Annotated in this window: 82 protein-coding genes, 1 tRNA gene and 1 pseudogene (1 of these 84 running past the window's edge); 32 read left to right on the top strand and 52 right to left on the bottom strand. The window is 72.2% G+C overall.

Annotated elements, in window-relative coordinates:
- The 6 genes from ACGFU6_RS26915 to ACGFU6_RS26890 all read right to left on the bottom strand — a co-directional run.
- Positions 1-591, bottom strand: partial view of a tyrosine-type recombinase/integrase gene (locus tag ACGFU6_RS26915; RefSeq protein WP_393334103.1) — the beginning only. Its footprint begins 684 nt before the window's first position; the window shows 591 of its 1,275 coding nt (coding positions 1-591); the start codon lies at positions 589-591; its stop codon lies beyond the left edge, outside the window.
- Complete coding sequence (locus tag ACGFU6_RS26910; protein WP_328696265.1) at positions 591-788, bottom strand: helix-turn-helix domain-containing protein; 198 nt, start codon at positions 786-788, stop codon at positions 591-593. The genes ACGFU6_RS26915 and ACGFU6_RS26910 overlap by 1 nt, the downstream gene beginning before the upstream one ends.
- Positions 789-978: 190 nt before the next feature.
- Positions 979-2,187, bottom strand: coding sequence for a DUF3631 domain-containing protein (locus ACGFU6_RS26905; protein WP_393334100.1), 1,209 nt, complete (start codon positions 2,185-2,187; stop codon positions 979-981).
- Positions 2,184-2,528 (bottom strand): hypothetical protein, encoded by a 345-nt coding sequence (locus ACGFU6_RS26900; RefSeq protein ID WP_393334097.1) that lies wholly within the window; start codon positions 2,526-2,528, stop codon positions 2,184-2,186. The genes ACGFU6_RS26905 and ACGFU6_RS26900 overlap by 4 nt, the downstream gene beginning before the upstream one ends.
- On the bottom strand, positions 2,525-3,424 hold the full coding sequence (locus ACGFU6_RS26895) for a bifunctional DNA primase/polymerase (RefSeq protein ID WP_393334094.1): 900 nt from the start codon (positions 3,422-3,424) through the stop codon (positions 2,525-2,527). Before ACGFU6_RS26895 ends, ACGFU6_RS26900 begins: the two co-directional genes overlap by 4 nt.
- Complete coding sequence (locus ACGFU6_RS26890; RefSeq protein ID WP_393334092.1) at positions 3,421-4,272, bottom strand: hypothetical protein; 852 nt, start codon at positions 4,270-4,272, stop codon at positions 3,421-3,423. The genes ACGFU6_RS26895 and ACGFU6_RS26890 overlap by 4 nt, the downstream gene beginning before the upstream one ends.
- Positions 4,273-4,410: 138 nt before the next feature.
- On the opposite strand from ACGFU6_RS26890, the gene ACGFU6_RS26885 reads away from it, so the two are divergent.
- The gene (locus ACGFU6_RS26885) at positions 4,411-5,430 is read left to right on the top strand and encodes a hypothetical protein (protein WP_393334089.1); all 1,020 of its coding nucleotides are present in this window, start codon (positions 4,411-4,413) and stop codon (positions 5,428-5,430) included.
- Between the two features lie 70 nt (positions 5,431-5,500).
- Here ACGFU6_RS26885 and ACGFU6_RS26880 read toward each other — a convergent pair whose 3' ends face one another.
- The 9 genes from ACGFU6_RS26880 to ACGFU6_RS26840 form a co-directional block, all read right to left on the bottom strand.
- Positions 5,501-6,016: a hypothetical protein gene (locus ACGFU6_RS26880; RefSeq protein WP_393334086.1), complete on the bottom strand. Its 516-nt coding sequence runs from the start codon at positions 6,014-6,016 to the stop codon at positions 5,501-5,503.
- Between the two features lie 221 nt (positions 6,017-6,237).
- Positions 6,238-8,334: a hypothetical protein gene (locus ACGFU6_RS26875; protein WP_393334083.1), complete on the bottom strand. Its 2,097-nt coding sequence runs from the start codon at positions 8,332-8,334 to the stop codon at positions 6,238-6,240.
- A gap of 2 nt (positions 8,335-8,336) precedes the next feature.
- Entirely contained in the window at positions 8,337-9,887 is a 1,551-nt protein-coding gene (locus ACGFU6_RS26870; RefSeq protein ID WP_393334081.1) for a hypothetical protein, read from the bottom strand.
- A 105-nt stretch (positions 9,888-9,992) separates the two neighbouring features.
- Positions 9,993-10,391 (bottom strand): DUF3307 domain-containing protein, encoded by a 399-nt coding sequence (locus tag ACGFU6_RS26865; RefSeq protein ID WP_393334078.1) that lies wholly within the window; start codon positions 10,389-10,391, stop codon positions 9,993-9,995.
- 14 nt (positions 10,392-10,405) lie between these two features.
- Positions 10,406-10,855, bottom strand: a complete 450-nt coding sequence (locus ACGFU6_RS26860; RefSeq protein ID WP_393334950.1) for an NUDIX domain-containing protein — start codon at positions 10,853-10,855, stop codon at positions 10,406-10,408.
- Positions 10,856-11,019: 164 nt separating this feature from the next.
- Entirely contained in the window at positions 11,020-11,367 is a 348-nt protein-coding gene (locus tag ACGFU6_RS26855) for an RRQRL motif-containing zinc-binding protein (protein ID WP_393334075.1), read from the bottom strand.
- Entirely contained in the window at positions 11,367-12,251 is an 885-nt protein-coding gene (locus ACGFU6_RS26850) for a DUF2637 domain-containing protein (protein WP_393334072.1), read from the bottom strand. The genes ACGFU6_RS26855 and ACGFU6_RS26850 overlap by 1 nt, the downstream gene beginning before the upstream one ends.
- Complete coding sequence (locus ACGFU6_RS26845; protein WP_393334069.1) at positions 12,248-12,556, bottom strand: hypothetical protein; 309 nt, start codon at positions 12,554-12,556, stop codon at positions 12,248-12,250. Before ACGFU6_RS26845 ends, ACGFU6_RS26850 begins: the two co-directional genes overlap by 4 nt.
- Positions 12,557-12,639: 83 nt before the next feature.
- Positions 12,640-13,092, bottom strand: a complete 453-nt coding sequence (locus ACGFU6_RS26840; protein ID WP_393334067.1) for a protein kilB — start codon at positions 13,090-13,092, stop codon at positions 12,640-12,642.
- Positions 13,093-13,648: 556 nt separating this feature from the next.
- Here ACGFU6_RS26840 and ACGFU6_RS26835 point away from each other — a divergent pair.
- Both ACGFU6_RS26835 and ACGFU6_RS26830 read left to right on the top strand, forming a co-directional pair.
- Entirely contained in the window at positions 13,649-14,422 is a 774-nt protein-coding gene (locus tag ACGFU6_RS26835) for a GntR family transcriptional regulator (protein WP_393334064.1), read from the top strand.
- Entirely contained in the window at positions 14,419-14,961 is a 543-nt protein-coding gene (locus ACGFU6_RS26830; RefSeq protein ID WP_393334061.1) for a GNAT family N-acetyltransferase, read from the top strand. Before ACGFU6_RS26835 ends, ACGFU6_RS26830 begins: the two co-directional genes overlap by 4 nt.
- A gap of 792 nt (positions 14,962-15,753) precedes the next feature.
- On the opposite strand, the pseudogene ACGFU6_RS26825 reads toward ACGFU6_RS26830, so the two are convergent.
- A pseudogene (locus tag ACGFU6_RS26825) lies at positions 15,754-16,109 on the bottom strand (site-specific integrase); the annotation flags it as partial.
- A gap of 393 nt (positions 16,110-16,502) precedes the next feature.
- Positions 16,503-16,739, bottom strand: coding sequence for a hypothetical protein (locus ACGFU6_RS26820; protein WP_393614517.1), 237 nt, complete (start codon positions 16,737-16,739; stop codon positions 16,503-16,505).
- Between the two features lie 192 nt (positions 16,740-16,931).
- Here ACGFU6_RS26820 and ACGFU6_RS26815 point away from each other — a divergent pair, with 192 nt between their 5' ends.
- The 3 genes from ACGFU6_RS26815 to ACGFU6_RS26805 all read left to right on the top strand — a co-directional run bounded on the left by ACGFU6_RS26815 (position 16,932) and on the right by ACGFU6_RS26805 (position 19,111).
- The gene (locus tag ACGFU6_RS26815) at positions 16,932-17,252 is read left to right on the top strand and encodes a hypothetical protein (protein ID WP_393614516.1); all 321 of its coding nucleotides are present in this window, start codon (positions 16,932-16,934) and stop codon (positions 17,250-17,252) included.
- 313 nt (positions 17,253-17,565) lie between these two features.
- On the top strand, positions 17,566-18,735 hold the full coding sequence (locus tag ACGFU6_RS26810; protein ID WP_393614515.1) for a cell wall protein: 1,170 nt from the start codon (positions 17,566-17,568) through the stop codon (positions 18,733-18,735).
- A 100-nt stretch (positions 18,736-18,835) separates the two neighbouring features.
- On the top strand, positions 18,836-19,111 hold the full coding sequence (locus ACGFU6_RS26805) for a hypothetical protein (protein ID WP_393614514.1): 276 nt from the start codon (positions 18,836-18,838) through the stop codon (positions 19,109-19,111).
- A gap of 65 nt (positions 19,112-19,176) precedes the next feature.
- Here ACGFU6_RS26805 and ACGFU6_RS26800 read toward each other — a convergent pair whose 3' ends face one another.
- Together ACGFU6_RS26800 and ACGFU6_RS26795 are read right to left on the bottom strand one after the other, a co-directional pair.
- Positions 19,177-20,385: an NAD(P)/FAD-dependent oxidoreductase gene (locus ACGFU6_RS26800; RefSeq protein WP_393614513.1), complete on the bottom strand. Its 1,209-nt coding sequence runs from the start codon at positions 20,383-20,385 to the stop codon at positions 19,177-19,179.
- 92 nt (positions 20,386-20,477) lie between these two features.
- Positions 20,478-21,425 carry an RNA polymerase sigma-70 factor gene (locus tag ACGFU6_RS26795; RefSeq protein ID WP_393614511.1) on the bottom strand — a complete coding sequence of 316 codons (948 nt, stop codon included), beginning with the start codon at positions 21,423-21,425 and terminating at the stop codon, positions 20,478-20,480.
- Positions 21,426-21,493: 68 nt separating this feature from the next.
- On the opposite strand from ACGFU6_RS26795, the gene ACGFU6_RS26790 reads away from it, so the two are divergent.
- From ACGFU6_RS26790 to ACGFU6_RS26765, 6 genes are all read left to right on the top strand, one after another.
- Entirely contained in the window at positions 21,494-22,384 is an 891-nt protein-coding gene (locus ACGFU6_RS26790) for a DUF2797 domain-containing protein (RefSeq protein ID WP_393614510.1), read from the top strand.
- An 84-nt stretch (positions 22,385-22,468) separates the two neighbouring features.
- Positions 22,469-23,356, top strand: a complete 888-nt coding sequence (locus tag ACGFU6_RS26785) for an amidohydrolase family protein (protein WP_393614508.1) — start codon at positions 22,469-22,471, stop codon at positions 23,354-23,356.
- A 91-nt stretch (positions 23,357-23,447) separates the two neighbouring features.
- Positions 23,448-24,188: a response regulator transcription factor gene (locus tag ACGFU6_RS26780; protein WP_393614506.1), complete on the top strand. Its 741-nt coding sequence runs from the start codon at positions 23,448-23,450 to the stop codon at positions 24,186-24,188.
- A 4-nt stretch (positions 24,189-24,192) separates the two neighbouring features.
- The gene (locus ACGFU6_RS26775; protein ID WP_393614504.1) at positions 24,193-25,764 is read left to right on the top strand and encodes an ATP-binding protein; all 1,572 of its coding nucleotides are present in this window, start codon (positions 24,193-24,195) and stop codon (positions 25,762-25,764) included.
- A gap of 26 nt (positions 25,765-25,790) precedes the next feature.
- Positions 25,791-27,197, top strand: a complete 1,407-nt coding sequence (locus ACGFU6_RS26770; RefSeq protein WP_393614503.1) for a glycosyltransferase — start codon at positions 25,791-25,793, stop codon at positions 27,195-27,197.
- On the top strand, positions 27,194-29,338 hold the full coding sequence (locus ACGFU6_RS26765; protein WP_393614501.1) for a glycosyltransferase family 39 protein: 2,145 nt from the start codon (positions 27,194-27,196) through the stop codon (positions 29,336-29,338). The genes ACGFU6_RS26770 and ACGFU6_RS26765 overlap by 4 nt, the downstream gene beginning before the upstream one ends.
- 3 nt (positions 29,339-29,341) lie before the next feature.
- On the opposite strand, the gene ACGFU6_RS26760 is transcribed toward ACGFU6_RS26765, so the two are convergent.
- Positions 29,342-30,205 carry an endonuclease/exonuclease/phosphatase family protein gene (locus ACGFU6_RS26760; RefSeq protein WP_393614500.1) on the bottom strand — a complete coding sequence of 288 codons (864 nt, stop codon included), beginning with the start codon at positions 30,203-30,205 and terminating at the stop codon, positions 29,342-29,344.
- 307 nt (positions 30,206-30,512) lie between these two features.
- Here ACGFU6_RS26760 and ACGFU6_RS26755 point away from each other — a divergent pair, with 307 nt between their 5' ends.
- A complete protein-coding gene (locus tag ACGFU6_RS26755; RefSeq protein WP_393614499.1) occupies positions 30,513-31,316 on the top strand; it encodes a TetR/AcrR family transcriptional regulator in 804 nt (267 codons plus the stop codon).
- Here the strand turns inward: ACGFU6_RS26755 and ACGFU6_RS26750 are convergent.
- The 5 genes from ACGFU6_RS26750 to ACGFU6_RS26730 all read right to left on the bottom strand — a co-directional run bounded on the left by ACGFU6_RS26750 (position 31,310) and on the right by ACGFU6_RS26730 (position 36,856).
- Positions 31,310-32,242, bottom strand: a complete 933-nt coding sequence (locus ACGFU6_RS26750) for an NAD(P)-dependent oxidoreductase (protein ID WP_393614497.1) — start codon at positions 32,240-32,242, stop codon at positions 31,310-31,312. The two genes, ACGFU6_RS26755 and ACGFU6_RS26750, sit on opposite strands and share 7 nt — an antisense overlap.
- A gap of 42 nt (positions 32,243-32,284) precedes the next feature.
- The gene (locus tag ACGFU6_RS26745; protein WP_393614495.1) at positions 32,285-32,755 is read right to left on the bottom strand and encodes a PPOX class F420-dependent oxidoreductase; all 471 of its coding nucleotides are present in this window, start codon (positions 32,753-32,755) and stop codon (positions 32,285-32,287) included.
- A 25-nt stretch (positions 32,756-32,780) separates the two neighbouring features.
- Complete coding sequence (locus ACGFU6_RS26740) at positions 32,781-33,599, bottom strand: YceI family protein (RefSeq protein WP_393614492.1); 819 nt, start codon at positions 33,597-33,599, stop codon at positions 32,781-32,783.
- Between the two features lie 198 nt (positions 33,600-33,797).
- Positions 33,798-36,311, bottom strand: coding sequence for an MFS transporter (locus ACGFU6_RS26735; protein WP_393614490.1), 2,514 nt, complete (start codon positions 36,309-36,311; stop codon positions 33,798-33,800).
- A 23-nt stretch (positions 36,312-36,334) separates the two neighbouring features.
- Entirely contained in the window at positions 36,335-36,856 is a 522-nt protein-coding gene (locus tag ACGFU6_RS26730) for a MarR family winged helix-turn-helix transcriptional regulator (protein WP_393614489.1), read from the bottom strand.
- A 582-nt stretch (positions 36,857-37,438) separates the two neighbouring features.
- Between ACGFU6_RS26730 and ACGFU6_RS26725 the strand changes: the two genes are divergently transcribed.
- Positions 37,439-37,651, top strand: coding sequence for a hypothetical protein (locus ACGFU6_RS26725; protein ID WP_393614487.1), 213 nt, complete (start codon positions 37,439-37,441; stop codon positions 37,649-37,651).
- A gap of 44 nt (positions 37,652-37,695) precedes the next feature.
- On the opposite strand, the gene ACGFU6_RS26720 is transcribed toward ACGFU6_RS26725, so the two are convergent.
- From ACGFU6_RS26720 to ACGFU6_RS26695, 6 genes are all read right to left on the bottom strand, one after another.
- Positions 37,696-38,568, bottom strand: a complete 873-nt coding sequence (locus ACGFU6_RS26720; protein ID WP_393614485.1) for a hypothetical protein — start codon at positions 38,566-38,568, stop codon at positions 37,696-37,698.
- Positions 38,569-38,625: 57 nt separating this feature from the next.
- Positions 38,626-39,492 carry an RNA polymerase sigma factor SigF gene (locus tag ACGFU6_RS26715; protein WP_024489092.1) on the bottom strand — a complete coding sequence of 289 codons (867 nt, stop codon included), beginning with the start codon at positions 39,490-39,492 and terminating at the stop codon, positions 38,626-38,628.
- Between the two features lie 234 nt (positions 39,493-39,726).
- Positions 39,727-40,578, bottom strand: coding sequence for an RNA polymerase sigma factor SigF (locus tag ACGFU6_RS26710; protein ID WP_393614483.1), 852 nt, complete (start codon positions 40,576-40,578; stop codon positions 39,727-39,729).
- Between the two features lie 302 nt (positions 40,579-40,880).
- Positions 40,881-41,174, bottom strand: a complete 294-nt coding sequence (locus tag ACGFU6_RS26705; protein ID WP_393614481.1) for a Dabb family protein — start codon at positions 41,172-41,174, stop codon at positions 40,881-40,883.
- Positions 41,175-41,184: 10 nt separating this feature from the next.
- On the bottom strand, positions 41,185-41,349 hold the full coding sequence (locus ACGFU6_RS26700; RefSeq protein WP_393614480.1) for a hypothetical protein: 165 nt from the start codon (positions 41,347-41,349) through the stop codon (positions 41,185-41,187).
- A gap of 350 nt (positions 41,350-41,699) precedes the next feature.
- Positions 41,700-45,008: a right-handed parallel beta-helix repeat-containing protein gene (locus tag ACGFU6_RS26695; protein WP_393614478.1), complete on the bottom strand. Its 3,309-nt coding sequence runs from the start codon at positions 45,006-45,008 to the stop codon at positions 41,700-41,702.
- 252 nt (positions 45,009-45,260) lie between these two features.
- Between ACGFU6_RS26695 and ACGFU6_RS26690 the strand changes: the two genes are divergently transcribed.
- Entirely contained in the window at positions 45,261-46,469 is a 1,209-nt protein-coding gene (locus ACGFU6_RS26690; RefSeq protein ID WP_393614476.1) for a S8 family serine peptidase, read from the top strand.
- A 40-nt stretch (positions 46,470-46,509) separates the two neighbouring features.
- Here ACGFU6_RS26690 and eccCa read toward each other — a convergent pair whose 3' ends face one another.
- The gene (gene eccCa, locus ACGFU6_RS26685) at positions 46,510-50,484 is read right to left on the bottom strand and encodes a type VII secretion protein EccCa (protein WP_393614578.1); all 3,975 of its coding nucleotides are present in this window, start codon (positions 50,482-50,484) and stop codon (positions 46,510-46,512) included.
- A 537-nt stretch (positions 50,485-51,021) separates the two neighbouring features.
- On the opposite strand from eccCa, the gene eccD reads away from it, so the two are divergent.
- The 14 genes from eccD to ACGFU6_RS26615 all read left to right on the top strand — a co-directional run bounded on the left by eccD (position 51,022) and on the right by ACGFU6_RS26615 (position 96,499).
- Positions 51,022-52,422, top strand: a complete 1,401-nt coding sequence (eccD, locus tag ACGFU6_RS26680) for a type VII secretion integral membrane protein EccD (RefSeq protein WP_393614475.1) — start codon at positions 51,022-51,024, stop codon at positions 52,420-52,422.
- A 21-nt stretch (positions 52,423-52,443) separates the two neighbouring features.
- Positions 52,444-53,892 (top strand): type VII secretion protein EccB, encoded by a 1,449-nt coding sequence (gene eccB, locus ACGFU6_RS26675; RefSeq protein WP_393614473.1) that lies wholly within the window; start codon positions 52,444-52,446, stop codon positions 53,890-53,892.
- A gap of 395 nt (positions 53,893-54,287) precedes the next feature.
- Positions 54,288-54,644 carry a hypothetical protein gene (locus ACGFU6_RS26670; RefSeq protein WP_393614471.1) on the top strand — a complete coding sequence of 119 codons (357 nt, stop codon included), beginning with the start codon at positions 54,288-54,290 and terminating at the stop codon, positions 54,642-54,644.
- Between the two features lie 87 nt (positions 54,645-54,731).
- Positions 54,732-55,061, top strand: coding sequence for a WXG100 family type VII secretion target (locus tag ACGFU6_RS26665; RefSeq protein ID WP_393614469.1), 330 nt, complete (start codon positions 54,732-54,734; stop codon positions 55,059-55,061).
- A gap of 165 nt (positions 55,062-55,226) precedes the next feature.
- A complete protein-coding gene (locus ACGFU6_RS26660; RefSeq protein ID WP_393614467.1) occupies positions 55,227-55,739 on the top strand; it encodes a type VII secretion system-associated protein in 513 nt (170 codons plus the stop codon).
- A 159-nt stretch (positions 55,740-55,898) separates the two neighbouring features.
- Positions 55,899-59,387: an AAWKG family protein gene (locus tag ACGFU6_RS26655; protein ID WP_393614466.1), complete on the top strand. Its 3,489-nt coding sequence runs from the start codon at positions 55,899-55,901 to the stop codon at positions 59,385-59,387.
- 61 nt (positions 59,388-59,448) lie between these two features.
- Positions 59,449-59,889, top strand: a complete 441-nt coding sequence (locus ACGFU6_RS26650) for a YbaB/EbfC family nucleoid-associated protein (protein ID WP_393614464.1) — start codon at positions 59,449-59,451, stop codon at positions 59,887-59,889.
- A gap of 28 nt (positions 59,890-59,917) precedes the next feature.
- Positions 59,918-60,286 (top strand): hypothetical protein, encoded by a 369-nt coding sequence (locus ACGFU6_RS26645; protein WP_393614463.1) that lies wholly within the window; start codon positions 59,918-59,920, stop codon positions 60,284-60,286.
- Positions 60,287-89,110, top strand: coding sequence for a lonely Cys domain-containing protein (locus ACGFU6_RS26640; protein WP_393614461.1), 28,824 nt, complete (start codon positions 60,287-60,289; stop codon positions 89,108-89,110). It begins immediately after the preceding gene.
- A gap of 18 nt (positions 89,111-89,128) precedes the next feature.
- Complete coding sequence (locus ACGFU6_RS26635; protein WP_393614459.1) at positions 89,129-89,779, top strand: type VII secretion system-associated protein; 651 nt, start codon at positions 89,129-89,131, stop codon at positions 89,777-89,779.
- Positions 89,776-90,465 (top strand): type VII secretion system-associated protein, encoded by a 690-nt coding sequence (locus tag ACGFU6_RS26630; protein WP_393614458.1) that lies wholly within the window; start codon positions 89,776-89,778, stop codon positions 90,463-90,465. Before ACGFU6_RS26635 ends, ACGFU6_RS26630 begins: the two co-directional genes overlap by 4 nt.
- A 303-nt stretch (positions 90,466-90,768) precedes the next feature.
- A complete protein-coding gene (locus tag ACGFU6_RS26625; RefSeq protein WP_393614457.1) occupies positions 90,769-91,683 on the top strand; it encodes a type VII secretion system-associated protein in 915 nt (304 codons plus the stop codon).
- Positions 91,680-95,087 carry a hypothetical protein gene (locus tag ACGFU6_RS26620; protein WP_393614455.1) on the top strand — a complete coding sequence of 1,136 codons (3,408 nt, stop codon included), beginning with the start codon at positions 91,680-91,682 and terminating at the stop codon, positions 95,085-95,087. The genes ACGFU6_RS26625 and ACGFU6_RS26620 overlap by 4 nt, the downstream gene beginning before the upstream one ends.
- 35 nt (positions 95,088-95,122) lie before the next feature.
- Positions 95,123-96,499 (top strand): RICIN domain-containing protein, encoded by a 1,377-nt coding sequence (locus tag ACGFU6_RS26615; RefSeq protein ID WP_393614453.1) that lies wholly within the window; start codon positions 95,123-95,125, stop codon positions 96,497-96,499.
- A 228-nt stretch (positions 96,500-96,727) separates the two neighbouring features.
- Here the strand turns inward: ACGFU6_RS26615 and ACGFU6_RS26610 are convergent, their stop codons facing one another.
- From ACGFU6_RS26610 to ACGFU6_RS26590, 5 genes are all read right to left on the bottom strand, one after another.
- Positions 96,728-97,297: an SMI1/KNR4 family protein gene (locus ACGFU6_RS26610; protein WP_393614451.1), complete on the bottom strand. Its 570-nt coding sequence runs from the start codon at positions 97,295-97,297 to the stop codon at positions 96,728-96,730.
- A 233-nt stretch (positions 97,298-97,530) separates the two neighbouring features.
- Positions 97,531-97,615: transfer RNA gene (locus ACGFU6_RS26605), tRNA-Ser, on the bottom strand.
- A 78-nt stretch (positions 97,616-97,693) separates the two neighbouring features.
- The gene (tadA, locus tag ACGFU6_RS26600) at positions 97,694-98,206 is read right to left on the bottom strand and encodes a tRNA adenosine(34) deaminase TadA (RefSeq protein WP_393614450.1); all 513 of its coding nucleotides are present in this window, start codon (positions 98,204-98,206) and stop codon (positions 97,694-97,696) included.
- A 9-nt stretch (positions 98,207-98,215) separates the two neighbouring features.
- Positions 98,216-98,758, bottom strand: a complete 543-nt coding sequence (locus tag ACGFU6_RS26595; RefSeq protein WP_393614576.1) for a hypothetical protein — start codon at positions 98,756-98,758, stop codon at positions 98,216-98,218.
- 187 nt (positions 98,759-98,945) lie between these two features.
- Positions 98,946-99,224 carry a hypothetical protein gene (locus ACGFU6_RS26590; protein ID WP_393614449.1) on the bottom strand — a complete coding sequence of 93 codons (279 nt, stop codon included), beginning with the start codon at positions 99,222-99,224 and terminating at the stop codon, positions 98,946-98,948.
- 103 nt (positions 99,225-99,327) lie between these two features.
- On the opposite strand from ACGFU6_RS26590, the gene upp reads away from it, so the two are divergent.
- Entirely contained in the window at positions 99,328-99,963 is a 636-nt protein-coding gene (gene upp / locus ACGFU6_RS26585) for a uracil phosphoribosyltransferase (RefSeq protein WP_393614447.1), read from the top strand.
- A 34-nt stretch (positions 99,964-99,997) separates the two neighbouring features.
- Here upp and ACGFU6_RS26580 read toward each other — a convergent pair whose 3' ends face one another.
- The 10 genes from ACGFU6_RS26580 to ACGFU6_RS26535 all read right to left on the bottom strand — a co-directional run bounded on the left by ACGFU6_RS26580 (position 99,998) and on the right by ACGFU6_RS26535 (position 108,238).
- Entirely contained in the window at positions 99,998-100,594 is a 597-nt protein-coding gene (locus ACGFU6_RS26580; RefSeq protein ID WP_393614575.1) for a LytR C-terminal domain-containing protein, read from the bottom strand.
- Between the two features lie 213 nt (positions 100,595-100,807).
- Positions 100,808-101,104: a type II toxin-antitoxin system VapB family antitoxin gene (locus ACGFU6_RS26575; protein ID WP_073736427.1), complete on the bottom strand. Its 297-nt coding sequence runs from the start codon at positions 101,102-101,104 to the stop codon at positions 100,808-100,810.
- Between the two features lie 114 nt (positions 101,105-101,218).
- A complete protein-coding gene (locus tag ACGFU6_RS26570) occupies positions 101,219-101,839 on the bottom strand; it encodes an HhH-GPD-type base excision DNA repair protein (protein ID WP_393614446.1) in 621 nt (206 codons plus the stop codon).
- Between the two features lie 105 nt (positions 101,840-101,944).
- Positions 101,945-102,304: a DoxX family protein gene (locus tag ACGFU6_RS26565; protein ID WP_393614444.1), complete on the bottom strand. Its 360-nt coding sequence runs from the start codon at positions 102,302-102,304 to the stop codon at positions 101,945-101,947.
- A 32-nt stretch (positions 102,305-102,336) separates the two neighbouring features.
- The gene (sigJ, locus tag ACGFU6_RS26560) at positions 102,337-103,293 is read right to left on the bottom strand and encodes an RNA polymerase sigma factor SigJ (RefSeq protein ID WP_393614442.1); all 957 of its coding nucleotides are present in this window, start codon (positions 103,291-103,293) and stop codon (positions 102,337-102,339) included.
- 89 nt (positions 103,294-103,382) lie between these two features.
- A complete protein-coding gene (locus ACGFU6_RS26555; protein ID WP_393614441.1) occupies positions 103,383-104,630 on the bottom strand; it encodes an RNA polymerase sigma factor in 1,248 nt (415 codons plus the stop codon).
- Entirely contained in the window at positions 104,627-105,040 is a 414-nt protein-coding gene (locus tag ACGFU6_RS26550) for a YciI family protein (RefSeq protein ID WP_393614440.1), read from the bottom strand. Before ACGFU6_RS26550 ends, ACGFU6_RS26555 begins: the two co-directional genes overlap by 4 nt.
- A gap of 185 nt (positions 105,041-105,225) precedes the next feature.
- Entirely contained in the window at positions 105,226-107,373 is a 2,148-nt protein-coding gene (locus ACGFU6_RS26545) for a TerD family protein (RefSeq protein ID WP_393614439.1), read from the bottom strand.
- 197 nt (positions 107,374-107,570) lie between these two features.
- Entirely contained in the window at positions 107,571-107,699 is a 129-nt protein-coding gene (locus tag ACGFU6_RS26540; protein WP_393614437.1) for a hypothetical protein, read from the bottom strand.
- A 128-nt stretch (positions 107,700-107,827) separates the two neighbouring features.
- Positions 107,828-108,238 carry a MerR family transcriptional regulator gene (locus ACGFU6_RS26535; RefSeq protein ID WP_393614435.1) on the bottom strand — a complete coding sequence of 137 codons (411 nt, stop codon included), beginning with the start codon at positions 108,236-108,238 and terminating at the stop codon, positions 107,828-107,830.
- Positions 108,239-108,584: 346 nt separating this feature from the next.
- On the opposite strand from ACGFU6_RS26535, the gene ACGFU6_RS26530 reads away from it, so the two are divergent.
- A complete protein-coding gene (locus ACGFU6_RS26530) occupies positions 108,585-110,090 on the top strand; it encodes a SulP family inorganic anion transporter (protein WP_393614433.1) in 1,506 nt (501 codons plus the stop codon).
- Between the two features lie 28 nt (positions 110,091-110,118).
- Here the strand turns inward: ACGFU6_RS26530 and ACGFU6_RS26525 are convergent, their stop codons facing one another.
- The 4 genes from ACGFU6_RS26525 to ACGFU6_RS26510 all read right to left on the bottom strand — a co-directional run bounded on the left by ACGFU6_RS26525 (position 110,119) and on the right by ACGFU6_RS26510 (position 113,473).
- Positions 110,119-110,634, bottom strand: a complete 516-nt coding sequence (locus ACGFU6_RS26525) for a hypothetical protein (RefSeq protein ID WP_393614432.1) — start codon at positions 110,632-110,634, stop codon at positions 110,119-110,121.
- Between the two features lie 50 nt (positions 110,635-110,684).
- Positions 110,685-111,797, bottom strand: a complete 1,113-nt coding sequence (locus tag ACGFU6_RS26520; protein WP_393614431.1) for a metallophosphoesterase — start codon at positions 111,795-111,797, stop codon at positions 110,685-110,687.
- Between the two features lie 239 nt (positions 111,798-112,036).
- On the bottom strand, positions 112,037-112,693 hold the full coding sequence (locus tag ACGFU6_RS26515; protein ID WP_393614429.1) for a hypothetical protein: 657 nt from the start codon (positions 112,691-112,693) through the stop codon (positions 112,037-112,039).
- Positions 112,694-112,888: 195 nt separating this feature from the next.
- The gene (locus ACGFU6_RS26510) at positions 112,889-113,473 is read right to left on the bottom strand and encodes a TetR/AcrR family transcriptional regulator (protein ID WP_393614428.1); all 585 of its coding nucleotides are present in this window, start codon (positions 113,471-113,473) and stop codon (positions 112,889-112,891) included.
- Between the two features lie 141 nt (positions 113,474-113,614).
- Between ACGFU6_RS26510 and ACGFU6_RS26505 the strand changes: the two genes are divergently transcribed.
- A complete protein-coding gene (locus tag ACGFU6_RS26505) occupies positions 113,615-114,172 on the top strand; it encodes a hypothetical protein (protein WP_393614426.1) in 558 nt (185 codons plus the stop codon).
- Between the two features lie 145 nt (positions 114,173-114,317).
- Here ACGFU6_RS26505 and ACGFU6_RS26500 read toward each other — a convergent pair whose 3' ends face one another.
- Complete coding sequence (locus ACGFU6_RS26500; RefSeq protein WP_393614425.1) at positions 114,318-114,656, bottom strand: hypothetical protein; 339 nt, start codon at positions 114,654-114,656, stop codon at positions 114,318-114,320.
- Positions 114,657-115,343 lie beyond the last annotated feature (687 nt).

The raw sequence follows: 115,343 nt of genomic DNA, 5'->3' as shown, positions 1-115,343 counted from the left end.
GACTGTCGGTGTCTCCACGATCCGTGCGACGTTGCGGGCGATCAGTTCTTCGCGCATCGCCTGCTGTAGCGCGGACCGGAGAACTGCGTGGATGTACTGCACCGTTCGAGCTGACGGCCGGCGCTTGCAGCAGCGGCCGACCGCGCAGCAGTTGCGCTTGCCTTCCGGCCTTTCCTTGTCCGCCCCACGGAGGCAGCACAGGCAGGAGACCTTGAACTCTGTGAGGAACAGGCGCACGTCCGCCGGCGACAGCCGGTTGAGCTTCTTCTTGCCGAGTGCAGGGCGAATGTAGAGGCGTGACAGCCCCTCGTAGCTGTTCAGTGTCGCGGGCTTGAGTCGCTCAGGCGCGACAGCGGCCAGCCAGTAGGTGAGGTAGTCCCCGAACGCCATCGTGGACGACGCGGCCGGGATGCCCTGCCGCGTCTTCTCCTGCAACTCAGTGAGCTTGCCGGCCACCTCGTCTCGGGTCTTGCCGTAGACGAACTTCCGGGTCCGGGTGCCGTCCGGTCGGTAGACGTAGGCAGCTGCGTGGTAGCGACCGTCCTTCCGCTTCGTGATCGTTCCTTCGCCGTTGGCGCGACGCTTGGCCATCAGGCGGCCTCCTCGATTTGGAGCCGGATGTAGGTGTTCAGGGCATCGACGGGGACGCGGCGGGCACGGCCGGCGGTGAAGCTGTCGAGTTGCTTGGAGCGGAAGAGGTCGTAGACCTTGCTACGACTGAGCCGCAGGGCGTGCATGACCTCGGGGACCGTCAGGGTTTCGGGCGCGGTGGAGAGTGGCGTACGCATTGGGTCGCTGCCTCCTTGGCAGGGCATACGGGAGCCCGGGGGCCCCTTCCTGTCAGGTCCGCTACCTCCGCTACCTCCGCTACCGCCCTGGTCAGGGGCATGATCGTGGTAGCGGATGAGGTAGCGGTAGCGGATGGAATCCGCTACCGGCCCCGCCCCTGCTGGGGCCGGGGCCGGTAGCGGGTAGCGCTCAGGTAGCGGACGGGAAGAGCGTTGCCGCTACCTTTTCCGGGTCGCTGACCTGCGAGGTAGCGGAGGTAGCGGAGGTAGCGGCTCCTGAGGGGGGTGGGGGGCAGTACCGCTCCCATGCGTCGTGGAGATCGAGCGCGTAGTAGCCCTTGAGTACCGTCCCGGCGGTCTTGATGTTGCGAGCCTTGACCGGGATGTTGTCGAGGGTCATGTACTCCCCGAGCATCTTGGCCAGGCCCCGGGAGTCGAGCGGCCGGCCGCTCATGTCCGCCCACGGCGCTTCGTCCAGCGCGCACAGCCGGTCCAGGATGGCGACGGTCGGCATGCGGTCGATGCCCGCCATGACGTGGTCCCGGAGATCAGTCAGCAACCGGATGCCGAGACTGCCCTTGTCGTCGGCACGGGCGGCGTTGACCAGCTCCATGCACGCGGTGCGGGCGCGCTCGGGCCAGTCGCCGCCCGCCGCGTCCGCGACAGACAGCAGGGGCTCCCACACGTCGGCGGGGCGGTCGGTGACACCCTCGGGCATCTCGGGCCACCGGCCCGCGATGTCTTCGCGGACCTGCTCGGCCCACTGAGCGAGCCGGTCCCGCAACTCGTGCCCCTCGGCTTCGTGGAGCCGGGCCCGGAACGGCTCGGCCTTCTCGTTCCTGGCTCGGCGCCGCATCCGGATGATGACGGACCGGGTGGTGATGGTGTCCGGAAGGTAGCCGAGCCCGGCGACGGCAACGGCGGTGTAGGAGGGGAACTCCACCACCGTCTGGTTGCCGCCATCACCAACGCACCGGTAGGTGACCCCGGAACGGCGGTGCCCGGCGTTCAGGAAGCCGCGGAGTTCCTCGTTGTCCCCTGCCTTGGGACCGAAGACGGTATCGATCTCGTCGAAGAGGATCGTGGGCCGTCCGGCCGGGTCCGAGACGGACCGGAAGAGTGCGGCGGCCCGCGCGTTCACCGCCAGCATCGGGCGCGGCACCAGCGTCTCCACCACCTCCAGCGCCCGGGACTTTCCCGAGCCCGGCTCCGGGGAGAGGAACGCGAGACGCGGAGTGGAGTCGAACGCGTCCAGGAGGTGCGCGTGCGCGTCCCACAAGGCGACCGCCACGTAGGCGGCCTCACGGGGGAACACGTTGAACCGGCGGTGGAACCGATCGACTTCGTCGAGCAGCGCGGCGCCGTCGATGGGGGCCGTGGTCTGTGCGGTGGCGCTCATGCGGCGGTCCTCCTGTGCTCTGCGGGGGCGGTGTGGGGGCAGTGCCCGACGCGGGCGCGGGTGGTGAGTTCGGTGACGGCCCTGCGGCCCCGTGCGCGTTCGTGGTGGCCGCAGTGGCACAGCCAGTCGGCTTGCGGGCTGACCGACATGCGGATCTGGAGTCCGGGCCGGATGCCGGTCACCGTGGTGACGTGCGGGTCAGGGCGTACGGATGAAGGGACGGCCTGCCGGCCGACGACCTTCGGCGCACCACTGCCGGATGCAGCCGGGGCCGGTTCGGCGGTGCGGGGGCCGGTACGGGGTCGATGGCCTTCCAAGCGGGGGCGGGGCGGGGTGCTCATGCCGTTTCCCGGGGTCGGGCGGTGCGGATGGAGCTGTCCAGGGCGCTGCGGATCGTGGCGCGGCACTCGGCAGCGGTGAGTCCCCGGGCCTCTCCCGCCCCTTGGAAGGCTGCTTCAACCTCGTGTCGGGCCAGGTCGCCCCACGCGACGAAGCGCCCCACCTTGAACGCGCATCGGTTGAGCGTGTTGTTGCCCTGCTTCTCCGGCGCGGTGACGACGCGGTTGCACTCCCGCTCCAGTGCCACGCGGCCCGCCCGACTGCCGCTCACGACAGGGGCGACCAGCGGTCGGATCGGGGTGGGCCGGGCCGGTTGGAGCTGGCTCAGCAGCCATCCGGGAAGGGGAGCGACGGGGGCAGGGTCGGCAACCTCGTACGGGCCGGAACTGGTGGTGCTGCCGGCGGCGACGACGTAGCCGCCCCAGGCTCGCGTGTCCACCAGCGGTGCGAGCGTCCCGGCGGTGTTGCCGAGCCGTACACCGGCCGGCGCGATGAAGTAGAGGTGGTGTCCGCCGCTCGCGGTCCGCGTCCGGTATGTGGCGGGGATTGCCTGCCCGGCGCGCTCGCAGAGCGCCTTGAAGGTCGTCACGCCGGAAGGCGTGCCCGTGCTGCTGTTGGGCTTGGGCACGTCGAGGTCGACGACGACAAGCCCGGACGGACCGGTGCCGATCCCGATGTTGAACGGGCGGTCGGCCCAGGCCCGGCGGATGCGTTCGGGGTTGGTGGTGGCCCGCTGCTCCCACTTGCGGTGTCCGGTCGCGCAGTCGCCCGTTCCCGGACAGGCGGTTTCGCCGTGGAGGGCTGGGCGCTTGTCGCGGGGGCGGAGAGGGAAGACGTGCCAGCCGCGCTCAGCGGCGGCCAGGGCCGCGGTGAGTGCTGCGGTGAGGTGGGTGTTCATGCGGCTTCGCTCCCGTCGATGGTGGGCTGGTGCCAGGTGGGCAGGCCGTCCAGGACGCGGGTGCGCCAGTTCATGGCGTAGGGGAAGCAGTTCGCGCAGTTCTTGTGCGTGTGGCCGGGCATCGGGGGCCGGTGGCGTGCGTGGAGGCTCCACGCGGCGGAGTCGGCGGAGGCCAGGAGGTGGCCGACCCGGTTCAGGCCGAGGGTTTTGAAGCCGAAGCCGTGCAGGCGTAAGCCGTGGGCGGCCATGGCGGTGACGATGGCCGCGCCCTGGGTCGTGGACTGCAACCGGCACACCGACCCAAGCCCCACCGTCGGCTCCGCGGCGAGGTTGACCCCGGCGCGTTCGTAGAGCTCCCGGCACTGCTCGTACTCCGGCACCGTGCTCCCCTGAAGCGTCGGAATGATCCGCAGATCGGGCGCCAGAGAGCGCAGTTCGAGGAAGTTCTCGACCGTGCGCCGCTGGTGCTCAGCAACGCTCAGGTGGGTGCCAACGAAGTGCAGGGGTCCGGCTTGGCCACCGTGGATGATGAGGTCCTCGCACATCCAGTCCTGTCCGGCGGCCCAGTCGTAAGGGCCGACGCACTCCCAGATTCGCCGCAGGTCCTGAACGTACTGGCGAGGGGTGCGGGTCCAGGCTCCGTGGCGCTGGAGTTCCGAGAAGCCGCCGGAGTCGACCGCGTAGGGGCCGAGGGCGGGGTAGAGCTTTGCGGCGCTGGTGAAGTGCTCGGACTTCAGGAACAACGGCTTGTCCGTGAGTTTGATCCAGTGCCGTTTGTGGGTGGTGAGGTAGAACCTCATGCCACCGGTCGGCGGCGGGAGCTCCCGGATCGTGGCGGGGTGCGTCATGCTGGATGCCTCCACTGTTGAGTTGGGTGGAACGAGGGCGGCCCCGGATCATTGGCGTGAGACGGGGGCCGCCCTCGGTCGTGCGGGCGCGAGGTACGCGCAGGTGGGTTGTCAGTGGTGGGCCATAGCGTTGGGGCTATGACGAGTGTTGATCTGGAACTGAAGCCCGGACTGGTGACGACCCGCGCGGCTCTGGCCGTGGCCTTTGGCCGCCCCGACGCGGAGGAGCGGGCATCGCAGAGCGGGATCGTTCCCTGCCGGTCGGCCAAGAAGCTGCTCGTGTTCTCCGACCCGCAGAAGAGCAAGGAGCACGGCTACAACTTCGACGGTTGGACCGAAGGCGACAACCAGGGGCCCGTCTTCGACTACACGGGCACGGGACCGACCGGGCACCAGGTCCTGACGGGCCTGAATGGAACGCTGCTCAACCACGAGGTGCAGGAGTTGGACCTGCACGTGTTTATCTCTGACGGGCACGTCAAGTCCGGTGGCGCCAAGCTCCAGCGGTACGTAGGGCAGATGCGGGTGGATAGCACCGTCCCGTTCACGGAGCGCTGGGACTACGACCCGAAGGGAACTCTGCGGCGGGTCTATGTCTTCCGTCTCCGGCCGGTGGACTTGGACCAGACGGACATGCGGGAGAGCGATGCGGTCCAGATCGCAAAGCAGACCGACGTGCTCCCCGTGCCGAAGGAGTCGGTGAAGGAAGCGGCGAAGGCCGGAGCGAAGAGCAAGAAGACCGAGAAGCACACCACCGGCCAGACCACCGCCAACGTCACCGGAGGCGAGCGCACGGTCATCCGCCGCGAGGGACAGCTCGTCACAGCTTTCGAGGAGCACCTCGAAGGGGCCAGCCACACCTTTAGCACCTTCCAGATCACCGTCGAAGGCGAGCGCGGCACCCTCACCCCGGACCTTTACGACGAGACCGACCACGCCTTGTACGAGGCGAAGGGCCTGACGACGCGCGAGAACGTGCGCATGGCCATTGGGCAGTTGTTGGACTACCGGCGCCACGTTGAGAACAAGGAAACGCTGCGCCTGGCCGTACTGCTGCCCACCGCACCCACACCCGACGTGCAGGGTCTCCTTAAGGAGCAGGGGATCGGACTGGTCTATCGGACCGGCAACGGCTTCGCCGGCTGGCCTCTCGCCTGATGCGTAGGAGCGGCAGCGGATCAGGCTGTTGATGCTCGTAGTGCAGCGTCGGGTGCGTGGAGAGCCGGGCCTAGCGGTGGTTGATGGTGCCGTTGGCCTTGCCGAACATTCCGGACGCGGTGATGTTCTGCGTGATGTGCGTGCTGCCGCGGCCGTCACCGGCCGTGGTGCGGGCGAGTCGGAGCAGGACGGGGACGCCGATGGCTGCGGCGGCGATGAGGGCGACGGCGGCCCAGAGGGCTTCACTCATGGCGATCAGTCCCGGGGCTGCGTAGGAGAGTCCGATGCCGGCGGCGGCGATGCCCCCGCCGATGGTCGGTGTGAGGAGTGCGGTGGTCTTGGCCCATGCCGGGATCGGCTGCGCGACCGGAACCGCCGGCGCGGGCGGGGCCTGCTGCGGGGCGTAGGCGAGAGTTCGGATGCCGCCGGGCAGGGTGACCATCTGGACGCCGGGCGGGATCTCGGAGGGCAGCATCACCGGCCCCTCGGGCACGGAGAGGTAGGCGGGATACCCGGCTCCGGCGGGGCCCGGGTAGACGGTCGGGGCGGGGGTCTGGGTGGTGATCTCGTACGCGGTGTCATGCACGACGTGGCTCCTTCAGCAGCGCGGGCGACACCCCCGTTGGTGGAGGGCGTCGCCCGCGCCGGCTTGTCGTGTTGCTTGTCGTCTCGCTTGTCGTGCGCCTTGTCGCTTGTCTTGTCTTGTCGCTTGTCGCCTTGCAGGTCGCAAGCCGTTTTCGGCTCGCACAGGCCCGTGTGGAGGTGTTCTCGGGCAGGGCGGGCGACAGGCGACAAGCGGGGGCTGGTTCAGACGTAGCGGCGGTGGACGTAGCGGGTTTTGGTGCCTTCTCCGACGCGGACGGCTTCACCGGCCTCGGCCCATTCCTTGAGCCATCCGGCAACCGTCTGCCGAGTGGTCCCGTGCTCCTCGGCCAGGGCCCGCGAGATCGCGGAGGCACCGGTTCCCTCGGCCCCGGCGCCCATCAGAATCTGGAGCGCGGCTTGCCGGGCGGCGTTGTTCTCGGGCCGTAGCGCGGACAGGTTCAGCCCCTGTCCGGCCGGGCGCTCCGAGGTGGGCTGGGGGTCGGGGGCGGTGCCGAACTGGGCGTCGATTTGCTCCATGAACGCGCGCACCGTGGCGTCCTCGTCCGGGGCGGGTGCGGGCTGCTGGTTGCGGAGCGCGGAGAGGTTCAGCCCGCCCCCGCTGGGAGCAGCGGACTGTGAGGCCGGGCCGGCGGAACCAGTCGTGAGGGTGTGGTCGCGCATCCACTGGGTGCGGTTGGGGTCCCACCGGGTGGCGTACGGGGTGCCGGCGGCCTTGGCGGACGGGCCGTCGAGGGTGGGGTGGATGCCGGCGGTCGCGGTGACGATGTCGCGGATCTGGTCGGGGAGGATTCGCCAGGACTTGAACAGCCCAGGCTCGCTCTCGGGGGTGCCCATGAATCCGGAGCCCTTGTAGGGGGCCTGCTCGGGGCGCAGTCCGCGGGAGCCGGGGAACTGCTTGCCCAGGTCCATGCCTTCTTTCTCCCCGCCGGTCAGTGCGACACGGATCTTTGCTTCCCGTCGGAGCATGAGGTTGCCGAGCACGCTGCTGGTCGCACCGAGCGCGGTGAGGACGGTGCGGATGCCCATGGCGCGGGCGATCCGGATGACTTCCAGGATCAGGGCGGCGATCTTCTTCAGCTGCTGGTCGTTGCTGGAAAGGATCTCCGCACCCTCGTCGACCACCAGCATGATCTGCGGAATCTGCGCACTGATCGGCAGGAGGTCGGTGTTGGCCTGCGTCATCAGGTCCTGGTAGGCGGTCTTGCGGTGCTTCGCGATCCTCACCAGGGCGTTCAGCATCAGCAGCGCCTCGTCGTGCGAGGCGGCCAGCCAGTCGATGCCGGGCCGCACCACGTCCAGCGGGGCGCCGTTGGCGTCGAATGCGGGACGGACCCAGGGCAGGCCGGCGCTCCCGGCGTTGAGGTCGATGACGCAGGTCAGTACGTCCTCGGCGCGGGCGAACCCGGCCAGGATCGTGTGGACCATGTTCGTCTTGCCCGAACCGGTCGGTCCGACGACCAGGGCGCACTGCTCGCGCAGGTACGCGCGGATCTCGTCGGCGTTGGTGCGCAGGCCCCAGGGGATGCCGGTGTGGATGGACAGTCGGCTGTAGTCGCAGGGGTAGACCACTTCCTGCTCCAGCACGTTCTTGGTGGTGACGTCGATGAGGACGCGGCCTTGGTCGATGCCGGGGCCGGCGGTGGCGGTGCAGCCGTGCGGGAGCCGGGCATCTGCGCTGAGCTTGGCCGCTTCCTGTGCGATCCGCCCGTATGTCGTGCCACCGGGCGGGAGTTCGGCGTCGATGGTGTAGCCGGTTCCGGTCGGCCACATCTCGACCGCCAGGACCCGCAGCGTGATCCCGCAGACCCGTTGGATGCGGTCGACCCATTCCGCGGCGATCGTGCGGCGCTCAGCGGACAGTTCGGCGGCCACCTGCCGGTCCGCCGCTTCCAGGGCCTCCAGCTCCCGGGCTTCTTCGTGGAGGAGGGTGGTGTGGGCGGTGGTGCCGATCCCGACGCCGATCACGGCCAGCGAGCCGAGCGCGGTCCAGGTCAGGGGCCCGGTGGTCATGGCCCATGTCGTCCATCCGGCACCGACCAGCCACGTTGCGGAGCGCATCGCGATGGTGCGGGCGGACAGCCGGTCGCGCAGGGAGCGGACGGTGTGGCCGATCGCGCCGGCCGCGCCCGCGGTCAGAACCCAGCCCGGCGGCATCCCCGTGGCGGCGCCCGTGGCGGCAAGGGCGAACGCTCCGGTGGTGGCGGACAGGGCGCCGGTCACGGGTCCGTGACCAGCAGCCCAGTCCCACACCGGACCACCCGCATCCTTCTTGTTTTTGGTGGTGGTGTTGGTGGTCATGATCAGACGTTCCAGCCCTTCTCGGCCTCGGGACCGTTGCGGGGGTCCTCGTGACGGGCGATGTCCTGCGCGTGGACCTGACGGAACAGTTGCCCCAGGTCCGCGGACGTGTCGACGGCCCGCATCAGTGCCCCGTAGATCTCGTCGAAGGCGCCGGCGATGTCCTTCTCCAGCGGAAACTCGCTGTCGGAGCGCTCCGCGAGGATGCGGAAGGTGTTCGCGACCGAGGTCAGGGCGTAGGGGAGGTTCTCGACCATGGAGAGGATCTCCATGCTGCTCTCGGGCTCGTAGGTGCGGGCCGCGTTCTCCATCTCGGCCGCGGCCTCTTCGAACTTGAAACCGGACATGCTGACAACCTCCACAGGCGTGGTGTCGGGCTGTGCGGGGAGCAGGTGGGCGGGGCGCTGGGCCGTGTCGCCGATCTCCGGGGCATCACCGGAGGCGGCGTCGTCGAGGGCCTTCTCCTCGGCGGCCAGGCGCTCGCGTATGGCGGCGTCCCGGTGGGCTTTGCGTTCCTCGGCGGTGCGCATCATGTGCCGGTAGAAGCGGCGTCCGGGGTGCTGCAGCCAGGCCCAGCCGAGTTTCCGGCCGAGCGGGGTGGTCAGCATCCCGAGCACACCCAGCGGGCCGGCGAGCAGTGCGGCGAGCACGCGGCGGCCCTGTTTGCGCAGGGCCGAGCGGCGCAGTGCCTGGCGGGCGGCCTTGCGGACACGAGCCTTGCGGATACGGTCCCGGCTGGACTCCAGCCGGCGGGCCGTCCGCGCATCCCGCCCGGCCCGCGCCTTGCGTACTGCGGCGTCGCGCAGGGCACGGGCCTTGCCCGCAGCCGCCTTCCCCGCCCGGCTGGCCAGTCCCGCCCGGCCACTACGGGTGGTGCCTGCGGCATGGGCGCCGCGGCGGGCATTGGCCACCGAGCGCCGGGCCTGAGCCGTGCCCGTGCGGGCCGCGTGACGGGTCGGGGACTGGCGACGGGCCGCATCCCGCAGGGCTTTGACCTGCCCGACACGACCACCGGCCGAAGCACGGCCCGCACCCGCGCCACCCTGGCGACTGCCCGAACTAGCCTTCCCCAGGAACGGCTTGGTGCTGTTTGTGCCGCCCAGGGGGCGTGATGCTGCTCCGGTGGAGCGCGACGCCGCGGCGCGGCCCTGCGACGGGACACCCCGGCGAGAGCTGCCCCCGCGGCCGATGCCGCCGTTGCGGAGCCCGCCGATGCCCCGGTGGCCGCCGGACTTGCCGATGCCCGTCGAGTGGTGCGTGCGACGGGTCTTGGTGCGGGTTTTCCTGCGGTGTCGTACGGCGGCCGCGGTGCCGATGGCGGCGGCGCCCACAGCGGCCACGGCCACACCGACCGGACCGCCGGCCAGCGCAGACGCGGCGACCACCGAGACAGTGGAGTTGACCCCGGTCACCGCGAGCGGGACCACCGGCCACCCACCAGCGGTGTGCTGCACACCCGCCTCGGCGGCCGGGGCCGGTGTGGCGGTGGGCGGGGGCTTTTCGGGCGGGGCAGCAGCGGGGGCTACTACCGGTTCTGTACTGACGTCCGTCATGCTGAGCGCACTCCCTTGCGGAGTAGGAGGGCCCGGCCGTATCTGTCCAGGAGCGGGCCGGGCCCTGCGTTGATGTGCAGCACGTACGTGGAACGGGTCCCTGGGTCAGGCCGCGGCGAGTGCGAGGGCGGCGAGGACCAGGGCCAGGACGTGCGCGGTCTGGTCGACGTGCGCGGCACCCCCGTTGGCGGCCCAGGAGGCTTGGCCGGTGTGGGCCATCCACCACTGCACCGGCCACCGCCGGTCGATGAACGCGTGTGTGGCACCGATCCACCCCAACGCCACCAGGGCTACGGGGAGGGACAGGGTCATGTCGTCCAGGACGACCGCGCCCAGCACGAGCGCGGCCCCGCAGGTGGCGATGTGGGTGGCAGCGTGGGTGAGGTTGGCGGCCCAGCCGGTCGCGCACCGGTCGGTCTTATGGGCGGCCTGGTGGTCGGTCTGGAGCGGGTAGTCCGCCAGCAGGTGACCGAGGTAGAGCAGGACGAACAGCGAAGCGAACACAACAGCCCCCGGCGTCAGGCGCGGTGGGCGTTGCTGATGGCCCCGCCGCAGGGGAGGTGCTGCCGTCGTGCGGTGGCTACGATCTGCCCGTGGTCGAACGCCAGCGGTCCCGGGGCGTCCAGAGGAACCCACCGGACGGCGGCGGCGTCGTCACCGGCTCGGGCGGTCGTCTCCTTGGGGACGGTGACCACGTAGGCGGCGGTGATGTACCGGCCGCGGGGATCGCGGTCCGGGGCGTCCCACACCCCGACCAGCGTCAGGTCTGCGGCATCGACCTGAACGCCGGTCTCCTCCAGCAGTTCGCGGGCGGCGGCGGTACGGGAGGTCTCGCCGGGATCAACGTGGCCACCAGGCAGAGCGTCCATGCCCTTGTGGGGGTCCCAGCCCCGCTCGATGACCAGCACGTCGCCACCACGGATGCAGACCACGTCGGCGGTGTAGCGGATGGTCTCGAAGTTGTCCATGTGGTCCGGCCCGGTCTGCGCGTCGGCCGTCTCGGAGGCCGCGGCGGCGATGGCGAGCCGGGCAAGGATCTCGGCCTTGCGGAAGTCGTCGGGACGGATGGGGCCGTAGGTGATCCGGTCCTTCATGACGATCGCTTCGGCGGCGGCGCGGTACTCGGCGGCGTTCATGAGGTGATGTCCTCTCGGTTCAGCGGAAGGTCGTGGCAGGTCACACACATGCCGAGCGAGACCGGGATGCAGTACCCGGCGTCGAGGCGGCAGGTGGGGCAGGTCCGGCGGGCCCGCATCGCTGCGGCGAGCGCGGCACGGCGGCCCGGTGTCATCGGGCGGACCGGTTTGGCCCGGTCGACGCGGTAGAGGTAGGCGACCAACGGCTCTCGCCGGCGGCGCGGACGGCGGAGTTCGGCAACGACGTCCTGCCCGCCCGGCCGCAGCCCCAACGCTCGGAGCTGACGGCGGGTGGCCAGCCCGTCCGGGGCCAGGCGCCACCGGTAGCAAGGCAGCGTGGTCATCACATGACCCCGGCTTCGACGGCTCGCAGGTACGGGCGGTAGGTGTCCTCGTCGTCGCGGACGTTGAGGATCTGCTTGCGTCCCCACGACTCGCTCATACCGAATGCCTCACCCAGCGCACGGGCGCTGAGCGGGCGGTCCGCCTGTGCGGATTCGACGTACGCACGGCGTGCGTCCTGCCGCATCCTCTCCAGCTCCGCTTCCTCGAACTGATCCCGCTCCAGCGTCTCGTCGGCCGACTCACCCTTGGGTGTGCGGGTGGCGTGCGGGGTATGCGGATCAGGCTCCGGTCCAGCACCCGCACGGCCCATGACCTGTGCAGACGACTCCACGGCGGGCACTTGGGCAGGAGCATCGGCCGCCTCGGTTGCCGGTGCCTGTGCGGGGTGTGCGGGGGTGTGCGGGGGGTGTGTGGATTCCTGCCCGTCCGGCACCCGCACGGACTCTGCCGGGGTGTGGTGATGCAACACCTTCGCGACCAGATCCGACCCGAAGAAGATCGCCCCGACGGGCAAGGAGGTCGCGATGAGCACGAGTGCGTAGTGGGCGCTGTCCCAGTGCGCGAGGCGGACCATGCCCATGTCCGGCTGGTGCAACGCGGGGACCAGGCCGTGCACGTAGTTCAGGACCAGTGACGCGGCGGTGTACCCACCCAGAACCTTGAGAGCGAACCGCCGGTCCCTGCCGGCCAGGACCAACGTCGCGATCAGCGCGAGAGCCATCAGCCCGTCCACGACGAACGGGTAGAGCGTCGCCGCGTCACCGTCGGCCCCGATCGCACGGGCGATGTCACGCAGCGCGTTCCACGACACCCGGAACGCCATACCGACCACGGCAACCAAGGCCAGAACCAGAGCAGCCCGCCCGTTGCGGAGGAGGTTCATGCCGCCACCGCCGAACCGGCCGCGCAGCCGTTCACCGGGCGGCGGACCGTGCGGCGCGTGCGCCGGCCGGACGTGCGCGGCTGCTTCAGCGGCAGCGTCCGAAGCAGGGACTCGGCGTATGCGGCGGTCTCCGGGTCGCTCTCGCGGAGCTCCGCGAGGACCTCGTGAGCGACGTCCAGCCGGGCCGCCCGCTCCATCTGCGACTCGGTCGGCGTGCCGGTGAACAGCTCCAGGTCGATGCCCAGGGCCAGCTCGATGAACTCGGTCGCGGTAACGGGCTCGCGACCAGCAACGATGTTCTTCATGGGTCGTTTTCTCCTTGAACGGTGGGGCGGCCCGAAGCACCCCCGGAGCGACTACTCCGGGGGTGCGGCCGTTGTGGGGTGGATCAGGGGCGGGACAGGACGCCGGCCGTTGCGGCGGTCAGGGCCTCGGCCGCGGATACGGCCGACTCCCGGAACGACGCCAGCGCCTGCTCGTTCACAGCGCCCCGCATGGCGTACGCGGCACGAACCGCGGCTTCGATCTCGATGCGGAGCGTCGGCAGGAGCACCGTCAGGGCGATCTGCGGGGCGGTGACGGCGGACCGGGTGACGTGGCTGGCCTCGCGGGCGGCAGCGACATCGGCCGGCGCCGCATCGGACAGGCGCAGATCCTCACGCACCCACATCGCCCGGCGGTGATCCGCGAGCGCGGTACTCAGCTCGGACAAGGCGCTCAGGGCCCGGTCACGCAGCGCCTGGCGACGCTGGGACCGGGCTACGTAGTACTGCTGGACACCGACGACACCGGCACCCAGCAAGGTGCCGATGACCGCGACAACCGCGGCAGCGATCTCCATAACTCCCCCTTCTGTGGCCGGACTCTCCGGCTCCCCTCTGCCCCGCCCGTACAGCCCCGCAGAAAACGGTCTGGACGGGCGGAGGAGGCAACCGGCCGCTTGCGGCAGATCAGGCGATGACGCGAGGGCTTACCGGTCCGGCCGGTCCAGCACGGACGGCGCCCACATACTTCGTTGGCTCACGGGTGTTCCTCTCGGTCGGTCGGATCAGGGCAATCACTGCAAGGGGGATCTCGTCCCCACTCGCCGGCCGTTGCTCGCGGTCACCGGGCCACCTCGCCAGTCGGGCCGAAGCCCTGTCCCCTGGCCTTTAGCGGGATTGCAGCGTCCCCGCCCTCTGCTCAGGAGCAGCCGCATTCGGCCCCTCCTGTCGTGCCGCCCCCAGCCCGAAGCCGTGGGAATAACGCGCAAGCCAGCACACTTGAAGGAGCTGCACCGCTTGCTCAACTTGTTGGTACAAGCTGATGCAGTGATGGTGTACCAACGGACTGTTAAGCGTCAAGCGATCGGGGCCCACATGTACCAACAAGTTGAGCGAGTGCGTCATGATGGAGACATGAGCAAGCAGCCGAAGTACCGGCAAGTCGCGGATGCTCTGCGCCGCGAAATCGACAACGGGACGTATCCGCCCGGGGCGCGGCTCCCCTCGGAGAGCGAGCTGTCGGCGCGTTTTGACGCGTCGCGGAACACCGTGCGGTCCGGACTTGGCCTGCTGGTCACGCAGGGGCTTGTTACGTCCAGTCAGGGCCTCGGGTACGAGGTGGCCAAGCACGAGGTGTTCGAGCTGAACGCCTCCCGATTCGAGAACCTGAGCTTTCCGCAGAACGGTGACGCGTACAGCACGGACGTCACAGCCGCGGGGCGTCGCCCGCACCAGACGTTCAGGGTCGAGATCCTGCCCGCGCCGGCCGATGTGGCGACGAGGCTCAAGGTGAGCCCTGAATCCCGCACCGTCCTGCGGTTCTGCCATCGGTTCGTCGATGACGTGCCGTGGTCGACTCAGGCCACGTACTACCCGGCGTGGCTAGCCGATGAGGCTCCTAGGCTCGCGGAGCCTGGCGACATCGAAGAGGGCACTACCCGATACCTAGCCGCTCATGGGGCTGAGCAGATCGGGTACTTCGACGAGATCTCGACCCGCATGCCGACCCCGGACGAGGCGCGATTGCTGGAGATTGGCGCTGGGGTCCCGGTGCTCCTCTGGATGCGTACGGGGTACACGGCGGAACGGCCTATTCGCTGCACCGTCACGACGTTCCGGGGCGACCTGAACCGGATGAACTACGAGATCGGCGACCAGACCGCCCGGAGCGAGAACGAGTCTCAGTGAAGATCACCCTTGCGCGCCCAGACGACGTGACCAAGCTCTTGGCCTTCCGCGAGGAGGCGGCGACCTGGCTCACGCGTCTGGGTAGCGACCAGTGGCAGCGGCCCTACCCAGCTGATCGGCTGCTCGCCACGATCAAGGCGGGTTCCGTCTTCATGGTCGTGGACGGCGACGTGACAGCCGCCACCATCACGCTCACGCCGGACGTGGAAGACGGCCTGTGGACGGAGCAGGAGTTGAGGGAGCCGTCCAGGTTCGTCACCAAGCTGACCGTTGCACGGACGCACGCCGGGCAGAACCTCGGTGGCCGGCTGCTCGACTGGGCAGGCGACAGGGCGTGTCGAGATGGTGCGAGATGGCTACGCCTGGACGCGTGGACGACGAACGAGGCGCTACAGCAGTACTACCTCAGGCAGGGGTTCGAGCATGTGCGAACAGTCCGAGATGGGGGCGCGGTGAACGGGGGGCCGCGCGTCTCTGGGTGGCTCGCTCAGCGCCTAGCGGCGCTGGCTGATCACGGATTCGAAAGCGATGGTGCCTGACGTTCACGCTTAGCTAGGCATGGATGAAGTGCACGCGTCGCATTTTCAGTCGCTGACGTAGTGTCACTTTGCAATCACATGTTGCAACAGTACCTTGCAATCCAATGCCGCAGTGCCCTCATTTGTAGTGCACGTGCAATACGAGAGGGTCTCTGGCCTTGGAAATGGGGGGTCTAGCCTCTTGCTGAGGCTGCTCTGTCTGGGGGACAATGCCGGTGCGCCGCCACTCAACCGGCGCCCCAGAAATAGGGGCGGCCACTCGCGCGCCTGCAAACGATGCGAGTGGCCCCTAGCCCCGTGACTTGCGATCGGAGCACGACCAAGTATGCAAGAGCCTAGGCCGCAAGGCCAGAGCTTCGCCATGCCCGGATGGATGACGGGACTCGCCTATATCACCGCCCCTCTCGCAGGCGTGGCGTTAGTCGTCAGCGGCCATGCGTCAGTCGCAGAGGCGTCGGGCTACATCGCGCCCTTCCTGGTCGTATACGAGCGGATGTCACAACGGTGGACTACGCCTACCAACTGTGGCTTTGAGTCTGCTGTCTGACATCAGCGCCTGACATCAACGTCAGCGCACACAGGGGCGCATCGGCGTACAAGCGGAGCACTGCTACCCGGCCTACAGGTTGGTCTTGCACCGCGCGACTCTCGTGCGCACCCGCCTACGGATCAGAAGGTTGCAGGTTCGAATCCTGCCGAGTGCACAGCACACGAGAGGCCCCCAGGAGAAATCCTGGGGGCCTCTCGCGTTGTGCGTACAGCAGCGAAGTACAGCAACCGCACCAATCGCTGTCAGCCGGTATCGCCCATGGCGTCGGACAGCTTGCCGATCGCGTCGCGTATCTCTTCCTCGCTCGCTTCGGCGTAGACCTCCATCGTCATGGCGATCTGCGAGTGCCGAAGGATCCGCTGAGCGATCTTCGGGTGGACCTTGAGGGCGACCAGGAGCGAACTGCACGTGTGCCGGGTGTTCCGCAGCGGGATGGCCCGGAGGCCGGCACGGCGAGCGCGGAGCGCCAACATCCGGGTGAGGTTCCCCGGCTCGATCGGCTCTGGTGATCGACGTACAGTTCGCCGGCCTCGAAGTCGATGGACTTCCACGTCAGCCCCGGCACCTCTCCGCGCCGCAGGCTGAGCGTCAGCATGAGGTCGCCGGGGAGGAAGGACGCTTCACGGGTACGGGGTGCGGCCTTTGGGTGCAACTGCCGCCCCTGGCTCCCGGCGCACACTCACTGAAGATCCACGGGCGGTCGGACGACTTCTACGTCGACGTGGACTACACGTTGACCGTCGGCGCCTCGGTCTGAGGGAAGAGGGCCCAGGCGCAATCCCCTGGGCCCCGGTTGCAGTGCAGCAGGGGAGTACCGCAATCGCCCCCGTCCGCTGTCGTCCCTATGCGCGATGCGCAGTGGCTGGGCGTGACCGTGGGGCGAGGCAGTACGCCGCGTGCACGATGATCGTGCCGCCCGGCCCCGACGCTCCGTGGATCGCTGCGCGCTCCTCCTCTCCGGCGGCGATCGGCTTCCCGCAGCGGTCGCACATCAGCGGCATTCCTGCTCCTTCGGGCAGGACGGGCAGCTGCGCGGAAACCAACGGACCGCCGATCCGTGCGCCTCGACCAGTCGTGGACCGAGGTCGCGGACCGCGCCTGTGTGCAGGGTCGTACCGCAGAAGACGCAGTGCACGCCTCGCTGCTGCTCGGTGGACAGCGTGGCGAGTGGAGGCAGCGTGACGAGCCGCCTGTCGGGTGCGGGGTTCGGGGTGGAAGGATGGCGCATGGTCGGTCTCCTGGTGATCTCAGGGTTCTGACTGGCCCCGGCCACATGGAGGTGCGAACTCCGGGCCGGGGCCGTTCTGTTGCTACGGGACCGTTGGCCGGCCTCGCGAGAACGAAGTTAAACCCCGGGGTTGATTGCGTCAAGCCCGGGGTTTACAGTCGTGTGGGCCGCGCCGCAGGAGGGAGCGCGGGGATGGCGAATGACTCCGAGCAGGTCAAGGAGGTGAAACGCCTGATGGAAGCCATCGCGGCATTCAAGGACATCGAGGACGACGAGGCTTGCGCCTTGGCCGTGTCGCGGGCGTTGGAGAGCTGGCCCGGCTATCAGACGAGGCTGCGAGAGCTGCGGCAGCAGCGTGTCAACGCCCTGAAGGAGCAAGGCAGGACATGGAGGGAAATCGGGCAGCTCCTCGGAGGCGTCTCGGCCGCCCGTGCCCAGCAGATCGGCAAGGGCCAGAGCGGAGCGCAACGGCGCAGGGCCGATCGGGAAGCACAAGGGCCTGCCGCCGGATAAGAACGGCCGAGCGGTGTAGAGACCGCCCGGCCGTAGTGACCAGCGGGTCATCACCCCGCCGATCCGAAATCCACCCATGTGAAGAGAAGGATTCGCGTTCGATCGTAGGGCCAACCCCCGCGTGGTGACCACTCCCACGCCTTGAGCCGGCCGAACGGCCCCGCCCAGCTGTGACCTTCTGCGGCCCCACCGGCCGCCCCTCACCCCACGGACTGTGATGCGCCACCCCACCGGCGCGGCTTCGTGCTGCGCTTCTCCGGCATGCCCTGATCCGGACCGGATCCCCGTACCCCGCATCCTTCAGGAGCTCGATATGACGGCCTCCCGGCGGGCCCGGCCGCCTGCGTGGCTGCGTGCGGTGGTGTGGCTCGTCGAGGCGGGCCTGCACCGCCGGGCGGGGGCGACGACGCTGGCCGTCGCGCGGGATCTGGCCGGGCGGATGGACTACCGGCTCGGCTTCGTCCTGTACGACCTGGAGGGCACCGCCGTCCGGTGCGGGGTGTCTGTGGCCACGGTGAAGCGGCACGTCCGCGTGTTGCGGGAGCTGGGCGCGCTCGTCTGGCGACGGCACGGGTCGAAGCGGAATCTGCACCTGCGCGGGCGTCGGTACGCGGGTACGGCGACGGTCTATGCCGCCACGATTCCGGCCGTGTACGACTCGGCGATGGGCCACCGCCTGGAGGGCACCGGCTATGAGGCGCGGGTGTGCGGGCTGACGGACGCCGGCCGGGAGCGTACGGTGGAGGCCGCACGGGCGGACTCCCGGCCCGTGGGCAACTCGCCTGTGGAAAACCGCAGTTCAGGCGGGCGTGCGCCCCATTCTTCCGGGCCCCGCCACAATGTACGCACGGCTGATGTGAGTGGGAGGTTGAACTACACCCCGCGCATGAACCACACCTCGCGCGGGCGCGCGACGCCCGGCCGCGCGACGCGGCGGTCCCCGTTACGGGTCGCCCGTGACATCGCCGTCGCCCGGCAGGTGCGGCCGCTCGTCGCCTGGACCCAGCACGAGGGGCTGCGCCGTCTCGCGTACGCGCTGCGCCCGCTCATCGACCGCGGCCTCGACGTCCGTGACATCGCCGCGGAGCTCTGCGGCCTGGCCGCCGGATGGCGCCCGGCCCGTCCGGCGGCCTGGATCACCGCGGCGCTGGCGCGTGACCGGGTGGCGCCGTTGGCCCATGGGCGTACGGACCCGCCCGGGACCTTCCATCGCGCCGTGGCCGATGCGGGGGAGCCGTGGGTCGTGGTGTGCGCCGACGGGGCGGCGTACGGCGTCGAAGAGTTGACCCGTGAGGAGGTCGTCCAGTTGCGCTCGGCCGCCGCGACGGACCCCGGGCTGGTGCTCGCCGCCCTGGAGAACCTCGGCGAGCGGGACACCCGCCGGCTGTACACGAACCGGCTCGTGGACGAGGTGCTGCTGTACGAGTTCACCGGGGCGCGGCGTGGGCGTACCGGCGATCGGCGCGACCCTCCCCTGACGTGACCGGTGTGCGGGCGAGAGGATCCGTACTCCACGACGCCGACGCCAACCACAACGCCAACGCCAACAACGCCAACACCAACACCAAAGACGAGGACGAACCGTGAAGAGACAGGCCCCGCGCAGCACGACGGCTCTGTACGCGATAGCCGCAACCTGCGCCGCCCTGGGCGCTCTGCTGTGGCTGCGCAGCCGGACGAGTACGGGGCTCAGGTACTCCGGCCTCTACGCCACCTCCCTGGACGCCGACAGTTACGTCCCCTCGGGCTGGCAGGTGTGGTCGCCGGTGGTGTCCGAAGAGCGTCTTGGTGTCTATCTGCTCGCGGCCGCGCTGGTACTGGGTCTGGTCGCGCGCCTGGTCGCCATCTGGCGCGAATGAGCCCACCCCGGTGCGGCGTTCCCGGTGGCAGCGTCCGCCCAGACGGCGCCGCGCCGCGCCGCGGCTCAGGCCTCCGCGTCGACGGCCGAGGGTTCCTGGGCGCGGGTGCCCGCCCCGACGACCGGCCGGCGGCGGGTCGGCATGCCGAAGGTCGGGTTGGCGACGCCCCAGGCGGCGCCCTTGCAGACCAGTTCCTTGTAGAGGGCGGCGAGCCGTCCGGTCAGGGCTGCCCGGACCGCGCGGTCGTCGGCGGTGACGTACTGGATCAGGCCCTCCTTGCGGCCCAGGGAGATGCACTGGTTGAAGTAGCGGACCGAGGTGTTCGGGAGCTTGCCGCCGGTCAGGCGGGCCGCGATGGTGTCCGAGGCGTGCAACGCGGCGGGGCCGCCCGAGGCGCAGGACATGCGCAGGGGTTTGTCGCCGGGGCCCATCGCCAGCGCCGCGTCGCCCACGGCGTAGACGTCCGGGTGGGAGACCGAGCGCATGGTCGCGTCGACCACGACCTGGCCGGTGTCGGACGCCTCCAGGGTGGTGGCCCTCGCGATCGGGTGGACGGCGAAGCCGGTGGTCCACACGGTGACCGCGGCCGGGACGGAGGCGCCGTCGGCGGTGGTCACGTGGTCTGCGTCGACGCGGGTGACGGCGGTGTTCTCGTGGACGGTGATGCCGAGTCCGGCGCAGACGTCGCGCAGGTGGCCGCGGCCCTTGGGCGAGAGCCAGTCGCCCAGGGCGCCCCGGGTGGCGAGGGCGACGTCGAGGTCCGGGCGGGCCTCGGCGATCTCCGTCGCGGCCTCCAGTCCGGTGAGGCCGCCGCCGACGACGACCACGGGCTCGCCGGCCTCCAGCCGGGCCAGGCGTTCGCGCAGCCGGAGGGCTCCGGGGCGGCCGGCGATCTCGTGGGCGTGCTCGGCGGTGCCGGGGACGCCGTGGGTGTTCCAGTGGCTGCCGAGGGCGTACACGAGGCTGTCGTAGGACAGCTCCCGCGCCTCGGCGCTGTCCGCGTCCGTGACGGTGACCGTCTTGCGGTCCACGTCGACGGCGGTGACCTCCGCGAGCTTCAGCTCGACCCCGGTCCCCGCGAACATCTCGCGGAAGGGGCGGGGCCTCAGGTTCTGGCCGGTGGCCAGCTGGTGCATCCGGACCCGCTCGACGAAGTCGGGCTCGGCGTTGACGAGGGTGATGGCGACGTCTTCGCGGCGTAGGCGCTTGGCGAGGCGCCCGGCAGCGGTGGCTCCGGTGTATCCGGCTCCGAGAACGATGATTCGATGCTGCATTTCCCTGCTCCTGTCTCGCGCGGGTTCGCCCCTTGAACCGGGCAGCCCGCCGTTTCCTGACAGGAGCAGGGTGTGACGCGTGTCACATCATGCTAGAAGGCGTTGAACAGGGGGTCCCCGTGGTCCCCGGCGGCCGCCCAGTGCCGGGTGGCGCGTTCGAGCTTGTCGGGGTTGACCTGGTTGAGGATCGCGGTGATGCCGTCGGTGGTGATGTCCAGGCACATGATCCCGATGACCCGGCCCTCGAAGACCGCCACGACGGCGGGGGCGCCGTTGGCGGTGGTGACGTGGACACCGGGTGAGCCGCCGACCAGATTGCGCTTGGCCTTGCCGGGCTTGAACAGGCCCCGCATGAACGTGGCGACCGCGACGGCGCCCTCGAACGCCTTGGCGCGGGCCGGGACCTTCCCGCCGCCGTCACCGACGGAGACGGCGTCCGCGGTGAGCAGCCGCACCAGCGGCTCGGTACGGCCGCTGGTTGCGGCGGCGAGGAACTCCCCGACGATCCGCCGGGCGGTCTCCTCGTCGACCTCGGTGCGGGTCCTGCCGTCCGCGACGTGCTTCTTGGCGCGGTGCAGGATCTGCTGGCAGGAGGCTTCGGTGATGTCGAGGATCTCCGCGATCTCGCGGTGCCGGTAGCCGAAGGCCTCCCGGAGCACGTACACGGCCCGCTCGTTGGGGGAGAGGCGTTCCATGACGACGAGCACCGCGTACGAGAGCGACTCGCGCTGTTCGGCGGTGTCGGCGGGACCGAGCATCGAGTCCCCGGCGAGCAGCGGTTCGGGCAGCCACTGACCCACGTAGGTCTCGCGCCGGGCGCGGGCCGAGGTGAGCTGGTTGAGGCACAGGTTGGTGAGGGCCTTCGTCAGCCAGGCCTCGGGGACCTCGATCCGGCCGGTGTCGGCGGCCTGCCAGCGCAGGAACGTGTCCTGCACGGCGTCCTCGGCCTCGCTCGCGGAGCCGAGGAGGCGGTAGGCGATGGCCTCCAGGCGGGGCCTGGAGGCCTCGAACCGCGCCACGTCGTTCGCGCTCAGGGGCATGGCCCGAATCTTAGTCCCGCGCCCCTTGTCAGTGTCCGTTGTCAGTGTCCGGTCGTAGGGTTTCCCGCGTGGAATGGCAATGCACCGGGCTCCGCTGGCCCGAGGAGCGGGGCGGCCCCGTGCTCGGGTGGCGCAAGGGGCGCGAGGTCCGGGGGAGCGCGCTGGCGTACGGGGCCGGGTTCGGGTTCCGGGCCGAGGGGGAGCGGGGCTGCTCGGGGGCCCGGGGGAACGCGTGCCCGGTGGGCGCGGTGGTGGCCGCGCGGAGCACCGGGGGACGGTGCCCGGAGTGCGGGCGGCTGGACCGGGCGCACTCCGTGGCGGCCGACACGATTCCGGATGATCCGCGCACCTACCGCGTGTACCTGGCCTGGTTCGGGCCCGGGATGGTGAAGGTCGGGATCACCGGGGAGGAGCGCGGCGCGGCCCGGCTGCGGGAGCAGGGCGCGGTGGTCTTCAGCTGGCTGGGGCGGGGGCCGCTGATGGCGGCGCGCCGGGCGGAGGAGCTGCTGCGGGCCGCGCTCGGGGTGCCGGACCGGATTCCGTACGCGAGGAAGCGGGCGGTGCGGGCTGAGCTCCCGGGGGCGGCCGAACGGGCCGGTGAGGTGGCCGAGCTGTACGGGCGAGCCGCGGCGCTCGACGGGAGCGGCTGGCCCGAGGCGCTGGAGCGGCTGCCGTTCGAGGCCGTCGACCACGCGGGGATCTTCGGGATCGGTGGGGACGGCCGGGCCGGCGGGGTGGTGCGGGTGGTGACCGGGCTGGTGGGCGGCGGGGTGGTCGCCGGGCGGCTGGTCGCGGCGGCCGGGCCGGATCTGCATCTGGAGACCGGTGCGGACGGCGTCGTCGTGGTGGACACCCGGCTGATGACCGGCTGGGCGCTGGCGGCGGCCGGTCCGGAGGCCGGGGTGAGTGTGCCGACCCTCGCTGTCGGGGGCGGCGTCACGCAGGACGGGCTGTTCTGAGATCGTCGGGCGCGGGGACGAACGGCAGGGGACGAACGGCCGGGGAGAACCGGGCGGTCGGCGAGCGGACGGAGAGGGTGCGGGATGAGTGACGGCGAACTCGGCGGCCGCGAGGACGTGGTGCGGTTCTGGGAACGGCTCGGGCTGCCAGGACTGATCGACGTCCACACGCACTTCATGCCGGAGCAGGTGCTCCGCAAGGTCTGGGCCTACTTCGACGCCGCCGGCCCGCTGACCGGCATGGAGTGGCCGATCGCCTACCGGCACGACGAGGACGAACGGCTCGCGCTGCTGCGTTCGTTCGGCGTTCTGCGGTTCACCTCGATGCTCTACCCGCACAAGGCGGGGATGGCGGACTGGCTGAACGGCTGGGCGGCCGGCTTCGCGGACCGGGTGCCCGACTGCCTGCACACCGCCACCTTCTTCCCGGAGGAGGGCGTGGAGCGGTACGTGGCCGAGGCGGTCGGCGCCGGGGCGCGGGTCTTCAAGTCGCACCTCCAGGTCGGCGCGTACGACCCGAACGACCCGCTGCTCGACCCCGTGTGGGGGCTGCTCGCGGACGCGGGCGTCCCGGTCGTGATGCACTGCGGCTCCGGGCCCGCGCCGGGCAGGCACACCGGGCCGCAGCCGGTCGGCCGGCTGCTCGCCAGGCACCCCCGGCTGCCGCTGATCGTGGCCCACATGGGGATGCCGGAGTACGCGGAGTTCCTGACGCTCGCGGAGACGTACCCGCAGGTGCGGCTCGACACGACCATGGCGTTCACCGACTTCACCGAGAGCTTCACCCCGTTCCCGGCGGTGGAGCGGGGGCGGCTCGCGGCGCTCGGGGACCGCATCCTGCTGGGGACGGACTTCCCCAACATCCCCTATCCGTACGCCCACCAGCTGCACGCCCTGGAGCGGCTGGGGCTCGGGGACGACTGGCTGCGGGCGGTCTGCCACGACAACGCGAAGGCCCTGTTCGACCGCTGAGGCGGTGCGGCCACCCGTTCGCGCGCCTTTCTCAGGGAATTCACAGAATCGGGAAAGAACTCTCTCAGAGGCGTCTCACAGGCTGGGGCCCATGACGACGACGACCTCGCCCCAGGGGCGCAGCGAACTGCTCAGGCCGGACCACAGCCCCGTCCGGGTCCTGGTCGTGGACGACGAGGCCCCGCTGGCGGAGCTGCTCTCCATGGCGCTGCGCTACGAGGGCTGGGAGGTGCGCAGCGCCGGGGACGGTGCCGGTGCCGTGCGTACCGCCCGGGACTTCCGGCCCGACGCGGTGGTCCTCGACGTGATGCTGCCCGACACCGACGGGCTCTCCGTCCTCGGCAGGCTGCGCCGGGAGCTGTCCGACGTACCGGTGCTGTTCCTGACCGCCCGGGACTCCGTCGAGGACCGGATCGCCGGGCTCACGGCGGGCGGCGACGACTACGTCACCAAGCCGTTCAGCCTGGAGGAGGTCGTGGCCCGGCTGCGCGGGCTGATCCGGCGCTCCGGCACGGCGGCGGTGCGCAGCGAGTCGACGCTCGCCGTCGGGGACCTGCTGCTGGACGAGGACAGCCACGAGGTGAGCCGGGGCGGTGCCAACATCCACCTCACGGCGACCGAGTTCGAGCTGCTGCGCTTCCTGATGCGCAATCCGCGCCGGGTGCTGAGCAAGGCGCAGATCCTGGACCGGGTCTGGAACTACGACTTCGGCGGCCAGGCCAATGTCGTCGAGCTGTACATCTCGTACCTGCGCAAGAAGATCGACGCGGGCCGGACGCCGATGATCCACACCCGGCGCGGGGCGGGGTACCTCATCAAGCCCGGTGAGTGACCCGGTGCGATGGCTGCGGAAGGGGCCGTGGACGCTGCGGACCCGGCTCGTCGTCTCGGCCGTGACGCTGATCGCGGTCGTCGCCGCCGTCATCGGCTCGGTCACCGCCATCGCGTTCCACAGCTACATGTACGGCAAGCTCGACGACCAGCTGCGCGACATCGCGGTCCGGGCCGAGCACCTGCCGGGGGCGCCCGTCCCCGGCGGGCTCAAGAACAAGGAGCCGCTCGGCTTCATAGGCGGAGGGGGCCAGCCGCTCAAGACGTTCGGCGCCGTCCTCAGCGACGGCGCCGTCACCTCCTCGCTCGTGGTGAAGGCGGGCAGGCCCGACGCGCAGCCGGGCAACGAGCCGCTGACCGGCGCCCAGCAGGGCGTCCTGGAGGCGGCCGGGATCCGCGCGGACCGGGACGCGCACGATGTCGAGCTGCCCGGACTCGGCGGCTACCGGGTGGAGGCCGTCCCGATGGACGACGGCACCACCGTCCTGGTGGGAATCCCCACCGCCGAGGTGAGCAAGGCGCTCAGCACCCTGATCCTCGTCGAGGTCTGCGTGACCGCCGCCGGGCTCATCGCCGCCGGGATCGCGGGCGCCGCCATGGTCACGGTCGCCCTGCGGCCGCTGCGCCGGGTGGCCGCCACCGCGACGCGGGTCTCCGAGATACCGCTGCACAGCGGCGAAGTCGCCCTGTTCGAGCGGGTCCCGGGGGCCGAGGCCGATCCGCGCACCGAGGTCGGGCAGGTGGGCGCGGCCCTCAACCGGATGCTGGGCCACGTCGGTTCGGCCCTGGACGCGCGGCAGAAGAGCGAGATGCGGGTCCGCCAGTTCGTCGCGGACGCCAGCCACGAGCTGCGCACCCCGCTCGCCTCGATCCGGGGCTACGCCGAACTGACCCGGCGCGGCCGGGAGGACACCGGCCCCGACACCCGGCACGCGCTGGGCCGGATCGAGTCGGAGGCGGAGCGCATGACGGGCATGGTGGAGGATCTGCTGCTGCTCGCCCGGCTGGACGCCGGACGGCCGCTCTCCCACGAGAGCACCGATCTCTCACCGCTCGTCGTGGACGCGGTGAGCGATGCCCGCGTCGCGGGCGGGGCGGCCGCAGCCCCGGGTGACCCGGGCCCGGCCCATCACTGGCGCCTGGAGCTGCCCGAGGCGCCCGCGACCGTGCGGGCCGATCCGCCCAGGATCCAGCAGGTGCTGGTCAACCTGCTGGCCAACGCCCGTACGCACACCCCGCCGGGGACGACGGTCACGGCCAGGGTGCGCGCGGGGGCCGGGAGTTCCTGGGTGACCCTGGAGGTCTGCGACGACGGGCCCGGTATCCCGCCGGAGCTGCTGCCGCACGTCTTCGAGCGGTTCGCGCGCGGGGACGCCTCGCGCTCCCGGCACGCCGGTTCGACGGGGCTCGGACTCGCCATCGTGCAGGCCGTCGTCACCGCGCACGGCGGTGTCGTCGAGGTGCGTTCGGTGCCGGGCGACACGGTGTTCGCCGTACACCTGCCGGCGGAGCCGGTCCCCGCAGACGCGAACCCGTTCCACTCACAGCCGGACCACAGGCTCAGCACACAGGCGTGACAGCGTGGTTGGCGAGTGTCGGTGGCATGCGAACCGACACTCCCTGGAGCGCCCTGCCGGCCCGGGACCACCTCCTGGCCGGCGAGGCCGACGCGGCAGGGGCCCCCGTGCTCGATGTGGTGGTACCCGTCTACAACGAGGAGAAGGACCTCGAACCGTGCGTGCTGCGGCTGCACGGCCATCTCGCACGCACCTTCCCGTACGCCTTCCGGATCACCGTCGCGGACAACGCCAGCACCGACCGGACGCCCGAGGTGGCGCGGCGGCTCGCGCGGACCCTCCCGGGGGTGCGGTCGTACCGCCTTGAGGAGAAGGGCCGGGGGCGGGCCCTGCGGACCGTCTGGTCGCACTCCGACGCCCCGGTCCTCGCCTACATGGACGTGGACCTCTCCACCGATCTGAACGCGCTGCTCCCGCTGGTCGCCCCGCTGATCTCCGGTCACTCGGACCTCGCCATCGGCTCGCGCCTCGCCCGCAGTTCGCGGGTGGTGCGGGGGACGAAGCGGGAGTTCATCTCGCGGGCGTACAACATCATCCTGCGCTCGTCGCTGGCCGCCCGGTTCAGCGACGCGCAGTGCGGGTTCAAGGCGATCCGCCGCGATGTCGCGCAGCGGCTGCTGCCGATGGTCGAGGACACCGGATGGTTCTTCGACACCGAGCTGCTGGTCCTGGCCGAGCGGGCCGGGCTGCGCATCCACGAGGTGCCGGTCGACTGGGTCGACGACCCCGATTCGACCGTTCATCTCGTACGGACCGCGACCGATGACCTGAAGGGCGTCTGGCGCGTCGGGCGGGCGCTGGCCGTCGGCGCGCTGCCGCTGGACCGGCTGGCCCGGCCCTTCGGCGACGATCCGCGCGACCGGGGGATCGGCGGGGTGCCGCGCGGACTGGCCCGGCAACTGGTCGGGTTCTGCGTGGTGGGCGCGCTGTCGACGCTCGCCTACCTGGCCCTGTACTCGCTCTTCCGGCTGGGCGTGGGCCCGCAGTTGGCGAACGCCGGGGCGCTGCTGGTGTCGGCCGTCGCCAATACGTCGGCCAACCGCAGACTCACCTTCGGCGTACGGGGCCGGGGCGGGGCCGTACGTCACCAGGCGCAGGGGCTCGTGGTCTTCGCCATCGGCCTCGCGCTGACCAGCGGTTCGCTCGCCGCGCTGGGAGCGGCTGCCGGATCACCGTCCCACTCCACCGAACTCGCCGTGCTGATCGCGGCCAACCTCGCGGCGACGGTGCTGCGTTTCCTGCTCTTCCGCGCCTGGGTCTTCCCGGACCGCGACCGGGGCGTGGACGACCGCAGCAGTGACGACCGCAGCAGTGACGACCGGAGCGGTGAAGGCCCGGACGGTGACGCGGGCGGCCCGGTGCACGCCCCGGCGCCCCGCCCGTCCGCCGAGCCGGCCGACGAGACCCACCACGAACTGAGGAACACCCGATGACCACGCTCGACCACCTCCCGGCACCGCCCCGGGGCGCGACCGGACCCGCGCGCTCCGCCCGCTCACTCCCGCAGCGCGTGTGGCGGGGGCGGCCCGAGGACCCCGGGTGGGTGCGGCCGGCCTTCCTCGGCATGCTGCTGGCCATCACGGCGGCCTACCTGTGGAACCTCAGCGCCTCCGGCTACGCCAACTCCTTCTACTCCGCCGCCGCGCAGGCCGGCAGCCAGAGCTGGAAGGCCTTCTTCTTCGGCTCGCTGGACTCGGCCAACGCCATCACCGTCGACAAGCCCCCGGCCACCCTGTGGCCGATGGCCCTGTCGGTGCGGGTGTTCGGCCTCAGCTCCTGGGCGATCCTGTTCCCGCAGGTGCTGATGGGCGTGGCGACGGCCGGAGTGCTGTACGCGTCCGTGCGGCGCCGCTTCACCGCGGCCGCCGGGCTGATCACGATGGCGGTGTTCGCGCTGACGCCCGTCGCCGCGCTGATGTTCCGCTTCAACAACCCGGACGCGCTGCTCGCGCTGCTGATGACCGTCACCGTCTACTGCGTGCTGCGCGCGATGGAGGACGGCCGCACCAAGTGGCTGGTGTGGGCGGGTGTCGCGGTCGGTCTGGCATTCCTGTCCAAGACCCTTCAGGCCTTCCTGATCCTGCCGCCGCTGGCGGTGCTGTACGCGGTGTTCGCTCCGGTCTCCGTACGCCGGAGGTTCGGCCAGCTGGGGCTCGCCGCGCTGGCGATGCTGGTCGCGGGCGGCTGGTGGGTGGCGATCGTCGAGCTGTGGCCCGCCTCCTCGCGCCCGTACATCGGCGGTTCGCAGAACAACTCGTTCCTGGAGCTGACCTTCGGCTACAACGGGCTCGGCCGGATCAACGGCGACGAGACCGGCAGTGTCGGCGGCGGGGGCGGCCCCGGCGGCGGGGCGGGCGGTCAGTGGGGCGAGACCGGCATCGCCCGGATGTTCAACTCCGAGATCGGCAGCCAGATCTCCTGGCTGCTGCCCGCCGCGCTGATCCTGCTGGTCGCGGGTGTGTGGCTGACCTGGCGGGCGAAGCGAACGGACGCGGTCCGGGCGGCGTTCCTCGCCTGGGGCAGCTCGCTGCTGATGACGGCGGGCGTGTTCAGCTTCATGGCCGGGATCTTCCACCAGTACTACACGGTGGCCCTGGTCCCCTACCTCGCGGCGCTGATCGGCATGGGCGTCACGGTCCTGTGGGAGGAGCGGTCCCGCTGGTGGGCGGGGGCCGCGCTCGCGCTGACGGTGGCGGTGACGGCGTGGTGGGCGTACGTGCTGCTGGGGCGGACCCCGGACTACCTGCCGTGGCTGCGGCAGGCGGTGCTGGCCGCCGGTCTTGTGGGTGCGGTGGGCCTGCTGCTCGCGGCCAGGCTGGGGCGCCAACTGGCGCTCGTCGCCGTGGTACTCGGCTTCGCCGCCTCGCTGGCCGGGCCGGTCGCGTACACCCTGAACACGCTGAACACCGGGCACCAGGGCTCGATCGTGACGGCCGGTCCGTCCGGCGGCGGGATGGGCGGATTCGGCGGTGGCGGCCGAGGCGGTCCGGGCGGTGGCATGCGTCCCCCGACCGGCAACCAGCGGGGCGCGGGCACGGGGCTGCCGCCCACCGGCGGACAGCAGGGCCAGGGACAGCAGCAGGGCGGGCCCGGTGCCGCCCAGCAGGGGCAGCAGCCGGGGCAGCGGCCCGGCTCCACGACCGGTATGCCCGGCGCGGGAGAGCGTTTCCGGGGTGGCGGCGGTGGCGGCATGGGCGGACTGCTCAACGGCGCCACCGTCGACGCGGCGGCCGGGAAGCTGCTGACGGCGAACGCGGACCACTACACCTGGAGCGCCGCGGCCATCGGCTCGCAGAACGCCGCCAGCTACCAGCTCGCCACCGGTGACCCGGTGATGGCGATCGGCGGCTTCAACGGCAGCGACCCGTCCCCGACGCTCTCCCAGTTCAAGAAGTACGTCGAGGACGGCCGCATCCACTACTTCATCTCCAGCGGAGAGGGCGGCGGCGGTGGCGGCATGGGCGGCAACAGCGGCACCTCGTCGAAGATCTCCGCCTGGGTGGAGGCCAACTTCGAGAAGGTCACCGCGGGCAGCGCCACCTTCTACGACCTGACCCGGCAGATCAGCGGCTGAGGCTCAGCGCCGCAGCAACAGGTCCGCGACGACGGGGCGGTGGTCCGAGGCGAGAGTCCCGGCCACCGCCGCGTCGCGTACCCGTACGGTGTCCTTCGACACCGCCACGTAGTCGATCCGCTGCACCGGGTCCTGCGCCGGGAAGGTGGGCCCGCCCGGTTCGACGTCCGTCAGCTCCTCCCACAGCGGGGCCAGCTCCGGAGCGGCCGGGGCCGCGTTGAAGTCGCCGAGCAGGATCTGCCGCACCGGGCCCCGCTCCTGCCTCCGGTCCTCGGCCATGATCCGGCGGGTGTCCGCCACCTGGGCGATCCGGACGGACGGGTCGCCGCGGTAGTCGAGGTGGGTGGCGTAGACGTGCACGGGCAGCCCCTTCACCCGCAGCACCACCTCGCCGAAGCCGGGCCCGGGGGCCGGGACCGGGTTCGGGTCCTGGGTGGAGAGCCGGGTGATGTCGTGGTTCTCGGCGCCGACCACGCGGTACCGGGACAGCACCGCGACCCCGAACTCGCGGCGCGGCGCACCCGGCGTGGCCGGATCGAGGCTGTAGATCGGGGCGAACGACACCCGCATGCCGAGCCGCCGGCCCAGCTCGCCCGCCAGATCCCGCCACTCGCTGCGCGCGTCCCAGTGGACGTCGACCTCCTGCAGCCCGATGACGTCCGCGTGCAGCGAGCGGAGCTCCGCCACCTGCCGGTCGAGGTCGAATACGTTGTCCATGCCCGCACCCGCATGGATGTTGTACGTGGCCACCCGCAGGGGCACCGACCCGTGCGGGCCGTGCCCCGCAGCCGTCGCCGGAGGCGCGAGTGCCGCCCCCAACAGGCCTGCGGCAACCAGGACTTCCACCGTACGACGACGCAGTGACATACCACTCCAGCCCTTGTCGGATCAGCGATCGGCACCGTACCGCGGGAAAGTCGGTTGTAGGCCGCGGAAGGGTAGCCATACGGTGTACGACCACTTCCCTGTGCGCCGTATAGGGCTCATGACCGAACGCCCGGGAGTCCGAATGACGGCGTCCGCCGCCGAGCAGAAGAATCGGCGCAGGCTGATACTGCCGCGGCGGCGGCATAGCATCGGGCGGGACGTACCGGACCGTACTGCTCCGTTCTTTGGGCACGGGGTAGGTGAGCACGTATCCGGTTCGTCCCGCCGGTGAGACGAGGAGTGCGCCATGGTGTCCGCGGCCGACCGCGCGAAGGACCCTGCCCGGACGAGTGTGTGGCTGAACCACCGGCCACCTTCGCGCGGCCGGAAATCGGACCAGCCCGCAGGACTCGACCGCGACCGGATCACCGCCGCCACGGTCCGGCTGCTGGACGCCGAGGGGCTCGCGAAGTTCTCCATGCGCCGGCTCGCCGCCGAGCTGAACGTCACCGCGATGTCGCTCTACTGGTACGTCGACACCAAGGACGACCTGCTGGAACTGGCCCTCGACTCGGTCTACAGCGAGATCGCCTCCCCGCCGGAGGACGGGCCCTGGCAGGCCCGGCTGCGCGCGCTGGCGGGCGCGTACCGGGAGCTGCTCGTCCGGCACGTCTGGGTCTCCCCGCTCGTCGGGAGGTTCCTCAACACGGGCCCGCACGCGATGCGCATGGCGTACGGCATCCAGGGCGTGATCCGTGCGACCGGCCTTCCCCGGGGACGGCAGACCGGTGCGCTCTCGGCCGTCTTCCAGTTCGTGTACGGATTCAGCACCGTCGAGGGCCAGTTCGCCCAGCGCAGCGCCGAGGCGGGGCTCACCCAGGACGAGTACTTCCAGCAGGCGATGTCGGCCGTCCAGGAGCAGCCGCAGCTGGGTCCGCTCGTGGAGGACCCGCAGGACCTCATCGCGGCACGGGGCGCCGAGACCGTGCACGAGATGCGCGAGCGGGACTTCGCGTTCGCGCTCGACCTGCTGATCGCGGGGATCGACGCGATGCGTGAGCGGGAGGGGCCCGCGGACGCGGAGGAGGGCCGCACCCGCCCCCGTCAGTAGCCGCGCGCCGGGTCCACCGCGAGTGCCGGGACGCGGCCCGCCGTGAGGTCGCGCAGGCACGCCGCGAAGTCCGTGACGATGTCCTCGTCCGCCGTGATGCCCGCCGAGTGCGAGGTGACCACCGTCCGGGGCAGCCGCCAGCAGCGGTCGCCCGGTCCCGCAGGCTCGTCCGCAAGCACGTCGAGCACCGCCCGCCCCACCGTCCCCGCGTGCAGCGCTCGCTCCAGCGCCGCCAGGTCCACGGTCGCGCCCCGGCCCACGTTGATGAACGAGGCGCCGCCCATGGCCGCGAACCGCTCGGCGCCGAAGTACCCGGCCGTCGTCCCGGTCAGCGGAAGGGCCGCGACCACCCAGCGGGCGTCCACCGGCTCGTCCGGCCCGGCCAGCGCGTCGAAGCCGGGCGGCAGCTCGCGCGGGGTGCGCGCCACGCCCACCGTCCGGATGGAGCAGGCCCGCAGCAGCGCGGCGACGGCCGAGCCGATCCGGCCGGTGCCGTGGATCAACGCGGTCTGCCCGTAGGCGAGTTCGGAGGGGATGCGGCGCCACTCGGCCCGCGTGTGCTGTGCTGCGAACTCCGGCACGGACTGGCAGTCGGCCAGCACCCAGGCCAGTACGTACTGCGCGATCCGCTCGCCCATCCGGCCCACCGTCCGGGTGAGCAGCGCCCCGGGCGGCCACGGTCCGGCGTCCAGCAGGGCGTCGGTACCGGCGTTCACGCTGTGGAACCAGAGCAGCCCGTCCCCGCGCAGGGCCTCGGGCAGGGTGGCGCCCACGTACACGTAGGGCTCCTGCGGTACGCCGCCGTCCCGCTCCACCGGCCGGCCCGCGATCCGCTCCAGCGAGCGGACCACGGGCGCGGCGAGGCCGGGCGCGGCCAGCAGCCGCGCCCGCGCGAGGTGTTCGCTACCGACCGGGAGCACGTTCACCGGGCGGCTCCGGCCCCGCCGGTCGCCCGGCCGGTCCTGCCCTCAGCCACCGGATGCCAGGTGGGCCGGGAAGCCGCCCGTCGCCACCGGGCTCCAGCGCTCGGGGGTGATCCTGATGATGGACTTCCCCTGCTTGAGCATCGCCGCCCGGTACTCGTCCCAGTCGGGGTGCTCGCCCGAGATGTTGCGGAAGTACTCGACGAGCGGCTCGACCGAATCCGGTGAGTCGATCACCTCGGCCGAGCCGTCGACCTGTACCCAGGGCCCGTTCCACTCGTCGGACAGCACGATCAGGCTGACCCGCTCGTCCCGCTTGGCGTTGCGGGTCTTGGCCCGTTCGGGGTACGTCGAGACGACGATCCGGCCGGCGTCGTCGACGCCGCAGGTGAGCGGGGAGCCCTGGGGGCGGCCGTCGGACCGGGTGGTCAGCAGGATCGCCCGGTGCCGGGGCCGTACGAACGCCAGCAGTTCATCGAGTTCCACGGCGGTGTTGGTCGCGATGTTGGATGCCATGGAACAGACCCTACGACCGTGCGGGTCAGGCCGTCGGAACGGAATCGCCCTGCACGGCCTGGATGTCGAGCTCCACGCGCAGGGTCGTGCCGATCGCGGAGATGCCGGCCTGGATCACCTGGTTGTAGTTCATGGCGAAGTCCTCGCGGCGCAGCTCGGCCGTGGCCCGGAAGGCCGCGCGCACGCCGCCCCACGGGTCGGGGCCGGTACCGAGGTAGCTCAGGTCGAGGTCGACGGAGCGCGCGACCCCGTGCAGCGAGAGCTCGCCGTGCACGGTCCACCGGTCGGGTCCGGCCGGGGTCAGCCCGCTGGAGCGGTAGGTGATCTCCGGGAAGCGGTCCGTGTCGAGGAAGTCCGGGGACCGCAGGTGCTTGTCCCGCATGCCGTTGCCGGTGTCGATGCTGGGCGCGCTGATGACCGCGTCCACGCGGGAGCGCTGCACGTCCTCGGCGATCTCGATCCGGCCGCCGAAGTCGGTGAACCGGCCGTGCACGCTGGAGATGCCCAGGTGCTGGGCGACCGCGCCCACCGAGGAGTGCGCCGGGTCCAGCGACCAGACGCCCGGCGGCGGCAGCTCCACACCGCCCTGGCGGGCCAGTACCACTGTGCCGGCCTCGACCCGGCCGCTCGCCGTGACGAGGGCGGTCGAGGCGGCGGGGGCGTACCCGACCGCTGTGACGATGACCGTGTAGGCGCCCGCGGCCAGCCGGGCGTCGGCCCGTACGGCCCCGTCCTCGTCGGCGGCGGCCCGCAGCACCTGCGTACCGGACATGTCGGTGACCGTCACGACCGCGTGCTGGACGGCCCAGCCGTCCCGCGTCCGTACCTGTGCGCGAAGTCCCATCCCGTTTTCTCTCCTTGCGTCCTTGCTCAATGGCCCATCCGCTCCCGGTACGGGTCACTCAATGAGTCGGGCCCCGGGGCGGGGCGGCAGGCCGTCCCCTGCCTGCCGTCCTCGCCACCGGAGCCCATTTCCACCGGCCCGGACAGCCTCTCCGCTCGAAGTGCTGTCCGGCCAGGGGTCTGTCCGTGACCGGACTGGTTACTCGCCGGGGTGGGCGAGCTCGATGTCGTGGCCGTCGACCCCGCGACCGGCCACGGTCAGGGCGCCCGCCACCGGCGGGTAGCCGGTCGCGATGACCGAGTACTCGCCCGCGTCCAGGTCGGTGAAGGCGTACGCCCCGTCCTCCCCGGTCGTCGAGTTGGCGATCACGTTGCCCGCCGCGTCGATCAGCGTGACGCGGGCGTCCGGCAGCGGCCGCCGGCCGGAGCCGGCCCGCACGACGCCCTGGACCAGCGCGCCGGCCCGCAGTGCGGCGTCGACCCGGGTGACACCCTGGCCGCCGACCTCGACGGGCAGTGCCATCGGGCGGAAACCGGCCGCGTTGACCGCGACGGTCACCGAACCGGGGACCAGCTCACCGAAGGTGAACTCGCCCGCCTCGCCGGACTTGCCAGTGGCCAGCACATCGCCTCGGACATCGGTCACGATGATCATGGCGCCCTCGACCGGCGCACCGCCCTCGGCGGCCCGCACGGTTCCGGCCAGCCCGCTCGTACCGGCGAGCAGGATGTCGTAGCTGAGCGGCTCCTCGCCGACGACCACGGTGGACGCCTGCGGCTGGAAACCGTCGGCGGACGCGATCAGCACGTACGAGCCGGCGCCCGGGGCGTCCAGGCCGTAGCTGCCGTCGGCCTGCGCGGCCGAGATGCCCAGCTGCCGGCCGCCCAGCGAGATCAGCGTGACGGCGGCGTGCCCGACGGGCGCGCCCTCGGCGCCGCGCACCACACCGCGTACCGCGGTGCCCTGCAGCGTCGCCACCGGAGCGTCCTGGAGGGTGTCGACCGAGGTGACCCCGGCCGTTCCCTCGGAGACCAGGGCGGCGGTACCGGGGGCGACGTCGGCGAAGACCGCCGCGTCGGCCGGGGCGGCTGCCTGCGCCGGGACCGCCTCGACCGGTGCTGCCTCGGCCGGGGCGTCGTTCGCCGCGTTCGTCCGCAGCGCGACCTCCTTGATGAAGATCGTGACCAGGAAGGCGAGCAGTGCGGCCGGGGCCGCGTACAGGAAGACGTCACCGACGCCGTGTCCGTAGGCCGCCTCGACGATCGTACGCATCGGCGCGGGCAGCTTGTCCAGGTCGGGGATGCCCCCGCCGCCGGTACCCATGGAGGCGCCCTGGGGACCGAGGTCGCTCAGGCCGTCCTTGACGTAGTGGGTGACACGGTTCGCCAGGACGGCGCCCAGTGCCGAGACACCGATGGCACCACCGAGGGAACGGAAGAACGTGACGACGGAGCTGGCCGAACCGAGGTCCTTGGGGTCGACCTGGTTCTGCGTGGCGAGCACCAGGTTCTGCATCATCATGCCGATGCCGAGACCCATCACGAACATGAAGATCGCGATGTGCCAGTACGTGGTGTCGTACCGGATGGTGCCGAGCAGGCCGAGCCCGGAGGTGAGCAGGAAGCCGCCGCTGACCAGCCAGATCTTCCAGCGGCCCGTCTTGGTGATGATCTGGCCCGAGATGGTGGAGGAGAGGAACAGACCCGTGATCATCGGGATCGTCATCACACCGGACATCGTCGGCGACTTGCCGCGCGCCAGCTGGAAGTACTGGCTGAAGAAGACGGTGCCGGCGAACATCCCGATACCGACGAACAGCGAGGCCAGCGAGGCCAGCGTGATGGTGCGGTTGCGGAAGAGCCGCAGCGGGATGATCGGCTCACTGGCCCGGGACTCGGTGAAGACGAAGAGCAGGACCAGCACCAGGGAGCCGGCCAGCATGGCGCCGGTCTGCCAGGACATCCAGTCGTACTTGTCGCCCGCGAAGGTCACCCAGAGGAGCAGCAGCGAGACCGCGGCGCTGATGAAGAAGGCGCCGGTCCAGTCGACCTTGACCTCGCGCTTGACGACCGGGAGCTTCAGGGTCTTCTGGAGCACGATGAGGGCGATGACCGCGAACGGCACGCCGACGTAGAAGCACCAGCGCCAGCCCATCCAGCTGGTGTCGGTGATGACACCGCCGAGCAGCGGGCCGCCGACGGTGGCGACGGCGAAGACCGCGCCGAGGTAGCCGCTGTAGCGACCGCGCTCGCGCGGGGCGATCATCGCGGCCATCACGATCTGGGCGAGGGCGGAGAGACCGCCGACGCCGATGCCCTGCACCACACGGCAGGCGATGAGCATGCCGCTGCTGGTCGAGAGACCGGCGACGACCGAGCCCAGGACGTAGATGATCAGGGCTATCTGGACCAGCAGCTTCTTGCTGAACAGGTCGGAGAGCTTGCCCCACAGGGGGGTGGTCGCCGTCATGGCCAGCAGCGAGGCCGTGACGACCCAGGTGTACGAGCTCTGGCTGCCGCCGAGGTCGGAGATGATCTCCGGCAGGGCGTTGGAGACGACGGTGGACGACAGAATCGCGACGAACATACCGAGCAGCAGCCCGGTGAGTGCTTCCATGATCTGCCGGTGTGTCATCGGCGCGCCGTCGGAGGAGTCGTGCCCTCCGTGCTTGGCGTGGCCGCCCCGCACACCGGTTGGTGTGGTCGTAGCCATTTAAATCCTTGTCTTTGCTTCTGTTACACGGGTGTACGGGTGTACGAGCCGTTGTTGTTGTCGGCCGGCCGGGAGCGGCAGTCGCCGCTGTGCCTTCCGGGGGCGCACCCGCCGGAACCGCGACAGGAGAAGCTGTCGCGCAGCCGGGCCAACAAGGTGTTGAGCTGCCCGACCTCTTCGTCGGACCAATCCTGGAGATGGTGGGCGAACATTTCGGTGGTCCGGCAGTTCAGCTCGCAGAGCACGTCCTCGCCCGCAGGGGTCAGCCGCAGGATCCGGGAACGCTTGTCCGCCGGGTCGGGGGACCGTTCGATCCAGCCGCGCTCCGCCACGTGGGCGACATGTCGGCTGGTGACCGACATGTCGACGTCGAGCAGTTCGGCCAGACTGCTGATCCGCATCTCGCCGTGCCGGCTCAGCAGAGCCAGTACGGCCGCTGAGCCCGCAGGGCATTCGGCCGGCAGGGTGCGTGCGAGTCCTCGTTTCACGGCGCCGATGGCGCTCAGCTGCCGGGCCAGTTCTTCGTACTGACTCCGTGCGGCCACGGGACCCCCAGACATCATCACACCGGTCATCTTGTTGCTTAGGGCAACCATAGAAGCCGTTGGTTGCTGCAGGCAAACGAAATAGGGCTTGCATAAGTAAAGGAACCCAAAAGGCTGAGTAGGGGCGAAGTCAAAGCCCCAGCGTCTGCGGTGCGTAAGTAGCGGGATGTGTCTCCTGCCACACCAGGGGCTCGGGAGACGCGGTCCGCGGCCCGGATTCCGGGTGGGCCGGGACACCCCTCCGGAGCCGCCGCCCGGCCGGCGAGCGGTGTGCGGTCGCCCTTCGCGCGTATACGCGTATATACGGGAGAGCGGACGGGTGGGGGCGGCCGTGATTCCCAAGTGGCCCGGGAAGCAACGGTGTTGCCCACCGGGGGAGGGGCCGGGGGCGGTACGGGGCCGGTTCGGGTCGCGGCGCGGGGTCCGGTGGGCCCGGCGGTTTCCCCGCCGCGCACCCGTGCCCTCCCCGCCCCTCGCCCGAGCCCCACCCGGCACTTGCGCACCGTTTGCCCCACTGCGGCCTCGCGCCTTCAACGCCCCGGGGGTTGGGCGCCCGCGCCGAGTTCGCTAGGGTCCTGCGACATGGCACACAACCCCCACGCCCCGCAGGGTCCCGAGGGCACAAGCGACCCGGCAGGCAACACGCAGATGTTCCGCGCCTTCGTCGACGAGGGCGAGCCGCAGCGCCGGCAGCAGCCGGCGCCCGTGTCGTCCGGCCCGAGGACCGGACTGATCGCCGCCGTCGTCGCGGTGATCATCGTTCTCGGCGCGGTCGCCTGGCTCGCGCTGGGCTGACCGGCCCTCCGGTCACCCCGTTCCCATCCGCCACTTCCAGTCCGTCACTTCCAGACGGCGGTGACGTCCCGGGTCTCGACATGCATGCCCAGGGGCACCCGCCAGTCGTCCACACAGACGGTGTACGTCTTCTTCCGCGCCGCTCCCGCGTCGATCGGCGCGGGCAGCGGCGCTGTCGATTCCCGGGTCGCCCAGTCGATGCCGAGACCGCCGATGATGTGCGTGGCGAAGGTGACGGTACCCGAACGCACCGGTGAGCCGCCGGTGTTGCGGAACTCCACGGTGACCTTCTCGCACCAGCGGTGGTCCGCCGCCGCCCGGCCGGGAGCGCCGACCTTCAGCGCGGCTGGGCCCGCGGGGGCGGTGGAACCGGGCGCGGACGGGGTGGCGGGGGCGGTGGAGCCTCCCGAGCCGCCGGAGCCTCCCGAGCCGCCCGGGCCGTTGGAGCCGGACGGGGCGGAGCTGCCGCTTCCGGAGCCGCCGGAGCCGCTTGTGGGGCTCGTGCGGCCTCCGCCGGAGCCGGAGCCGGTGCCGGAGCCGGTGCCGTCCGCCGTACGGCCGGGCGTACCGGGCGCGCCCGCCCCTCCCGTGCCGCTGTCCTTGGTGCCGCCGCCGTCCGCACCGCGTCCCTCGGCCGACGAGCCCGGTGAGCCCGAGGGCGCGGTGCTCCCGGGGCTCCCGTCGCCGCCCCCGCGCCGGTCCCCGTCCAGCGGGACCAGCGTGACCTTCCCCGAGGGCGCCACCGCCCCCGAGGGGGTCCTTCCGGAGCCCGACTGTGCCGCGCCGACCGCCGTGTAGCCCTCGCCGCCCGTGCCGTCGCCGCAGCCTGCCAGGGAACCGCCCAGGCACAGCACGGCCGCCGAGGCGGCGATCAGGGTGCCCCGGCGGCCGTGCGGACCGAATGTCTGACGTCGCATCGCGTCAGTGTGACTGACGGTCCGTCAATTCGGAACCCGTGTGCGGCTGTACACGGATCAGTCGGCGATGAGCCCCTCCCTGAGCTGGGCGAGCGTCCGGGTCAGCAGGCGCGAGACGTGCATCTGCGAGATGCCGACCTCTTCGCCGATCTGCGACTGGGTCATGTTGGCGAAGAACCGCAGCATGATGATCTGCCGCTCCCGGGGCGGGAGTTTGGCCAGCAGCGGCTTCAGGGACTCGCGGTACTCGACGCCTTCCAGCGCCGAGTCCTCGTACCCCAGCCGGTCGGCCAGCGAGCCCTCGCCGCCGTCGTCCTCGGGCGAGGGCGAGTCCAGCGAGGAGGCGGTGTAGGCGTTGCCGACGGCCAGGCCGTCGACGACATCCTCCTCCGAGACCCCGAGCGCCTTGGCCAGCTCCGGAACGGTCGGCGAGCGGTCGAGCTTCTGGGCGAGCTCGTCGCTGGTCTTGGTGAGGGCGAGCCGCAGCTCCTGGAGCCGGCGGGGCACCCGCACCGACCACGAGGTGTCGCGGAAGAAGCGCTTGATCTCTCCCACGACCGTGGGCATGGCGAACGTCGGGAACTCCACGCCGCGTTCGCAGTCGAACCGGTCGATCGCCTTGATCAGGCCGATCGTGCCGACCTGGACGATGTCCTCCATGGGTTCGTTGCGGCTGCGGAACCGCGCCGCGGCGTAACGCACCAGCGGCAGGTTGAGCTCGATGAGTGTGTCCCGCACATAGGCCCGCTCCGGGCTGTCCGTTCCATCGGGCCCCGGTGCGGGGCCGAGTGCGGCGAGCCGCACGAACAGCGAGCGGGACAGCGTGCGGGTGTCGATGGCTTCCGACGAGCTGGTGAGCACAACGGGTGCGGGTGCGCTCTTGGTGAGCGTGAGCACCTTCGAGCTGCCCTGTTCTGCGGACATGCCACCCCCTTGAGGTCGCGGACGGTCGCGGTGGCCGCGACCATCGGAGGAACGCAGCCTCCACCTGAATACCGGAAGCGAGGCGGCGGCAAACGCGGTTCCCGCAGAATGTCACATGTCGGCAACGCGCTGTAGTGACTTGTCGACAAGTCTTGGGTGAGTCTGTGCAGTTAACAAGGGGTTTGCCGCATGTGGTGGGGCGGGAATGCCCAGAGAACGGTCTACCCGTTCCGGTTACGCCTCGATCCTGTTTGCGGATCGCAGTCGGGCGAAACTTCTGGCCAGAAGCCTTGACACATGCATCTGCGACACACCCAGTTCCGCGCTGATCTGGGACTGCGTCAGATTGCTGTAGTAGCGCAGCAGCAGGATCCGCTGTTCGCGTTCGGGCAGCTGTACGAGCAGGTGCCGGACCAGGTCGCGGTGCTCGACACCGGCCAGAGCGGGGTCCTCGTAGCCGAGCCGGTCGAGCAGTCCGGGCAGCCCGTCACCCTCCTGGGCGGCCTCCAGCGAGGTCGCGTGGTACGAGCGCCCGGCCTCGATGCAGGCCAGCACCTCGTCCTCGGAGATCTTCAGCCGGGCGGCGATCTCCGCGGTGGTGGGCGAGCGGCCGTGCGCGGTCGTCAGGTCCTCGGTGGCGCCGGTGACCTGGACCCAGAGCTCGTGCAGCCGGCGCGGTACGTGGACGGTGCGCACGTTGTCCCGGAAGTACCGCTTGATCTCGCCGACCACGGTGGGCATGGCGAAGGTGGGGAACTGGACGCCCCGTTCGGGGTCGAACCGGTCGATGGCGTTGATCAGCCCGATCGTGCCGACCTGGACGACGTCCTCCATCGGCTCGTTGCGGCTGCGGAACCGCGCCGCGGCGTAGCGCACGAGGGGGAGGTTCGCCTCGATCAGCGCGGTCCGGACCCGGCCGTGTTCCGCGGTGCCCGGCTCCAGTCCCTTGAGCTGCCCGAAGAGCACCTGGGTGAGCGCCCTGGTGTCCGCGCCCCTGGTCCTGGCGGGGGTGACGGTGTCGTCGGGCGTCTCGGTCTCGATCGTCTGCACCGCCTGCGGCTCCGGCTGCGGAGCCGATTGCTGCACCGGCTGTTGCACCGGCTGCTGCGGCGACTGTGCAGGCGGTTGTTGCGGTGACTGCGTCGGCGCCTGCTGCTGCGGCGGCTGGGCGGTCTGGGGAGGCACTTGAGGCGCTGTACTGGCCGGCACGGTGACGCCACCCCTTTGCGGTCAACTTCGGTCAACTCATCCGTCAAAAGCGGTCATAGCATCACAAGACATGTCCACTATGTGCAAGCACCCTATTGCGCCGTGTTGACATCGAATCGGTTTAAACACAAAGAAAAGCCCCTCACCGCTGTGGTGAGGGGCTCGCAGGGCCGAAGGGGTCAGAACGGGTAGTCGGCGATCACCCAGGTGGCGAATTCGCGCCACTGACCGGCGGCCGCCTGGTGGGCCGGATGCTCGACGTAGGTCTTCAGCGCGGCCTCGTCGGCGACGGCGGAGTTGATCGCGAAGTCGTACGCGATCGGCCGGTCGGTGATGTTCCAGGCGCACTCCCAGAACTCGAGGCCGGGGACCTTGCCCGCCAGCTCCTGGAAGGCCCTGGCCCCCGCGACGACCCGGGGGTCGTCCCGCTCGACGCCGTCGTTCAGCTTGAACAGGACCAGATGGCGGATCATGGGGGTACTCCTACTTCACGAGCTCGGACATGAAGTCACCGACGCTCTGCGCGGCACTCGAAACTCCCTCGAACCCTACTTGGACGAGTTCCGCGGCCCGGGCGGGGGACTTGATGATCGTGTAGAGCACGAAGACGACTATCAGGTAGAGAATGATCTTCTTCGCTTGCGCCATCGGCCCCTGACACCCCTTCGATCCCCTGTGCGGTCGGGCGAGTCTATCCGCACGAATGGCCGTATCCACGTGGTGTTTCCGATCACTCATCCGGACTTTAGGGACCAAGGACCCGGTGACCGAGGCCCTTCGCCCGCCCAGGTGGCCCCCGGCACGAGGCACCATGGATGACGAGCCCGGCGGATGTGGCAGAAGATCCGCAGGGCGAGGAGCAGGGCCCCTCTGTGGGGTTCTCGCCGCGGCATACCCCCCGATCGCGGCGAGGACTGGAAGGCCCTGTTCTCATCGGGGGGAGCGGCTTGTCCCCCCGATGCCGCTTCCCCCGACCTGACTCCTTCCCCGCCCTGCGCTCAGCGCAGCGTGCCGGCGGTCTCCGGCGGCAGGTCCTCCGGGAGCAGCAGCCGCAGGTCGTCCAGGTCCGGCGCGGGCATGGCGCCGATCCGGCCGGCCTGCCGGGTCATCATCGTCTCCAGGATCTGCCGGGCCGTGCGCGCGTTGCCGAAGGCGTGGTCGCGGGGCAGGCCGTCCATGTAGCCGCGCAGCGCGGTGAGCGCCTCCGGGTCGCAGTCGTAGCCGTAGCCGGTGGCCTGCTTCGACAGGATCTCCAGCAGCTCGTCCGTGGAGTAGTTCTCGAACTCCACCGTCCGCGAGAACCGCGAGGCCAGACCCGTGTTCGAGTCGAGGAAGCGGCGCATCTCGCGCGTGTAGCCGGCGGCGATGACGACGACCTCGTCGCGGTGGTCCTCCATCAGCTTCAGCAGCGTGTCGACGGCCTCCCGGCCGAAGTCGGAGGTCGCGCCCTCCGGGGTGAGCGTGTACGCCTCGTCGATGAACAGCACACCGCCCAGTGCGCTCTCGAACGCCTCCTTGGTGAGCTGGGCCGTGTGCCCGACGTAGCGGCCCACCAGGTCGGCGCGGGCCACCTCGACGAGCTGGCCCTTGGGCAGGACGCCCAGGGAGCGCAGCAGATCGGCGTAGAGGCGCGCGATCGTGGTCTTACCGGTGCCGGGCGGGCCGGAGAAGATGAGGTGCTGGCTGATCTTCGGCGTGGGCAGTCCGGCGGCCCGCCGCTGCCGGGTCGCGCTGAGCAGGTTGACCAGGGCGGTCACCTCGTTCTTGACCGCCGTCAGACCGATCATGGCGTGGAGCCGGCCGAGCAGTTCCTCGGAGCCGGGGCCGGTGTCCGCCGCGGTTCCGGCGTCCGGCGCCACGTCGTCGGGCAGCAGGAGGGTCAGGTCGCTCTCCGCCGGGTTCTTCATGGAGCTCAGCCGCAGCGCCTGCCGGTCCACCATCTCCTCGAACACGCGGCGCGCCGCGCGGCCGTTACCGAACGACGCGTCGCGCGGCATCCGCTCGTAGTGCGAGGCGAGGGTGTCCAGGGTCCGCGGGTCCAGCGCGTAGCGGTGGGCCGCGCACAGGCTCTCGGTGATCGTGACCAGCTCGCCGACCTCGTAGTTGGCGAACTCGATGGTGCGGGTGAAGCGGGAGGCCAGTCCCGGGTTGGAGGAGAGGAAGGCGGCCATCTCGCCCGTGTAGCCGGCGGCGATGACGGCCACCTCGTCGCGGTGGTCCTCCATCAGCTTCAGCAGCGTGTCCACGGCCTCCCGGCCGAAGTCGGCGCCGGAGCCCTTGCTGTCGGAGAGCAGCGTGTACGCCTCGTCGATGAACAGGACCCCGCCGATGGCCTCGTTGAACGCCTCGGTCGTCTTGATGGCCGTGCCGCCGATGACCTGCGCGACCAGATCGGCCCGGGAGACCTCCACCAGGTGACCGGAGCGCAGGACGCCCAGATCCGCCAGGATGCCGCCGTACAGCCGGGCCACCGTCGTCTTGCCGGTGCCGGGCGGTCCGGAGAAGACCAGGTGGCGGCTCATCTGCGGCACCGGCATGCCCAGTTGGGCGCGGCGCTCGTTGAGCTGGGTGAGGTTGACGAGCGTACGCACCTGGCTCTTGACCTCGGCGAGGCCGACCAGTGACTCCAGCTCCTCCAGCGGGCCCCTGGGCCCCTTGGCCTGCTCGCCGGGCCCACCGCTCGCGGCGTCGGGCGGGAGGGTGTCGCCCCACGCGTCCGGGGCCACGTTGCCCGCGCTGTTGAGGTCCTCCACCGTGAGCCGCTCGTTCACCCGGGTCTGCCTGAGACCCGCGCCCCGGTTGTCGCGGACGGTGCAGCCGGTGACGGTGATGGCCTCGGCGCTGTCGATCCGGATGCCGTCGCCGACGCTGCCGATGACCTGGGAGGAGGTGAGCGTGGCGCGGGAGCCGTTGGAGAGCATGACGCCGTGGGCGCCGCAGTCGGTGATGTGGGCCCGCACCACGGTGAGTTCACCGCCGGAGTCCACCGTGATGCCGCCGGCCGAGGCGGACTCGATCCGGCAGTCCCGCAGGGCGCCCAGGCCCTCCGAGCCGACGGACACGGTGGTGTCGGTCGCCGCCCGCATGACGGTGTCGCGTATCTCGGGGTTGCCGCCGGAGGCGATCCGTACCGCGGAGCCGCCCGCCCGGTCGATCTCGCAGTGCTCCAGCCGGCCGCGCCCGTCCTCGGCCACCTCGACGCCGTGGCCGCCCGGCGAGGTGACCCGGGCGCGGCGCAGCAGCGGGTTGGCGCCGGTGAGTATCCGGATGCCGGCCCCGGCCGCGTCCGCGACCAGCAGGTCGTCGAACTCCGCGGCGGAGTCCTCCTCCAGCAGCACGGCGCCGCTCGTGTCCGCGCAGTCACGTACCGCGCAGCCGGTCAGGGTGGGCGCGCTGGAGTTGATCACCCGGATCGCGGGAGCGGCCGCGGAGTCGAACTCGCAGTCCTGGAAGGTGCCCCGGGAACGCTCGGTGACGGCGAGCCCGCTGCCGGTGGTGCGTGCGGTACGGCAGTTCAGGAACTCGGGGTCGGCGCTCGCGGCCAGCATGATGCCGGGGCCCGAGGTGCCGGACACGGCGACGTGCTCCAGGATCGGGCGGGCGGAGCTGGTGATGTAGACGCCGACGGAGGTGTCGTGCACCGAGGTGCGGACGACCCTGGTGCCGCTGCGGCCCTCCAGGGCGATGGACGGCTTGTCCGTGCCGGAGATGTCGCAGTCCTCCACCACGCCCTGCGCCTCGTCGGAGGTCAGCACGCCGTTGGCGCGGGCGTCACGGATCCGGCAGTCCCGTACGGTCGTTCGCGCCTCCGCGCCGATGACGACGCCGGAGGTGCCGAGGTTCTCGATGAGGCAGCCGGCGATGACGCTGCCCGTGGGCGCGGAGTCCACGACCCCGGCGCCCTTCGGGTTGCTGACCCGGCAGTCGCGCATGGCGAGCGAGCCCTCCTCGCGGGCCAGGACCGCCGTCCAGCCGGAGCCGATGACCGTGCAGCCGTCCATCGCGACCTGGCCGCGCGGCACGTCGACCACCGGCAGGTCCTCGCTCCCGCCGCGCAGGGTCAGGTCGGTGAGCATGACGGCGTCGGCGACCAGGACCACGGCGGTGCCCCGGCGCGGGCAGATCTCGACGCTGCCCGGATCGCCGTCGGCGACGATGGTGACCCGCGTCCTGACGACGAGGTTCTCCGGGTAACGGCCGGGGTGGACCCGGATCACCGCACCCGTGCGCGCCTTGTCCAGGGCATCACCGATCGTCCGGAAGCCGTCCGGCTGTTCCGACCCGACCCTGAGCAACTGCCGTGACACGCTCGGTCCTCCTCGCTGTGGTGCCGCCGCCGCGTGCCTCTCCCACCCAGGGGACCGGCCGGGGACTGGTTCGCGTCCGGGGTACGTACGGCTGTGCGCACGCGCTGAAGGCTACGGGAACGGTGGCGCGATGTTCCAGGAGGGACAGCCCCGTTCGGACCGGATCCGCCGGCGGCGGCACCCGGCCCGCGCACCCGGTGACCGGCCGCCGGCCACGTCCCGCTCCGCGCGACCCGGCCTCCGGCGCCTATCATGCGCGCCATGCCCCGTGCCCGAGTTCGCCTCCGCCGTCACCCCCGCGCATCGGCCGTGGCCGCCACCTTGCTGATGACCGTGATCCCGGCCGCGCTGGGCGTCGTCGGCGTCGTGCCGGCCGTGCCCGCGTCGGCCGACTCCGTGGGGCTGCCCGTCGTGCGGTCCGTCCTGGCGGAGGACGACACCTGCGCCGTGGCCTCCGGCAAGAAGGCCGAGGCCGAGCCCTGGACGATGGGGGTCCTGGGCGCGTCCCGTGCCCGGCCGCTCTCCCAGGGCGCGGGGACGACGGTCGCGGTCGTGGACACGGGCGTGGCCAAGGCGGCGCCCGCGCTGTCGGGGCGGGTGAGCGCGCTGGGGGCGGCCGGTGAGGACTGCGTCGGGCACGGCACCTTCGCGGCCGGTCTGATCGCGGCGGAGCCCGGCGGGGACGGCGGTCCGGCGGGGCTGGCGCCCAAGGCCCGGATCCTGGCCGTGCGGGGCACGGACGAGCGCGGCGTCACCACGGCCTCCCAGGTCGCCGAGGCGATACGCCAGGCCGCGGACGAGGGCGTCTCCGTCATCTACGTGGCCGTGGCCCTGGACGGCGGCAAGGCGCAGCTGACGGACGCCGTCGCGTACGCGAGCGGCAAGGACGCGCTGGTGGTGGCGCCGGCGGCGCCGGACGCGCTGCCGAGGAACACGGAGCCGGCGCCCTGGTACTGGCCGGCGGCGGCGCCCGGCGCGCTGTCCGTGACGGACTACGGCCCGGACGGGGGGCGGCCCACCAACGCGCCGGTGGTGAGCGGGGTGGACCTGGCGGCGCCCGGCGACGTGGTGGTGAGCATCGGGCCGAAGGGCTCGGGCCATTTCATCGGCTCCGGCGCCTCGTTCGCCGCCGCGCACGTCGCGGGCGCGGCGGCCCAGGTACGCGCCCGCTACCCGGAGCTGACGGCCGCCCAGGTCTCGCGCCGGCTGACGGAGGCGGCCTACCCGGCGTCGCCGCCCCGGCTCGACCCGTACGCCGCGCTGACGGCCGTACTGACCGATGCCAGGGGTGCGGCGCCCAAGCAGCAGCGGGCGGTGCTCCCGCCCCCACCGTCGACCCAGCCCCGTACCCGGGCCCTGGTCATCGCGGGTGTGGGCGGCGCTCTGGTGCTGCTGGTGGCGGCCGGTGCGGTGGTCATCCCGCGCGGCCGGGCCCGGAACTGGCGCCCGGCGGGCAGCTGACGGGGCCGGCCCGGCGGCCGGCCCCGTCCTCGCGGCCCCGCTATGACGCGGTGTCGTCCTCCAGCACCGCTGTCTGCACCTGGATCTGCTTGCGCCGCGTGACCCGCGTACCCCGGCCGGGGGGCAGGTTGCGGCCCTTGACGCTGCCCATGATGAAGCCCTCCGACGGGGGGCACGACAGCAGCAGCGTCGGGGTGTTGACCTCCTGCATGCGGCGCAGCATCTGTTCGCTCAGGCCCCGGCCCGCGCCGGCGGCGGAGCGGGCGACGACCAGGTGCAGGCCGACCTCGTACCCGAGGGCGAGGTGGTTCAGCAGCGGGTCGAACGGGGCGTTCATCGCGCTGGTGCCCAGCATGTCGTAGTCGTCCACGAGGATGAACAGCCTCGGCCCGTCCCACCAGTCGCAGGTGCGCATCCGGGCCGGCTTGATCTCCGGACCCGGTACGCGGGCCGCGACCGCGCGGGCGGCGCCCGCGATCAGCTCCTTCAGGGCGTCCATCGACACCGCGTGGCCCAGGCGGTACTCGTCCGGGATCGCCTCCACCAGCTCGCGGCGGTAGTCCACGACCATGATCCGGGCCTCGGCCGGGCTGTACCGGTCCATGATGGCCTTGGCCGTCAGCCGCAGCATGTTGGTCTTGCCGCTCTCGGTGTCGCCGACCACGATCATGTGCGGGGTCTCGGAGAAGTCGTGCCACACCGTGGACAGCCGCTCCTCCTCCAGGCCGATGGGCATCTTGAAGTCGCCCTTGGGCGCCGGGAGGTCGGCCAGCCGGAGCTTGGCCGGCAGCATCCGCACCGGCGGGGCCGGCGGGCCCTGCCAGCTCTCCCGGACCGCCGCCACCAGACCCGCCACACCGTCGGACAGGTCGTCCGCCGACTCCGCGCCGTCGATCCTCGGCAGCGCGGTGAGGTAGTGCAGCTTGGCGTCCCGGGTCAGGCCCCGGCCCGGCAGCCTCGGCACGGTCGCGGCGCGCCGCATGTCGATCTCGGAGTCCATGGGGTCGCCCATCCGCAGCTCCAGGTGGGTCGCCGCCTGGTCCCGGATGGACGAGGTCAGCTCCACCCAGCGGGCGGTGGTGACGATCAGGTGGATGCCGTAGTTGAGACCCCGGGCGGCGATCGCGCCGAACGTCTGGATGTAGCGGTCGAAGTCCTGGCGCACGGTCGACCAGCCGTCGATGACGAGGAACACGTCGCCGTGCCGTTGCTCGGGGAACTCCCCGGCGGCCCGGCGGCGCCGGAAGTTCGCCATCGAGTCGATGCCGTTGTCCAGGAAGAACCGCTCGCGTTCCGCGAGGAGCGTGGTGACCTCGGCGATCGTACGGCCGACCCGCTCGGTGTCCAGGCGGGCCGCGACCCCGCTGACGTGCGGCAGTCCGGCCAGCCCGGCCAGCGTGCCACCGCCGAAGTCGAGGCAGTAGAACTGCACCTCGCGCGGGGTGTGGGTGAGCGCCAGCGTGGCCATGATCGTGCGCACCATGGTGCTCTTGCCGCTCTGCGGGCCGCCCGCGACGGCGATGTGCCCGCCCGCGCCCGAGAGGTCGACGGTCAGCAGGTCCCGGAGCTGGTCGAAGGGGCGGTCGATGATGCCGATCGGGATGGTGAGCCGGCCCCGGTTCGGTGATCCGGCGCACGTCAGGCCCAGTTCGGGGTCCGGGGTGAGCGGCGGCAGCACCTGGTCCAGGGTGGCGGGCAGATCCAGCGGCGGCAGCCACACCTGGTGGGCCGGCGGCCCGGCGGTCAGCAGCCGCTCGACGGCGACGGACAGCAGGGTGTCGGCGGTCTCCTCCTGGTCGGGGGCGGGCTCCGGCTCCGGGGCGTCCGGCAACTGGCGCGGCACGACGTAGCTGTTGGTCCACGGCACGGTCTGGCTGGCCACCCGAGCCTGGTTGGCGCTGCCCCGGCGCTGCTGGTAGGAGCCCGAGACGTAGGCGGCCCGGAAGCGGGTCAGCGCCTCCACGCCCGACTTCAGGTAGCCGCTGCCGGGCTGCGGCGGGAGCTGGTAGGCGTCCGGCACTCCGAGGACGCCTCGGCTCTCCATCGCGGAGAACGTGCGCAGACCGATCCGGTACGACAGATGGCTCTCCAGCTGGTGCATCCGGCCCTCGTCCAGACGCTGCGAGGCGAGCAGCAGGTGCACCCCGAGGGACCGGCCGAGGCGGCCGATCATCACGAACAGCTCCATGAACTCGCGGTGCGCGGCGAGCAGCTCGCTGAACTCGTCGACGACGACGAACAGGCTGGGCAGCGGTTCCAGCGGCACACCCGAGGCGCGGGCCTTCTCGTAGTCGAGCGCCGAGGTGTAGTTGCCGGCCGACCGCAGCAGTTCCTGGCGGCGCATCAGCTCACCGTGCAGGGCGTCCTGCATCCGGGAGACGAGCGCGGCCTCACCGGCCAGGTTGGTGATGACGGCCGAGGTGTGCGGGAGTTCGTCCAGACCCAGGAAGGTCGCACCGCCCTTGAAGTCGACGAGGACGAAGTTGAGCGTCTCCGAGGAGTTCGTCAGGGCGAGCGAGAGGACCAGGGTGCGCAGCAGTTCGCTCTTGCCGGAGCCGGTGGCGCCGATCAGCATGCCGTGCGGTCCGGTGCCGCCCTGGGCGGACTCCTTGATGTCCAGTTCCACCGGCTCGCCGTCCGCGCCGACCGCGATCGGCACCTTCAGCCGGTTGGGGCCGGTGTGCTGCTGCCACAGCGTCTCCGGTTCGTGGCGGTGCAGGTCGGGGATGTTGAGCAGCGCGGTCAGCTCGACGTTGGCGGACAGCGGTTCGGACGAGTCCGAGGCGGTGCCCAGGCCCATGCGGTACGGGGCGAGGCGCCGTGCGAGCGAGGCGGCGCCCACCAGCCCGAGGCTGTCGGGGCTGCCGAGCGTGGTGGTCTGCTCCTTGCGCTCGCGGTCGGTGCGCACCAGCCCCAGGTCGCCCTCGGCGACGGTGAAGCGGAGCGTGCTGCGGCCGGGCCGCCAGGTGAGCGCGCCGCCCAGGTCCAGTACGACGGTGTTGCGGAAGCCGGCACCGTCCGCGCGGTGACCGGCCGGGACGGTGCCGCCGTCCACCACGATCACGGTGAACGGCTCCTCGCGCCCGGGTACGGCGTCCGGGTCGAACTGGGGCCGCTCCATGAACTCCGGTCCGAGCAGGTCCTCCAGCTCGCCCAGGGCGGAGACGGTCATCCGGGTCGGGCCCGCGCCGTCCGCGTCGTGCGGGTGGAGGCTGTGCGGGAGCCACTTCGTCCACTCCCAGTCCGGGCGCCGCTCGTCGGAGACGCAGAGCACGATCCACACGTCGTCCGGCGAGTGGAAGGTGGCCAGTTGGGCGACCAGGGACCGGGCCACGGACCGGGTCCGCTCCTCGTCGCCCCGGAACAGCACCCGGGCCCAGGCCCGCAGGTAGATCGCGATGGGCTGCTCGGGGACCGTTGAGTAGGCGCGGATGAAGCTGCGCAGGGCGTGCGCGCTGAGCGGTTCCAGGTCCTCGACGGGGTTGCTGGAGTTCGGGGTCAGCTTCAGGCCGAGCTTCTGCTCGCCGACCGCCACCCGGACCTCGCCGAAGTCCTCGTCGCGCGGGCGGCGTTCCCACAGCCGGGTGGTGCCGACCATCGACCACAGGGCGGCGGGCTCGGGGTGGCGCCAGGCCAGGGCCCGCTGCTGGTCCACGACGGCCCCGCGCACCTTGCGCCGGATCTGGGTGAGGTAGCGCAGGTAGTCGCGGCGCTCGCCCTTCAGCTTCTGCTTGCGTTCGCCGGCCTTGCGCATGAACTGGCCGATGAACATCGCGGCGGCGCCGAGCACCATCATGCCCAGCGCGATGTAGATGAATCCGCCGCTGCCCCGCGTCATTCCGGGCCGCATGAACATGAACATCATGGAGACCGACATCATCGCCATGGGGAGATACGTCCACACGGCGGAGGTGTCGGGCACCGTCTCGGGGAGTACCGGCGGTTCCTGGAGATTCAGCTCCCCGCCGGGCATCTCCGGCCCCCGGCGTCGGGCCGGTCGGCGGAACAGGACCACACTCAAGGAACCTTCTCCTTACGGGGCAGGGGTGGGGCGGGGGCGGCACGGCACCGGTGTCGCCCCTCGTCGGTGCCGGGCCGGGTACGGCCGGTACTTGGGGGCCCGGACCGTCGTGCCGGCGCGGCGCTCTGTCACAGTCTCGCCGCAACCCGTCCGGTCCGGATCACGGCGCCGCCGGGTCGCGCGGCCACCGGCCGGCAGGCCGGCGCCATGTCGTTCCGCGGGCCGCGGGACCGTCCGGACCACGCCGATTTCCGTACCGGGCGGCGAATTTGTCACGCGGCCTCCCGTGTCATTCGCCACGCCGAATTCAGCGTCGGACACCTGGTGCGCCGACGGTCACATCACATTCGGTGCCACGGGCCACATCGCCCACAACAGGCGGCTGATACTACGATCATTACGGCGACCGCCAGCAACCGGCCCTTTCCCGGGGCTTTGGGACGCGTCCGGCACCAGTGAACACCGGCGGGCCGTCAGCCGGCGTTCCCCTGCCCGTTCTCAGCAGTAACCGGAGAAGCGTGAGCCATCCCGATGACTGACACTCAGGTGGCCGAGCTGTGCCGTCTGACGGTACGAGCCCCGGCCAGGAGCATCGATCTCGCCGTCCCCGCCGACGTCCCCGTGTCGGACCTGCTGCCGGCGGTGCTCGGATACGCCGGCGACGACCTCGAAGAGGCCGGCATCGACCACGGCGGCTGGGTGCTCCAGCGGCTCGGCGGCGAACCCCTGGACGAGGAACGCACCCTCGACTCCTACGGTTTGCGCGACGGCGACACCCTCTACCTCAGACCGCGCACCGACGCCCTGCCCGAGGTGCACCTGGACGACCTGGTCGACGGCATCTCCACGACGATGAGGGACCACCCCTACGGCTGGAACCCCAAGGTCAGCCGCTGGGTCCTGCTCGGCATCGCGGTCGCGGTGCTCGTCGGCGGCATGGTGGTGATCGCGTGGCCCGGCGGCTCCGCGCCGACCCGGGCCGTGTTCGCCACCGCGGCGGGCCTGTTGCTGCTCGCGGGCGCCGGCGCGGCGAGCCGGGCGGTCGGGGACGCCGGCGCCGGCGCCGCACTGGGCTTCATGGTGGCGCCCTATCTGGCGCTGGCCGGCTGGCTGCTGCCGGGCGGCGAACTCAGCGGGCCGCACGCGTACGAGACGCTGGGCGCGCGGCTGCTCGCCGCGGGCGCCGCAGCGGCGGGCGGGGCGGTCCTCGCCCTCGCCGTCGTGGCCGCGTTCGCCGCACTGTTCCTGGGCGTCGCGGTCATCTCGGCGTTCGCGGCCCTGGTCGCCGTGCTGCTCATCGTGACGGACCTGGCACCCGTGCACGCCGCCGGCATCGTCGCCGTCCTGGCGGTCATCCTCGGCGCCTTCGTGCCCACACTGGCGTTCCGGATGTCCGGGATGCGGATGCCACCGCTGCCGACCAACGCCCAGCAGCTGCAGGAGGGCATCGAGCCGCACGCCACCTCCGTGGTCTCGGCCCGCGCGGTCCTCGCCGACGGCTGGATGACCGCGCTGTACGGGGCGGTGGGCGTCGTCGGCCTCGGATGCGTCGTCGTACTGGGCCGGGAGGACGAACTCGCCGAGATCATCATGACGGTGGCCCTGTCCCTGCTGCTCATCCTGCACGCGCGGGGGCTGGGCAACATCTGGCAGCGCATGTCGCTGGTGGTCCCGGGCGTGAGCGGGCTCATCCTGCTGGTGCTGGTCGCCGCCCCGGCCGCCTCGCCCGCCAACCGGCTGGTGACGGCCGCGGGGCTGCTCGCCGTCACGGCGGCGGTCGCGATCGCCGCCTGGACCGTCCCCGGGCGCCGGCTCGTGCCGTACTGGGGCCGCGCCGGGGAACTGCTGCACTCGGCGCTCGCGATCAGCATGCTGCCGCTCGCGCTCTGGGTGCTCGGCGTGTACAGCACCCTGCGGTCCATCAACGGCTGACCGGAAGGGAGACACACTGCGATGCAGTCCAAACGCGACCAGGTCCAGGCGCACATGTTCGTCATGGGCCGGCTGACCTCCGGCATGCTGCGCGCGGATCCGGACGCCCCCGAGAGCCCACAGGGCCGGACCAACCGGGGCGTGGTGATCGGCATCGTGATCGCCGTCCTGCTGTCGGCGGGGTCGTTCGTCCTCGGTCTGCTCAAGCCCGGCAGCACGGACTCCTGGCAGACCGCCGGAACCCTCGTCGTGAACAAGGACACCGGCTCCCGCTACCTCTACCTGGATGGCCGGCTGCGCCCGGTGCGCAACTACGCCTCCGCGCGGCTGCTCGGGGGCGCCGACATGAAGGCGACCTCCGTCGGCAGCGGCTCCCTGAGCGGTACGCCGCACGGGGCGCCGATCGGAATCAGCGGTGCGCCGGACGCGCTGCCCGCGAGCACGGACCTGGACACCGGTCCGTGGCAGGTCTGCTCGGGCGGTGCGACCGCCTCGACGGCCACCACCGTCGCGGTGGGCGTGGAGGCCGACGCCGCGGGGCTGCCCACCGACCAGGCGATGCTGGTGACGGGCCCGGACAAGGCCGGCTATCTGGTGTGGCGGGGCAGCAAGCTCCGGCTCGACGCGGACGGCCGCGCCCGCGAGGCCCTCGGCTACGGAACCACCCCGAGGGTCCCCGTCTCGGCGCCCTTCCTGAACGCCCTGCCCTCGGGGCCCGACCTGAGCGCGCCCGACGTGCCGGGCAAGGGGCAGGACGGGCCCTCGCTGGGCGGCCGGAAGACCCGCATCGGCGAGGTGTTCCGGGTCACCGTGCCCGGCTCCGCCGACCGCTACTACCTGCTCCGCAAGGAGGGCCTGAGCCCCCTCACCGCGACCGGCGCCGCGCTCGTGCTCGGCGACCCGGAGACCCGGCAGAAGGTGTACGGGGGCGGCGCTGCGAAGGTGACCGCGCTGGGCGCGGACGTGCTGAGCGGGCGGCTGGCCCCGGGCGCGGGCGAGAGCGCACAGGACCCGGACCTGCCCGCGGCGCCGCCGGAAGCGGTGGCCCTCGGCGAGGACCGCACCGTCTGCGTACGGGTCGAGCCCGGCGAGCGCGGTCCCCGGATCAGCGTGGCCATGACCGGGACGGGCACCCTGGGCCCGGCCTCGCAGGCACCGCCCGAGGGGCTCACTCCCGCGTGCATGCCGGTCGGCACGGTCACCGTGCAGCCGGGTGCCGGATCCCTGGTGCGCGCGCTCGGGGCGGGCGGGAGCCCGCTCGGCACCACCGTCTACCTGGTGACGGACACCGGGATGAAGTACCGGGTGGGGACGGTGGACGCGCTCACGGCCCTCGGCTACTCGCAGGCCCAGGCGCGCGGACTGCCCGCGCCGCTGCTCGCGATGCTGCCGACGGGCCCGGACCTGACCAAGGAGGCCGCCGCGATGGGCCGGAGCGCGAACACGACGCCACGCTGCGAGCGGAAGTGAGCACCCGGAAACAGGAACGTCGCACGGCGCACCGCACCGTGACGCGCGAGTGGCACATCGTGGTGGCGGGGGAGATGAACATCGTGTGACGCGAGAGAAAGTCCCCCCGGCGGCGAAACGGGACGTGCGCGACGGGCGTCCTGGTAAGTGAAAGCACAACTACGCCTACGTACAGGGACACAACTGACGGCGAGGCCGAATCGCTCTCGCGAATCGGCCGAAACACCGGGTTGGAGCGAAAAGGGTGCCTCAGGCCATTGAGCTCTCAACTGACCTGTCCTTAGGCTCCCTTTGTCCATCCCGTCCGGACGCCGGTCCTCCGGCCGCGTCCGTACACGCATCGCGCCGCCCGGAACCGACGGTCGGCGCGGCGACACTCCAGGAGGCACAGGCATATGGCAGGTACAGGCGGACAGCAGTCACTGGCGTCAGCGACACAGAACGGTGTCACGGCTCTGGAAATGGCCTTCAGCGGCGTCCAGAACAGCCGGCAGGACGTGGAGAACATGAAGCACAACCTGTCCTCCGGATACGCGGGTAGCGACGGTGGCGCGTTCCAGAACCTGCTCGACCGGTGGGACTCGCAGGCGGAGATCATCTCCAAGAACCTCCGCGACATGATCGGGACGCTGGAGGAGACGATGCGCGCGCAGGGCATCCAGCAGTCCACCGCGAACGAGTCCATCCAGCAGGCGCAGGGCCGCGCCGAGGAGATCTTCAACGCCCTGGCGGGCTCCACCGCCGGCAGCTGACGACCGCCCCCGCACCGGGCGTTGTGACCGGCACCCGGCTCGGCACGACCCCCATCCCGAAGCAACCGCCGCGAGACGAGGACGACCATGACCCCCCCGCTTGACTTCACCGACGGCCAGATCTACGTCGACTACTCCCACATGCAGAACGCCGCCGACGACATGGTCCACCAGACCAAGGCGATCGACAGCATCCTCACCAACCTGGAGGCGGAGCTCCAGGAGCTCCAGCGCACCTGGGAAGGTGACGACAAGGCGGTGTACGGCCAGAAGCAGGCGGCCTGGGACCACGCGGTCCAGGAGATGAAGCGCATCCTGGCCGAGAACTCGGCCCTGCTGAACGACGTCTCCGACACCTACCAGTACAGCGAGAAGTCCCTGACCTCGCTGTGGGAGAGCGTCCGTATCGGCAGCTGACCTGCCGTAGGGCGACACGCCCCCTGTGTCTCTTCGGGCGGCCGTCCGCGTGTGCGTCACGCGAGCGGCCGCCCGCGTCCGTGGGGCGGTGCGCCAACGCCCCACGGAGATCCGCGAAACGCCCCGAAGCCGGTGGAAACCCAAGAAAAACAGGAGTAGTGAGCAATGGCCGACAAACCCCCAGTCAATCTCAACAAGGCCTGGCTGCAGGGCTTTCTCGACAACGACGTCAAGCCGTTCCTCGCCGCGGTCAAGAAGATCAAGGAGGACGGGGACGCCCCGGACGGGACGCCGGTACCGGGGATTCCCAATCTCCAGGGCGGGGACGACGGCTCGAAGAAGGCGCAGGGCTTCTACGACGGGCAGAAGGTGCCGCTGGCCATCGGCGTGATGGCGGGTGACAAGGACGGCCGGACCAACGGCGGCTACCTGGTCAAGTCCCTGAACGCGATGGTGGATCAGATCGACGAGATCCTCAAGTTCCAGATCGAGCTCTTCGAGGAGATCGAGGACAACCTCGAGGACACCATCGAGGAGATGTTCAAGGCACAGGGCGACAACCTGGAGAAGATCGACGGGAAGAAGTTCGTCGACTTCTTCGAGGGTGTGGACGACATCCTCTCCGAGGGCACCGGTGACTCGGGCGGCGGTGGCGGGGACGACGATGACGACGACTGAGCCCGCGCGCCACCGCCGGCCCGCCCGTGCCCGCCGCGGATTCCCCGTGAGGGCGTCATGACCGCGTGATGCCCGGGGTCATTCCGGCGTGCCGCCGCAAGGCGGTGCCCCCTGGCCCGATCTCCCCATCATCCGCGCCGACCGAAAAGGCATCCTGGCATGGCGCTCGACTCCAGCAAGATCACCAACAAACTCACCAGTGCCAATGACAAGTGGGCGGAGGCGGCCCACTTCTTCACGGGATACAAGGCGCCGGCCCGAAGTGACCTCTTCGACACCCTGGTCGGCAACGAGGGCATTCCGTTGATGAAGGTGGAGATCTCCGACGTCGGGTACGTCGACTACGTCGACACCGAGGACATGAACTGGCTGACGGACAACGCCGGTTACAAGATCCAGAGCACCGACTTCGTCATCCCCTTCTACCACTCCTCGGGTGGTGCGGGCTCCGATGTGACGATGCACAAGGCGCGGATCACGATGCTCGGCAACTCGGGCGACGGAAAGAGCCCGAGCCAGGGGTACTACGAGGGCGGGCAGTTCTCCAGCCATATCGACGGCCACCTGGGAATGGACGGCAAGCCCACCTGGGACACGACGCCGCTCACCCAGTACGCCTTCGGCACCGGACTGGCGCTGGAGGAGCTGCACAACAACGAGAAGTACGGCACCTACGGCTTCAGCTGGGGCGGCAAGCCCGTGGACGACGCCGACTCCGTCACCCTCGGCAACTTCGACGTGGTGGCCGGCTCCTTCGACCGGGTCGCCCAGTTCTTCGCCAGTCAGCAGGAGCTGGTGGAGGAGTGGCAGAGCAGGGTCGGCACGGAGAAGAACGACGCCTGGCGCGGCAAGGCCGCCGGTGTCTTCTGGGACCTCGTCCACAAGGTGAACAAGCAGTATTCGGACTATGCCGAGGACATGACTTCGGGTACCGGCTATTCGAAGCAGGGCAATGAGATCAGGGCGGCGAAGAAGGACTTCAGCGATGCCGTGACAGATCTGCACAGCGCATGGACCAAGTGGGAATGGCGGTACGGGAACCCGCTGATCCTGTTGAACACGCTGCTCACCGCGGTGATGAACCATGTGTGGGACCACAACATAACGAAGATCACTTATGAGATCGATGGCGCCGGGGAGTACTACTACACGAACTACATCGCGGAGGACAATTTCGACAACGAGGCCGCCATCGAGAAGATCTCTTCCTATGACGGGGAAATGGTTGTTCAGCCGCAGAAGTTCGGTGAGCTCAAGGAGCTCGGGACCTGGCTGAACATCGGGAACAAGGCTGTCGAGATGTGGCAGCAGACGGTCATCGACCAGCTCGACAAGGCCGCGATCGATGCCATGGAGAAGGTGCGTAACGGCTGGAGCAACAGCGAGTTCGACCTGGGGGAAGTGAAGTCCCGGGGCAGCAGCAGCACCCTTGAGTCGGACTACAAGGACGACAAGGCCGATGTCGCGGAGGAGAAGGCGGCGAAGGACGCGGCCGACGCCAAGGCCGCCGCCGATGACGCAGCGGCCCAGCAGGCGGCGTTCATCCAGTGGCAGAAGGACCAGGCCGCCAAGGCGGAGGCGCAGCGGCTGAAGGACAAGGCCGAGCAGGAGGCCAAGGAGGCCGCGGCCAAGGCCGAGCAGGAGGCGAAGGAGAAGGCGGCCAAGGAGGAGCAGGAGCGCAAGGAGAAGGAGGCCGAGGAGAAGGAGGCCAAGGCCAAGGCCGAGCAGGAGGCGAAGGAGAAGGCGGCCAAGGCGGAGCAGGACGCCAAGGAGAAGGCGGCCGAGCAGAAGCAGGCCGAGCAGGAGGCCAAGCAGGAGGCGAAGGAAGCCGAGCAGGAGGCCAAGCAGGAGGCCAAGGAGAAGGAGCAGGAGGCCAAGCAGGAGGCCAAGGAGAAGGAACAGGAGGCCAAGCAGGCCGAACAGGAGAAGAAGCAGGAGGAGATCCGCAAGGAGCAGGAGGCCAAGCAGGCCGCGGCACAGGCTCGTTCGGAGAACATGCAGATCCTCCAGATGAAGCAGGCCAAGGCCGAACAGGAGAAGGCGAAGAAGGAGCAGGACGCCAAGGAGGCCCAGGCCAAGGCGGAGCAGGAGGCCAAGGAGAAGGAGCAGGAGAAGAAGGCGGCCGAGGCGGAGGCCAAGCAGGAGGCGAAGGAGGCCGAGCAGGAGGCCAAGCAGGAGGCCAAGGAGAAGGAGCAGGAGGCCAAGCAGGCCGAGCAGGAGAAGAAGCAGGACCGCATCCGCACCGAGCAGGAGGAGCGCCAGGAGCAGCAGCAGGAGGAGCAGGAGAAGAAGCAGGCCGAGCAGGAGGCCAAGCAGGAGGCCAAGGAGAAGGAGGCCGAGCAGAAGCAGGCCGAGGCCCAGGCGAAGCAGGAGGCCAAACAGGAGGAGCAGGAGGCCAAGCAGGACCAGATCCGCAAGGAGCAGGAGGCCAAGCAGGACCGGATCCGCGAGGAGCAGGAGGCCAAGCAGGACCAGTACCGGTCCGAGCAGGAGCAGCGGCAGGAGGAAGCCGAGACCAAGCAGGACGAGGTCCGGCAGGAGCAGGAGAAGAAGCAGGCCGAGGCGGAGGCCAAGTACGACAGCACCCGCCGGGAAGTCCTGAACGGCGGCGAGCTGCCCGATCTGACGTCCACCCACATCTCCGGGCCCGTCAACGACGGCGCCCTGGACATCCCCGGCGGAGGCGAGTCGCACATCGACTCCAGCGGCCGGGTGATCACCGAGTTCCCGGACGGCTCCACCACCACGATCGACCCGGTCACCCACTCCTCGACCCTGACGGGCCCCGACGGTTCGACCAGCTCGGGACCGCTCAACACCGGTGACCTGCTGTCCAACCCCGGCGGCAGCACCACGCACCTGGACTCCGGCGGCAACGTGGTCACGGACTACCCGGACGGCTCCACCCAGACGATCAACCCGGACACCGGCACCACCACGGTCACCCACCCGGACGGCTCGACGACCTCCGGATACGTCGACGACGCCGGCTCGTCCTTCGGCTCCGGCCACCTCAACAACGGCTCGCTCGACTTCACGGCCCCCTCGTACGACTCCCACTCCTACGAGGAGGAGCTGTTCGACGAGAACCCCTACGAATCGCCCCTGGGCGGCAGCGGGGGCGCGGATGCGGCGGCCGCGCCGAGCCACAACCGCCCGTTCCTGAACAGCGGCTCGTTCCCCGGCCCCACCGCCGACGGCATGGGCGGCTCGGGCGCGGCGGCCGGTGGCGGCACGGGCGCGACCGGCTCGCCGACGGGCGGCGGTGGCGGTGGCGGCATGGGCGGCGGTATGGGCGGCGGCATGGGAGGTGGCATGGGCGGCAAGGGCGGCGGCCAGTCCGACTCCGGCGAGCGCGTCCGTAACGTGATCGACGGCGAAGTGGTCAACAACCGCCGTCCCCGTCCCGGCGCGGGCGCTCCCCGCGGCGGCCGGTACGCGGACGACGAGGTGCGCGTGGCGGCCGGCGGCCCCACCGCGGGCCGCACCCCCTTCCTCGGGCCGATGGGCGGCGGCGCCGGAGCGGGCGGCGACTCCGGCCGGACCCAGACCGAGAGCGGTGAGCGTGCCCGTGACTCGTGGGTGCCGGAGGACGAGGACGTATGGGGCACGGACGAGGGTGGCGCTCCCGCGGTGATCGGACGATGACCGCTACCGGGGCGGGCCCCCGGCGCGAACGTATCCACAGCAGTATTCGGAGAGGTGTCCGTTGAGCGAGTCGATGGAAGCGAAGCTGGCCCAGGCCATGGCCGAACTGACGGCGGTGCAGGAGGCCGTCGTGCGGGCCGAGGGCGAACTCGGCCAGGCCTCGGCCACCACTCGTTCACGGGACCGCGCGGTCGAGGTCACCGTGGGCCCGCAGGGTGAGCTGACGGCACTGAAGTTCCCGGACAACAAGTACCTGAACATGACGGGCCCTCAACTGGCCGCCTCCGTGATGGAGGCGGTCCAGGAGGGGCGCTCACGGATGGCCCGTAGAGTGATCGAGGTCTTCGAGCCGCTGACGCGGGCGGGCGGTGGCTCGACCGGCCTCAGGGGCGTTGACATCGACTGGGACCGGGCCTTCGGCTCGGCACTGGACGATCCGGCCGGCGGGCGGAGGCGCTCCACGGCCCGGCTGCACGACGAGATCCACGAAGACACCGACTGACTCCAGGAAGCGAACCAGGGAGGTATTCATGGCAACGGGCAAGTACGTGGCGAACCCCGGTGGCCTGCGACGGAGCGACGAGATGATGGAGTCGCTGCCGGAGCGGGCGAAGAAGATCCGGGAGGACTTCATCCGCGACTCGCAGACCTACCGGGGCTGGGCCGGATACACGGATAGCTTCGCCCACGGTGTCCTGCCGAAGTACGAGGCGAACAACACCTCGTGCCTGGAGCTGGTCACGGCCCTGGGCTCCGCGTTCGTAGGGCTCCGGGAAGCGGTCTGGGCCAACGGGCAGCACATCGAGGGCGTGCAGTCCTACGCGAAGGACCAGATCGGGCAGCAGATGTCGAGCCTGGACGGTCCCGGCGAGGACTCCAGCGGGGGCGGCAAGCACTAAGTGGACGAGATCGACTTTCCACCTGACGTCAAGACGATGCTCTGGATCCTGCTCGGGGAGATGCCCCTGCAGGCCAGGGAGAATCTGGCGTGGGAAAGCCGTCATCTCTACCTCGCCCTGCAGAAGGGGCTGATGGACCTGCGCTCCGCCGCGCGGGAGACCATCCAGCTGGTCGAGGAGTCGTTGCCGCCGGAGGTGGCCCAGCCGTACATCGAGAGCGTGCGCATGCTCACCGATGAGCCCGGCGGCAACGATCCCGTCCAGAAACTGCTCTTCCAGCTGGACGAGCTCGCCAACGGCCAGGTCACCTACTCGCAGTCGATCCAGGGATCGAAGTGGGAGATCATCTCCGAGATCATCATGCTGCTCGCCGAACTGGCGCTGCTGGCAGCACTGATGGCGTTCACCGGCGGTGCGTCGGTGTCGCAGATGTTCCTGGCCAGAGCCCGCAGCAAGCTCGCCATTCTGATGATCATCGACCGGCTGCTGCGGATGACGCACATCGCGCCGAGCCTGAGCGAGGCGATCGAGGAGGCCATCCAGACGCTGGCGGTCCGCCTCGCGCAGATCGGTCTGAACACCGGTGGCCGCAGGCCCGGCGGCATCGACTGGAAGGACGTCGGGGTCGCGGGTGCGTTCGGCGCGCTCACCGGGGCCTTCATGGGCGTCTTCGACATGTTCCTGAAGCCGTTCACGAACTACTTCAAGAACCTGCTCGACGACGTGTTCAACAAGTTCAACTTCAAGCCGGACGGCCTGCTGTTCAAGGGGCTGGTGAACGGTCCGCCGACCGTCGTCACGGTCTTCGTGGTCTCGGGCGCCGCCGAGAGTACGGCCGAGGTCATCATCAACGGCGCCTTCTACGACAACTGGAGCTTCAATTGGCAGACCTTCGTCGGGTCGGGCACCAGTGGCCTGTTCGACGTGGGTGCGGGGCTGGCCATCGGCGGCGGGGCCGCGATCGTCTTCAACAAGTACTTCAACAACAACAACCAGTTCACCGATCTCAACAACCCGCCCGCACCTGACAGCCCACTGGGCGGCGGTTCGGGGCCCTCCGGGACTCCGGGCTCCAATGTGCGGTCTTCGCCCGGCCCGGCCGTCCCCGCTCCGGCAACGGTGAACAACACTCCGCTCACCCCCGGTCCGGCAGTCCCCCTCCCCAACACGACCGTCTCGTCCGCGTTCCCGGGCGGGATAGGCAGCGGCATCAACATGGCGCCGCCGCCGTCGTCGTACAAGCCGCCGCCCACGCTGAACCCGACGCCCACCGGGGGCCCCGGCACCTCCGGGTCCGCCGGTCCCGCCACGCGCTCGCCGGGCGGCACAGGGGCCACGGGCGGCATCGGCGGGTTCAACAGTCCGGACGTCCTGGACGGCGTGACCGGCGTGACCGGCGTGACCGGCACGAGCGGGTCACAGATTCCGTATCTGCCGCCGCCCTCCCCGTCCAGCTCTCCGTCGACGACCTCCCCCTTCACGCTCCCGGCCTCGTCCCAGCCCGACCTCACATCGCTGCCGCCCGGGTCGACGTCCGGGTCGACCACCGGGCGCACGTCCGGGTCCCCGTACGGCACGGACACCGATCTCACGACGCCCGACTTGAACCCGGACCTGACCCCGGACCTGTCGCCGGAGCAGACGCCGGACCTGTCGCCCGACCTCGCGCCCGGTACGGCACCCGACGGGACTTCGGACGTTCCGGGTTCGCAGGGTGACCTCCAGCAGGGACTCACGCCGCCGAAGGGTTCGCCCGCGCCGGAGGGCGCACCGGCGTCCTCCGGCACGGACGTCGATGTCGATGTCGACGTGGACGCCGATGCCGACGTCGATGCAGATGCCGACTCGGGCGCCGCCCCGCAGGTGACGCCCGTGGGTACGCCGGCCGGTTCGAGCGCGCCCGCGCCCGGTTCTTCGCAGGGCACGTCCGGTACGGGGAACCAGTCGCAGCGGTCGCCCGGTCCGGCGGACCAGAACGGTCAGCAGCGCGGAACGGACCTGACGGAGCAGGACGGCAGCACCGAGCGAGACGGCAGCACCGAGCAGGACGGCACTACCGAGCAGGACGGCAGCACCGAGCAGGACGGCCGGACGGGCCTCGCCGACGGTCCCGAGCAGCCGGGCACACCGCCGCAGAACGGTGCGGAACCGCTCTCCAACGATGCCGACGGGGACGCGGCCACCGGACCCGGGACGTCCGTGCCCGAGCCGCTGCCCGCCGGGCCGGACGGGTTCCGCACCTCCTCCGACGATCCTTCGGCAGCCACCGGACCGGTCACGCCCCTGACGACCGCGCCGCCCCCGCCCGCGACGGCGGCTCCGAACGGACAGTCGCCCGCCGCCGCCGCCGCGCAGCCGCCGTCGCCCGGCCGGGCCGGTCCCGACGCCGCCCCCGGGCGGGCCGACCGCCCGGCCCGGGGTGTCCCGGACGCACCCGGTCCGATCGCGCCGCCCGCCCCGGTCCGGACGACCTCGGGCACGGACGTCCCGTTGGTGACCGGGCAGGACGAAGGGCGGCCGGAGACGGCCTCGCCGCCTGCTGCCGAAGTGACCGGGACCGAATCGGAGACCGGGACGGAGACCGAATCCGGGACCGCTCAGGCCCAGGAGCCCGGCCCCAAGGGCAAGGGCGTGGACCGGGGCACGCACCTCGCCGGCGATCAGGCCCCGGACGGCATCAGCGACATCTTCCCCGTCGCCCTCGCCATCGACGAGGCGCGCCAGGACCACGACGAGGCCCTCACCGCCTTCCACCGGGCGGCCCGGACCGTGGACCTCCTCAACAAGCGGGTCGGGAGCGGCCGGGGAGGCAACGACGACGCCGGCAGGTTCCACGACGCCATGCAGGACGTCGAGCGGAGCCAGCGGCGGCTCGACGCGGCCGTGGACAGGCTGCGCGACCTCGGCGCGGACGCCGCCGCCGACGCCGCGCTCGCCGCGATCGTGCCCAGGGTCCGCCGTACGGACGCCGAACGGCGGCGCACCGCCGCCCTGATCACCGCCGACGACCTGACCGCAGGCGCGCCCAGGATGCCGTCCGACGGCACCGTCACCACCGCGGAGCTGACCGCCGTCGGCGTGACGCTGGGCGAGGGCCCCGCGCTCCAGGCCACCCTGAACGGATCCGTGCAGGTCCAGGACAGCGGGCTGGACCCCGTCGGCCACGTCCGGGTGCTGATGAACCGGCCCGGCCCCTGGAGCGAGGCGCTGGACGCCGTCGCGGCCCGCGCCGCACGCCGTACCTGGAGCTCCGCCTACGAGGACTTCGCGCGCGCGACGTTCCGGGCGTCCGGAGTGCCGACCGGCACGGACCCGGCCGACGCCTGGCGGCGGGCGGTGTCGCTGGTGCTGCCGCTGGAGCTGCACCCCGTGGTCGCCGACTCCCGCCACGCGGACGCCGAACTGCGCGCTGCCGTGCGGCAGGTGGCCGAACACCTCGCCGTACACGGCACGGACGCCGTCTCGGGCGCGGACCTGGCGAGCCGGACCCGGCGCGAGCTGGGCCTCGCGCCGCGTCTGCCCGGCGGTGCGCCCGGGTTCTCGCCGGCGGCGCCGGACCACTCCCGGGCCGCCGCCGAGCTGGAGCGGCTGGCGCTGCTGGACGATCCCCGCGGCGGCTTCGACGCGGACGGCCTGGTCCGGCGCGTGCTGCATGTCCCGGCGGGTGTCCAGGTGTCCGCGGACCACCACGGAGAGCTGTTCGCCCTGGTGGAGAACGCGATGGCCGCCGGATGGGCCTCCAGCGTCACGTCGTTGGGCGCCTACCACCTGGCGGCCGGGGGCGCCCTGGACCACGGGCGGCACATCGTCCTGGCGGACGGCTCGTACCAGGGGCTGAACCTGACGGACCGGCCGGTGGGCGTCGTGAACACCTCGGAGGTGTGGCAGCGGCGCGACGGCCGGTTCCAGGGCCCCATCGACCCGTTGTGGGACACGGATTCGGGTGCGTACGTGGTCGCGGCGACGGGTGATCACGAACAGGTGCTGATCCCCTGGGGCCAGGGTGAGCTGTCGGTCCCGTGGGACGAGTTCGTGGAGCTGGTCGCCCGTGATCCGGGGCTGGCCGGGCTTCCGCCGGGCGTTCCGGTGGTGCTGGTGCTGAACCGCGGCGGTGACCAGGGGCTGGTCATGCCACGCTCGTTGGCGTTCAGGACCGGCCGGAACGGGATCTGGGCGCACAGCGGCCAGGTCGCACTGGTCCATGACGCGGAGACCGGTTTCAGCAGGATCGTCGTCGAGAACCAGCGGGCGCGGAACGTGCCGCTGGGCGGCTGGTTCGGCAGTGACGCGGACGACCTCGGCCCGGACGGCGTCGTGGACGAGGGCTTTGTGACCGCCCTGGACGGGACGGTGATCCCGGACCGTGCGGTCAAGTCGCGGACGATCGCCGACGAGGGCCGGTCGGTCGGCCGCGTCACGATGTCGGACGCCGACCTGGTGATCAACGAGCCGGTCCTCGAAGCCCTCGACGAGGTCTCCGGGTTCTCGCAGTTCGATCCGGTGACGTCACGGGAGATCGGCACCGCCGTGCCGCTTCTGGAGGACGGGCGGCCGGTCTACCACTTCTCGCAGCACGGCATGCCGATGCGGGGCGTCATGGAGGTCACGGACGGCCGTCCGCCCATCCAGGTCGACGGCGTGGAGACGGGCCGCTTCATCAGCCGCCGCCCGAGCATGCGCAAGCTCGGCGCCGGCGCGGTCATCGATCTGGGGTCGTGCTGGGCCGACGCACTGGCGGAGGACCTGCCGTACCTGACGGACGCGGCGACACCCCCGTACGTCTTCGATGTGCTGGGCATGACGTCGTACGCCCAGGGGGTGGCGAACGGCAGCACCGCCGGTGTGCTGGCGGTGGACCGTGTCCACGCGTACCAGCGCAGCGCCGCGGGCCCGAAGGCGGGCGCGATGGCCGGGCCCTCGGGCGTGCAGGGGGCGCAGGTGCTGCTTCCCCCCGAGCCGGCGGGGGACGGGCTGACGCGGACGGCGCGCTGGGCGGGGCTGCACTCCGGGGCCGGGCCCGTGTCGCCGCAGGACGCGGACGCGACGACGCGGCTGGTGAAGGCGCTGCGCCGGTCGTTCGGCGGGCAGGTGGCGGCCGACCCGGAGTTCCGGACGCTGCTGCGGGGAGCGGGCGCGCTGGAGAACATGCGCCGGGCCGACCCGCACCTGCGGGTGGCGGGCCCGTTCACCCTGCACCATCTGCACCTGGTCGTGCACGCGCGCCACCGGCGCACCGGCAACGACGCACCCACGCCCGACGAGATCCGGGCCGTGCTCCAGGACGCGGCCCGCAGGGTGGACGAGGCCGCGGCCGGGCAGCTGACGCTGCACGGATACACGCAGTTGCCGTCGTTCGACTGGGCCCTGAGGCGGCTGGGCGGGCAGGACCTCTCCGCCCTCGCCGCCGACGTGCTGCGGCTGCCTCCCGGGCAGACCGTGACCCAGGCGGACGTGACCCGGCTGGTGTGGGGCACGGTCAAGGGCGCGGAGGCGCTGCGCGGTGTGCCGGACCCGGTGGCGCACGCGAGGAAGGTGCTGCACCTGCCGGCGTCGGCCGAGCTGTCGGCGGACGAGGCCGGGGACCGGCTGCTGTGGCTGATGGCGGGCGCCGCCGTCACGGGCTTCGATCCCTCGGACCCGGCGGATCTGGCCGCGTGGGACCTCGTGCGCCAGGGTGCGCTGGACGACGGCACCCGCCTCATGACGCGCGGGGTGGCGATGGGCCGCAACTGGACCCGCCGGCCGGTCGACGGCGACGTCTCCACCCAGGGCTACGTGGTCTCGCCGGACGGTTCGGTGCACAACGGCACGCCGTACGCCCCGGGTTGGCCGGGCGCCCCGGCCGGTTCCCCGGCGGCCGCGTACGTGATCTACGCGGACAGCACGAACGGGCACGTGTCGATGCCGTTCCCCGACGGTTCGAACCGGTGGGTGCCGGGCAGCGAGATCGCCGCGCTGCTGCGCCACGACGGGGTGCACCAGCAGCTCGCGCTGGCCGTACCGCTGCTCATGGTCGGCACCCACACCAACCCCGTCGGGCTGGCGCGGCACGTCGCGGGCCGGTCGGGCACGGCGCGCACGACGGTGCTCTCCGAGCTCCCGAGCGCCCCGGTCCTCGACGCGGCGCGCAACGAGAACGTCATCGTCCTGGCGGGTGACCCGGCGCAGCCGGCGGCGCACTGGCAGACCGGGCAGCCCGCTGTCCTGGCCGGCACCTCCGACGAACAGGGCACCATCCACACCTTCGCCGGAGGGGACCGCCCGGTCGTGCCGGCGCCCGCTGTCGTCGCCGAGAGCTCGCGTACCGCCGGCACGGTCGTGCCCGCGCCGGCGGTGGCACCGCCGGCCGAGGCGAACGTGAACCGTGAGCTGTCGCCGTACCTGCGTACGCACGGCACCCGGCACGACGGGCACATCGGCCTCGTCATCCACGAGCCGACCCCGGACCCCGTCCTGGACGGCCTGCACCGGCAGGTCGTCCTGGCGCTCGGGGCCGACCCGGACAGCGCGGCGGGCCAGGAGCTGCGGACCAGGCTGAGCGACGTGCTGAGCGCGGAGGAGGTCGAGCTGAACCGGCCCTATCTGCGCAGCCGGCAGGGCCACCGGATCACCGTCCGGCACAACGGCCGCGACCGGTCGGTGGACGTACGGCTCGCCTACACCGGTGCCGTGCGGTCGGCGAAGTACGGGCAGAGCGGCGACCAGCTCCCGGCGACGCTGCCCGGCATGCAGGTCGAGTACCGGGCCTCGGGCGGGCAGATGTCCTCGGACGCGGAGGGCTCGGGCACCTTCCGTACCGGCTCGGTCCCCTGGACCGCGGTCTTCCCGGCCGACGGAACCGGCCCGCTGCGCTGGCTCGACGGCACCCTCAACGTGACCGCGACGCACAACCAGCTGGCCGAGTCCATCACCGTCGGCGAGACGTTCCTCGTCCTGAACAAGCAGCAGGCCGAGGACCAGGCCCACCCGATCGACGTCGACGGGCAGTGGCAGGTCCAGGTGGACACGGACCGCGAGGACGCGGTCGGCAACTGGCAGCCCGAGCAGTCGCACGGCGCCCTCACCATCTGGTTCCACGAGCACCTCGCGTTCGACGGCGACGACGCCGGCGACCTGCCGGAGCCGGGGGACGTGGGCGACCTGCCGCTGTGGGGCGTGGACAGCGTCGCCGAACCGCGCCGGCTGCTGACCGAGGTCCTGGCGGACGACAACTTCGCGGACCTGCGCGACCTGCCCGCCGACTCCGAGCGGGCGCTGGAGAACTTCCTGCACGAGCAGATGCTGCGCGGCACTCCGCAGCTCCAGATCGACGGCGGGGTGTCCTCCCCGACGTTGCTGGACAAGGACGGCAACGCGATCGGTATGCTCCAGCTCACCGCGCGGATCGAACCGGGCGCGCCGCTGCGCAAGAGCCCCGAGGGCAAGGCCCTGCTGGAGACGTGGCTCACGCACACGTCCACCCTGGACCGGTCGGCGAAGTTCACCGCGGGCCTGGGGGCCGAGATCTCGGGCGGGCCGACGTTCACCACCGACCGCAGCCCGGAACACGCTCGTGCCACGGAGGCGTTCGGCGGGAACTTCCTGGGCCGGGCCGGGGTCAACTGGCAGGTGAACGAGGCGCTCAACACCGTCGAGAGCACGACGATGACGCACGGGCTGCGCTCCAAGAGCAGCCATGTGCTCACCTCGGGCCGTGTCACCTACGACGTGACGCTGCACCGGGCCGGCGGCGGGCGGGTCACCGGCAGGTTCGGGCCGTGGGACGACGGCCTGCGGCTGCGGATCGCCCAGCGCACGACGATGCGCGGGACCCGGCCGACGGCGGAGGAACTGCGGGAGCCTCCCGAGCACCTGAAGAACCTGGAGAGCGTCGGCTACGCCGAGACCCCCCTGAAGGTCGAGGGGGCGGAGCAGCTGTTCGCGCGGGCGGAGGCGTGGCTGCGGCAGGAGGGGTTCCTGCCGCCCGCCGAACGCCGCAGCAGGACGCACCCGTTCCGGCTGGACGAGCCGCTGGTCGTGGCGCAGCTGGAGAACGTGCGGCGGCTGGCGCAGATGCGTTCGCGGTTCGGTCTGGCCACGGCGCTGGCGGACGCGGTGGACGGCGGGCAGCCGGTGTGGTTCGAGCGGCCGAACACGCTGACGGGTACCCGGCGGGTGCAGCTGCGCTTCTCCGCCACCGGGGACACCGCCCGCCCCTCGGTCCACGAGCGCAGGCTGCCCGAGGTCCACCACGTCGGACTCACTTCGCACGAGGCGACCGGCGGGCGGCAGCGCGGCACCGCGCTGAGCGGCTCCCTGGGCGGCGGCGGAGCGCTCGGCATCCCCGTGGCGGGCGGCTCCTGGGCGGTGAACCCGGGCCCGGAGTACCTGGGCACCAGGCAGCTCACGGACGCCTCGAACACCGGTGACTCGGTCGCGTACGACCAGTTCATCCTCACCAGCGCGAACGGCAGCGAACTGTTCCGCATACCGGCCAGGCTCGCCCTCGACGTGTACGAGGGTCCGAGCGACGACCCGCTCGTCCGCTTCGCCGATGACGCGGGCGCGGACGCGGAGGACGGCGCCGAGGACGCGGAGGGGATCGTGCTGCGGGTCCCGGGCGCCACCCCGCACACCGTGCCGGGCACCGTCACCGTGCTGGTCCCGAACTACCGCACCCGCGTCCCGGACGCGGCCCCCGTGCCCGCCGCGCCCAGGGCGGGACACGTGATCCGGCAACCGGTCACCGACGGCGGGGCGACGGACGACTACCGCCGCCTGGACCGCGTCGATGCTCAGGGACGCCCGCTGCCGGGGCTGACCAAGCTGCCGGTGGGGGCGCTCGTGGACACCTTCCGGGGCACCGCCGCCCTGACGGAGGCCCTGGGGCAGATCATCGCGGGGACCTACCCGGGGCACCCCGAGGAGGGACCGGTGGGCCGCGCGGTACGGCGTGCCTCCGCGCAGCTGAACGACCTCGCCACGGAGACCGCCAGGCGGGGATCGGCGGTCAAGGAGGCGCTGCCCGCGAGCCTGACCGGTGCCGTCAACCGGGTCGGCGCGGCCGCCGGCTGGGCCGCGACACCGGTGACCTGGGCGGCCAGGACCTCCGCCGACGGGGCGGCGGCGACCTACAAGTGGACGTCCGTCGCCGTGGCGGGAGCCTCGCTGAACGACCAGGGCACCCTGGCGACCGAGGCCCGGCAGGGCGCGATCCGGCCGTCCCAGCTCATCTCCCGCGCCACGCAGATCCTGGACGGCGTGCAGGTGGTGGAGGGCCTGACCCTGCCGGGCATGGCGGCGGACCGGACCATGACGCTGGAGATCAGGGGCTATCTGACCAACCCCCGGGTGATCGGCTCCGGGTCGCTCTACTCCGAGCAGGACGTCAACTCCGGTGACACCGCGGGCCGGCAGCGCGCCGTCGGGCGCGTCCACCAGGGAACCTTCCAGGCCACCGCGATACAGGCACCGCCTCCGGCGCCCGAGCCGCTGGTCCATCAGGCCAACCCCATAGGCCGCTACGTCCACTCCCGCCGGACCGACGACACCAGCACGGTGAGTTCCACCACGAAGGTCACGCACGCCCTGGAGGAGACGGGCGACAAGCTGTGGATCGTCAACGACGTGACGCTGCTGGTGACGGTCAAGTGGGGTCTGCGCAACGTGGCGGGGAACGCCGTGGGCCTGGGCAGCTTCACCCCGGTGACGGTCGCGATCGACCTGGCCCGCGGCGTGACGTACGTGGCTCCCACGCAGAGCGTGGCCCGCGCGGCGCGGTGGTTCCAGGGCATGGGGGGCATCCCGGCCCTGACACCACCCCTGCCCGGCGTTCCCCTTCCCGCCCGCTTCGTACGGAGCCGGCAGCTGGGCAAGGCGGGCGTGCTCTCCGTGACCCAGCTCGACGACACGACGAACCGCAGGGAGCGGCGCGACCGGCTGGGCCGGGAGCTGACCGCGCTGGTGGAGAACGAGGCGCCGGGCTCCCTCCAGCCGGGACACGCCGCCTACCTGTCCGGTGTGGAGAGCGAGATCGCCCGCCGCACCGGACCCGCGGGGCTGCGCGCCCTGCCCGGACGCGGCCCCGGCGGCCACACGCGCCTGCACTTCATCCACAGCGCGTTCGGCGGGGTGCGGCTGGTCGAGGTGACCCTGCGCGCCCAGCCGGTCCTGCAGACGCCCGCCCTGCGCGCCGTACGCGGCCGGCCGGCCGGTGAGGGCGGCGGGCTGGAGCAGGTCGACATACACACCCCGCAGGCGAGGGCGACGGCCTCCGGCGTCACCAGGACACGTCAGCTCGCGGTCAACGTCATCTCCCGCTACCCGAGTCCCGGCGCCATCGGGCGCACCGACCGCGAGGGCCCGGCCCTCGGACTGACCACCGTCAGGGCCCGCACCGCCCGGACCGACACGGCGACGGAGGACCGGTTCTGGACGCGTACGGCACTCGGCGCCGATTTCGAGCTCGACTACCGCGTCACCGCGACGGTCCGCTCCCAGCTCGTGTGGGAGTGGCCGCCCAACATCCCCGGCGGCATCTTCCAGGGCGGGCTCCTGAACCTGTCCGGCCTCGAAGGCGATGTGGCCCAGCGGGTGCGCACCTGGATCCACCGCCTGCTGAACGGCCGGCCGGAGAGCACGGTCACGGTTCCGGTCGCGACCGAGGTGCGCTTCGTCGGCTCCGAGGCCACGGAGCCGCGTGAGCACACCTTGCCCCGGCCCCCGGCCCTGCTCACCCGTCACCCGCTGGGGCTGTCGGCGGCCGACGCCGCCGCTCTGGGCACGCTGCCGTTCGCGGACGACGCGCGCCTGCTGCCGACCGGGCCGACGCCGGTGCACGAGGCCAACGCCGTGCCGCAGCTGATGCAGGCGCTGCTCCAGGTCGCCCCGCGCACGGCCGCGTCCTGGGGCCTGCCCGCGAACGCCTCTGCGGAGGCCGTAGCCGTCCGGCTGGGCGAGCTGATCCAGGCCGGCGAGGTCAGCCTCGACCCGTCCCGCACGGCGGCCGGCCTGACCACCACGATGCCCGGCAGCTGGCCGCTCCAGGGGCCCGACACCGCGCCGTCCCTGCAGATCGCCCTGTACAACCCGCGCTCGGCGTCGGACTCGGGCGACGGCGCCGTCGACCGGGTCCGCAGGCAGGTCCGCACCTCCGCGACGACCTCGTCGGCCGGCAGCTCCTTCGCCCTGAACCTGAACCACCAGAGCAACTTCGGCCTGCCGAAGGGCAACTCCCAGCTGGTCGGTGTGACCTTCCCGCTGCTGGCGCAGCAGCCCCACACCAACACCTCCGGTGGCAACGCGTCCGCCTCCCGGTTCACCAGTGTGCGGACCGGCACCGCCGCCGCGCCCGCCGACGGGCGCGGCACGCCCGCCCACGAGACGCTGGTCGACACCGTCATCACGGTGACCGGCCCCGAGGGCACCCGGTACGTCACCGGGAGCCTCACCGTGCGGCTGTGGGAACGCGATGTGCTGGGCTTCGGTGTCACCCGGCCGAGGCCGGGCCCCCGGATCTACGACGTGCCCGCGATGCTCGCCGGCCAGGACGCGGACGACCTGCGGGACTGGGCGCGGCATCCGGTCACCGACCTGCCCGGGGTGCTGGCGGACGGCATCGACGAGCAGGACGCGACGGCGGAGCTGTGGCTCGCGCTCGGACCCGATCCGGACGGCACCCGCCTGGCCCGCGCCCTGTTCACCGGCTCCCGCACGGCCGCGCTGGCCGGCCGGCCGGTCGAGCTGGTCGTCCGTACCGACCAGGGGCTGCGGCACTGGCCGTTCGCCGCCGACGGCTCCCTCGCCGACGCGACCGACGCCACCCGGGGCGCCTGGGAGGGGATACGGGACGACGTCGGCAACTACCTCCGCGCGGTGGGGGCCGAGGCGACGGCACGGTACCGGGAAGACGTGACGGTACGGCGGCAGCCCGGCGCGCTGCGGGCCCTGGAGTCCGCCGACGGTGCCGTGGACACCGCCACCACCGCGCACCGGGCCGCCGGCCTGGCCCGCGCCGACGCCGTCCGGACCGCTGCGGCCGCCCGCACGGAGCTCGACGGCGTCCGGGCCCGGATCGCCGGCGCGCAGACGGAGATCGCGCGGCTGGAGCAGTCCGGGCGCGACGCCCGGACCGGGCAGGACGCAGCCGCCGCGGAGGAGCGGCAGCTGCGGGAGCGGTGGCGGCAGGCGCTGGCCGAGGTGAAGCGCCTCGAAGAGCTCGACGAGACCTCCCCGGTGACCGGCCGGGCCGCCGCCGACCGGGAGAGCGCCCTGGAAGCGGCCGAGGAGGGCGCCGACGCCATCCAGGAGCAGGGGATCGCAGCCCGGGACCGACGCCTGCGGTACGCCGACGCGATCACCGCCGCCCGCGAGGCGGCCGCCGAGGCCGAGGTGGCCCTCGCCGGGGCCCGCGAGGAGGAGGGCCCCCTCGTCTCGGAGCTCGCCCGCGCCGGCGGGGACGTGACCCTGGCGGAGCGTGCGCTGCTGCGGGCGGACGCCGCCCTGGGGCGCGCGACCGGGGCCCGCGACGCGATCCGGACCCAGGTCCGGTCCATCGAACGGGACCTGACCGAGGCCCGGCAGGACCTGAGCGAGCAGGCGCGCCGTCACACCGAGGCGTGGGGGCGGCTGCCCGGCCTGGTGGGCACCCTGGAGACCGGCCGCCGCGCGGAGGGCACCGGCACGGAGCCGTCGTTGCTGAGCTCCATGTCCTCGGCGCCCGCCCGGCCGACCCGCTCCGGCCGGTTCGGCGGGCAGCCCCTGCCCGCGCCGCCGGCGCGGGAGCGGACGGCGGCCGCTGCCGCCGCGCCCGCCGTGGCGCCGCCGCCGTCCGCGACGACGGAGCGGCCCTCGCTGCCGGCGGCGGAACTGGCCGCCCTGGCCGGCCTGCTGCCCACGATGGCCGGGCCGGAGCGGACCGCCCGGCTGCTGCCGCTGTCACAGCGGGACCGCGAGGCCCTGGCCGCCGACCGGGAGCTGGTGGCGGCCCTGCGCCGGGGCCTGCCCGCCGACGAGTTCGCCCGCACGGCCGCGCTGCTGATGGTGGATGTCCCGGCCGGTGTCGACCTGAACGTCTCGGCGGGGATCGAGGCGCGGGCACAGGTGGCGCGGATGCTGCGCTCGCCCGCCGCGGCGGAGCGGATGCTGAACGAGGGCGCGCGGATGATCGTGGTCCCGAAGGACGCGGCCATGACCTCGCTGGAGGCGTTCCGCACCATCCGGGGGGAGTCGACCGAGGACTCGCGCCCCTTCGACACCGAGCGCGGCGTCCAGCTCGACAGGCAGGTCGCGGCCGCCGAGGAGAACCTGCTGGGGGGCACCACGAGCGTGCCGGGCGCGGGCCTCCACCACGGCGGCTACTCCACGACGACCCACGAGTTGGCGCACGCCGTCCACCGCTACGGGCTGACAGAAAGCCAGCGGCAACTGATCACCGAGGCGTTCGCCGAGAGGACGCGGAAGGGCAGCTTCACGGACTGGCCCGACGGGTCGCTGTACGACGACTCCGGCACGCACCGCAACTACTCCTCCCGTGACGAGTTCGAGTACTTCGCCCAGCTCACCAACGTCTACCTCTCGACGAACGCCGGGACGGACCCGTACACCGGCCTGCGCCGCAACAACGGGACCAAGTGGGTCCGCGAGCACGAGCCGAAGCTGCTGCCGCTGCTGCGGGAGCTGTACGGCCCCGACCCGAGGGGCTTTCACCCCTGGCAGTCCAACCCGCGGCAGGAGGAGGACGTCTGGGCGGGCTTCCGGGCGATGTGGGACACGGCCGATGACGCGCTCGTGCCGCAGCCCCACGGCCCCGCCCCGGCGCCCGGACACCCGGTCGGGCCCGCCGCCGCGACGGCGAGTGCCGAGGCGCGGGAGCGTGCCCGCGCGGTCCTGACGGCGCCCCTCGCACCCCTTCCGGTGCTCAGCCGTGCGGAGCTGAGGCGGATGGTGCGCGAGGTGGCGGGCCGGGAGCCGGCGGGGCGCATGTCCGTCGAGCGGTGCCTGACGCTGCTGGGGAGCCTGCGGGACAGCCTGTATCCGCGGGGTGTGCGCCCGGCTGTCACGCTGGACGGCTCGGCGATCCGCTCCGGCCCGGCGTCCTCGCTGGTGGCCGGGCCAGGGTGGCGCGGGGTGCGGTCGTGGGGCGCGGTGGCGGACGCGGTCCGCGCGGCCGGGCCGGGCGCTGTGGGGCTCGTCCTGGCGCGGCGTCAGGACGACGCGCCGGGGCACGCGTGGGCGGCGTACCACCTCGGCGGGCCGGACGGTGTGGTGTGGGTGGACGTGTCGGCCCGTGCCGACCGCCAGGTGTCGGCGTTCCCGCCCAGGATCGCGCCGTCGGACGGGCAGGCGCTGGTGATCGGCCCCGCCGGGCAGGTCGTGGAGCACGCGCTGCCGGAGTTCGCGCAGTCGTCGTCGACGGCGTCCGCGCTGCTCGACCCGGCGCCGGGGCGCGGTTACGGCGCCATCGGGCTGGAGGTCGAGAAGCGTCAGGTGTTCCTGATCAGAGGGGGCGGCGACCTTCCCGCCAAGCTGGTGCTGGCCACCGCTCCCGGCTTCAAGATCGTTACCGACCATGGCGGGTTCTGGCGGACCGCCGACGGGCGGCTGCACCTCACGTATCCCACATTGGCACCGGGAGCGCCGAAGCCCACCCAGGCCTCCTATCTCATCGGCGAGATCGTCATCGAGCCGATGGCGGTGCTGCCGGGCGAGCGGCGGCAGTCCCAGGAGAGTGCGCTGGCGAAGCTGGGGAGGATGGAGCGGGCGCTGGACGCCAGGGACGAGCCCGGCGCGGCCGAGCAGATCCCGCTGGCCGAGCTCTTCCCCGCCGGTGACGGCTGGACCACCACAGAGCTGGGTGGCAGCATCCTGGTCGGCCCGACCCCGGTCAGGACGAGCCTCTCCTACGTCCAGCCCACCACGGGGCTGCCCGCCCTGGGTCTGAGCGTGCTCCAGGACCAGGCGGCGGACCGGCTGCCGCCGGGGCCCTTCGGGTCGGTGGACGGGTCGAGCCGGGAATTCGGGATGAAGGCCCTCTCGGAGGTGCTGCGCGACTTCACCGGCCGCGAGGACGTGCCCGACGTGGCCGTTCCCTTCCTCGCGGTCATACCCGACGTGGATGACATGTGGGGCTATCTGCGGTTCGGCTTCACCCACACCGTGGCCAGGCCGACCGGCGTCATCCTCAACCGGGGCCCGGCCGCGTTCATGGTCAAGAACGCCCTGGCGGTGGCGTCCCGGCCGTCGCTGGACCGTGTCCTGCGGGCTCTGCGGCCCCGCAGCCGGCGGCTCCTCGACCAGCACCACGACGGCATCAGTACAGGCGTCGCCGCCACGCTCGCGAAACTGCTGGAGCTCTACCGGAAGGCCGTCACGCCGGGGGAGCCGTTCTTCCCGGGGTTCTTCGACGCGACCATCGGCGACGTGCCCTCCCCCCGAGAGCACCTGACCTCCGTACTGACGGGACGCACCTCCGAGGGCCGGACCGTCACGCAGAAGCAGATGGTCGACATGGACGACGACCAGTACCCGACCCTGGACACCGACGACGGCAGGCTGGCGATCCCGCTGGTCCTCACGGAACTGCGGCACTTCGGCTACGACGGTCCGCTGATGACGTCCGAGGACATCCGGCGTGCCGTCGCCGAGCTGTCGGAGCTCAGTCGGGAGGCCTATCTGCGGGCGCAGAAGTACGCGGCCCCGCTGCCCGAGGACGTGCTGCTCGAATCCATCGGGCGGATCGTGGAGAACCCGGTGGTCCGGGGGCTGGCGGCCTTCGTGCAGATGGCCCTGCTGGCGGGTCTGCCGCGGCCCGGCGGCGGCGCCAGGAGGCTGATGTCCGTCGAGGACAGCCAGCGGACCGCCCGCGCGCTGGGCGCCTACGCCCTGGGCACCCCGCTGCCCGCCGACGACCCCGTGCACCAGGCGCTGCGGACAGCCGTCGACGAGGCGTCCGACGCCATCGACGGCCTTCCCCCGCAGCATCAGCCCAGGCTCCGGGCACTCGTCGACGGGGCGCGGGGCGCCCTCGGCATCCTGGCCGATCCCGGGCGGACGCCGCCGGTCCTGGAGTGGAAGGCGGAGATCGTCGCGCTCGACGGGGCCCGGGTCCTGCTGGAGCGGGTGCTGACGGTCACCCACCGGGGCGCGGACGGGCGGTCGGTGGGGCTGTCCTCGCGTCCGGTGCAGGACTGGCAGGACGCTCACCGGCACGCCTACGGGGCGATGGCGGAGGCGGGCGGGTTCACGCTGGTGCGGCGGGGGCCGGTGCCGTTGGAGAGCCCGTTGCAGCCGTTGCCGTTCGGCAAGGCGCGGCTGTTGGGTCTCCGTGGTGATGCCAGGGGCGCCGTGCTGGCGCTGTCGGACGGCAGCGACGCGGTCGTCGACTACGCGCGGATCGTGGACCTCCTGTTCGCCGTGGACGGCGATCTGACGGCGGCGCTCCCCGAGACGGCCGTGGTGGTGGCGGGGGCCGATCTGGCGGGTCCGCCGGTGGCCGATCCGCTGGAGGTCCCGATCCCGGGGCAGGCACTTGCCGACGGCTTCGACCGGTGGGTGTGGGGGACGGGGAGCGGGCGGGAACCGGTCCTCGTTCCGGGCGAGGAGGGTGCGCCGGCGCGGTGGCAGCTGGCGGAGGGGGACTGGTGGGTCGGCTTCCGCTCCGAGCCGTCGACCGCTGAGCTGGCCCGGCTCGCGGAGCGGGTGACCGGTGACCGCGGTCGCGCTCCGGCGGTGCGGCGCTGGGTGCAGGCGATCCGGCTGGTCTACGGTCCGCTGCTGGAGGACGACCGTGCGGCGTTCGAGGCACTGTTGGGCGGGTTCTGGGCGCTGGACCGGGTGCGGGCGGCCAATGGCTCGGATTCGCTGCTGAACTGGGCCGGTCTGCGGTCGGCGGTCGATGGGTACTTCGTCGATCAGGGGCAGCCGGTGCCTCCGTTGCCGGTGGCTCTGCAGTTCCTGCTGGTGTCGGCGGCGGGTTCGGTGGGCGCCGATCTGGAGCTGTCCGGACTCCGGCTCACTCCTCAATACCAGAGCGTGCGGGCCTGGGACGGGGCCACCGCCACCCCGAACGCTATCGGCGGCGGGGCGGCGCCGGACGCGGAGATGTCCCTCTTCGGGCCGACGCCGGGAGCCACGACCCAGCCCCCTGCGGTGCCCCCTGCCGCGCCCCCGGCCGTGACCGGAGGTTTCACGGGGCCGAACGACGACATCCTTTCGGCGCGGACCATGATCGCCGGGCCTGAGGCGTCCTCCACGTCCGCCGGTCCTGCCGCGTCCTCCGCATCGTCCGGCCCTTCGCGGGGCCGCAGCTGGAAGAAGGCGTCCGTGAGCCGGGTGCTGCCGGAGGTACGGGTCATCGAGACCCGGGCCGGCGACGTCCCCAAGCAGGTGTCGAGTGCGGCGACGCCGTGGCCGCAGGGCGCGTACGTGGTGTCGGCGGACGGCGAGAGCGGGCGGGTGCGCCTGCCGGACGGCCGGGTGCTGGACGCCGAGGGGCTGGCGGACGCGCTCGAGGCCGATCCCGAGCTGACGAAGCTGGCGAAGGACGTGCCGGTGGTGCTGGCCGTTCCGTTCGCGGGGGCGCAGTACCAGCGGACGCTGCGGACGGTGGCCGACCGGCTGGGGCGCACGGTGTGGGGTCCCAGCGGTGACGGGCGCCTGATCGCCGACGGTTCCGGGGACGCGCACGTCGTGGTGATGGTCGACCGCGATCCGGACGCGCCGGTCGGCCTGTGGATCTCGGTCGACCCGTCCGCGAACACGACGTACGAGGACCGTCGGTGGACCGCGATGGACGGGACGGTGTTCCGCGACAGCGACGTGGACACGCGGCCGTTGGCGGACGAGAACAACGAGCGGTACGGCCGGCTCGCGGTCGCGCGGGGGGACGCGCTGCGGACCCGGGAGGAGCGGTTCCGGATCTTCCGGAAGATGCGCCGCCTCGTGCACCGGACACACGCCGACACCGGTTACCAGGACACCGGTACGGAGCCGGTGTCGATGGCTTCGGCCGTGTACCTCTTCGCCGCTCACGGCTATCCGGGCCGGATGCGGCTGCCGCTCCTCGACGGCCGGACGGTGCTGCTGGACAAGCGGGACGCGGCCGCGTACATCACGGGCTTGCGCGAGGTGCGGGAACTGCCGCCGGGGTGCCGGCTGCATCTGGAGGTCTGCTGGAGTGCGACGGACGGTGACCCGTGGCAGCTCCAGCGCTCGTACGCGCCGGCGCCCCATATCGACGATCCGCTGGGGGACGTCTCGTTCATCGGGCATGCCGCGAATCTGAGTCGGCAGGAGGTGGAGGGCAGCACCAGGCAGACCGGCATGGACAACACCATGCGGGTGGCTCTGGAGGGCGCCGACGGTGAGCGTGGCCGCCGGGTCGTCGCCCGACCCGAGCCGCTGGACCCGGAGCTGGACCAGTTGGCGCGGGAGGCGGGACTGCACAGCGGCCCGGGTGAGGCGTCGCCGGAGGTCCGGGCCACGATGCTGCGGTTGGTACGGGCGTTGCGGTTGGTGTTCGGCAACGAGATCGAGGATCACCGAGGCGTGGTGGGGGGCCGGTACGAGCGGGTGCTGAAGGGGATCGGCGCGCTGGAGCGGATGCGGGCGAACGATCCGGCGATCAGCGCGCTCACGCCGTTCCGCCTGGACATGTGGGCCTTCTTCGTCCAGGAACACAGCGGGAAGGCCCCGGCTCCGGCCGGATACGTGGCGTTGCTCGACTTCGCCGCGGCCCGGATCGCGGCCGATCCCGACGCGAAGCTGACGGAGGAGATACCCGCGCCGGTGGTCGATCTCACCCTCAAGCACATGAGTGAGAACGGCATGGGCAAGATGCGGTACGTGCAGTCGCTGCCGCCCGGCGCGCCGTCCACTCCGAGGCATGCGGCCTCCACGCTCTGGGCCATGACCCGTGCGGCCCAGATCTTCCGGTCGATGCCGCCCGCCGACCGGGAGACGATGGGCCGCAAGGTTCTCCACCTGGATGCGGCCGCCGTGTGGGACCGGGCCGGGCAGGAGACCCTGTGGAAGCTGACGGCCAAGGCGATCGCGGAGGGCGCGGACGCCTCCGATCACGATCTGCTGGCCGCGCGTCATCTCCAGGAGACCGGCGCCTTCGCCCCGGCGGCTCTGCTGCGGCAGGGGCCGAACGTCCAGGGTGTGAACTGGTCGGGTACGCCGGCGCCCGCCGGGATCGACTGGGCCCGGGTGCGGCGGATCGCGCACGGGCCCAACGGGACGGTCACACAGCCGGTCCAGCCGGTCTGGACGGGTCCGGACCGGCCCATGCCGCTGCTGAGCGTGGTCGAGGTCGACTGGGCCGGTTCCCTCGTGCTGCATCTGCCGGGCCGGGCTCCCGTCGAGGTCTCGGAGGGTGAGTTCCTGGCGCTGGTGGCGATGGACCCGGCGTTGAATACGCTCCCGCTGAACACCCCGGTGCTGTTCCTGACCACCGGCCCCGGGGAGCTGCCCGCCGGCCTGCTGCAGCGGTTCTCCCAGCGCACCGGACGTCCGGCCTTCGGCTACGACGCGCCGATGATGCTGAGCGGCACCGACCCCGCCGCCCCTCTCGGCATCCTCGCTCTCCTCGACCCGGCCACCAAGAACCCGGGCCAGTGGACCGGGACCGTCCGGCAGATCGCCTCCCCCGGCACCACCACGGACGCCGCACTCACCGTCTTCGGCACCTCGGCAGCCACCTCCGCCCCGCAGGCGGCGGAGCCGCTTCCGGGCCCCGAGGGCGCTGCCCCGGACCCGTCCCGCCCGTCCTGGCCGACGCCGCGGGCCCGGCGGGAGTCCGGCGTCGGTACGTTCCACTTCGCTCCCGGAACCGTCCCGGGCGGCGCCGCCCGCACGGGCACCGGCCCCGGTGAGAGGGACGAGCGGTCCGGCATCGGCTATCCGTCCCCCGCCCGGATCAACGCCACCCCGGTGTCCCCGGCCGCCCCCGAAAACGCCCCGGAGCACGCCCCCGAGGCGGACCCCGGAACCGCCTCCTACACCGGTCCCGGCTGGGCGGTGCGGTCCTGGCGGCCCGCCGGATCGCCGGGCTCGGTGCGGTTCACGCGCATGTACCGGGACCGCGAGTGGCGACGGCTCGGGGTGGCCCTGGAGCTCGCGTTCGCCGGGCACCTGAGCCGGACCGCCGGGCTCACCGAGTCCGTCCGTGACGCGGTGCGCCGCATGTACGGGGAGCTCGCCGAGCGCCACGGCGAGGCCGCGGCCCGGCGGGCGTTCTTCGCCCCGGACACGGTCGCCGGGACCCAGGCAGCGGACCCGGCCGCCGACCTGGAGCGGCTGCTCGCGCTGCCCCCGGGGCCGCTGGCCGTCGACGAACTGATGAGCGCGCTCACGTACGCCTCGTACGCGGGTCCGGGGCTGCCGCGCGAGGTGGCCGAAGCCCTGTCCCGGCCGGCCGGCCGGCGCGCGCGGTTCGCGCCGGGCAGCCCGTACCGGGCGGTGCACGACAGCCGGGGCCTGCGCCGGGTGGGCGGTGACCGGGGGCCCGCGCTGAGGCTGTTGCGAACCTACGCCGCGCTCGGCGCCTCGCCCGCGCAGCTGCACGCGTTCCGCGACGCGGTCATCGCCTGGGCGGTCCCGGCCGATCTGCAGTCGGTGCCGGAGATCCTGAGCGCCTCCCACCGGCTGGGCCTGGGAACCGACGAGGAACGCGACCTCGCGCTGCGCGACGGCGCCGGTCTCCACAACTGGGCGGCGGACACCGCGGCGACGACCGACGCGCCCCTTACCGACCCGGACGCCCCGCCCGCCGAGCCGCTCGAACCACCGCATCGCGCCCTGTATGCCGAGCGGATGAAGTTCGGCCAGGACATCACACCCAGCAGGCTCGCCCTCCCCGGCGGCCTCGTGGCCCTGACCGCCGCCGCGCTCGCCGGGGACCCGCTCCCCGACACCGACCGGGGCCGGGCGCTCGGGACCTGGCTGAACCGTTACGGCGACGAGGGCAGGAAGGCCCTGGAGCGGCTGCACCCGGCCCATCTGACGGCCGTACACCTCTACAGCGGCGCCGACTACCGGCAGATGAAGGCGTTCCTCAACGGCGAGCGGTTCGGCCCTGGCATGGGGCGCCGGCTGGTGCGCCTCAACACCTGGACGATGACCCGGAAGATGGCGGAGGTCGGCGCCCCCGACCTGCTGCCGATGACGCTCCGCAAGCAGCCCGCCTTCACCGCCCTGTTCGACGCGATGTGGGAGGTGGACGACCTCCAGGACCGGACGCCCGAGGTGGCCGGCCTGCGGCGGCGCCTGGACGCGATGGCCGACGCACTGTACGCGGACCTTCCGCTGCACGTCGACATGGCGATCGAGGCCCTGGAGATCCTGCCCCCGCTGAACCAGGACGTCTGGTGGGGCGACCGGGGGATGCCGGGTGCGCTGGGCGAGCCGCCCGCGGACGGGCCGGTGTACGGCAGGAACGGGATGACGATGCCGTTCTTCCGCAGCACGGCGCTGGTCCGCGACCAAGCGCTCGGCTTCATGCACCGGAGCAAGGGCATTCCCGGGGACGCCCACCGGGGGCTGGTGCACGTGGCGGGTTCGACGGCGCGGGAGGTCAGCCCGTTCGTGGTCCGGCCGCAGGAGACGGAGGCCCTGTACCCGCCGGGGGCCTCCTTCGGCGTCTCCACCCGGACGGTCGTTCCGGGTGGCGAGCAGACCAAGCCCTACGAGTCCGTGGAAGCAACGGAGGTGGCTGCGCGTCACCGGATGCCCGGCGCCGCCCGGCGGATCGCGGAAGCCGGACCGGCGGACGAGCTGTTCGGCATCGGCCCCTCGGCCGGCGCCGCCGAGTCCGACGAGCGGCCCGCGCCGGTGCTGCGGCCCGTCCACGGGGAGGACGGCGAACTCATCGGTGTGGCCTCGTTCGACGACGCGGACTGGGCGGTGCGGCAGGAGCAGTACGCCCGGCTCGGCGGCGCGAGGGGCTTCGTGTCGTGGAAGCGCGACGGCGAGGACCGGCCGGTCGCGACCGAGCGGGCGCTGCCGGGCGGCGGCACGGCCGACGGCACGTTCTTCTTCGCGTCGCACGGTGGCCCCGACGGGCTCGCCCTGGTCACCGAGGACGGCGGGGTACGACGGGACGACGGTACGTACGCGGGGCGGCTCCTGCGCTCGGCGCGAGAGCGTGGCGCCCGCAGCGTGACGGTGCTCGCGTGCGGCCCCGGCGACGTACCGCAGAGCGAGGCGGAGGCCCGTGCGCGGGCCAGGCGGATGGCGGACGGGTCCGGGCTGCCGGTCCATATGCCGGTGGGCCGCTCGGCGGTGTCCGACGGGCTGCCGCACCTGCTGGAGGACGCCGAGGGGGAAGCCACGGCATGGGTGACCGAGTACCCGGACGGCCGGCCGGGCCCCCGGACACCGGCCCTGGACGCGGGCACCGGCGGGCGCGCCGCGTTCGCCCGTCCGGCGCGGGACCACGTCAACGTCACGGGCGGTACGCCGGACACCGGCCCGGAGCAGCTCGCCGAAGCGCCCTGGGCGGTGTCGTCCTGGCAGCCGGCCGGGGCCCCGGAGACCGCCCGGTTCACCGGCCTGTACCGGGAGCGCGAGTGGCGGCAGGCCGCCGTCGACTGGGAGGACTCCCTCGCCGAGGCGCTGAGCGAGGCCCCCGAACTCGCCGAGGCGGTCGGGGACGTGGTGCGCGAGGTGTACGCGGCGCTCGCCGAGCGGCACGGGGAGGAGGCCGCGCAGCGCGCCTTCTTCACGCCGGACCAGGCGCCGCAGGACCCGGTCGCCGAGCTGGAGCAGCTGCTCGGCACGGCTGCGGGCCCGGAGGCGCTGGACGGCCTGATGCGGGTCCTCCTGCGCGCCGCGTACGCCGGCCGGGAGCTGCCCGGCCAGGTCGAGGAGGCCCTCGCCGGGGCCGGCGGCGGCTTCGGCCGGTTCACGGCGGACAGCGCCTACCGCGCCGTGTTCGACAACCGTGGCTTCCGCCGGGTGGGCGGCGAGCGCGGCCCCGCGCTGCGCCTGCTGCGGATGGCCGCCGCCCTCGGCCTGCCGCCCACCGTGCTGCCGGCGTTCCGCACCGCCCTGGCCGTCTGGATGATCCCGGGAGACCTGCAGTCGCTGCACGAGGTGCTGCGCGCCTCCCACCTGATCGGCATGGGCGCCGCGGACGAACGCGCCGCCGCCACCCGGGACGGCGCCTCGCTGCACACCTGGGCGGTCGGCCACTTCCTGGACAGCGGGCTGCTGCCGGCTGACGCCGACAGCGGCGCGCTCGACGCCCTGGCCCCGCCGCACCAGGTCATGTACCAGCAGCGGATGTCGTTCCCGTTCGAGGTCACCGGGACGATGGACGTGCCCGACGCGCTGGTCGCGATGGCCGATGCCGCGCTCGACGGCGAGCTCCCGCCCCGGCCCACCGGCAGGCTCCTCGCCATGTCCGCGTGGCTGGACCGGCACGGCGAGCGCGGCGCCGAGGCGCTCCGACGGCTCACCCCGGCCCATATGACGGCCCTCTACCTCTACAGCTCGTACGACTACCGGCTGATGAAGGCGCTGCTCAACGGCGAGCGGCTCGGCCAGGGCGTCAGCCGTCATCTGGTGCGCTTCCACACCTGGCGCTACATCCTGGATTCGGCGCGCGAGGAGGAGCTGGACATGCCCCCGCTCACCCTGGTGAGCCGGCCGGAGTTCACCGAGCTGTACGAAGCACTGAGCGACCTGCCCGATCTCGATGCGCCGAGCCCGGAGCTGGCCCGGCTGCGGCGCCGCGTCGACATGATGGCGGACCGGCTGCACGGTGAGCTGAAGCTGCACATCGACATGGCCATCGAAGCGCTGGACATCCTGCCGCCCGTCGGGCGGACCGCCTGGTGGGGCGAGCGCGGGGCGCCCGGACCCGTGGACGCGCCGGACGTGAACGGCCCCATGTACGGCGAGGAGACGATCGACGTCGCGTTCTTCCGCAGCGCCTCCCTCGTGGTCGGGGAGGCGGTCGAGTTCGCACTCGGCGACAAGGCCGTTCCCGCAGGTTCGCACCGCAAGCTGATCGAGATCAGGGACTCGACCGCGCGCGACGGCGTGCCCTTCTTCAAGCACCTGTCGGAGGGGGAGGCGCTGTATCCGCCGGGCATGCGGTTCGACGTCGTCAGCCGGCGGCTCGTCCGCACCGAGAAGCGGCCCCCGATGCTGAGCGAGGTGGTGGAGGAGGCGACCCCGGTGCCGGACAGCCTCGCCGCACTGCCGCAGGACGGCCCGCTCCCCTTCACCCCGGCCGAGTTCGCGGACCCTGCCGAGGACCTGTTCGACCTTGGTGCAGGGGCCCTCGCCGGCATACCGGCCCCCGCCCACCCGGACCCCGACTACTGGAACAGCCCGTGGACCGGCCATGGGACCGCCCCGTCCGCGGCGGGGATCGTCGTCCGGGAGATCCGTCAGGGCAGCAGGGTGGTCGGGAAGGCATCCTTCTCACGGCGCGACTGGGCGCTGCGCGAGCCCTTCTACGGCCACCTGCCCAAGGCCACGCACTACACGGAGTGGAGCCGAGGCCCCGGTGGGGAACGTGTGGCCCTGCGGCGTCCGCTGCCCGCCACGGGAGAATCCGGCACGTTCTTCTGGACGTCCCACGGCCGGGACGACGGCTACGCCGTCGTCGGCGAGGACGACATGCCCGTCGGCGCCGACGCCGAGATGGCGGGGCGTCTGCTCGGCCAGGACCTGGCCGAGGCGGGCTTCACCAGCATCACGGTCCTCGCGTGCGCCCCGCGCACGGGCCCAGGCACGAGCACGGGCCCAGGCACGAGCACGGGCCCAGGCACGAGCGCCGACACCGCCGCTCGCACCGCGCTGCGGGAGGACAGTCTGCGGCGTGCCGAGCGCCGGGCCCGGGGGATCGCCGACGTCACCGGCCTGGAGACGTTCATCGACACCGGTTTGATGGCGGTCACACCCGGCCGGGACGAGGACGGCGGGCCGACGGCCGACATCCACCTCCTGGAGTCCGCCGACGGCAGCCCCACGAGCTGGCTGCGGGTACCCGCGAGGGGCCGGGCCGGTTCGGACCCGGGCCTCCCCGTGCCCGGGGAGGCCGCTGTGGAACCGGGACCGTCCGCGCGTACCGGCCCGCCCTGGTCGGTGCCCGGATGGCAGGTCGCCGGAACCCCCGGGGCCGTGCGCTTCACGCCGCTGTACCGGCAGCGGGGATGGCGGCACCTCAGCTTCCGCTTCGAGGTGACCCTGGCGCAGAAGCTGGCCGGCGACCCCGAGAGCGTCCAGGCCGCCACGAGGGCCGTCGCCCGGCTCCACCAGGTTCTGGCACAGGTGCATGGTGCGCCCGCGGCCGACCGGGCCTTCTTCCAGGGGCCCGAGGCCGGGCAATGGCTCGGGGAGCCGGACGCGGTACGCCGGTTCCTGGCGTCCGGGCCGTCCGTGCCCGCGCTGATGCGGGCGTTCGCCGCCGCGGCGTACGGCGGCCAGGGGCCCGTCACCCTGCGCGCCACCCTGCCCGGCCGGCTCGGCTCGCCGCAGGCGCCCCGGCCGAGGGGCCACCGGCAGGGCGCGTACCGGACCGCACACGACCCGCGCGGATTCCGGTACGTCGGCGGGACGGCGGGTCCGGCCCTGTGGCTGTTGCAGGCGCACCGGGCGACCGGGGCGCCGGGGCCCGAGCTGATGGCCTTCCGCAAGGCTGTGCTGGCCTGGTCGATCCTGACCGACACCCATTCCCTGCCCGAGGTGCTGCGCGCCTCGCACCTGACCGGCCTGGGCACCGAGGCGGAACGTGTCGCGCTCGGCTCCGACGGTGCGCGGCTGCACCAGTGGGCCGGGCGCACCTTCGGTATCGGTCCCTCCCTGCCGCACCACCACGCCTACGACCTCAGAACGCGCTTCGTCTCCAAGTACGACGTCGCCGTTCCCGGGGACATCGGCAAGGCGCTGAACGCGGCGCTGACCGGGACCCTGATGGAGTCCCAGGAGGAGCGGGTCGAGGCGGCCCGGGAGTGGCTGGAGCGGTTCGGGGAGCGGGGCCGGGCCGCGCTGCGCGCCCTGAGCGCCGGCCACCTGACCGCGCTGTACCTCTACACCGGCGAGGACCACCCGCTCTTCAAGACCTACGTCACCGGGGGCCGCTTCGGCGAGGCCGTCGGCCGCTGGATGACCAGGCACCAGGTGTGGCGGTACGCGCGTGAGGACGCCGTGAGCGACGACCCGGTCCTGCCCGAGCTGCTGCGCTCCGACGAGGACCTCGGCGACGCGATCCAGGAGTTGCGGGATCTGGGCCCGGAGCCGGCCGGCCCGGCCCTCGCGCAGGTGCGCCGCCAGGTGGACGAGGTCGCCGACCGGGTGTACGACGATCTGGCCCTGCACGTCGACATGGCGGTCGAGGCGCTGGAGATCCTGCCCCCGGTGAACGAAGAGGTGTGGTGGGGCGGCTGGCTCCCGGGACGCCTGGACGAGATCCCGGGGGAGTCGCCGTTGGTCACCGCGACCACGATGTACATGCCGAGGTTCCGCAGCACCACCGAGAGCGTGTCCACGGCCGCGGGATACACCCGGGGCGACCTGGTGAAAATGGCCGGGGCCCGGGACCGGCACGCGATGCGGGGGTACGTGGAGAACTCCACCGCCCGCGTGGTGACGCCCTTCTCGTCGTGGATCGACGAGGACGAGGTGCTCTACCCGCCGGGCATGGCCATGAGCATCGTCAACCGCGCCATCGGGACCGACCCCAATACCGGGCAGCCGTTCGCGGACTACGAGCTGCGGGAGGCGCCCCCCTACCCGCACACCGTGTACAACAACGCCGAGGACGAGCCGTGGCCGCGGTTCGTGGAACTCACCGACGACGAGGGCCCGGACCCGGCGCGGCCGTACGACGAGGACACCCCCGCCGACGGTACGGCGGCCGCGTCGGAGGCTCCCGCGCCCGGCTACCGGCGCACCGGACCGGACTCCGCCGAGTTCGGCGGCACCGTGTTCGCGCTCCACGAGTCGCCCGGAGAGGGCGACCGGACCGTGGACACGGTGCTGTTCGCCCTCCGGTACGAGGCCGCCGACGCGCTGCGCGCGGCGGGCGTCGAGACCGCCGGGGACTTCCGTGACTGGCTGGACCGCACCCTCACCGCCGACGACGTGTCCGAGGTGACGGTGCCGCCGCTCGACGGGGGCCGGAGCCTTCCGCTGGGCCTCCTCGACCGGATCGGCGTAGCGCTCGCTACCGACCAGCGTGCGGAGGCGATGCTGCTGGGCGACCGGTTCCCGGCCGCACGGATCTCCCCGGACCCCGTGCAGCGCCTCCGGGCGCTGCTCACCGACCCCTCCTACGGGGGCGAGGGCGTGGACGTGCCGATGGGGCCGCTCGTGGCGGCCGCGGCTCGCGGGCTCGGCGTCGCGGTGGCCGTGGCGGGCCCGGACGGCACGACGACGCTCCACGGCGAACCCACCGCGAGCACACCGGCCGCCCTCCTGGTCCGGGACGGGGACCGGCTGCTCGCCGGACTGCCGGACGGGCCGGACACCACCGCCACCGCCACCGGGAGCGAGGCACGGCTGCGCCGGGTGGCGGACGCCCTGACCGGCGCGCCGCTCCACGTGCGGAACCTGCTGACGGCCCGTCCGGCGCCGGAGTGGGTCATGGCCCGCATCCGCTACGCGCGGGAGGCGAGGCGTTTCGAGCAGCGCCTCGGCCGCTATCTCGGCGGTCACGAAGCGGCGAACGCCCAGCTCGGCGTCATGGTGCGCGAGCTGTGGAAGCGGGCCGGGGCGGCGGGCCGCTGGCCGGAGCTGGGCTCGGACGACCCCACCGTGGACGGGGCGGTGGGCACCGGCCGGGAACGGCTCCTGGCGGTGGTCGAGTCGGGCAACCTGCGGGAGCGGATGGGAATGCTGTGGATCGGTGCCCAGTCGCCGGACGGGCACGGCGGACTGATCTCGGACCTGCTGGGCAGCCCCGACCCGAACCCCGAGGTGATCACCGCCGAATACCGGGCGTCGAGGCCGCAGTCGGAGGCGATGACGGCCTACGCGGCACTCAGCGGGCAGCCGGCCCGGACCCCCGGCGAGCAGACGCTGATGGACGAGGCCGGGCGGACGCTGCGCACATCGGCGCGCCCCGAGGACCTCTCGCCGCCGCTGAGCGAGGCCGAGCGGGCCCTGATGGCGCAGGAGGCCGTCCCGTGGATCCCGGGGATGAACCGGTTCCACATCGCGATGAGCACCCCCGCGCAGGCCGACGCCGAGGCGGACGGCAGCCTGGTCCTGGCCGGCACCTCGGGATCGGCCCACCGGCTGATGTCGCAGGCCGCGAAGATGCGCGAGGCATGGGGCCTGGACGTCGATCTGGGCCTGGTGCGGCTCGGGGTGATGGCCGAGATGCTGCAGGCGGAGCACCACTCCCTGGACGAGATCATGCGCGGCTCCCAGCTCGTCCTCGACCGGTTGCGGCGCAGCGGCAGCGCGGAGCCGGCCGAGCTCGACTACACCGACAACTGGGGCCGTTACTGGCGCATCGCCCCGCTGACCGAGGCGGAGCTGCGCGAACACGTGGCCACGGACGGCCTGTTCCCCGACGAACACGCGCTGGGCACGACGGGCGGTCCGGACGGCACGGCCCCGGACCTCCCGGGCGACCCCGAGGTACCGGATCTGCCGGGCGACCCGGCCGTGATCGCGTGGCTGGTGGCCCATCAGGACTCCCTGGAGGACGTCCTCCACATCCTGGAGGCGCTGAGCCCGGACATCCTGTCCGGCCCCGGTGACGGGGTCCTGACCGGCGACCGGCTGGAGCAGCTGATCGACGCCTGGCTCCGCGCGCGGGGCCTGGACACGTCCGGCTCCCTGGCCGGAAAGCTCCGCCGCATACTGGACGACGACCGCGCATAACTTCCCAGCGAGGAGCTCATGAACGACAACACCGCCGCCGGTGCGCCCACCGCGCGACCCGGGCTCATTGACGACACCGCGCCGCCGGTGCCCGCGGAGATCGAGGAAGCCGCCCGGCTCGCTCCCGACCACTGGCTGGGCATGGTCGACCCCGCGTGGTCCGGGAAGGGCGAACCGCCGGACTGGGCGGTGGTGGGCCAGTGGCGGTCCGGCCTGGACGGTGAGATCGAGGAGTGGCGCGCCAACGAGGGGTACCGCCCCTCGCCCCAGGCGCTCGGCTGGCCCGCACCGGCCGACCCGGTGGACGAGGCGGTCCAGCTCGCGGCCACCGGGTACGGCCCGGGTGAGGCGGTGCCGAGGGCGCTGGCCGGTGCGGAGGTCGCCGTCCTGCTCGGCCCCGGCGGCAGCCCGCTGTCGGCCACCTCTCCCGACGGGGCGTCGGTGGTGCCCGTCTTCACGTCTCCCGGCTATCTGCGGGCGGCCGGGCGCTTCGGTTACGAACTGGTGCCCGTGGCCGAGGTGGTCGACCGGATACCGGACGGCCATGTGCTCTACCTCAACCCGTCGGGACCGGTCGGCATGACCGTGGAGACCGACGCCCTGCGGCAGGCGGTCGACGCGGCGGCGCGCGGGGCGGACGGTTCGCGGGACGGGACGGACCCCGCATGACGAGCCCTTCCGGCACCCCGGACGAAGGCGCGGGGCTCGCCGGGCCCCTGGGCGGTCCGACCGCCGTGCTGAGGGGCCGGCCGGGGTTCCGCGAGCCGCCCGAGGACTACGTCAGGGCGGCCCGGGAGGCCCCCGGCCACTGGATGTCCGTGGTCGACCGGCACTGGAACGGTGACGAGGACGAGCCCCCGCCCTCGTGGGCGAGGCTCGGACGCTGGCGGAGCGACGAGAACGGGGAGATCGTCGAGTGGGAGGAGAACCCCGGCTACCGGCCCTCGCCCGACGCGCACGGCTGGGCCCCGCCGGTCAGCCCCGTGGACGCCGTCGTACAACTGGTCGCCACCGGCTACGCGTCGCAGGAGCTGTTCGCCCTGATGCTCGCCGACGCCGAGTTGGCGGTGTGCGTCGACGGGAACGGCGGCCTGACGGTGACCGAGGCGCAGGACGGTACGGCGGCGGTGCCCGTCTTCTCGGCGGCGCCGGAGCCGGCGGCGGGCGGATTGCCCCCGCACGAGGTGATGTTCGTGCCCGAGCTCCTGGACCGGCTGCCGCCCGGGAGGGAAGTGCTGTTCCTCAGCTCGTCCGCCCCGGTGGGGCAGCTCGTCACGGTGAGCGAACTGCGCGCGGGCAGGGCCGAACTGGAGGAGTACGAGGCGCAGGAGCTCCCCGACGAGTGGCCTGGCTGAGGTGTTGTGCGGGTACGGTTGACCTTTGAACGGTGGAACGCGCGGGCGGGGGCCGGCGTCTCTCCAGGAGTGCGAACCGGGCATCCGGGTGCCGTTGGATGTGCCGGGAACAACGTTGTCGTCGGGGTGGGGGCCATGGTCCTGTCGGGTCGCGTCCTGCGACGTCATGGGGGGTTCACACTTCGGACCCCGGTATGTCATCGCGCGGAAACCGGATTTCGGGGTCGGCACCACCAGACTGTCAAACGATGAGGGTGAGTTCGAAGGGATGGACCGTGTCTTCTGTGTCGGGAGTGCCCGCCGGTGACTGAGTACGACAACGGGCCCCTCCCCACGATGCCCCCTCCGCCCGAGCCCGAGCCCTTCCCCGCCGACGCCGACGCCGACGCCGACGCGGACGCGGACGCGGGGGCGATACCGGCGTACGGCCGGCTCGTCACCGAGTCCACGGACATCACCGAGCCCACCGGCGATACGGAGCCCACCGACGTCAGCGGGTCCGCCGACGCCACCGAGACCTTCCCCGAACCGCCTCCCGAAGTGACGGATGCGGCCCTGGGCCTTCCCGACCGTTGGCTGAGCGTGCCCGATCCCGCCTGGTCGGGTACGGGCGTGCCGCCGGACTGGGCGGTTCCGGGCCGTTGGCGTACGGACTCCACGGGCACGATCGTGGCGTGGGAGGACAGCGCGGAGTACCGCCCCTCCCCTCAGGCGCGCGGCTGGCCCAGGGCCACCGACCCGGTCGAGTCCGCCGTCCAGCGCGCCGTGACCGGCTACGGCCCGCCCGGCGAGGTGCTTCGTACGCTGGCCGCCGCGAAGGTCGCGGTGCTCCTGGGCCCCGACGGCGAGCCGCTGGCCGTGCGGTCGGCGGAGGGCGAGCCCGTGGTCCCCGTCTTCACCGCCCCCGCCTACTACCGCGTCGTCGGGACGTTCGCGGCCCGGGTGGTCCCGGTGGCCGACGTGGTCGAGGATCTGCCCGAGGGCCACTCGCTCTACGTCAACCCGACCGGCCCGGCCGGGATGGTCATGGACACCGAGGCGCTGGCCGGGGAGATCGCGGCCCAGGAGCGCGGTGAGGCCCGGCCGGTGCCGCCCGGGGAGCCGGGCGGGGCGGGAGCGCCGCGCATCCACACGACACGGGTGGGAGACCCGGCGCCCGCGCCGGGCCCCGACCCCGCCACGACCGGTGCGCCGGCCGGCGGAAGGCCGCAGGAGTGACTCGCTGGGGTGGTCCCTTCGCGCGGCGCCGGGGCGACCGCTCCCCGGCCCCCGCCGAACGGGCCGCCGTGAACCTGCCGGAAGCGGCACCCGAGGGGCTCGTGGTGGAGGACCACGACGGTCTGCTGCTGCTCCGGACCCCGTCGGACGACACGCTCACGCCTGCGGATGTCGCCGATCTGGCGCGCAGCATGCGCGCGGACGACGGGACGGTGACCGTCATCGCGGGCGCCGAGGGGGCGGAGGCCCGCTCCTTCTGGCCGAGGCTGAGCGAACTGCTCGACTCGCTGCGCGACTCGGGCACCGAGTCCGTACAACTGGTCATGGCCGGTGCCGGGCACGACGCCGAGGACCGGCCCGCCACCGCCCGCCGGATCGCCGACGCCTGGGGGTTCGAGGTGAGGGCCCCGGACGGCCCGCCCCTCGTCGTACCGGGCGGTTCGCTCTTCGTCCCCGTCGCGTCCACCGCCAACGGGGGTGCGGCCGAGGGCGGCTGGTGGCGGTTCGCCCCCGGCGCGAAGCCGCAGCCGCTGGGCCCGCGCAGCCCGGAGCCGTCCTGGCAGTCCGCGCTGCGCGGTGTGCCTTCGGGCACGGCCGGCGGCTGCGTGGTGGAACAGATCCCGGCCGGGCTGCTGGTGCGGCCCGCAGGTGCGGCCCCGGCCCAGCCGGGCGATCTCTACCACGCCGTGCCGGTCGACCCCCGGCGCGCGGCCGTGGTGATCGGTGTGCCGTACGGGGAGGACGTATCGGCCGAGGAGGTCGCCGAGGTCCTCGACTCCCTGCCGCAGGAGGCCAGGTCGGGTGCGCGGCTCGTGCCCGGCGGCCGGCGTGACGTGCTGTCACTGGCGCAGTCGGTGTCCGACCGGACGGACGCCGATGTGGAGGTCCTGACCGGCCTGCCGCTCGTCGCGGCGGCCGGCCCGCTGGGGACGTACTCCGTGCGTTCGGTCCTGGCCGCACCGGACGGCACGCCGACGTGGATGCCGTTCGTGGACGCCGTCGTTTGCCGGCCGCCCGACGAGAGCGGCCGTGCGCGGCCGCCCCGGGTGCTGCGCTGGACCCCGCCGCTGCCGGGTCCCGCACGTCCGGAGGAGGGCGTGGTCGGCCTGACCGACCGCTGGCAGGTCACCGTCACCAGGGCGGGCCTGTGGGTCGGCCCGCGCGGCGGCCCCGCGCTGTCCCCCACGGCACGTCAGGTGGACCCGGGCGGCCCGGTGATCGAGCTGGGCATGCCGGGCGAAGTCATGGACGCGTCGCTGTGGCCGGCCCTGTCGGGTCTGCTGGGTGCCCTGGCACCGGCCCTGCGTGCGCGCGCGACGCTGCACGTGCACGGCGTGTCCCTCGACGGCGGCCTCGAACTGCGCCGGCTCTCCGCCCAGCACGGTCTGCGCACCCTGCGCTACGCCGCCCCGGCGCCGGCCCCGGCCCGCGCCAGGCCGCCGGCTCCGGCCCGGCCGGCCCCCGCACCGGTGAGCCGGCCGGGTGCGGCGCCGGGGCCGCAGACGCAGTCGTCGAGGCCCGAGCTGCCGCCCCAGCCGTCGCGACCGGGACAGCCGGGCCGGACCACGGGATCCGCTCCCGTCCGCCCGTCGGAGGGCGCCGGGCGGGCGGCGCGGGCCGAACGGGCCGGGCAGCTGCGCGAAGCCATGGCCACGGGGGCGGCGGCAACCGCCGGGGCAGGAGCGGGAGCGGGAGCGAGCGCCGGAGCTGGTGCCGGGGCACCCGGGCGGCCGTCCCGTCCCGGTGCGGCCGGAAGGCCCGTAGCCCAGTCGGCGACCGGGAAGCCGGGGATGCCCCGGAGGACCGGCGCCGGCCCGGAGCCCGAGGAGCTCGACGGATCGGACGACCGCGTCCCGATCGGCTCGCTGGGACGCGCCAGGAGGCGGGCCGAAGCGGCCAGGGAAGCGGTGTCCGGCACCGCACCGGGCCCCACCGCGCCCCTGCCGGAACAGAGCGAGCCCGCCGAGCCGCCGACAGCCGAGCCGCCGACAGCCGAGCCGCCGACAGCCGAGCCGGACCGGTCCGAGGGGCCCGATGGTTCCGTTTCCGGTGGTTCCGGTTCGGATGAACCGCGAGAAGCCGCAGCCGACACAGACGCTGGAAGCGACACAGGCGGCGCCCGCGACGGAGCTGACACAGCCGACACAGCCGACGGAAGCGACGATCAGGCCGAGCCCGCGGCGGAGGAGAACCCGGCAGCGGCGGCCGGCCCGGAGCCGCTCGCCGAGCGGAGCCCGTCCGAGGAGCCCGCGAGCGAGTCCACGCCGAGCGAGCCCGCGCCGAGCGAGCCCGCGCCGAGCGAGCCCGCGCCGAGCGAGTCCACGCCGAGCGAGCCCGCGCCGAGCGCGACCGAGGCGCCGGATCGTCCCGACGACGTACTCCCGGCGAAACCGGTGCGGGTGGAATCCGCCGCACCGGCCGACCCGGCTCCCGCCACGCCCCCCGCAACCCCGGGGGCCACGGCATCCCGGGACGTGACGGCCGAGGCGCCGACGGAGCCGGACGGAACCGGAACCGCAGGGGACGAGGCCGCCCAGGTCCCGGACGCCACGGCGACCCCGGACACCTCGGCGACCCCGGACGCCACGGTGGCCCCCGGTGCCCCGGAGGGCCCGGACCCGGCCGAGGTCCCCTACACACCCCTGGCGCCCGTCCCGCTGGATCCCGGACACCGCAGCAGCGAAGCGGAACGGACCGCCTTCCGCGCGCTCGCGGACCGGGGGTGGGACCGGCACGGCGCGGCCGTCGCCAGGTCCCTCGCCCGGCTGCCCGCGCTGCGCGGCAAGGAACAGGAGGCGGCCCGCGCCGACCTGATCGCGCTGCGGATGTATCTGCTCACCCCCGAAGGCCCGTTGAGCCATGGCGCGGTGGTCCGGGCGCTGCGCGAGTACGAGCCCGACATGCTCCCGTACGGCGCCTGCGTGGCCTCGGCGCTGAACAGGCTGCCGTCCTACCGGGGCGCCGTGCTGCGCGGCACGGGCAGCGACCCGGCAGCCGGCGCGGCCCTGCCCCGCCCGGGGACGCTGCTGCGCGATGCCGCCCTGCTGAGCACCACGCCGCTCGACTCCGCCCGTGCGGCCACGACGCCGGGCGGGAGTTACGTCATCTGGTCGGTGGCGGGCCGCCGAGTCCGGCAGCTGGCCGACCACAGCCGTGGGCTCGAGGAGGTGGTGTTCGCCCCGGGGACCCTCTTCCGGGTGCTGGACGTCCGCCGCGACGGCCCGTCCGTACAGATCTTCCTGCGTGAACTGACCGGTCCTGCCACGGCGGCCGCGCCCGATCCCGACGCGGATCGTGCCGTACTCGCCCGGCTGGACGAAGCCGTGCACGGGCTCCCGACGGCACCCGAGGGCACCGGCCACTGGCCGGAGCGCTGCGTCGGAGCCGTGGGCGCCGGGCCGTGACGCGACACCCACCCATAGACGAGTAGGGGAATTGCATGGCACGTGAGCATGATCCTTCCAACGAAATACCGTCACCGTCCGGCCCGTCCGCCGGTGCATCCGGGAAGTCCGGCAACTCGCCGGTGTCGGTCCGCCGGGCCGTCACGATGCGAGGAGCGGCCGGGGACCCGGGCGGCGCGCTGACGCCGGGCGGCCGTACGAACGCCCCGTCACCGTCCCCGTCGTCCCCGTCCTCCGAGGTCGCGGGCGCCGACGAGGCGACGACCGGCACCGGCGAAGCAGGCGCCGGCACCGTCATCGGCGCCCCGGTTCCGTCGGCCACCGCCGCGGCTTCCCCCGAGCCCGCGGAGTCTGCGGAGTCTGCGGAGTCCTCCGGGTCCTCCGGCTCCGCCGAGTCGGCGTCCTCCGCGTCCGCCCCGGAGACCGGCACGCCGCCGGCCGTCAGAACGGTCGGCGCGGTGCCCGACGCGCCCGACGCACCGGACGCGGCCGTGGCGGCGGCAGCGGCCGGCAGCGGTGGTGCGGGCGCGAATGCGCACTCGGAGGGCGAACCGCCCGGCCGCCGCCCCAAGAAGCCGATGCTGGCGGCTGCGGCGATCGCCGGCGCGATCCTGATCGCGGTCCCGTTCCTCGTAGCCGGACAGGACGACCGTGAGCCCGAGCGGACCCGGACGCAGAACGCGGCAGGCACGGTCCTGGGCAGCGAGCGCTCAGCCGTACCGGACACGTACACGAGCGAGTCGCCGACCCCCTCCGTCAAGCCGAGCAAGAAGGTGAAGGAGAAGGAGAAGGAGAAGCAGGCCGTGCCGCCGGCCACGCAGCAGACGCTCACGCCTTCCCCGAGCGCGTCCGAGAAGGCCAAGGTCAAGCCCAAGCCCAAGACGAAGCCCAAGCCCAAGCCCAAGCCCAAGGAGCTGACCGGGGCGGAGAAGCTCCGCCGGTGGGCCAACGGCCGTTCGGGTGTGCAGAACACGGTGATCAAGAACGCGTCGACGTCCCGGTGCGTGGACATCGCGAACTACGGCAAGGGCAAGCCGACCGCTCCGGTCAACCAGTACCCGTGCAACTCCACGGCCGCCGACAACCAGCTGTGGAGTCTGGACATCGTGCACAAGAGCGGCGGGCCCCAGAACGCTCCCGTCTTCCTGATCCGCAACAGCAAGGACGGGCTCTGCCTGGACGTCAGCTACTACAAGGCCAGGCCGGCGGGCTCGAAGGTCAGCGAGTACCACTGCCGCCCGGCCGGCGACAACCAGCTCTGGTGGCTCGACCCCCGCGGGGACGGGACGAACTGGATCCGTAACGTCGTCAGCAACGACCTGTGCCTGCGCCCGACCGGCGGCGCCTCCGCCGGCAACGACGCCCGGCTCGAAATCGCCCCGTGCGGTGTCGGCGACCACTGGATCGTCTGAGGATCTGCTCCGACGGACCGATGGCAAACCGCCCCTACCTGTGCACGCAGGTAGGGGCGGTTCCCCGTTGCGGTGGCGGAGGGAACCGAACCCGCTCGGGTGACCCGCTCACCTGCGGTTCCTGCCTTGGCCACTCGGCCGGGACATCGCAATCACCCAGGTCTCAGTGCCGCACATCGAATGCGATACCAAATCGCTCACGGACCCCGAGAAGCGGACCGATCCCGGCTACGTGGCCTTTGCCGCGCTCGTCATCAGGGCTGCGAAGTTGTCGTGCCGCGTGGGGCCGGTGCCGTCACCCGGCCACCATTCGTACGCGGTCCACTCACCGTTCTCCCCGGCACTGTCGGCATGCAGCACCCAATGACCGCTGCTGTCGCCGTCCTCGTCGTTCGAGATCATGAGGCATCGCTCGAATTTGTCGAGATGCTCGGCGAAATATCCCGAATCCGGAGACGACCAGGATTCGAGGATGTCGGTCAGGTCGGGAAACCACCCGATCTCGTCGACCTGGAGCAGATCGAGCTCGTCGATGCTGTTCCAGCCGTTGCTGGTCAGCAGGAAGTTCCGGTACGACGGAGGCAGCCGGACCCCGAGTCGCTCTTCCGTAGCCAGCACGGCCTGCTCGCTCGCCGGCTCGTAACCAAGCCATCCGGCATCCCGTTGGGCCTCGCTCAGCATGTACTGTGACCGCCCGTCCGCCTCGGCGGTACGGAGATAGTCGGAGTTCAGGAAGGTGGAACTGTAGTCACTGAGCAACCTGTGCCAATCAGCGACAGTCAACGGGGACGGTTCCACGGCTGAATTCCTTCGGTAGGACAATGAGTCCCAGGCATTCTCGCACCGGTCCGCATTGGCCGACCAGGCCATAGGAGGGTGCCCGGGAACCGCTTACCGGCAGCCTTCCCAGCCGTGCTCCCAGGTTCCGTCATGCACACCGGCTACCCCGTACGCACAACAGCACGGCCGGAACCCGTGACGTAACGCAGTGAAGGGGCAGACCCAAACGGGTCTGCCCCTTCATCCATCTGCGGTAGCGGAGGGATTTGAACCCTCGGTGAGTTTCCCCACACTCGCTTTCGAGGCGAGCTCCTTCGGCCGCTCGGACACGCTACCGAGAGAGAGCTTAGACCATCTCGGCCGTGCGTCGAAATCCGATTCCCCGCCGGACTGCCCCGAGGCGGGGACGCCAGGTCAGCGGTGGCGGAAGAAGGCGGTGAGAGGGGCCGCGCAGTCGGCTTCCAGCACTCCGGGGATCACCTCGGGGCGGTGGTTGAGCCGGCGGTCGCGCACGACGTCCCAGAGCGAGCCGGCCGCGCCGGCCTTTTCGTCCCGGGCCCCGTAGACGACCCGGGCCACCCGGGACTGCACCAGGGCGCCCGCGCACATCGTGCAGGGCTCCAGGGTGACCACCAGGGTGCATCCGGACAGCCGCCATTCGCCGAGCGCGGCGGCGGCCCGGCGGAGGGCGAGGATCTCGGCGTGGGCGGTCGGGTCTCCGGTCGCCTCGCGTTCGTTGTGTCCCGCGGCGAGCAGCGTGCCGTCCGGGGCGAGGACGACGGCGCCGACCGGCACATCGCCGGCCGCCGCCGCCCGGTCGGCCTCGTCCAGGGCACGGCGCATGGCCACCCGCCACGGGTCCCGTACGGGATCGCGCGGTGCGTCGAGCGGTTGGGGCGGGTCCTGCGGGTGCGGTGCTTCGGTCACCCGCGGACCTTAACGGACGGTCTCCAGGACCTCGGCCGCTCCCAGCGCGTCCGCGATCTCCACCAGTGCGTCCGACCGCAGCATCAGCAGCTCCGCCTCGGGAAGCCCGAGGTCGGACAGGAGCCCGGTGTCACCGAGCGGGCCTGCCGGTACGGCGTCGAGTCCGTCGTCGTCGTTGTCGTTGTCGGGGGCGTTGTCCGGCTCGTCGTCCTCAGTGCCGTCGAGTCCGACGAGCTCTTCGAGGGCGGCAATCGAGTCCTCGGCCCCGGGTTCGCGGCCGAGCAGTTCATCGGTGAGCAGGATCTCCCCGTACGAGGAGCGGGTGGCGGCGGAGGCGTTCGAGACGTAGATACGCGGGTCCTCCTCACCGTCCACCCGGATGACGCCGAACCAGGCGTCCTCCTGCTCGATGAAAACGAGCACCGTGTCCTCGTCAACCGAGGCCTCACGGGCCAGATCCGTCAGATCGGACAGGGTCTCCACATCGTCGAGATCCGTGTCGCTCGCTTCCCACCCGTCTTCGGTGCGCGCGAGCAGTGCGGCGAAGTACACCGTGACTCTCCCACTGGTCATAGGGGTGTCGGTCCGGCGGGAGGGCAGTCGGTGGTCCGGCTGTCCTGTGTCCCGCCCATCGGAATCGTGGCAGAAACGAGGGCTTCGCGAGAGCAGTTCGGACGTTGCGTCGGCCATCAGTTCTGTCCGGGGCGGCCACCAGGGGGTTCTTCCGCAGGCCGGACGGCTACCAGCGAAACGTCCTCATCCGCATGGCCTGGCGCATTCGGGCGGCCTTGACCCGCCGCGGCTGGACCCGGTCGCGCAGCGCCTTGGCCTCGTGAAGCTCGCGGAGGAACTGGGCGCGCCGCCTGCGACGCTGCGCGTCGCTCTCCCGCGCGTCGGTGTCCGGCGTGCCGGGCGTGCCCCGTACGTCCTGTGGGTTCCGTACGTCCTGCGGTTTCCGCGCATCCCTGAGGTCGGGCGGGTCCGCCCCGTCCCGTTTCCGCTGTGCCCCGTCCGGCATCGGCTCATCACCCCAAGGCTGGGTCCCTATGCCCCCACCTTCCCCCCGAACGTGTGGTTGATGCCAGCGCACGGGTGCGGGAGGCGCGGCTACTGTGGGTCCCATGCGGATCCACGTCGTCGACCACCCGCTGGTCGCGCACAAACTCACCACCCTGCGCGACAAGCGCACCGACTCCCCGACCTTCCGGCGCCTCGCCGACGAGCTGGTCACCCTGCTCGCGTACGAGGCGACCCGCGATGTGCGCACCGAGCAGGTCGACATCGAGACCCCGGTGACACCCACCACCGGTGTGAAGCTCTCGTACCCCCGGCCGCTGGTCGTGCCGATCCTGCGGGCCGGCCTCGGCATGCTCGAGGGCATGGTGCGGCTGCTGCCGACCGCCGAGGTGGGCTTCCTGGGCATGATCCGTGACGAGGAGACGCTGCAGGCGTCCACGTACGCGTCCCGGATGCCGGAGGACCTCTCGGGCCGCCAGGTGTACGTCCTGGACCCGATGCTGGCCACCGGCGGCACCCTGGTCGCGGCCATCCAGGAGCTGATCAAGCGCGGCGCGGACGACGTCACCGCCGTCGTCCTGCTCGCCGCGCCCGAGGGCGTCGAGGTGATGGAGCGCGAGCTGGCGGGTACGCCGGTCACCGTGGTCACCGCCTCGGTCGACGAGCGCCTCAACGAGAACGGCTACATCGTGCCGGGCCTGGGCGACGCGGGTGACCGGATGTACGGCACCGTCGACTAGGCGGAGCGCCCGCCCCGCGCGGTCCTCGTCCTGCTCAGCAGGAGGACGGCGCGGGGGAGGGCTTGAGCAGGGCGGTCAGGGCGGTGGAGGCCGCCTGCGGCGTGCTGAACGCCTTGAACTTCGTGCCGATGATCAGATCGACGTCCGCGGTCCTGCGGGCGTCGGTCTTCGTCGCGGCACCCGGCAGCTGTGTGCCGAGCACCGGGAAGGTGCCGTTGACCGCGGTCGGAGCGCCCAGCAGTATGCCGGTCCCGGCGACCTTCTTGTCGTACGCGGCGGTGGCGTTGCCGACCTTGCCGATCGCGAACCCGCGCTTCTTCAGCTCATCGGCCGCCGACTTCGCGAGCCCGCCGCGCGGGGTCGCGTTGTAGACGTTCACCTTGATCTTCCCGGGCTTCGGCAGCGCCACGGCGGGCGCGGACGGCTTGGCGGACGGGCAGTCCGCCTTGCGGTCGGCCGCGCTGGCCGTCTTGTCGCCGCCCGTGAAGACATCGATGAGCTGCAGCGTGCCCCATCCGGCCACCGCCAGGGCGACCACGGAGGCGGCGGTCGCGAGGACCAGTTTGCTGCGGCGGCGGGGGCGCCGCATGCGCGGGTACTTGTCACCCGTGATGCGGTACTTTCCGCCCATGCCTGGGGGAGTGAGCATGCTCATGGGCGCAGCGTAGTGCGACCCGGTGATGATGCCTACTAAATGATCAATGGATCGCACCCGTCCGAGTGGGAAAGCACCCGAACGAACCCCGAACGGACCCCGGACGAGTTTCGAACGAAGCCCGAACGAACCTCGAACAGTCTTCCGGGCGGGCGGGCCCGCAACGGGCCGGTGCGACGGTGTGGTGCCTCAGCCGAGTTCGAGCACGCGGGCGTGCAGTACCTGGCGCTGCTGGAGCGCGGCCCGGACCGCGCGGTGCAGTCCGTCCTCCAGGTAGAGGTCGCCCTGCCATTTCACGACGTGCGCGAACAGGTCGCCGTAGAAGGTGGAGTCCTCGGCGAGGAGGGTCTCCAGATCCAGCTGGCCCTTCGTGGTCACGAGCTGGTCGAGGCGGACCGGGCGCGGCGCGACATCCGCCCACTGCCGGGTGCTTTCCCGGCCGTGGTCTGGATAAGGCTGCCCATTTCCGATGCGCTTGAAGATCACACGGAAAGCCTACCGGCCAAGGGCCTCCGGGCGCAGCCATGGAGCTGGACTGCATCACCGGGCACAAGGCATATAAGAGGCTATGGCGGGATTTCGTGCGTCGGACGGGTACGCCTATTTCGCCTTGGCGGCGGCCTTCGCCGCCTTGGCCGCCTGCTTGGTCTCCTGCTTGTACGCCCGGACCTCGGCGAGCGAATCGGGGCCGGTGATGTCGGCGACCGAGCGGTGCGAGCCGTCCTCCCCGTACGGTCCGGCCGCCTCGCGCCAGCCCGGCGGCCGGACGCCGAACTGCTTGCCCAGCAGCGCCAGGAAGATCTGCGACTTCTGGGTGCCGTACCCGGGCAGCGCGTTCAGCCGCTTGCGCAGCTCGGCCCCGGTGGCGGCATCGCTCCACACCGCGCTCGCCACACCGTCGTACTGCGCCACCAGGTACTGGCACAGCTGCTGCACCCGCTTGGCCATGGAGCCCGGATAGCGGTGCAGCGCCGGCTTCGCGGTGAACAGCTCGGCGAACGCCTCGGGGTCGTAGGTGGCGATCTCATGGGCGTCCAGATCGTCCCCGCCCATCCGCTGCGCCAGGGCGTACGGGCCCGAGAAGGCCCACTCCATCGGCACCTGCTGGTCCAGCAGCATGCCCACCAGGGCCGCGAGCGGACTGCGCGCGAGGAACTCGTCCGCCTCCGGCTGCTGGGCGATCCGGAGGGTGATGTCTCGTCCGTTGTCGCTCTTGGTCATGGCCCGATCATCGCGAGAGCGGGGTGTGACGGCCAGCACCATCACCGTGGGCGGAGCGGTTCGTTGCCGATTGCAGCCGTTTGCCGCCACTTTCCGTTGTTCTCGTCACCAGGCGCCGTGGTGGGCCACCCCCAGGACGAGGGAGGCGACGGCCAGTAGCAGGAAGGCGGCGGGCAGCCAGTACCCGTGGTCGCGGGCGCGCAGATGGACGGCGATGGCCCCGATGAAGAACAGCGCGAGCCCCACGGCGGCGGCCGTGCCGATCAGCGGGACGCCGAAGCCGACGAGCAGCCCGGCGGCCCCCGCCGCCTTGAGCACACCCAGCCCGAACAGCGAGGAGGCGGGCACTCCCGCCTTCTCCATGTTGACGAGGATCGGCTCGTAGCGGCGGAAGTCGAATATCGCGGACATGAGGTTGATGGCGGCGGTCAGCGCGGTGACCACGGCGTAGAGGACGAACAGCATGGTGCTTCTCCCGTCTTTCGTTGTCGGGGTGCTCAGCCGTGGGCGGCGGGCGGCAGCTTGTCGGGGTTGGCGACGTTGTAGATGTCGCTGATCCGTTCACCGTCCGGTGCCAGGTCGAGGACCATCACGGCGAACGGGGTGTCGCCGCTGAACAGCACCGCCGCAGGGTCGCCGTTGACCTGCCGGTAGGCGATCTCCAGGCCCTCGCGGTGCGAGGCGCGGGAGATCAGCAGCCGGGCGACGTTGTCGCTGCCGTGCACCGGGAGCGGCCCGGCCGCCGGGGACTTCCCGCCGCCGTCGGCCCAGAGCGTGACGTCGGGGGCGAGCAGCCTCATCAGCGCGGCCAGGTCGCCGCCGAACACCGCGTCCAGGAAGCGTTCGGTGACCCGCCGGTGCAGCAGCGGATCGGGGCGGTGGCGCGGCCGGCGGGCCTGGACGTGGTCGCGGGCGCGGTGGGCCAGCTGCCGTACGGCGGCGGGGCTGCGGCCCAGGATCCCGGCCGTCTCGGTGTGCGCGTAGCCGAACACCTCGTGGAGGATGAAGACGGCGCGCTCCAGCGGGCTCAGTGTCTCAAGGACGACGAGCATCGCCATCGACACGGACTCGGCCCGCTCCGCCCGGCCGGCGGTCTCGTCGTCCGGGGGCGGCGGCGCGTCGGCGTCCGAGACGAGCGGTTCGGGCAGCCACGTACCGACGTACGTCTCGCGGCGGCGGCTGATGGCGGCCTGGCGCGAGAGGGCCTTGTTCACGGCGATCCGTACGAGGTAGGCGCGCGGGCTCTCGATCGGTCCGGCGTCGGACGCCTGGTGGCGGGCGGTCCAGGAGAGCCAGGTCTCCTGGAGCACGTCCTCGGTGTCGGTGACGCTGCCGAGCATGTTGTAGACGAGTGAGAACAGCAGCTCGCGGTGGTCGACGAACACCTCGGTGGCATCGTCGGGACCGGGGCCCGGGTCGGTTCCGGGCCGGGGGCCGGGGGCGGGGTCGGACATCAGGTGCCTCCTGTCGCGGTTACACCCTGAGAGCGCTGCCGGGGGCAGGAGTGTGACATCGGCGCGGGAGCGGACGGGGGACGAGTCCCTCAGCCGCCGAGCCGGTCCGCGCGTCCGCGCAGGTAGCGGGCCTCGGGGAGGCTCAGCGTCGCGGCGGCCGCCGCCAGGTAGGCGGCGCGGGCCCCGGCCGGGTCGCCGGCCCGCTCCAGCAGGTGGGCGCGGACCGCGTCGAGCCGGTGGTTGCCCGCGAGCCGGTCCGCGAGCGCGTCGGCCTCGGCCAGTCCGGCCGCAGGGCCGTGCACCATCGCGACGGCGACGGCCCGGCCCAGTTCGGCCATCGGTTCGGGGGCGAGGCGCACCAGGACGTCGTACAGCGCGAGGATCTGCGGCCAGTCGGTGTCCTCGGTACGAGGCGCCTCGTCGTGCAGTGCCGCGATGGCCGCCTGCACCTGGTACGGCCCGGCCGGGCCCTCGTGCAGCGCCTCCTCGACGAGGGCGGTGCCCTCGGTGACGGCCGCCCGGTCCCAGCGGGTGCGGTCCTGCTCGTCGAGCGGGACCAGCTCGCCGTCCGGCCCGGTGCGCGCGGCGCTGCGGGCGTCGGTCAGCAGCATCAGTGCCAGGAGCCCGGTCACCGCACCGTCCCGGGGCAGCAGCCGGCGCACCGAACGGGTCAGCCGGATCGCCTCCCGGGCCAGTTCGGCGCGGTGCAGGGCGCGGCCGGAGGTCGCCGTGTACCCCTCGTTGAAGATCAGGTAGAGCACCTGGAGCACGGCACCCAGCCGCCCGTCGCGGTCCGCCGGACCCGGCTGGACGAAGGCCGCACCCCGGATTCTCCGCTTCGCCCGGCTGATCCTCTGAGCCATCGTCGCCTCCGGCACCAGATGCGCCCGGGCGATCTCGGCGGTGGTCAGTCCGCCGACCGCCCGCAGCGTCAGCGCGATCTGCGCGGCCGGGGCCAGCTCCGGATGGCAGCACAGGAACAGCAGGGTGAGGGTGTCGTCCTCGGACGGCGCCCGGCCCCCGCCCGCCGCGGGCTCGTCGGGCGGCGGCGCGGTGAACGCGTCCCTGGGCGTGAGCGCCGCAGCCGTCTCCTCACGCGCCCGCCGCGCCTCGTCGCTGCGCAGCCGGTCCACGAGCCGCCGCGAGGCCACCCTGATCAGCCAGCCGCGCGGATTGTCCGGCACCCCCTGCTCCGGCCACTGCCGGGCGGCGGCGAGCAGCGCCTCCTGCACCGCGTCCTCGGCCGGGTCGAAATGCCCGTACCGGCGTACCAGCGCGCCGAGGACCTGCGGGGCGTGCAGCCGCAGCAGGTCCTCGACCTCGCTCGTACGTCTCACACATCGCCTCCGAGGTCGTCCACGGGCCGGATGACCACCGCGCTGTCGGGGGTTCCGGTGGGCGCCGGACACCGCGCGACGCGCGCGGCGATCTCGGTGACCCGTTCCAGGCTCTCGCAGTCGAGGATCCAGTACCCGGCGAGCAGCTCCTTCGTCTCCCCGTACGGACCGTCGGTGATCACCGGACGGCCGTTCTCGCCCGCCCGGACGAACCGGGCCCTGGCCGGTTCGGTCAGCCCGTTGGCGTCGACGAGCTCACCGCTCTCGGCGAGATCGTCGTTGACCGCGCCCATGAACGCGAACATGGCCTGCACGTCCTTCTCGCTCCAGGCCGGAACACCGGCGCTCGCGTTGCCGCGCATCGCCTCGTAGCCGGCCTGCGAGCCCCGCACCATCACCATGTACTTCATCGTTGCGCTCCCTGTGTCCCCGCCGCCCCTCGTGGGCGGCTTTCACAGGGGACGTCGGAACCGCCGGACGGTCCTCGACACCGCGCCGCAGATTTCTCGCGGAAACCCGAAAAGCTCCCGGAACAGCCCACCCGGGGGCCGTCCGGGAATCCCCCGGACGGCCCCCGCGCGGGCACGTCGCGTGTTCAGACGGGCACCGGCGCATCCGATGCCGCAGGCGGTGCGGCAGGTGCGGCCGGTGCGGAGATCTGTTCCGGGGACCGGCGCCCGGTGCGGCGCTCGGCCTGCGGAAGATGCGCGATGACGTGTGCGTGGAAGCGGTCCACCGCGTCGTCGACGCTGCGGATGAAGCCGGATTCGGCGCTGCCTCGTGAGCCGCCCATGCCCTTGAAGAGGGAGAGCCGGAAGCCCGCGATCCGGCTGCCGTCCTTGGGGAGCATGTCGCCCGGCTCGGGCCGCAGGCGCTCCAGGGTCCCGCGCGGGCCGCTGTGCCCCTCGACGAGCGTCTCGACGTGGAGATCGGCGGGTGCCTCGGCCAGCTGACGCATCAGCCGCTTGGCCGAGGTGAGGGGGTACGCGCCCTCCGGCACCGGGATCTCCACCGAGGTGCGCAGTTTCCCGGTCCGGAGATCCGCGGTGATCGTGATGACGCCGGGCGAACCGTCGACGCGCAGGCCTGCGGTGAGCCGCCCCTCCTCGCAGAGCTGTGCGGCGAGCGCCGCCCGCCGGGACTGCGGGGTGGTGCCGCGCGGGGCGCGTTGCACGGGGAGAGCCTTCTGGCCCAGTTGTCCGCCGAGCCGCAGGCATACCTGGCGGATGAGCCGTTCCCAGCTCTCGACGACCTCGACGGCGCGTGGATCGTCCTGGCCGAGCGTCTCCGTGTCGATGCCGTTGCGTACGGGCACCCACGACGCGCCCATGTTCTGGAAGCCGTGGCAGCCCGAGTTCTCGTGCTGGAGGTAGTGCAGGAGCTCCTGAAGGAGCCAGGCGTGCGCGGCGTTTCCGACACCCTCGTGCCGGATCAGCATGTGCGCCTGATGGGCCACCTCGGCCCAGGACAGGTGCCAGAGCGCGACCTTGTGCTTGCGCCGCCCGTCGGTCTTGACGTCGACGAGTGGACTGCCCTCCAGGGCCACGTCGTTGGACAGCGTGATGGCGGCCTCGTAACCGCGCCGGGCGGCGATGTCCATGTAGTTCTGGACCTGCTCCGACTTCAGTCCGTTCCCGTTCGTCTTCGTCTCGACGAGGGCGGTCCACAGCTTGCCGGCCCGTTCCACCCGGATCACCCCGTCCGGGCGCTTGGGGGTGTCCCCGTGCGGGAGCGAGACCTCCGTGAACGTCTCCATGCGACCGGCCGGTGCGCCGAACGCCGCTGTGAGCCTGCGCCCGAACTCCGGCACCTGCGCCATCACCGACAGCAGTACGGAGGTGGCCCGCACCTCCCGCTCCTTGTCGCTCTTGAGCGACGGTGCGGGAAACAGCCGCGCCGACCTCCAGGTGTCGTTCTCGGCCAGCGTCTTCTTCGCCACGGCCGGAAGCGTCACCTTCTTCTTCGCGGTCCTGGGGCCGCGGGTGCGCTTGGGCGGCGCGGCCGCCGGGTCCGCACCCCTGTCAGCGACGGCCGCGGCCTCGCCGGCCGGCATGCGGGGCGGCGGGACGGCATGCGGGGCGGAGGCCGGCGCGAGGGGCTCGTCGGCCGGGGACGAGGGCCGGTCCATGAGCCCCGGCACGTTCGCGGTCCCGCCGTCGGCGCGGCCCGGCTCCCCGTTCTCCTCCTCGTGCTCGCCCTCGTCGTCGACATCGATACCGAAGTCCGTGGCCAGGCCCGCCAGTCCGGTCTCGTATCCCTGGCCGATGGCCCGGTACTTCCACTCCGTGCCGCGCCGGTAGAGCTCACCGAAGATGAAGGCGCTCTCCACCCCGGCGTCGCCGATCGAGAAGCCCAGCAGCACTTCCCCGGTGCGGTCGGCGACCGTCATCCGCAGATCGTCGAGTTCGCCGAACCGGGAGCCGCCGTACCGGCTGGCGGCGACCACGAGACGTTCCACATCGGCGGGGACGGCGGTCAGGTCGAGGCTGATGCGGTCCTCGCTCCCGCTGTCCGTCGGAGTCTTGCCCAGCAGGTGCACGCTGCCGTCGTCCGCTGCCGGGTTGTTGTAGTAGAAGAAGTCGGCGTCGCTGCGGACCTTTCCGTTGGCGTCCAGCAGCAGCACGGAGACATCGGCGTCGCCGTCCCCCGCGTTGCTGCTCCAGCTCAGACTCGCGATGACCGACCCGGCATCGTCACTCAGCTCCGCCAGGCCGACATTGGCGCCCTTGCTCAGCTCCCGCATACGGTTCCCGCCCCCCAGAAAACGCGCCACCGCGTCGGGGACGTGCCCTGGCGGCGGCCACATGGTGATTCGTTACGCAGCGCAACTCGCCGCACACCAGAGGAACGGTAGCGCTGATATGTGGCAGACGTGAAGGAATCGTGAACTCCGGATGCGGTACTGCGGTCCCGCTCCGAGCCCCGCCACGGCCGGTCCCGTCACCCGAAGATGAGCACGGCCGCGATCGCCACGAGGACCAGGCCGAGGGACGACCCCACCACGCAGCCGACCTGGTTCGTCCGTTCGGTGAGCCGGTCCGGCCAGGGGCGGGGTCCCGCGCCCGGCACGAAGGGAGGCCGCCCGCCCGGCGCGACGGGGGCCGCTTGCCCCGGTGCGGCGGGGGCCGCTTGCCCCGGTGCGGCGGGGGAGGCCGCTTGCCCGGTGCGGCCGGGCAGGGTCGCCCGCCCGCCGCGCTTCAGGGGCGGGTGGCTGCGTCCTCGCCCAGCCGCTCGCGCAGGGTGCCGGCGAACTCCTCGGCCCGCCCCAGCTGCTTGCGCAGGTCGGCGACGCGCTCGGCGGCGGCCTGCTCGAAGTGACGTACCCGGTCCAGGAGTTCCTCGCGCTCGGCGCCCGCCGGGGCCGGGGTCGCGTCCAGGTGATCGGTGGCGTCGAGGAGGTCCCGCATCTGGTCGAGGGTGAATCCGAGCGGCTTCATGCGCCGGATCACCATCAGACGGGCCACGTCGGTCTCCGTGTAGAGGCGGAAGCCGCCCCGGGAGCGGGCCGAGGGGATGACCAGGCCGGTCTCCTCGTAGTGCCGGATGGTGCGCAGCGACAGCTCGGTCCGCGCGGCGACCTCGCCGATCTGCATGTGCTCGCTGCTCACGCGGGCGCCTTCCTCGTCTGTCGTCGGGGCCGGGTGCGGCCTGCGCCCATCTCTACCGTAACGTTAGAGTAGAGTGAGCGGCTGTCAGGGTTGAACCACCACCGTTGCGTGTTCATGGTGCGGGACGGGTCCACCGGTCACCAAAAGCCGTACCGGGACCGATGGCGCCCCCGGAGCGGCCCGGTACCACCGCAGCCCCTGGTCCCCAGCCCGATCGACCCCAGCCCCTCTCCGGCCCCAGTCCGCCGGTCGCGGGCTTCGCGGACTGCCGCCCCGGCCGTCCGTACCGTTCCGCACGCCCCTTGGTGACGCCGGGTGGGCCCGAGCACGACAGGTTCCGCTTCCCTTGACTTCCTCCGCACTGTCCCCGGCCGCGCGGCTGCGCGGTCTGCGTCCCGACTGGCTGTCCGACCCGAAGGTCTGGCGCACCGAGGTGCTTGCCGGACTGGTGGTCGCGCTCGCGCTGATCCCGGAGGCGATCTCGTTCTCGGTCATCGCCGGGGTCGACCCCGCGATCGGCCTCTTCGCGTCGTTCACCATGGCCGTGACCATCTCGGTCGTCGGCGGGCGCCGCGCGATGATCTCCGCCGCGACCGGCGCCGTCGCCCTCGTCATCGCCCCGCTCAACCGCGAACACGGGCTGGGCTACCTGGTGGCGGCGGTGATCCTGGCCGGCGTCTTCCAGATCATCCTCGGGGCGCTGGGCATCGCGAAGCTGATGCGGTTCGTGCCCCGCAGCGTGATGGTCGGCTTCGTCAACTCCCTGGCCGTCCTCATCTTCATGGCCCAGGTCCCGGAGATGCACGACGTGCCCTGGCCCGTCTACCCGCTGATCGCCGGCGGACTGGCCCTGATGGTGTTCTTCCCGAAGGTCACCAGGGTGGTCCCGGCCCCGCTCGTGTCCATCGTCATCCTCACCGTGATCACGGTCGCCGCGGGCATCGCGGTGCCGACCGTGGGCGACAAGGGGGAGCTGCCGTCCGCGCTGCCCGTACCGGGCCTGCCCGATGTGCCCTTCACCCTGGACACGCTGACCACCGTCGCCCCCTACGCGCTCGCGATGGCGCTGGTCGGCCTGATGGAATCGCTGATGACGGCCAAGCTGGTCGACGACATCACCGACACCCACTCCTCCAAGACCCGCGAGTCCATCGGCCAGGGCATCGCCAACATCGTCACCGGTTTCCTCGGCGGCATGGGCGGCTGCGCCATGATCGGCCAGACGATGATCAACGTGAAGGTCTCCGGCGCCCGCACCCGCCTGTCCACGTTCCTGGCGGGCTCGTTCCTGATGGTGCTGTGCATCGTCTTCGGCCCGGTCGTCTCCGACATCCCCATGGCCGCGCTGGTCGCCGTCATGGTCATGGTGTCCTTCGCGACCTTCGACTGGCACTCCATCGCCCCGAAGACCCTGAAGCGGATGCCCGCCGGGGAGATCGCCGTCATGGCCGTCACTGTGGCCTGCGTGGTCGCCACCCACAACCTCGCCATCGGCGTCGTCGTCGGCACCGTCACCGCGATGGTCGTCTTCGCCAGACGCGTCGCCCACCTGGCCGACGTCACCGCCGTCGTCGACCCCGACGGCACCCAGGTCGTCTACTCGGTCACCGGCGAACTCTTCTTCGCCTCGTCCAACGACCTGGTCACCCGGTTCGCCTACGCCACCGACCCCGACAAGGTCGTCATCGACCTGACGGCCACCCACATCTGGGACGCCTCGTCCGTCGCGGCGCTCGACGCGATCGAGACCAAGTACGCCCAACGCGGCAAGAGCGTCGAGATCATCGGCCTCAACCAGCCCAGCGCCCGGATCCACGAGCGGCTCAGCGGCGAACTCACCGGCGGCCACTGACCCCGCGCGCCCGCTCCGGGCCCGGCTCTCAGTGGCTCGCCTCGGGGGAGCGGGACCTGTCACGTACGGCCGTCCCCGCCCACCGGGCGAGGCCCGCCACGTTGCGCGGGCAGCGCCAGCGGGCCTCCGCGCCGGTGTCCTCGCCCGTTCCGTCGAGGTCCTCCCACCGGTACTCCGAATCGCCGGCGACCAGCGACAGCAGCATTTCGAAGGACTCGAGGAGGCCGTCGAGATCGTCGTCGTCGCACGGATGGGCGTCGTGGCCGCACGAGCCACCCGCCGTTTCCGCATCCGAGGCAGCGGCCAGCAGCGCCACCGAGGCCCGGTCCGCGACCTCGGGTTCCGCGTCCCAGATCGCGTGGCCGTACATCAGCACCAGCCCCAGCGTGAAGAACATGGTCGTGTCCGGGTCCCGGGGCACGGCGGCTCGCGCCCGGTCGAGCCGCTCCACACAGCTCAGCACGGTCTCGTCGTGCTCCCCCAGGTAGTACCCCTGCCGGATCGACTCCCAGTCGTCGGCCAGTTCCTGCGCGTCGGCAATCATGATCCGTACGACGCCCGGTCCTCGACGGCAGTTCCGCCCAGGGCCTTTCGTTACGCGGCCGCCGGTCCGCCGCCCGACCGCAGGGTCAGCACCGTGATCTCGCTCGGCGCGAAGACCCGGAACGGCGGCCCCCAGAATCCGCTGCCCCGGCTGGTGTAGAGCTGGGTCCGCTCCCCGTGCCGGCTCAGGCCGCTCACCACCGGCTGGTCGATCCGGACGAGGAAGTTGAACGGCCAGATCTGGCCGCCGTGGGTGTGCCCGGAGATCTGCAGGTCGATGCCGGCGGCAGCGGCCTGCGGGATGAACTTGGGCTGGTGGGCGACGAGCAGGACCGGCTGGTCCGGGCCCGTCCCGGCCAGCGCGCCGAGCAGGTTCGCGCTGTGACCGGCCAGGCCGGAGGACTCCGCGGTCACGTCGTCCACGCCCGCCAGCACGAGGGAGTCCCCACCGCGCTCCACCACGACGTGGCGGTTGTGCAGGGGTTCCCACCCCAGTTCCGCCATGCGGTCCAGCCAGCCCTGGGCCTCGCTGCCGTACTCGTGGTTCCCCGTGACGTAGACCTTGGCCAGCCGCGACCGGACCTCGCCGAGCGGCGCGGACTGCTCCCGGCGCTGGGCGGGGGTGCCGTCGGCGATGTCACCGGCGTGGACCACGACGTCCGCGTCGAGGGCGTTGACCGCCTCGGTGACCTTGGCCGACCAGCCCGCCCGGTCGATCGGCCCGTAGTGCGTATCGGCCAGCACGACGACCCGCGTCCCGTCCAGACCGTCCCCGAGCCGGGGGACGTGGACGTCCAGCCGCTTCACCCGGGGTACGCGCATGGCCTCGTAATGGCCCCAGGCCAGCAGCCCGGCCGAGACCGCGGCGACGGCGACGGAAACGGCCCTGGCCCGGCCGGTGCCGCCGACATCGAGCCCCATCAGCACCAGGTTCACCAGGGCGCCCAGTACCGACCAGGTGAAGAGCACCCAGATCATCCCGAGACTGGTGTCCGCGATGCGAGCGGCCCGGTCCGAGTGCCGGGACCCGTGGCCCGCGATCATCAGGAAGGGGAACGAGACCATCCAGGCGGCGAGTACCACCGTCCCCGCCAGGAAGACCGGCAACGGCCAGTCGGCGCCGGAGGCGAACAGCGTCCACCAGGGCGGGAGACAGAGAACCATGAGGACGAGCAGCACCGCAGCCACCCGCCGCCCCGGAAAACGCCGCCGGCGACTCGCACTCCCGCCGGAAGCCCCGTCGGAAGTCCCGCCCGAAGTCCCGTCCTGAGCCGCGGCCTGAGCCGCGGAGTTCCCCCCGTCCTCAGCCGGCGCCCCGCTCCCACCGGACTCAGGCCCACCGGATTCCGCCCGAAGGCCCGGCTCCGCGCCGATGGATCCGCTGTCTGTCACTTCGCTGCCCCTCACGTCCGTCCGCTCCTCCCATCATCCGGCACGCGGCGGCCGCGGGACCAGGGCTGCCGTGGATCTTCGACGCACACCGACACCGCCCCCGGCAGCCCCGCGAAATCCGTCGTCAGCGGGCCGAGACGCTCCAGACTGGACAGCCTGATGGTCTTCTGGACCCGGCAGCGTTCGTCCAGGACCCGGGTGGGCAGCACGTAGAAGGTCCATTGGCCGAGATCGAGCGGATCGAGCGTCTCCTTGTCCCGGTGGTGCAGCAGGCAGAAGACGTACACGTCCGAGCGGCGCAGCACCTCGGCCGAGACGGCACCGGTCAGGGCGTCCCAGCCGGTGGCCGGCGCGATGTCGAACGAGACCGACGACGGCCGGGACTGCGCCCACGACTGCAGGTAGGCCGTCGACTTCACCTCGATGCGCCACTTTTCGGGCGTACGGATGTCAACCGTGTCCCATTCCCTGCGGGTCCCGGAGGCGGCACCCAACGCCGTGGCCACCAGGTATTCGGCGAGGACGCCACGCATGGTGTTGCTCGCCAGGTCGGAGCACGCCCAGCTCCAGAAGCCGGCGAGTTCGCCCATCGTCTCGCCGGTGGCCGCCCGTATCGGCTCGCTGCCGCTCTTGCGCGTCACGATCAGCGGGCCGAGGCCGGCGCTCATGCTGTCCTCCGGGGCGGCGAGTTGGGACGCCAATCCTGTCAGCAGGCGATGGCAAGGCCCTCGCGCTGTACGGCCACGAAGTACGGCCACGAAGTACGGCCACGAAGTACGGGCGCGAAGTACGCGCCGGGCTCGCGGACGCCGATGTGCGCGGATGCGCGCCGTCGCACGCTGTTGCACGCCGGTCGAAGCCGCTCAGGCGCCGCGTGAGCGCAGGATTCCTTCGACGCCCAGGAGGAAGGTCTCGGCGATCAGCTTCGGGTCGAAGAGGCAGCCGGCGGCCATGGCGCCGTCGCGGAGCATGACGAGGTGCCGGCCGGCTTCGTCGGCGGGCTGGTCGCCGACCTGCGCCAGCATCTCGGTGACGGTGTCCAGGAACCACTGGCGATGGGCCAGGACGGCCCGGTGGATGGGGTGGGCGGGGTCGGGGTATTCGGCCACCGCGTTGAGGAAGGCGCAGCCGCGAAAGCCGGGGCTCTGGATGCCTCCGGTGATGAACCGGCAGACCGCCCGGACCGCGTCGGCCGCCGACTCCGGGCCCGTCCGCGCGCTCTCGGTCCCCGCCCGGATTCCCCGGTCGGCCTGGTCGAGATAGGCGAGGACGAGTTCCTCCTTGCCGGTGAAGTGCCGGTACAGCGTGGCGCGGGTGACCTGCGCCTCCGCGATGATCCGGTCGACGCCGACGGAGTGGATGCCCTCCGCGTAGAAGATTCTGGTCGCCGTGTCGAGCAGCCGCGCCCGCGCCGCCGATGTGCCGCCCCCGCCCTTGCCCTCACTCATGCGGCCAGGTTACCCCCACCCGCGAGGGAGAACGTTCGGTCTTGACAGCGACGGGCCGAGCCCCGACTATCGAAAGAGACCGAACGTTCTCCCTCGCTGCTTGGCAGTCGGGACCAATTCGTTTCCGTGAAAGGAAGCACCGTGGACACCCTCGTCGGTACCGCTCCCACCAGCGTTCCCGCTGCCCTGCGCAAGCTGTACTTCCTGCGCTTCGCGTTCGCCGCGGTCTGGGCGGCCCTGCTGTTCGTGACGGCCGACGAACTGGGCCCGCTCACCGTCGTACTGCTGGTGATCTATCCCCTGTTCGACGTGGCCTGTGCGATCGCCGACATCAGGTCGGCCCGGGTGAACGATCAGCCGGTGCGCGGCCTGTACGTCAACATCACGCTCAGCGCCCTCACCGGCATCGGACTCGCCGCCGCCGCGACCTCCGGGATCCCCGCCGTCCTGCGGGTCTGGGGCGCCTGGGCCGTCACCGCGGGCATCGTCCAGCTCGTCGTGGGCGCCATGCGGCGTCAACTCGGGGGCCAGTGGGCGATGATCGCCAGCGGAGCCATCTCCACGCTCGCCGGCGCCTCGTTCTTCGCCCAGGCGGGCAAGGACGGCGCCTCCCTGAACAACCTGGCCGGCTACGCCTTCCTCGGCGGCGTCTTCTTCCTCGTCTCCGCCCTCCGCCTGGGGCGTGCCCGCAAGGCGTGACGCCCCACCCCGAGGGGTGGCGGGCGTCGACCCGCATCCATCGGCCGGGCTCGCCCACGCCGAAGGGGCCCCGCAGTTCGCTGCGGGGCCCCTTCGACGTATCACCCGGCGGGCGCGGTGGTGGAGGCCCGAGCGCGACGGGGGCCTACGTCCACGCGACGGCCACGACGACCGCGGCCGCCGTGAACGTCCCCACGGAGTAGAAGGCCCAGGGCTTCTTGTCGCGCATGCCCATCAGCGCCGTCACCGCCACCAAGGCGTCCAGGGCCAGCTTCACCCCCATCTTCGCGTCGATCACCGGCAGGTCCAGCGACGAGCGGGTCCATATGAGTCCTGCACCTGTGACCAGCTGGACGACCGCGCTGGTCACCATGTAGCCGCCAGTCACCGGGTCCTTCCCGCGCAGTTGGTAGAAGATGCCGCCCAGAAGCGCGGCGAACCCGAAGAGATGGAACACGAGGAACACGTACCGAAGGGTCTCCATGCCAGTGATCTTTCTTTAGGAACAGCACGAATTGACGATCTTTCACGCGGGAACCGACCACGCCCGCATCCCCTCACGCCGGCCACGGCCACGGCCGACGCCCCGGTGGTCAGCCGCTGAAGTACGCGAGCCGAAGCGGCACGGGGCGGCGAAGGGGGCCGGAACGAGGCGGATCAGGCCGCTGATGATCGTGGCTCTCTCTCGCCACGTGATCCACAGTGCGGCGTTCATCATCAACTCCCTGATCGAGGACTCCCGCACCTGGGACGAGTCGACGCCCCGGTCTTGTGACATCGGCTGATCCGGAGCGTGCGGAAACGCGGGTCGCACGTCGCCACATGCCTGGGGCCTGTCCCGTCCTGCGCGGGCTGCGCGACGCGTTCGGTGCTTGCCTTCGACGACGTCACCCCGGTGGTTGGACGCTCAGAGGCTGTGTGCCGGGGGGCTGCTCCGGCTCGACACGTACCGCCAGGCCGGCAGGGGCTGGCGAGACGGTTCTTCGAGGCTCCGTCGCAGGGAGACGCGGACGAGCTGCAGAGCCTGGATCACCCACGAGCGAGTCGGTTCCGGGCGCTGAGCCAATGCTGCGCCCACTAACGTCGCGCTTTCGTGAAGCGGGCTGTCCGACGGGTGGTCAGGTAAGCGAAAAGTGCCTCTGACCAGCAAGAATGAGGATTGTCGAGGTCC

Source organism: Streptomyces sp. NPDC048462 (assembly GCF_043200175.1).
GTDB lineage: Bacteria > Actinomycetota > Actinomycetes > Streptomycetales > Streptomycetaceae > Streptomyces.
This window is presented reverse-complemented; position numbering and strand designations above follow the sequence as displayed.

Excerpts from the sequence above, each read along its gene's own strand:
- ACGFU6_RS26910 (WP_328696265.1), bottom strand. The coding sequence starts at position 788 with ATGCGTACGCCACTCTCCACCGCGCCCGAAACCCTGACGGTCCCCGAG.
- ACGFU6_RS26905 (WP_393334100.1), bottom strand. The coding sequence starts at position 2,187 with ATGAGCGCCACCGCACAGACCACGGCCCCCATCGACGGCGCCGCGCTG.
- ACGFU6_RS26900 (WP_393334097.1), bottom strand. The coding sequence starts at position 2,528 with ATGAGCACCCCGCCCCGCCCCCGCTTGGAAGGCCATCGACCCCGTACC.
- ACGFU6_RS26895 (WP_393334094.1), bottom strand. The coding sequence starts at position 3,424 with ATGAACACCCACCTCACCGCAGCACTCACCGCGGCCCTGGCCGCCGCT.
- ACGFU6_RS26890 (WP_393334092.1), bottom strand. The coding sequence starts at position 4,272 with ATGACGCACCCCGCCACGATCCGGGAGCTCCCGCCGCCGACCGGTGGC.
- ACGFU6_RS26885 (WP_393334089.1), top strand. The coding sequence starts at position 4,411 with ATGACGAGTGTTGATCTGGAACTGAAGCCCGGACTGGTGACGACCCGC.
- ACGFU6_RS26875 (WP_393334083.1), bottom strand. The coding sequence starts at position 8,334 with ATGACCACCAACACCACCACCAAAAACAAGAAGGATGCGGGTGGTCCG.
- ACGFU6_RS26870 (WP_393334081.1), bottom strand. The coding sequence starts at position 9,887 with ATGACGGACGTCAGTACAGAACCGGTAGTAGCCCCCGCTGCTGCCCCG.
- ACGFU6_RS26860 (WP_393334950.1), bottom strand. The coding sequence starts at position 10,855 with ATGGACAACTTCGAGACCATCCGCTACACCGCCGACGTGGTCTGCATC.
- ACGFU6_RS26855 (WP_393334075.1), bottom strand. The coding sequence starts at position 11,367 with ATGACCACGCTGCCTTGCTACCGGTGGCGCCTGGCCCCGGACGGGCTG.
- ACGFU6_RS26850 (WP_393334072.1), bottom strand. The coding sequence starts at position 12,251 with ATGAACCTCCTCCGCAACGGGCGGGCTGCTCTGGTTCTGGCCTTGGTT.
- ACGFU6_RS26845 (WP_393334069.1), bottom strand. The coding sequence starts at position 12,556 with ATGAAGAACATCGTTGCTGGTCGCGAGCCCGTTACCGCGACCGAGTTC.
- ACGFU6_RS26840 (WP_393334067.1), bottom strand. The coding sequence starts at position 13,092 with ATGGAGATCGCTGCCGCGGTTGTCGCGGTCATCGGCACCTTGCTGGGT.
- ACGFU6_RS26835 (WP_393334064.1), top strand. The coding sequence starts at position 13,649 with ATGAGCAAGCAGCCGAAGTACCGGCAAGTCGCGGATGCTCTGCGCCGC.
- ACGFU6_RS26820 (WP_393614517.1), bottom strand. The coding sequence starts at position 16,739 with ATGCGCCATCCTTCCACCCCGAACCCCGCACCCGACAGGCGGCTCGTC.
- ACGFU6_RS26815 (WP_393614516.1), top strand. The coding sequence starts at position 16,932 with ATGGCGAATGACTCCGAGCAGGTCAAGGAGGTGAAACGCCTGATGGAA.
- ACGFU6_RS26810 (WP_393614515.1), top strand. The coding sequence starts at position 17,566 with ATGACGGCCTCCCGGCGGGCCCGGCCGCCTGCGTGGCTGCGTGCGGTG.
- ACGFU6_RS26800 (WP_393614513.1), bottom strand. The coding sequence starts at position 20,385 with ATGCAGCATCGAATCATCGTTCTCGGAGCCGGATACACCGGAGCCACC.
- ACGFU6_RS26795 (WP_393614511.1), bottom strand. The coding sequence starts at position 21,425 with ATGCCCCTGAGCGCGAACGACGTGGCGCGGTTCGAGGCCTCCAGGCCC.
- ACGFU6_RS26785 (WP_393614508.1), top strand. The coding sequence starts at position 22,469 with ATGAGTGACGGCGAACTCGGCGGCCGCGAGGACGTGGTGCGGTTCTGG.
- ACGFU6_RS26780 (WP_393614506.1), top strand. The coding sequence starts at position 23,448 with ATGACGACGACGACCTCGCCCCAGGGGCGCAGCGAACTGCTCAGGCCG.
- ACGFU6_RS26770 (WP_393614503.1), top strand. The coding sequence starts at position 25,791 with ATGCGAACCGACACTCCCTGGAGCGCCCTGCCGGCCCGGGACCACCTC.
- ACGFU6_RS26765 (WP_393614501.1), top strand. The coding sequence starts at position 27,194 with ATGACCACGCTCGACCACCTCCCGGCACCGCCCCGGGGCGCGACCGGA.
- ACGFU6_RS26760 (WP_393614500.1), bottom strand. The coding sequence starts at position 30,205 with ATGTCACTGCGTCGTCGTACGGTGGAAGTCCTGGTTGCCGCAGGCCTG.
- ACGFU6_RS26755 (WP_393614499.1), top strand. The coding sequence starts at position 30,513 with ATGGTGTCCGCGGCCGACCGCGCGAAGGACCCTGCCCGGACGAGTGTG.
- ACGFU6_RS26745 (WP_393614495.1), bottom strand. The coding sequence starts at position 32,755 with ATGGCATCCAACATCGCGACCAACACCGCCGTGGAACTCGATGAACTG.
- ACGFU6_RS26740 (WP_393614492.1), bottom strand. The coding sequence starts at position 33,599 with ATGGGACTTCGCGCACAGGTACGGACGCGGGACGGCTGGGCCGTCCAG.
- ACGFU6_RS26735 (WP_393614490.1), bottom strand. The coding sequence starts at position 36,311 with ATGGCTACGACCACACCAACCGGTGTGCGGGGCGGCCACGCCAAGCAC.
- ACGFU6_RS26725 (WP_393614487.1), top strand. The coding sequence starts at position 37,439 with ATGGCACACAACCCCCACGCCCCGCAGGGTCCCGAGGGCACAAGCGAC.
- ACGFU6_RS26720 (WP_393614485.1), bottom strand. The coding sequence starts at position 38,568 with ATGCGACGTCAGACATTCGGTCCGCACGGCCGCCGGGGCACCCTGATC.
- ACGFU6_RS26715 (WP_024489092.1), bottom strand. The coding sequence starts at position 39,492 with ATGTCCGCAGAACAGGGCAGCTCGAAGGTGCTCACGCTCACCAAGAGC.
- ACGFU6_RS26705 (WP_393614481.1), bottom strand. The coding sequence starts at position 41,174 with ATGATCCGCCATCTGGTCCTGTTCAAGCTGAACGACGGCGTCGAGCGG.
- ACGFU6_RS26700 (WP_393614480.1), bottom strand. The coding sequence starts at position 41,349 with ATGGCGCAAGCGAAGAAGATCATTCTCTACCTGATAGTCGTCTTCGTG.
- ACGFU6_RS26690 (WP_393614476.1), top strand. The coding sequence starts at position 45,261 with ATGCGCGCCATGCCCCGTGCCCGAGTTCGCCTCCGCCGTCACCCCCGC.
- eccD (WP_393614475.1), top strand. The coding sequence starts at position 51,022 with ATGACTGACACTCAGGTGGCCGAGCTGTGCCGTCTGACGGTACGAGCC.
- eccB (WP_393614473.1), top strand. The coding sequence starts at position 52,444 with ATGCAGTCCAAACGCGACCAGGTCCAGGCGCACATGTTCGTCATGGGC.
- ACGFU6_RS26670 (WP_393614471.1), top strand. The coding sequence starts at position 54,288 with ATGGCAGGTACAGGCGGACAGCAGTCACTGGCGTCAGCGACACAGAAC.
- ACGFU6_RS26665 (WP_393614469.1), top strand. The coding sequence starts at position 54,732 with ATGACCCCCCCGCTTGACTTCACCGACGGCCAGATCTACGTCGACTAC.
- ACGFU6_RS26660 (WP_393614467.1), top strand. The coding sequence starts at position 55,227 with ATGGCCGACAAACCCCCAGTCAATCTCAACAAGGCCTGGCTGCAGGGC.
- ACGFU6_RS26655 (WP_393614466.1), top strand. The coding sequence starts at position 55,899 with ATGGCGCTCGACTCCAGCAAGATCACCAACAAACTCACCAGTGCCAAT.
- ACGFU6_RS26645 (WP_393614463.1), top strand. The coding sequence starts at position 59,918 with ATGGCAACGGGCAAGTACGTGGCGAACCCCGGTGGCCTGCGACGGAGC.
- ACGFU6_RS26635 (WP_393614459.1), top strand. The coding sequence starts at position 89,129 with ATGAACGACAACACCGCCGCCGGTGCGCCCACCGCGCGACCCGGGCTC.
- ACGFU6_RS26630 (WP_393614458.1), top strand. The coding sequence starts at position 89,776 with ATGACGAGCCCTTCCGGCACCCCGGACGAAGGCGCGGGGCTCGCCGGG.
- ACGFU6_RS26615 (WP_393614453.1), top strand. The coding sequence starts at position 95,123 with ATGGCACGTGAGCATGATCCTTCCAACGAAATACCGTCACCGTCCGGC.
- ACGFU6_RS26590 (WP_393614449.1), bottom strand. The coding sequence starts at position 99,224 with ATGCCGGACGGGGCACAGCGGAAACGGGACGGGGCGGACCCGCCCGAC.
- upp (WP_393614447.1), top strand. The coding sequence starts at position 99,328 with ATGCGGATCCACGTCGTCGACCACCCGCTGGTCGCGCACAAACTCACC.
- ACGFU6_RS26580 (WP_393614575.1), bottom strand. The coding sequence starts at position 100,594 with ATGGGCGGAAAGTACCGCATCACGGGTGACAAGTACCCGCGCATGCGG.
- ACGFU6_RS26570 (WP_393614446.1), bottom strand. The coding sequence starts at position 101,839 with ATGACCAAGAGCGACAACGGACGAGACATCACCCTCCGGATCGCCCAG.
- ACGFU6_RS26565 (WP_393614444.1), bottom strand. The coding sequence starts at position 102,304 with ATGCTGTTCGTCCTCTACGCCGTGGTCACCGCGCTGACCGCCGCCATC.
- sigJ (WP_393614442.1), bottom strand. The coding sequence starts at position 103,293 with ATGTCCGACCCCGCCCCCGGCCCCCGGCCCGGAACCGACCCGGGCCCC.
- ACGFU6_RS26550 (WP_393614440.1), bottom strand. The coding sequence starts at position 105,040 with ATGAAGTACATGGTGATGGTGCGGGGCTCGCAGGCCGGCTACGAGGCG.
- ACGFU6_RS26545 (WP_393614439.1), bottom strand. The coding sequence starts at position 107,373 with ATGCGGGAGCTGAGCAAGGGCGCCAATGTCGGCCTGGCGGAGCTGAGT.
- ACGFU6_RS26525 (WP_393614432.1), bottom strand. The coding sequence starts at position 110,634 with ATGATTGCCGACGCGCAGGAACTGGCCGACGACTGGGAGTCGATCCGG.
- ACGFU6_RS26520 (WP_393614431.1), bottom strand. The coding sequence starts at position 111,797 with ATGGTTCTCTGTCTCCCGCCCTGGTGGACGCTGTTCGCCTCCGGCGCC.
- ACGFU6_RS26515 (WP_393614429.1), bottom strand. The coding sequence starts at position 112,693 with ATGAGCGCCGGCCTCGGCCCGCTGATCGTGACGCGCAAGAGCGGCAGC.
- ACGFU6_RS26510 (WP_393614428.1), bottom strand. The coding sequence starts at position 113,473 with ATGAGTGAGGGCAAGGGCGGGGGCGGCACATCGGCGGCGCGGGCGCGG.
- ACGFU6_RS26500 (WP_393614425.1), bottom strand. The coding sequence starts at position 114,656 with ATGGAGACCCTTCGGTACGTGTTCCTCGTGTTCCATCTCTTCGGGTTC.